The 81464-nt window shown below is 65.7% G+C and carries 88 protein-coding genes, 1 other RNA gene and 1 pseudogene (1 of these 90 only partly in view); 55 read left to right on the forward strand and 35 right to left on the reverse strand.

The annotated features are described in order from the left end of the window. The 4 genes from argH to C8D95_RS19390 all read left to right on the forward strand — a co-directional run. On the forward strand, positions 1 to 955 hold the 3' portion of the coding sequence (gene argH, locus C8D95_RS19380) for an argininosuccinate lyase (RefSeq protein ID WP_109760857.1). 434 nt of this gene lie to the left of the window's left edge; 955 of the gene's 1389 nt are visible here — the last part of the coding sequence; the start codon falls outside the window, past its left edge; the stop codon is at positions 953 to 955. 93 nt (positions 956 to 1048) lie between these two features. Continuing rightward, positions 1049 to 1207 (forward strand): hypothetical protein, encoded by a 159-nt coding sequence (locus C8D95_RS22145; protein ID WP_164721758.1) that lies wholly within the window; start codon positions 1049 to 1051, stop codon positions 1205 to 1207. Further along, positions 1204 to 1344 carry an argininosuccinate lyase gene (locus C8D95_RS19385; protein ID WP_109760858.1) on the forward strand — a complete coding sequence of 47 codons (141 nt, stop codon included), beginning with the start codon at positions 1204 to 1206 and terminating at the stop codon, positions 1342 to 1344. The genes C8D95_RS22145 and C8D95_RS19385 overlap by 4 nt, the downstream gene beginning before the upstream one ends. Then, the gene (locus tag C8D95_RS19390) at positions 1345 to 1662 is read left to right on the forward strand and encodes a DUF2834 domain-containing protein (RefSeq protein ID WP_109760859.1); all 318 of its coding nucleotides are present in this window, start codon (positions 1345 to 1347) and stop codon (positions 1660 to 1662) included. Here C8D95_RS19390 and C8D95_RS19395 read toward each other — a convergent pair. Next, a complete protein-coding gene (locus C8D95_RS19395) occupies positions 1659 to 2633 on the reverse strand; it encodes a quinone oxidoreductase family protein (RefSeq protein ID WP_109760860.1) in 975 nt (324 codons plus the stop codon). The genes C8D95_RS19390 and C8D95_RS19395 overlap by 4 nt on opposite strands. A gap of 183 nt (positions 2634 to 2816) precedes the next feature. Between C8D95_RS19395 and C8D95_RS19400 the strand changes: the two genes are divergently transcribed. Together C8D95_RS19400 and C8D95_RS22150 are read left to right on the forward strand one after the other, a co-directional pair. Beyond that, entirely contained in the window at positions 2817 to 2990 is a 174-nt protein-coding gene (locus tag C8D95_RS19400) for a CsbD family protein (RefSeq protein WP_109760861.1), read from the forward strand. A 35-nt stretch (positions 2991 to 3025) separates the two neighbouring features. Next, on the forward strand, positions 3026 to 3175 hold the full coding sequence (locus C8D95_RS22150; RefSeq protein WP_164721757.1) for a hypothetical protein: 150 nt from the start codon (positions 3026 to 3028) through the stop codon (positions 3173 to 3175). Between the two features lie 137 nt (positions 3176 to 3312). On the opposite strand, the pseudogene C8D95_RS22995 reads toward C8D95_RS22150, so the two are convergent. The 3 genes and pseudogenes from C8D95_RS22995 to C8D95_RS19415 form a co-directional block, all read right to left on the reverse strand. Beyond that, positions 3313 to 3546 (reverse strand): annotated as a pseudogene (locus C8D95_RS22995) (GFA family protein); the annotation flags it as partial. A gap of 60 nt (positions 3547 to 3606) precedes the next feature. Continuing rightward, a complete protein-coding gene (locus tag C8D95_RS19410) occupies positions 3607 to 4251 on the reverse strand; it encodes a hypothetical protein (RefSeq protein WP_109760862.1) in 645 nt (214 codons plus the stop codon). A gap of 53 nt (positions 4252 to 4304) precedes the next feature. After that, positions 4305 to 4706 carry a GFA family protein gene (locus C8D95_RS19415; protein ID WP_109760863.1) on the reverse strand — a complete coding sequence of 134 codons (402 nt, stop codon included), beginning with the start codon at positions 4704 to 4706 and terminating at the stop codon, positions 4305 to 4307. A 120-nt stretch (positions 4707 to 4826) separates the two neighbouring features. Between C8D95_RS19415 and lysA the strand changes: the two genes are divergently transcribed. Together lysA and C8D95_RS19425 are read left to right on the forward strand one after the other, a co-directional pair. Next, entirely contained in the window at positions 4827 to 6104 is a 1278-nt protein-coding gene (lysA, locus tag C8D95_RS19420) for a diaminopimelate decarboxylase (RefSeq protein ID WP_109760864.1), read from the forward strand. Positions 6105 to 6132: 28 nt separating this feature from the next. Continuing rightward, complete coding sequence (locus tag C8D95_RS19425) at positions 6133 to 8724, forward strand: TIGR02302 family protein (protein WP_109760865.1); 2592 nt, start codon at positions 6133 to 6135, stop codon at positions 8722 to 8724. A 1-nt stretch (position 8725) separates the two neighbouring features. On the opposite strand, the gene C8D95_RS19430 is transcribed toward C8D95_RS19425, so the two are convergent. Next, the gene (locus tag C8D95_RS19430; RefSeq protein ID WP_109760866.1) at positions 8726 to 9574 is read right to left on the reverse strand and encodes a zinc-ribbon domain-containing protein; all 849 of its coding nucleotides are present in this window, start codon (positions 9572 to 9574) and stop codon (positions 8726 to 8728) included. Positions 9575 to 9729: 155 nt separating this feature from the next. Between C8D95_RS19430 and C8D95_RS19435 the strand changes: the two genes are divergently transcribed. The 8 genes from C8D95_RS19435 (at position 9730) to C8D95_RS19470 (ending at position 15892) form a co-directional block, all read left to right on the forward strand. Continuing rightward, complete coding sequence (locus C8D95_RS19435) at positions 9730 to 10407, forward strand: cell division ATP-binding protein FtsE (protein ID WP_109760867.1); 678 nt, start codon at positions 9730 to 9732, stop codon at positions 10405 to 10407. Next, entirely contained in the window at positions 10404 to 11291 is an 888-nt protein-coding gene (locus C8D95_RS19440) for a cell division protein FtsX (RefSeq protein WP_109760868.1), read from the forward strand. The genes C8D95_RS19435 and C8D95_RS19440 overlap by 4 nt, the downstream gene beginning before the upstream one ends. Continuing rightward, positions 11288 to 12016, forward strand: coding sequence for a lysophospholipid acyltransferase family protein (locus tag C8D95_RS19445; RefSeq protein WP_109760942.1), 729 nt, complete (start codon positions 11288 to 11290; stop codon positions 12014 to 12016). Before C8D95_RS19440 ends, C8D95_RS19445 begins: the two co-directional genes overlap by 4 nt. After that, entirely contained in the window at positions 12013 to 12621 is a 609-nt protein-coding gene (locus C8D95_RS19450) for a pyridoxamine 5'-phosphate oxidase family protein (protein WP_109760869.1), read from the forward strand. Before C8D95_RS19445 ends, C8D95_RS19450 begins: the two co-directional genes overlap by 4 nt. Continuing rightward, entirely contained in the window at positions 12618 to 13478 is an 861-nt protein-coding gene (locus tag C8D95_RS19455; protein ID WP_164721756.1) for a class I SAM-dependent methyltransferase, read from the forward strand. Before C8D95_RS19450 ends, C8D95_RS19455 begins: the two co-directional genes overlap by 4 nt. Positions 13479 to 13532: 54 nt before the next feature. Beyond that, complete coding sequence (locus C8D95_RS19460; RefSeq protein ID WP_109760871.1) at positions 13533 to 14492, forward strand: acetyl-CoA carboxylase carboxyltransferase subunit alpha; 960 nt, start codon at positions 13533 to 13535, stop codon at positions 14490 to 14492. A gap of 107 nt (positions 14493 to 14599) precedes the next feature. After that, the gene (locus C8D95_RS19465; protein ID WP_109760943.1) at positions 14600 to 15073 is read left to right on the forward strand and encodes a (2Fe-2S)-binding protein; all 474 of its coding nucleotides are present in this window, start codon (positions 14600 to 14602) and stop codon (positions 15071 to 15073) included. A gap of 24 nt (positions 15074 to 15097) precedes the next feature. Continuing rightward, positions 15098 to 15892 (forward strand): FAD binding domain-containing protein, encoded by a 795-nt coding sequence (locus C8D95_RS19470; protein WP_109760872.1) that lies wholly within the window; start codon positions 15098 to 15100, stop codon positions 15890 to 15892. Positions 15893 to 15905: 13 nt separating this feature from the next. Here C8D95_RS19470 and C8D95_RS19475 read toward each other — a convergent pair whose 3' ends face one another. Further along, on the reverse strand, positions 15906 to 16865 hold the full coding sequence (locus tag C8D95_RS19475; protein WP_109760873.1) for an L-malyl-CoA/beta-methylmalyl-CoA lyase: 960 nt from the start codon (positions 16863 to 16865) through the stop codon (positions 15906 to 15908). 154 nt (positions 16866 to 17019) lie between these two features. Between C8D95_RS19475 and dgcN the strand changes: the two genes are divergently transcribed. The 4 genes from dgcN to C8D95_RS19495 all read left to right on the forward strand — a co-directional run bounded on the left by dgcN (position 17020) and on the right by C8D95_RS19495 (position 22199). Continuing rightward, positions 17020 to 18021 carry an N-acetyltransferase DgcN gene (gene dgcN / locus C8D95_RS19480; protein ID WP_109760874.1) on the forward strand — a complete coding sequence of 334 codons (1002 nt, stop codon included), beginning with the start codon at positions 17020 to 17022 and terminating at the stop codon, positions 18019 to 18021. Positions 18022 to 18027: 6 nt separating this feature from the next. After that, complete coding sequence (dgcA, locus tag C8D95_RS19485) at positions 18028 to 18993, forward strand: N-acetyl-D-Glu racemase DgcA (protein ID WP_109760875.1); 966 nt, start codon at positions 18028 to 18030, stop codon at positions 18991 to 18993. 64 nt (positions 18994 to 19057) lie between these two features. Next, a complete protein-coding gene (locus C8D95_RS19490) occupies positions 19058 to 19921 on the forward strand; it encodes a D-amino-acid transaminase (protein ID WP_109760876.1) in 864 nt (287 codons plus the stop codon). 106 nt (positions 19922 to 20027) lie between these two features. Next, positions 20028 to 22199: a putative bifunctional diguanylate cyclase/phosphodiesterase gene (locus C8D95_RS19495; protein ID WP_109760877.1), complete on the forward strand. Its 2172-nt coding sequence runs from the start codon at positions 20028 to 20030 to the stop codon at positions 22197 to 22199. On the opposite strand, the gene C8D95_RS19500 is transcribed toward C8D95_RS19495, so the two are convergent. Both C8D95_RS19500 and C8D95_RS19505 read right to left on the reverse strand, forming a co-directional pair. Then, entirely contained in the window at positions 22190 to 22492 is a 303-nt protein-coding gene (locus tag C8D95_RS19500) for a DUF1244 domain-containing protein (RefSeq protein ID WP_109760878.1), read from the reverse strand. The two genes, C8D95_RS19495 and C8D95_RS19500, sit on opposite strands and share 10 nt — an antisense overlap. Positions 22493 to 22507: 15 nt before the next feature. Continuing rightward, on the reverse strand, positions 22508 to 23269 hold the full coding sequence (locus C8D95_RS19505) for an N-formylglutamate amidohydrolase (RefSeq protein ID WP_109760879.1): 762 nt from the start codon (positions 23267 to 23269) through the stop codon (positions 22508 to 22510). A gap of 100 nt (positions 23270 to 23369) precedes the next feature. Here C8D95_RS19505 and pyk point away from each other — a divergent pair, with 100 nt between their 5' ends. From pyk to mscL, 10 genes are all read left to right on the forward strand, one after another. Continuing rightward, positions 23370 to 24815, forward strand: a complete 1446-nt coding sequence (gene pyk / locus C8D95_RS19510; protein ID WP_109760880.1) for a pyruvate kinase — start codon at positions 23370 to 23372, stop codon at positions 24813 to 24815. Between the two features lie 42 nt (positions 24816 to 24857). Then, positions 24858 to 25082, forward strand: a complete 225-nt coding sequence (locus C8D95_RS19515) for a hypothetical protein (protein ID WP_241239738.1) — start codon at positions 24858 to 24860, stop codon at positions 25080 to 25082. Positions 25083 to 25218: 136 nt separating this feature from the next. Continuing rightward, positions 25219 to 25419, forward strand: a complete 201-nt coding sequence (rpmI, locus tag C8D95_RS19520) for a 50S ribosomal protein L35 (RefSeq protein WP_109760881.1) — start codon at positions 25219 to 25221, stop codon at positions 25417 to 25419. A 12-nt stretch (positions 25420 to 25431) separates the two neighbouring features. Next, positions 25432 to 25794 (forward strand): 50S ribosomal protein L20, encoded by a 363-nt coding sequence (gene rplT / locus C8D95_RS19525; protein ID WP_109760882.1) that lies wholly within the window; start codon positions 25432 to 25434, stop codon positions 25792 to 25794. Between the two features lie 77 nt (positions 25795 to 25871). Further along, positions 25872 to 26315 (forward strand): VOC family protein, encoded by a 444-nt coding sequence (locus C8D95_RS19530; protein WP_241239737.1) that lies wholly within the window; start codon positions 25872 to 25874, stop codon positions 26313 to 26315. 1 nt (position 26316) lies between these two features. After that, positions 26317 to 26982 carry an SGNH/GDSL hydrolase family protein gene (locus C8D95_RS19535; protein WP_164721755.1) on the forward strand — a complete coding sequence of 222 codons (666 nt, stop codon included), beginning with the start codon at positions 26317 to 26319 and terminating at the stop codon, positions 26980 to 26982. A 30-nt stretch (positions 26983 to 27012) separates the two neighbouring features. Beyond that, positions 27013 to 28077, forward strand: coding sequence for a phenylalanine--tRNA ligase subunit alpha (gene pheS, locus C8D95_RS19540; RefSeq protein WP_109760884.1), 1065 nt, complete (start codon positions 27013 to 27015; stop codon positions 28075 to 28077). After that, positions 28077 to 28340, forward strand: coding sequence for a hypothetical protein (locus C8D95_RS19545; protein ID WP_109760885.1), 264 nt, complete (start codon positions 28077 to 28079; stop codon positions 28338 to 28340). The genes pheS and C8D95_RS19545 overlap by 1 nt, the downstream gene beginning before the upstream one ends. Further along, positions 28337 to 30730 (forward strand): phenylalanine--tRNA ligase subunit beta, encoded by a 2394-nt coding sequence (gene pheT, locus C8D95_RS19550; RefSeq protein ID WP_109760886.1) that lies wholly within the window; start codon positions 28337 to 28339, stop codon positions 30728 to 30730. The genes C8D95_RS19545 and pheT overlap by 4 nt, the downstream gene beginning before the upstream one ends. Before the next feature lie 162 nt (positions 30731 to 30892). Continuing rightward, positions 30893 to 31321, forward strand: a complete 429-nt coding sequence (gene mscL, locus C8D95_RS19555) for a large conductance mechanosensitive channel protein MscL (protein ID WP_109760887.1) — start codon at positions 30893 to 30895, stop codon at positions 31319 to 31321. Between the two features lie 45 nt (positions 31322 to 31366). Here mscL and ald read toward each other — a convergent pair whose 3' ends face one another. Continuing rightward, the gene (gene ald, locus C8D95_RS19560; RefSeq protein WP_109760888.1) at positions 31367 to 32485 is read right to left on the reverse strand and encodes an alanine dehydrogenase; all 1119 of its coding nucleotides are present in this window, start codon (positions 32483 to 32485) and stop codon (positions 31367 to 31369) included. A 133-nt stretch (positions 32486 to 32618) separates the two neighbouring features. Here ald and C8D95_RS19565 point away from each other — a divergent pair, with 133 nt between their 5' ends. After that, a complete protein-coding gene (locus C8D95_RS19565; RefSeq protein ID WP_109760946.1) occupies positions 32619 to 33077 on the forward strand; it encodes an Lrp/AsnC family transcriptional regulator in 459 nt (152 codons plus the stop codon). A gap of 3 nt (positions 33078 to 33080) precedes the next feature. On the opposite strand, the gene C8D95_RS19570 is transcribed toward C8D95_RS19565, so the two are convergent. Both C8D95_RS19570 and rpsU read right to left on the reverse strand, forming a co-directional pair. After that, positions 33081 to 33497, reverse strand: coding sequence for an OsmC family protein (locus tag C8D95_RS19570; RefSeq protein WP_109760889.1), 417 nt, complete (start codon positions 33495 to 33497; stop codon positions 33081 to 33083). 175 nt (positions 33498 to 33672) lie between these two features. Beyond that, the gene (rpsU, locus tag C8D95_RS19575; protein ID WP_007818122.1) at positions 33673 to 33879 is read right to left on the reverse strand and encodes a 30S ribosomal protein S21; all 207 of its coding nucleotides are present in this window, start codon (positions 33877 to 33879) and stop codon (positions 33673 to 33675) included. Positions 33880 to 33986: 107 nt separating this feature from the next. On the opposite strand from rpsU, the gene C8D95_RS19580 reads away from it, so the two are divergent. Both C8D95_RS19580 and C8D95_RS19585 read left to right on the forward strand, forming a co-directional pair. After that, positions 33987 to 34688: a COQ9 family protein gene (locus tag C8D95_RS19580; RefSeq protein ID WP_109760890.1), complete on the forward strand. Its 702-nt coding sequence runs from the start codon at positions 33987 to 33989 to the stop codon at positions 34686 to 34688. Continuing rightward, positions 34688 to 35659, forward strand: coding sequence for an NAD(P)H-quinone oxidoreductase (locus C8D95_RS19585; RefSeq protein ID WP_109760891.1), 972 nt, complete (start codon positions 34688 to 34690; stop codon positions 35657 to 35659). The genes C8D95_RS19580 and C8D95_RS19585 overlap by 1 nt, the downstream gene beginning before the upstream one ends. Here the strand turns inward: C8D95_RS19585 and C8D95_RS19590 are convergent. Continuing rightward, the gene (locus C8D95_RS19590) at positions 35656 to 36285 is read right to left on the reverse strand and encodes a ribonuclease T2 family protein (RefSeq protein WP_109760892.1); all 630 of its coding nucleotides are present in this window, start codon (positions 36283 to 36285) and stop codon (positions 35656 to 35658) included. The two genes, C8D95_RS19585 and C8D95_RS19590, sit on opposite strands and share 4 nt — an antisense overlap. A 122-nt stretch (positions 36286 to 36407) precedes the next feature. Here C8D95_RS19590 and C8D95_RS19595 point away from each other — a divergent pair, with 122 nt between their 5' ends. From C8D95_RS19595 to C8D95_RS19605, 3 genes are all read left to right on the forward strand, one after another. Beyond that, positions 36408 to 37154, forward strand: coding sequence for a DUF1013 domain-containing protein (locus tag C8D95_RS19595; RefSeq protein WP_109760893.1), 747 nt, complete (start codon positions 36408 to 36410; stop codon positions 37152 to 37154). 177 nt (positions 37155 to 37331) lie between these two features. Further along, complete coding sequence (gene otsB, locus C8D95_RS19600) at positions 37332 to 38111, forward strand: trehalose-phosphatase (protein ID WP_109760894.1); 780 nt, start codon at positions 37332 to 37334, stop codon at positions 38109 to 38111. 4 nt (positions 38112 to 38115) lie between these two features. Continuing rightward, positions 38116 to 39480, forward strand: coding sequence for an alpha,alpha-trehalose-phosphate synthase (UDP-forming) (locus tag C8D95_RS19605; RefSeq protein ID WP_109760895.1), 1365 nt, complete (start codon positions 38116 to 38118; stop codon positions 39478 to 39480). Positions 39481 to 39483: 3 nt separating this feature from the next. Here the strand turns inward: C8D95_RS19605 and recR are convergent, their stop codons facing one another. The 5 genes from recR to C8D95_RS19630 all read right to left on the reverse strand — a co-directional run bounded on the left by recR (position 39484) and on the right by C8D95_RS19630 (position 43644). Then, complete coding sequence (gene recR, locus C8D95_RS19610; protein ID WP_109760896.1) at positions 39484 to 40077, reverse strand: recombination mediator RecR; 594 nt, start codon at positions 40075 to 40077, stop codon at positions 39484 to 39486. After that, entirely contained in the window at positions 40074 to 41126 is a 1053-nt protein-coding gene (locus C8D95_RS19615; RefSeq protein WP_109760897.1) for a TraB/GumN family protein, read from the reverse strand. Before C8D95_RS19615 ends, recR begins: the two co-directional genes overlap by 4 nt. A 1-nt stretch (position 41127) precedes the next feature. Continuing rightward, complete coding sequence (locus C8D95_RS19620) at positions 41128 to 41472, reverse strand: YbaB/EbfC family nucleoid-associated protein (RefSeq protein WP_109760898.1); 345 nt, start codon at positions 41470 to 41472, stop codon at positions 41128 to 41130. A gap of 97 nt (positions 41473 to 41569) precedes the next feature. Then, positions 41570 to 43333 carry a DNA polymerase III subunit gamma/tau gene (locus C8D95_RS19625; RefSeq protein ID WP_109760899.1) on the reverse strand — a complete coding sequence of 588 codons (1764 nt, stop codon included), beginning with the start codon at positions 43331 to 43333 and terminating at the stop codon, positions 41570 to 41572. Positions 43334 to 43407: 74 nt separating this feature from the next. Continuing rightward, positions 43408 to 43644, reverse strand: coding sequence for an HP1242/YdcH family protein (locus tag C8D95_RS19630; protein ID WP_109760900.1), 237 nt, complete (start codon positions 43642 to 43644; stop codon positions 43408 to 43410). Between the two features lie 98 nt (positions 43645 to 43742). On the opposite strand from C8D95_RS19630, the gene C8D95_RS19635 reads away from it, so the two are divergent. Next, positions 43743 to 44240, forward strand: coding sequence for a protein-tyrosine phosphatase family protein (locus C8D95_RS19635; RefSeq protein ID WP_109760901.1), 498 nt, complete (start codon positions 43743 to 43745; stop codon positions 44238 to 44240). Then, positions 44237 to 44521: a hypothetical protein gene (locus tag C8D95_RS19640; protein ID WP_109760902.1), complete on the forward strand. Its 285-nt coding sequence runs from the start codon at positions 44237 to 44239 to the stop codon at positions 44519 to 44521. The genes C8D95_RS19635 and C8D95_RS19640 overlap by 4 nt, the downstream gene beginning before the upstream one ends. 8 nt (positions 44522 to 44529) lie before the next feature. On the opposite strand, the gene ffs is transcribed toward C8D95_RS19640, so the two are convergent. After that, an RNA gene (gene ffs, locus C8D95_RS19645) (signal recognition particle sRNA small type) lies at positions 44530 to 44626 on the reverse strand. A gap of 131 nt (positions 44627 to 44757) precedes the next feature. Here ffs and C8D95_RS19650 point away from each other — a divergent pair. Continuing rightward, a complete protein-coding gene (locus C8D95_RS19650; RefSeq protein ID WP_109760903.1) occupies positions 44758 to 45216 on the forward strand; it encodes a BrnA antitoxin family protein in 459 nt (152 codons plus the stop codon). Positions 45217 to 45256: 40 nt separating this feature from the next. On the opposite strand, the gene C8D95_RS19655 is transcribed toward C8D95_RS19650, so the two are convergent. Continuing rightward, complete coding sequence (locus C8D95_RS19655; protein ID WP_109760904.1) at positions 45257 to 46135, reverse strand: transferrin-binding protein-like solute binding protein; 879 nt, start codon at positions 46133 to 46135, stop codon at positions 45257 to 45259. 229 nt (positions 46136 to 46364) lie between these two features. Then, a complete protein-coding gene (locus tag C8D95_RS19660) occupies positions 46365 to 48341 on the reverse strand; it encodes a bifunctional 2',3'-cyclic-nucleotide 2'-phosphodiesterase/3'-nucleotidase (RefSeq protein ID WP_420902644.1) in 1977 nt (658 codons plus the stop codon). Between the two features lie 146 nt (positions 48342 to 48487). On the opposite strand from C8D95_RS19660, the gene nudC reads away from it, so the two are divergent. The 5 genes from nudC (at position 48488) to murC (ending at position 53690) form a co-directional block, all read left to right on the forward strand. Further along, complete coding sequence (gene nudC / locus C8D95_RS19665) at positions 48488 to 49441, forward strand: NAD(+) diphosphatase (RefSeq protein ID WP_109760905.1); 954 nt, start codon at positions 48488 to 48490, stop codon at positions 49439 to 49441. A 15-nt stretch (positions 49442 to 49456) separates the two neighbouring features. Next, entirely contained in the window at positions 49457 to 49903 is a 447-nt protein-coding gene (locus tag C8D95_RS19670; protein WP_109760906.1) for an SRPBCC family protein, read from the forward strand. A 120-nt stretch (positions 49904 to 50023) separates the two neighbouring features. Then, positions 50024 to 51190, forward strand: coding sequence for a peptidoglycan glycosyltransferase FtsW (locus tag C8D95_RS19675; RefSeq protein WP_109760907.1), 1167 nt, complete (start codon positions 50024 to 50026; stop codon positions 51188 to 51190). Then, positions 51187 to 52278, forward strand: a complete 1092-nt coding sequence (locus C8D95_RS19680; RefSeq protein ID WP_109760908.1) for a UDP-N-acetylglucosamine--N-acetylmuramyl-(pentapeptide) pyrophosphoryl-undecaprenol N-acetylglucosamine transferase — start codon at positions 51187 to 51189, stop codon at positions 52276 to 52278. The genes C8D95_RS19675 and C8D95_RS19680 overlap by 4 nt, the downstream gene beginning before the upstream one ends. After that, positions 52275 to 53690, forward strand: coding sequence for a UDP-N-acetylmuramate--L-alanine ligase (gene murC / locus C8D95_RS19685; protein ID WP_109760909.1), 1416 nt, complete (start codon positions 52275 to 52277; stop codon positions 53688 to 53690). The genes C8D95_RS19680 and murC overlap by 4 nt, the downstream gene beginning before the upstream one ends. Before the next feature lie 209 nt (positions 53691 to 53899). Here murC and C8D95_RS19690 read toward each other — a convergent pair whose 3' ends face one another. Together C8D95_RS19690 and nth are read right to left on the reverse strand one after the other, a co-directional pair. Continuing rightward, on the reverse strand, positions 53900 to 54883 hold the full coding sequence (locus tag C8D95_RS19690; protein WP_109760910.1) for an adenosine kinase: 984 nt from the start codon (positions 54881 to 54883) through the stop codon (positions 53900 to 53902). Beyond that, positions 54880 to 55524, reverse strand: coding sequence for an endonuclease III (gene nth, locus C8D95_RS19695; protein WP_109760911.1), 645 nt, complete (start codon positions 55522 to 55524; stop codon positions 54880 to 54882). The genes C8D95_RS19690 and nth overlap by 4 nt, the downstream gene beginning before the upstream one ends. Before the next feature lie 113 nt (positions 55525 to 55637). Between nth and C8D95_RS19700 the strand changes: the two genes are divergently transcribed. Next, positions 55638 to 56489, forward strand: coding sequence for a methylated-DNA--[protein]-cysteine S-methyltransferase (locus C8D95_RS19700; RefSeq protein WP_109760948.1), 852 nt, complete (start codon positions 55638 to 55640; stop codon positions 56487 to 56489). 129 nt (positions 56490 to 56618) lie between these two features. Then, complete coding sequence (locus tag C8D95_RS19705) at positions 56619 to 57281, forward strand: YiaD family glycine zipper/OmpA-like lipoprotein (protein WP_109760912.1); 663 nt, start codon at positions 56619 to 56621, stop codon at positions 57279 to 57281. Between the two features lie 120 nt (positions 57282 to 57401). Here the strand turns inward: C8D95_RS19705 and C8D95_RS21815 are convergent, their stop codons facing one another. From C8D95_RS21815 to gloB, 4 genes are all read right to left on the reverse strand, one after another. Then, entirely contained in the window at positions 57402 to 57923 is a 522-nt protein-coding gene (locus C8D95_RS21815) for an SPFH domain-containing protein (RefSeq protein WP_126918612.1), read from the reverse strand. Positions 57924 to 58121: 198 nt separating this feature from the next. Then, the gene (locus C8D95_RS19715; RefSeq protein WP_109760914.1) at positions 58122 to 58523 is read right to left on the reverse strand and encodes a c-type cytochrome; all 402 of its coding nucleotides are present in this window, start codon (positions 58521 to 58523) and stop codon (positions 58122 to 58124) included. A gap of 105 nt (positions 58524 to 58628) precedes the next feature. Continuing rightward, on the reverse strand, positions 58629 to 60959 hold the full coding sequence (gene clpA / locus C8D95_RS19720; protein ID WP_109760915.1) for an ATP-dependent Clp protease ATP-binding subunit ClpA: 2331 nt from the start codon (positions 60957 to 60959) through the stop codon (positions 58629 to 58631). Between the two features lie 177 nt (positions 60960 to 61136). Next, the gene (gloB, locus tag C8D95_RS19725) at positions 61137 to 61898 is read right to left on the reverse strand and encodes a hydroxyacylglutathione hydrolase (RefSeq protein ID WP_109760916.1); all 762 of its coding nucleotides are present in this window, start codon (positions 61896 to 61898) and stop codon (positions 61137 to 61139) included. Between the two features lie 63 nt (positions 61899 to 61961). Here gloB and C8D95_RS19730 point away from each other — a divergent pair, with 63 nt between their 5' ends. The 7 genes from C8D95_RS19730 (at position 61962) to C8D95_RS19760 (ending at position 69270) form a co-directional block, all read left to right on the forward strand. Beyond that, positions 61962 to 62708, forward strand: coding sequence for a methyltransferase domain-containing protein (locus C8D95_RS19730; protein WP_109760917.1), 747 nt, complete (start codon positions 61962 to 61964; stop codon positions 62706 to 62708). Positions 62709 to 62960: 252 nt separating this feature from the next. Further along, complete coding sequence (locus C8D95_RS19735) at positions 62961 to 63521, forward strand: F0F1 ATP synthase subunit delta (RefSeq protein ID WP_109760949.1); 561 nt, start codon at positions 62961 to 62963, stop codon at positions 63519 to 63521. Further along, complete coding sequence (gene atpA, locus C8D95_RS19740) at positions 63522 to 65060, forward strand: F0F1 ATP synthase subunit alpha (RefSeq protein ID WP_109760918.1); 1539 nt, start codon at positions 63522 to 63524, stop codon at positions 65058 to 65060. A gap of 24 nt (positions 65061 to 65084) precedes the next feature. After that, positions 65085 to 65957, forward strand: coding sequence for a F0F1 ATP synthase subunit gamma (locus C8D95_RS19745; RefSeq protein WP_109760919.1), 873 nt, complete (start codon positions 65085 to 65087; stop codon positions 65955 to 65957). 16 nt (positions 65958 to 65973) lie between these two features. Next, the gene (atpD, locus tag C8D95_RS19750) at positions 65974 to 67398 is read left to right on the forward strand and encodes a F0F1 ATP synthase subunit beta (protein WP_109760920.1); all 1425 of its coding nucleotides are present in this window, start codon (positions 65974 to 65976) and stop codon (positions 67396 to 67398) included. A gap of 9 nt (positions 67399 to 67407) precedes the next feature. After that, on the forward strand, positions 67408 to 67833 hold the full coding sequence (locus tag C8D95_RS19755) for a F0F1 ATP synthase subunit epsilon (protein WP_109760921.1): 426 nt from the start codon (positions 67408 to 67410) through the stop codon (positions 67831 to 67833). Between the two features lie 99 nt (positions 67834 to 67932). Then, entirely contained in the window at positions 67933 to 69270 is a 1338-nt protein-coding gene (locus C8D95_RS19760) for a mechanosensitive ion channel family protein (RefSeq protein WP_109760922.1), read from the forward strand. Here C8D95_RS19760 and hemE read toward each other — a convergent pair. Beyond that, positions 69267 to 70307 carry a uroporphyrinogen decarboxylase gene (gene hemE / locus C8D95_RS19765; protein ID WP_109760923.1) on the reverse strand — a complete coding sequence of 347 codons (1041 nt, stop codon included), beginning with the start codon at positions 70305 to 70307 and terminating at the stop codon, positions 69267 to 69269. The genes C8D95_RS19760 and hemE overlap by 4 nt on opposite strands. Positions 70308 to 70404: 97 nt before the next feature. Between hemE and hemC the strand changes: the two genes are divergently transcribed. Next, positions 70405 to 71346 (forward strand): hydroxymethylbilane synthase, encoded by a 942-nt coding sequence (gene hemC, locus C8D95_RS19770; protein ID WP_109760924.1) that lies wholly within the window; start codon positions 70405 to 70407, stop codon positions 71344 to 71346. Between the two features lie 101 nt (positions 71347 to 71447). Continuing rightward, positions 71448 to 72005: a polyhydroxyalkanoate synthesis repressor PhaR gene (gene phaR / locus C8D95_RS19775; protein ID WP_109760925.1), complete on the forward strand. Its 558-nt coding sequence runs from the start codon at positions 71448 to 71450 to the stop codon at positions 72003 to 72005. A 6-nt stretch (positions 72006 to 72011) separates the two neighbouring features. Here the strand turns inward: phaR and C8D95_RS19780 are convergent, their stop codons facing one another. The 8 genes from C8D95_RS19780 to C8D95_RS19815 form a co-directional block, all read right to left on the reverse strand. Beyond that, positions 72012 to 73670 (reverse strand): peptidoglycan-binding protein, encoded by a 1659-nt coding sequence (locus tag C8D95_RS19780; RefSeq protein ID WP_109760926.1) that lies wholly within the window; start codon positions 73668 to 73670, stop codon positions 72012 to 72014. Between the two features lie 84 nt (positions 73671 to 73754). Next, positions 73755 to 75143: a dihydrolipoyl dehydrogenase gene (lpdA, locus tag C8D95_RS19785; RefSeq protein WP_109760927.1), complete on the reverse strand. Its 1389-nt coding sequence runs from the start codon at positions 75141 to 75143 to the stop codon at positions 73755 to 73757. Between the two features lie 133 nt (positions 75144 to 75276). Beyond that, positions 75277 to 75672, reverse strand: coding sequence for an MAPEG family protein (locus C8D95_RS19790; RefSeq protein ID WP_109760928.1), 396 nt, complete (start codon positions 75670 to 75672; stop codon positions 75277 to 75279). Beyond that, positions 75669 to 75992: a hypothetical protein gene (locus C8D95_RS19795; protein WP_109760929.1), complete on the reverse strand. Its 324-nt coding sequence runs from the start codon at positions 75990 to 75992 to the stop codon at positions 75669 to 75671. The genes C8D95_RS19790 and C8D95_RS19795 overlap by 4 nt, the downstream gene beginning before the upstream one ends. After that, on the reverse strand, positions 75992 to 76216 hold the full coding sequence (locus C8D95_RS19800) for a hypothetical protein (RefSeq protein ID WP_109760930.1): 225 nt from the start codon (positions 76214 to 76216) through the stop codon (positions 75992 to 75994). The genes C8D95_RS19795 and C8D95_RS19800 overlap by 1 nt, the downstream gene beginning before the upstream one ends. A 92-nt stretch (positions 76217 to 76308) precedes the next feature. After that, a complete protein-coding gene (locus C8D95_RS19805; RefSeq protein WP_109760931.1) occupies positions 76309 to 76692 on the reverse strand; it encodes an MAPEG family protein in 384 nt (127 codons plus the stop codon). Positions 76693 to 76702: 10 nt separating this feature from the next. Then, a complete protein-coding gene (gene odhB, locus C8D95_RS19810; protein WP_109760932.1) occupies positions 76703 to 78268 on the reverse strand; it encodes a 2-oxoglutarate dehydrogenase complex dihydrolipoyllysine-residue succinyltransferase in 1566 nt (521 codons plus the stop codon). Positions 78269 to 78271: 3 nt separating this feature from the next. Beyond that, the gene (locus C8D95_RS19815; RefSeq protein ID WP_109760933.1) at positions 78272 to 81235 is read right to left on the reverse strand and encodes a 2-oxoglutarate dehydrogenase E1 component; all 2964 of its coding nucleotides are present in this window, start codon (positions 81233 to 81235) and stop codon (positions 78272 to 78274) included. Positions 81236 to 81464 lie beyond the last annotated feature (229 nt).

Genomic DNA, 81464 nt, shown 5'->3' on the forward strand with positions numbered 1-81464 from the left:
CCAGGCAGATCAAGGCGCCGACTGGGTCATGCCCGGCTTCACCCACCTCCAGACCGCGCAGCCGGTGACCTGGGGCCACCACATGATGGCCTATGTCGAGATGCTGGGCCGCGACGCCTCGCGCTTCGCCGACGCGCGGGCGCGGATGAACGAATGCCCCCTGGGCGCCGCAGCCCTCGCCGGCACGTCCTTCCCGATCGACCGCGCGGCGACGGCGAAGGCGCTCGGCTTCGACCGGCCCGCCGCCAATTCGCTCGACGCCGTGTCGGACCGCGACTTCGCGCTCGAATACCTGGCCGCCGCCTCGATCTGCGCCATGCACCTGTCGCGGCTGGCCGAGGAGCTGGTGATCTGGTCCAGCGCGCAGTTCCGCTTCGTGCGGATGTCCGACCGCTTCTCGACCGGCTCGTCGATCATGCCGCAGAAGAAAAACCCTGACGCCGCCGAGCTGGTCCGCGCCAAGATCGGCCGGATCCTCGGCGCGACCGTCGGCCTCTTCACCGTGATGAAGGGCCTGCCGCTGACCTATTCGAAGGACATGCAGGAGGACAAGGAACAGGTCTTCGACGCCGCCGACGCGCTGATGCTGGCCCTCGCCGCGTCCGAAGGCATGATGAAGGACCTCTCCGCCAACCCCGACGTCCTGCGCGCTGCGGCTTCGTCCGGCTTTTCCACCGCCACCGACCTCGCAGACTGGCTGGTGCGCGAGGCGGGACTGCCCTTCCGGGACGCCCACCACGTCACCGGCCGCCTCGTCGCCATGGCCGAGGCCGAGGGCAAGGACCTCCCAGACCTGACCCTCGCCCAGATGCGGACGGCCCACGACGCCATCACCGAAGGCGTCTTCGACGTCCTCGGCGTCGACAATTCAGTCCGCAGTCGCACCAGCTATGGCGGCACCGCGCCGGACAACGTGCGGTCCCAGATCGCGCGATGGAAGCAACGGCTGACATAGCGAAGCGCTTTCCCGCCTGCCGCCCGTTCGCGGCGGCTTCACCACGGCGCTGCCGTCGGATATCCTGCGCCTACCCCAGTTTCGGAGCGAGTAATGCGTAAAGCCACCCTGATCGGCGTGATCCTCCTGGCCTCGGCCTGCGAGAACCAGTCCCTCGGCATAGGCGCCACCTTCGATTCGCACGGCGCCCGCGTCCGCCCGAGCGTCTCGGGCACCGTCGGAGACGTCGGCATCGCGGTGGCCCCGCGATGAAGTCGCTCGTCCTGATCGCGCTGCTCGCCCTCGCCGCATGCGGAGCCGACGGCGAGCCCGAGCCCAAGGCCAAGCCCGCCAACTCGGGCGTGCAGATCGGCGGCGAGATCGGCATCGGCGTCACCGGCACGCTCTGAATGAGCGTGCTCCGGATGATCTATCTCGCCCTCGCCATCTGGGGCGCGATCCACCCGATGTACTGGTTCGTGACCTACATGAACGAGACCGGCACCGGCCTCTCGGGCCTGATCGACGCCTGGTACGTCAACGCCTCGACCACCGGCCTCACCTGGGACCTGACCATCGCCGCCATCGCGCTGACGGTCTGGATCGTCGCCGAGACCTGGGTGCGCCGGAACTGGACCGCTCTCGTCGCGATCCCGGCCACCTATCTCATCGGCGTCAGCTGCGGCCTGCCGCTCTACCTCTTCCTGCGCACGAGACCGGTCGGCTAGAGCGTCAGGATCGTCGACCCCGTCGTCTCCCGCGCTTCCAGCGCCCGGTGCGCCTCGGCGACCTCCTCCAGCGCGAAGGTCTGGCCGATGCTGGCCTTGACGTCGCCCGACAGCATCTTGTCGAACAACTCCTTCGCCATCGTCTGGCAGGAGTCGAAGTCGGCGAGGTGCGTGAACACCGTCGGGCGCGTCAGCTTCAGCGATCCGCCCGCCGCGAGGCGCTGGATATCGAAGGGCGGCACCGGCCCCGAGGCCGCGCCGAAGAGGATCATGAACCCCAGCGGCGACAGGCACTGAAGCGAGCCGTCGAAAGTGTCCTTGCCGACAGAATCCATCACCACCGGCACGCCCTTGTCGCCGGTCAGCTCCTTCACCCGCGCAACGAAGTCCTCGGTGCGATAGTTGACGCAGACCTCGGCGCCGGCATCCTCGGCCATCCGGCATTTCTCGTCCGACCCGGCAGTGCCGATCAGTCGGATGCGGTCCGACTTCGCCCACTGACAGCCGATCAGCCCCACGCCGCCCGCCGCCGCGTGCAACAGCACCGTGTCGCCTTTCGCGATCGGCGTCGTTCGGCGGAACAGGTAGTTGACCGTCAGCCCCTGAAGCATGACCGACGCCGCGTCCTCGAAGCTGATCCCGTCGGGCAGCGGGCAGACCGTCGCGGCGGGCATCACCCGCGCCTCGGAGTAAGCGCCGGGCGGGTTCGCGGCATAGGCGGCCCGGTCGCCGGCCTTCAGGTGCGTGACACCCTCGCCCACGGCCTCGACCACACCCGCCGCCTCCATGCCGAGGGCATGGGGCAGGCTCATCTTGTAGGCGCCCGACCTCTGGTAGCAGTCAATGAAGTTGAGCCCCACCGCATGGTGCCGGATCCGGATCTGCCCCGGCCCCGGCTCGCCCACCTCGCGGTCCGTCAGCTTCAGGACCTCGGGTCCGCCGTGCGCTTCGATGATGACGGTTTTTGCCATGTTCTGCCTCCCCCACTGTCGCGGGAGACCTTAGCGGGATGGAAGGGGAGGGGAAGAGAGAAGGTGGTCATCGCGGCGAGATGGCAGGCTTTGTGGCCCTCGTCCGGCGACCGCCGCTCGAAGTCAGGAACTTCGATGTCGCTTCAGGTGTTGGTCCATCACACCTAAAAAAGGAGGCACGACATGGCAAACGAAGATCAAGCAAAAGGCAAAGCGAAAGACATCGGCGGCAAGGCCAAGGAAGAGTTCGGCGATGCAACCGGCAATGAAGACATGAAGCACAAAGGTCAGAAGGATCAGGCTGAAGGAAAGGTCCAGAAGGGCGTCGGTGACGCCAAGGACAAGCTCTCCGACTGAGTTTGACCAGACCAACTGAATCAAGGAGCCAGCCGATGACCGATGACGTCAAGACCCCGAAACAAGAGAACGAGAAGAAGCCGTCAAAGAAAAATGACGAGAAGCTTCACAGGGCGGAGGCGACGCTCGGAGAAGCGCCGGGAGGCGGGCCCAATGCGGAAGAACGCTCCCGACTGGCCGAGTAGTCCCCCATGCCGCAACGGCATTGGCTGACAGCCGTGAGCCAAACCAAAATTTGATGATCTGCGCCATCCTTGGCCAGACTGTCCCGGCCCGGTAGCACCGGGGCCGGGGCAACCGCATTGCGCCATACCGCACCGGGTCAAGCCCTTTCCGACCCTGAGCCCTTCGCGTGCCTCGGCAGCTCCCTCAGCCCCTCCAGCCACGCCACGCGTTCCGCGAAATATAACTGCGCCGTGGGCCGGTAGACCGAAGGGTCGTCCAGCGTCGGCGCGTAGAGATGCGTCTCCTCGGGCAGGTCCTCCGTCTCGTAGCTGAGCGGCGTGCCGCAGTCGCTGCAAAAGGATCGCGTGACGCCGGGCGAGGAGTGGTACGTTGAGTGCTTCTCAGCGGGGCCCCCGAAGCGAGCTCAAAGTAAAAAAGAAGACGGTCACCCCTAGGATTCAGGGGGACCACGCCACTCGAGCGGTTGATTGCGCCGGAAATCGCGTATGTCTTTGGGAATCATCCACTGCAAAAACCAGGGAAGAGCGTCGCTTCTCTTTCTGACCAGCGGTTCAGGATCGATCTCTATTCGAGCGATGGGCGACTCCAGAAGCGAGCTCAGTCGCTTATCGAGCTTGGAATTGATCAGCTTCCCCATCTTTCTTAGGACCGGATCAATCTGGTCGAGGCTCCCTTTGGGCAAAGACAGTTCATTCTGAAAGAAACCTAAAGGAAAGTTGAACACTTCGCCTTGAGACCAAGAACTGGCGGAGGGAAGAACGCCGGGTGGACAGATGTCGCAAGCTAATCGCAGCAGAGGAAGTATCTTATTATCGGGAATGGTTTTCGGAATCGCCAATGCATTGATTGAGATGGTGACGGACATCTTGGATCCGTCTACGAGAATTAGGGAAACCAATCCGAGGCGGTCCTGTCTGAGCCTCCGATAATAGTCGCCGATCAAGGCACGAGTGTTTCCGTCCCTTTGAATGCCTCCAGGCTCAAGTCTTTGGATGGGTCTGAAATCCTTCGCTTCCAGCGCCAAGTTTGCTTCGGTCCCCACACGAGCCGAAAACTCCTTGAACTTGGTCGACAACCTCACCTCCGCAACCCATGAACTTAGGCTTCAAAGCAGTCTCCAACGTCAAATCAAACGATCTCTGACTTCGACCCCTTCGTGTGCCCCGGCAGCTCCCTCAGCCCCTCCAGCCATGCCACGCGTTCCGCGAAATACAACTGCGCCGTGGGCCGGTAGACGGACGGGTCATCCAGCGTCGGCGCGTAGAGATGCGTCTCCTCGGGCAGGTCCTCCGTCTCGTAGCTGAGCGGCGTGCCGCAGTCGGTGCAAAAGGACCGCGTGACGCCGGACGAGGAGTGGAACGTCCGGCGCGGCCCGCTCCACGTCACGCCCGCGCGCGGCATCCCGATCCAGCTTACGTAGTCCGCGCCCGCCGCGCGCTGGCAATCGCGACAATGACAGGTCGTCTGCCACAGCGGATCGCCCTCCGCCCGAAAGCGGGTCGCCCCGCACATGCATCCTCCAGCCAGCATCGAGGCTCCTCCTGCCCCGACAAGGCCACCGACGCGATACCGACGCAATACCGACGTGATACCGACGCGCGTTTTGCGCCACGATTGCGAACGCGCCGGGATCTGCTAATCAGCCGCGTCATGGACCATTTCCTGTACCGCGACGGCATCCTTCACGCCGAGGACGTGCCTCTCCCCGAGATCGCCGCTGCGGTCGGGACGCCGTTCTACGTCTACTCGACCGCCACCCTGACGCGCCACTACCGCCTGTTCCAGGAGGCGCTCGACGGACTCGACCACCTGATCTGCTACGCGATGAAAGCCAATTCGAATCAAGCGGTTCTGCGGCTGATGGCGTCGCTCGGCGCGGGTGTCGACGTGGTCTCGGGCGGCGAATACCGCCGCGCCGTCGCAGCAGGATTTCCGGCCGACCGCATCGTCTTCTCGGGCGTCGGCAAGACGGCCGAAGAGATGGAGCTGGCCCTGAGAGGCGGCATCCGCCAGTTCAACCTGGAAAGCGAGCCCGAAATGCGCCGCCTCTCCAAGGTATCGGAATCGCTAGGGAAAATCGCCCCCGTCACGATCCGCATCAACCCTGACGTGGACGCCAGGACGCACGAGAAGATCGCCACCGGCAAGTCCGAGAACAAGTTCGGCATCCCCATTTCCCGAGCCCGCGAGGTCTATGCCGAAGCCGCCTCTCTGCCGGGGCTCGAGGTCATCGGCATCGACGTCCACATCGGCTCGCAGCTCACCGACCTCGAGCCCTACGAGCAGGCATACCTCAAGGTCGCCGAGCTGACCCACCAGCTCCGCGCCGACGGCCACGACATCCGCCGCCTCGATCTAGGCGGGGGCCTTGGCATCCTCTACGAGCGCTCGAACGCCGCACCCCCGCTTCCGCTCGACTATGGCGAGGTGGTGCGACGGACCGTGGGCGACCTCGGCTGCGAGATCGAGATCGAGCCTGGCCGGCTGATCGCCGGTAACTCGGGTCTCTTGGTCTCGGAAATAATCTATATGAAACAAGGCGAAGGACGCACCTTCGCCATCGTCGACGCGGCGATGAACGACCTGATCCGACCCGCGATGTACGGGGCACACCATGACATCGTGCCCGTCGTCGAGCCCGAGGCGGGAGCGGAGCTGAGCCCCTGCGACGTGGTCGGTCCGGTCTGCGAGACGGGCGACACCTTCACCCGCAACCGGCCCCTGCCACCCCTCGCCGAGGGCGACCTGATCGCCTTCCGCTCGGCCGGCGCCTATGGGGCGGTTATGGCCTCGGAGTACAACTCCCGCCCGCTGGTGCCCGAGGTGCTGGTGCATGGGCATCAATTCGCCGTCATCCGGGCACGACCCACCTTTGACGAGATGATAAACCGCGATACCATCCCAGAGTGGCTGGAAGGACCGGTATGATCCGGGCCTGGTCCCGCAACGAAGGCCTATGACGCAGGACACGCAGCTTCCCGCAGATGCCGCGAAGCGGCTGACATGGCCGCTTCGTCTCACGTATGCCGGGATGCTGGCCGAACGCGTCGTGCGCGCCTTCTGGCCCTTGTGGTCTCTGGTCCTTCTCACGCTCGCCTCCCTCCTCATGGGCCTGCACGAAGCCCTGCCGCTCGAAGCGGTCTGGACCGTCGGCGTCGTGGTGGTAGGCGGCGGGCTCGCCGCTCTTGTCTATGCGCTGCGCCAGTTCCGGGCGCCGCTCCGGTCCGAGGTCCTGGCCCGGCTTGACGCGACCTTGCCTGGACAACCCATTGCCGCCCTGTCCGACAGGCAGGCCATCGGCACCGGCGATGCGGCCTCGGAATCGGTCTGGAGGGTGCACCTTGCGCGCATGTCGGCGCGCCTCGACGCCGCGCGGGCAGTCGAGCCCGACCTGCGCCTTGCGCGCCGCGACCCCTATGCGCTGCGTTACATGGCTCTTCTGGCCTTCGTGATCGCGGTCCTTTTCGGCTCTCTTCTGCGCGTCGCGAGCGTCGCCGAAATGGGGCCAGGCACCGGGCAGACCCTGGCCAGCGGATCGGTCTGGGAAGGCTGGGTCGAGCCGCCCGCCTACACCGGCAAGCCGAGCATCTATCTGAACGACGTGACACGCGAGGCGTTGTCGGTGCCGGAAGGCAGCCGCGTCACGCTTCGCTTCTACGGCGAAGTCGGTGAACTGGCGCTGCATGAAACGGTGTCGGGCCGGACCGAGGACGTGACACCGGCGACCGAGCCGGAACAAGGGTTCGACATCGCCGAAAGCGGCGTGATCCGCATCGAAGGCCCTGGTGGCCGCGAGTGGGACGTCGAGGCGATCCCGGACGCGCCGCCCTCCATCGAGTTCGAAGGCCCGTTGGCGCGGGGCGAGGCGGGACGGATGGAGACGCCCTTCGTCGCAAAGGACGATTACGGCGTGACGGGTGGGAGGCTCGAGATCACGCTGGACCTCTCGAAGGTCGACCGCCGCTATGGTCTCGCCGTTGAACCGGAAGCGCGGGACAAGATCGTTCTGGACCTGCCGATGTCGATTACCGGCGACCGGACCGAGTTCAGCGAAACTGTCGTCGAAGACCTGTCGAAGCACCCTTGGGCGAATTTGCCGGTGTCCGCCGAGCTTTTCGCGTCGGACGATGCCGAGCAGGAGGGGCTTTCCGCCCCGCAATTGGGCGAACTTCCCGGCCGTCGATTCTTCGATCCCCTCGCCAAGTCCATCATCGAGCAACGTCGCGACCTTCTCTGGAACCGCGAGAACGGCACCCGCGTGGCTCAAGTGCTTCGCGCGGTTTCGTACAAGCCCGAAGACGTGTTCCGCTCCGAGACGACCTACCTCAAGCTGCGCTTCGCCGTGCGCCGGCTCGAGACGCGGCTGTCCGTGGATCAGTTGAACGACGACGCGGTCGAGGAACTGGCCGAGGTGCTGTGGAGCCTGGCCCTCGAGGTGGAGGAAGGCGATCTCTCCGACGCGCAGGAACGGTTGCGGCGCGCGCAAGATCGGCTTTCGGAAGCCATCGAGAATGGCGCGTCGGACGAGGAGATCGCCGAACTGATGAACGAACTGCGAGAGGCGATGCAGGATTACATGCAGCAACTCGCGGAACAGCAGGGCGATCAGCCTCAACAAGATATGGCTGAGGGCGAGATGCAGGAGCTGTCCTCGCAGGACTTGCAGGACATGATGGACCGGCTTCAGGAATTGATGGAGCAGGGCCGGATGGCAGAGGCGCAGCAGCTTCTGGACCAGCTTCGCCAGATGATGGAAAACATGCAGATCGCCCGCGGCCAGCAGGGCCAGCAGTCCCCCGGCGAGCAGGCGATGGAAGGCCTGTCCGAAACCCTCCGTCAGCAGCAGGGTCTGTCGGACGAGGCGTTCCGGGATCTTCAGGAGCAGTTCGGTCCCGAGGGTCAGCAAGGCCAACAGGGTCAGCAAGGGCAGGAAGGGCAGCAGGGACAACAGGGTCAAGGACAGCAGGGCCAGGGTCAGCAAGGTCAGCAAGGGCAAGGCCAACAGGGCCAGGGTCAGCAGGGTCAGGGACAGCAGCCGGGCGACCTCGAGGGTGGACTTGCTGACCGTCAGCGCGCGCTGCGTCAGGAATTGAACCGCCAGACGCAGAACCTCCCAGGAGCCGGTTCGCCTGAAGGCGACGCCGCGCGCCGGTCGCTCGACAGGGCGGGCGAGGCGATGGACGAGGCCGAGGAGTCGCTTCGAAACGAGGACTTCGCTGGTGCCCTGGACGATCAGGCCGACGCGATGGAGGCTCTGCGCGAGGGAATGCGAGAGCTCGCCGATCAGATGGCGCAGCAGCAGCAACAGCAGCAGGGTGGGCAGCAGGGCGACGCCCTGGGCCGCAACAACCCAAGCGGTAATCGCGATCCACTGGGCCGCGACCAGGGAGAGAATGGTCGGATCGGGACTGACGAGCAACTCTTGCAGGGCGAGGACGTGTATCGCCGGGCCCGTGAGCTTCTGGACGAGATACGCCGCCGCTCTGGCGAGCAGGAGCGCCCGACCGAAGAGCTGGATTACCTAAAGCGTCTTCTGGAGAGATTCTAGCCTAGCGCTGGATCAGGCCGTCGAGCCAGTCGCGGGCGGCATTCGCCCCGTCCACATAGCGGACGAGAGCCGTCTCGGACCCGGGGATGGCGCTCGCGATGGCAGGAGCGAAGGCGTAGGCGACGATCAGGCCTGCCGCGATCAGAAGCATGAGGAAGAACCCCATTCGGAAGCCGCTGCGATGGCTCGCAACCGCTTCGGTCGTACCTCTGCGGCGCTTGCGCGCGGGCTTCAGGGTCGAATTGATCTCGTCGATGTCGGGCAACAGATCCTTGCGAGGCGCCTGGTAATCGGAGTCTCCGCGAGCATCCTGCCGGTCATCGTCGGGGTCGTTGTCGGGGCGCATGCTGGCCATGCGGGCCCGCAGAGCGCGTGACGGCGTCTCGCGCCGGCGAATCTGGTCGAGCGCCATATCGGTCTGGGTTTCCAGGGCCTCGGACGGTGGCGCACGGCGCTGAGACAACTCGCGCTGCGCTTCTTCCCGCAACAGGTCCACGTCTGCGGCGTCGGCCGGCCTGCGTGCGCGCGGCGCGTCGCCGGCCGGCGGAACGAAGGCGGCGGACGCGATGTCCTCGTCTTCTTCCGCTTCCTCTTCCTCCTCGTCAGAGATGGACTTCTCGGAGGCGGCGGCAACGGCGCGGACGGCCTCGCTCGGCGCCTCGTCCTCAGCCTCATCGTCGCTCTCTTCCTGTGGCGAGGCGGACAACGTGTCTTCGAAACCGGCGGGGGGAGGGGGCAGTTCAAACCATGTGTGGCCGCAGTTCGAGCACTGCACATCGCGTCCCTCGTCGGGGATCAGCGACGTGTCGACCTCGTACTGAGCGCTGCAATTCGGACAAACGAGCCGCATAAATTTGTTCCTTGCCCCGACAAACGCGCCGTTTCGGCGTTCTACGTCACCTGCCTTGCAAGCTTCTAGCACTTCATCCCGCGCCGGAAAAGTCTGCTGACGTTGATCCTTGTCGCGGAAACGGGCAAAAGCGAACAGCGAGGCGGGGAGGCGGCGTGATCGAGCTTGACGATGTCGTGGTGGGCTACGGCGGTCGAACGCTTTTCGACGGCATGTCGATGTCCCTTCCGCAAGGTAGTTTTCACTTCCTGACCGGCCCGTCGGGCGCGGGCAAGACGACCCTTCTTCGAATGGTATCGATGGAGCTTCGGCCGTCGTCAGGACGCGTGCGCGTGCTGGATGAGGATGTTGGCCGGCTGGACCGCGACGGGATCGCGCGGATGCGCAGGAGGATCGGCGTCGTCCACCAGGACAGCCGTTTCATCGACCACATGACGGTGGCCGAGAACGTCCGGTTGCCGGCGACGGTCGCGGGTCAATCCGAGGCGACCGCGGACGCACATCTCGCGGAACTCCTGGGATGGGTCGGACTGGGCGATCAGGCCGCGCAGCATCCCCCCGAGCTTTCGGGCGGCGAAAGGCAGAGGGCCGCCCTGGCGCGTGCGGTGATCCTGTCGCCGGACGTGGTTCTGGCGGACGAGCCGACGGGGAACGTCGACTGGGACATGTCCTTGAGGATCCTCGACCTTCTGATCCAGCTCAACCGTTTGGGGAAGACGATCCTCTGCGCGACGCACGACCTGAATCTGATCCGGCAGGCAAAGTCCCGTGTGACATCGCGGGTCCTGCGGCTGAAGGGCGGGCGCGTCGAACAGGCAGGGATCGACTTGTGAGGCGCCCCTCGTTTCTGTCCACCGATCCGACCGCAGCGCGTGTGGTGCCTGCCACCGGCTTCACAGCCGCTCTGACCATCGTGAGTTCGGCCGCGACCGCCTTTCTCGCCGTCTTCGCGATCGCGCTGTCGCTTGCGGCCGGGGACCTTGCGACGAGATGGGAGACCGAGCTTGCCGGCACAGCGACCGTGCGCCTACCAGCCGCGGACGAGGGCCAGGACGTCCAGGTCGCCACCATCCTCGAGGCGCTGAAGCAGACGCCGGGGATAGGAACGGCTCACCGGCTGGACGACGGCGAGCAGGCGGCCCTCCTGGCTCCCTGGTTCGGAACCGACCTTCCGCTCGACAGCCTGCGTCTGCCCATACTGATCGAAGTGACCGAGATCGGAGACGGGCCCGATGTCGAGGGTCTGAACCTCCGTCTGGAGGCCGAGGCCCCCGGAGCCGTCTACGACAACCACGGCCGCTGGCGCGCGCCCCTGGCCGAAGCGGCGGGCTGGCTTCGGAAGCTCGGGACGGTCTCATTGATCCTGATCGCGGGTGTCATGGCGGTGACGATCGCGCTTGCGGCATCGGCCGCCCTCGCGGCCAACGGTCAGGTCATCGACGTTCTGCGCCTTGTGGGCGCTCGCGACGCCTGGATCACCCGCGCCTTCGTGCAACGTTTCACGCTTCGCGCGGCGGCAGGGGCGGGGGCGGGGACCCTTATCGGCATGATCGCACTTCTCCTCATGCCCGGTGGTGCTGAGACGGGCATTCTCGCAGGTCTTGGGCTGTCTGGGGTCGAGTGGCTCTGGCCTCTCGTCATCCCACCTGCCGCCGCCTTGCTGGCCTATGCGGCGACTCGGGCCGCCGCAGCGCGCCGTCTGGGGAGCGCGCCCTGATGGTCGCCATCCAGTGGCTGCGGTCGCTTGTGTTCAACGTCTCGATCTACGTCGTCATGGCGATCTATGCCGTGGTGTTCTTTCCCTTCGCGCTCTTCTCACGCGATTGGGCTTTCCGAGCCTGCAAGGCCTGGTGCGCCTATGTCAGGTGGGCGGCCCGCTGGATGGTGGGCCTGAAGACCGAGGTTCGGGGCCCTATTCCGCAGGGCGAGGTGGTCGTTGCGGCCAAACACCAGTCGTTTCTCGACATCATCCTCATTTTCCACGCGCTTCCCCGCGCGAGGTTCATCATGAAGCGCGAACTGATGTACGCGCCGATCCTGGGGCAGTACGCGTTGAGGATCGGCTGCGTTCCCGTCGACCGGGGCAAGCGCGGCAAAGCCATCGAGAAGATGAAGGCGGACGTCGAAAAGGGGCGGCTGGAGCCGGGGCAGCTCATAATCTACCCGCAAGGGACGCGCGTCGCCCCCGGAGAATACCTGCCTTACAAGGTCGGCACCGGGATCCTCTACGAGCAACTCGAACAGCCCTGCATTCCCGTCGCGGCCAACGTCGGCCTGTTCTGGCCGAAGCGCGGGGTGATGCGCCGCCAGGGCACCGCCGTGGTCGAATTCCTTGCACCGATTCAGTCCGGGATGGCTATAAAGCCGTTCATGGCTCATCTCGAGGACGTCATCGAGACGCGCTCCGCCGCCCTGAACGAAGAGGCTGATCCTCGACCGTGACACACGACATCGACACCATCGAGGCTCTCGAGGCGATCTACGGAATACCGTTGGCAACCGCGGTCGCGAAGGTGGCCGACCGCTTGGTGCCGGTCTATCGCGAATGGATCGCCGCCTCGCGCTTCTGCATCTTCACCACGGTCGGGCCCGAGGGGACAGACGCCTCGCCGCGGGGCGAGGATGGGCCTGTGGTGATCGAGATCGATGAGCGCACCTTGGCGCTTCCGGACTGGCACGGAAACAACCGGGTGGATTCGCTGCGGAACATCGTTCGGGATGGGCGTGTCTCGCTTCTGTTCATGGTTCCCGGATCGGACAACGTCGTGCGTGTCAACGGAACGGCGCGGCTGACCGTCGATCCCGCAGTGCTCGGGCGTTTCGAGCGCGGGGCAAAGCGTCCCAGGTCGGTGATCGTCGTGCGGATCGGCGAGGTCTATTTCCAGTGCGCCCGCGCGCTCTTGAGGTCGAAGCTCTGGAGCTCTGGCGACCAGAGCGCCGGGCTTCCGACCCCGGGCCAGATCCTGGCGGCGTTGAGCGATGATCGCCACGGGGGCGAAGCCTACGATGCCGTCTGGCCCGAGCGTGCAAGGGAGACCCTCTGGTGAGCGAAACCGGCCCCAATTCCGACGAAGCGCGCTACTGGGCTTCCCCAACCGGATTGTCATGGATCGAAAACGAAGCGGCGCTGGACACGCTTTTCGCGTCGGTAACGGACGCGGTGCTGGATGCCGCCGACTTGAAGCCGGGCGAGTCGGTGCTCGACGTCGGATGCGGAACCGGCGCACATGCGCTTGCCGCCGCGCGCCGGGTCGGGGCCGGCGGACGGGTGACGGCTCTCGATATTTCGCCGCCGCTTCTGAGGCGTGCGGAGGCGCGCGCAACGGCAGAAGGATTGGCCGATCGGTTCGAGTTCGCTGTCGCGGATGCGCAGAGTGCAGACCTCGGCGTCGCGCGGTACGACCTGGCCACGTCGCGCTTCGGTGTCATGTTCTTTGCGGACCCTGCCGCCGCATTCGCGAACATCGCGAAGACGGTTCGTCCCGGCGGACGAATGGTCTTCGGCGTCTGGGGGCCTGTCGCCCGCAACCCCTGGTGGGGGCTGCCTTCGCGCGTCGCGGGCGAGGTCTTAGGTCCCTTGCCCAAGACCGCGCCGAACGCACCGGGGCCCATGGGCTTGTCGGATGCCGATTATGTCCGGGACGTCCTGCGCGGCGCAGGGCTGGAACATGCGGAGGTCGAGCCTCTGACGGTCTTCCTGCGTCATCCCGAAGGCGCCGCAGGCGCTGTGGCCCTGAGCCTGCGTGTCGGATCGGCAGCGCGGGCGCTGAGGCTCTACGAGAGCACGGCAGTGCAGGAAGCCGAGGTCGCGGCGCGTCTCGAAGAGGCGTATCGGCCCTTCGAGGCCGACGGCGAATTCCGGATGCCCGCGGTCCTGAACCTGATCCGGTCGCGGCTGCCCTGAACTTGCGGCTGCCGCCCGGCGTCCCTTATATACCGGGAGCAGAAGAGGTCAGGCATGAATTATCTCGAATTCGAAAAACCGCTTGCCGAGATCGAAGGCAAGGCCGAGGAACTGCGCGCCATGGCCCGGTCGAACAAGGGGATGGATGTCGACAAGGAGGCTGCGGGTCTTGACCGAAAGGCGCAGAGCCTTCTGGGCGATCTCTACAAGAACCTGACCCCCTGGCAGAAATGCCAGGTTGCGCGGCACCCCGACCGTCCGCACTGCAAGGACTACATCGACGCCCTCTTCACCGAGTACACGCCGCTGGCTGGCGACCGCAATTTCGCCGACGACCACGCGATCATGGGCGGCCTGGCCCGGCTGAACGACAGGCCCGTCATGGTGATCGGCCACGAGAAAGGCCACGACACCCAGTCCCGGATCGAGCGCAACTTCGGCATGGCGCGTCCCGAAGGCTATCGCAAGGCGATCCGGCTTATGAACCTCGCCGACCGCTTCGGGGTCCCGGTCGTCACGCTGATCGACACTCCGGGCGCCTATCCCGGCAAGGGCGCAGAAGAGCGGGGCCAGTCCGAGGCCATCGCGCGATCGACCGAACAGTGTCTGAGGCTGGGCGTGCCCCTCGTCAGCGTCGTGATCGGCGAGGGCGGTTCCGGCGGAGCCGTGGCTTTTGCCACCGCCAACCGCGTCGCGATGCTCGAGCACTCGATCTATTCCGTCATCTCGCCCGAAGGCTGCGCGTCGATCCTCTGGAAGGATGCCGAAAAGATGAAGGAAGCTGCCGAGGCGTTGCGCCTTACAGCGCAGGACCTGCACAAGCTTGGCGTGATCGACCGGATCATCGCCGAGTCCGTGGGCGGTGCGCAGCGTGACCGCGTGTCGACGATGCGCTCGGTCGGACTGTGCATCGACGACATCCTCAAGCAGCTTGCGCCCATGTCCCGCAAAGATCTCGTCCGGGATCGCCGCGCGAAGTTCCTGAACATGGGGCAGGCGGGTCTGGCTGCCTGATTGCAAAACGTCGCCCGATGCGCGATTAGCGCTGGAATGTCGCGCGACATTTCCGGAAGATGCCCGGGCCTCGCGCCGAGACGCGAGCCTGCGACGAGGAGGACAGCTTGGCAGACATCACCCTTACCGTGAACGGCCAGAGAGTATCGACCACGGTCGAGGACCGTGCCCTTCTGGTCGAATTCCTGCGCGATGCACTCGGGCTGACAGGCACACACGTTGGCTGTGACACCAGCCAGTGCGGGGCCTGCGTCGTCCATGTCGATGGCAAGGCGATGAAGTCCTGCACCATGCTGGCTGCCGCCGCCGATGGATGCGAGGTCACGACGATCGAGGGCGTGGCGAAGGGTGACGCGCTGCACCCGATGCAGAAAGCGTTCAACGACAATCACGGTCTTCAGTGCGGATTCTGCACGCCGGGGATGATCATGTCCGGCATCGACATGGTCGCGCGGTATCGAGCCGATGGCCGCACGCTTGACGAGGCCGCGATCCGCGAAGAGCTGGAAGGCAACATCTGCCGCTGCACCGGCTACCACAACATCGTCAAGTCCATCCAGCAGGCCGCGGGCGAGATGTGACGCCCGCATCGAGGAGTAAGCCCGATGCATGAAACGACCTATCACCGCGCCGCCAGCGTCGAGGATGCCTCCCGCCTTCTGTCTGCGAGCGACGAGGGCCAGTTGATCGCCGGTGGCCAGACCCTTATCCCGACGATGAAGGCTCGGCTTGCCGCGCCGTCGGACCTTGTCGACATTTCGCGTATCGGCGCCCTTCGCGGCATCGAGGTCTCGGGACGCAGGGTCACCATCGGCGCGATGACGACCCATGCCGAGGTAGCTGGCAGCGCGGAGCTTCGCTCGGTCTGTCCGGGCCTCGCGGATCTGGCCGGGCTGATCGGCGACCCTGCCGTGCGCCACCGCGGCACCATCGGCGGGTCCATCGCGAACAACGACCCCGCCTCCGATTACCCCGCAGGTGTCCTGGGCCTTGCCGCTGTCATCCGTACCGACAAGCGCGAGATTTCGGCGGACGATTACTTCGAAGGCATGTTCACCACTGCTCTCGACGAAGGCGAGATCATCCTGTCGGTGTCGTTCGATGCGCCCGAGGCCTGCGCCTATGCAAAGTTCCCGAACCCCGCGTCTCGCTACGCGCTCTGCGGTGTCTTTATCGCCAAGGGGGCGGACGGTATTCGGGTCGCGGTCACCGGGGCGGGGAACGATGGCGTCTTCCGCGCAAGCGCGTTGGAGCAAGCTCTGTCGTTAGACTTCTCACCCGCGGCGGTCGATGGCGTGACCGTCGACGCGGACGAGATGCTGTCCGACATCCACGGCGACGCCGCGTATCGTGCGAACCTCGTCAAGGTAATGGCCAAGCGAGCCCTCGCCGCGATGTGAGCGTGGGGCGGCGTCACCGCCCTGCGATCAACTCGGCCTGCTTCACGATGACCTCGGCCTGCCGCACGCTTGCGATATCGACGAGGCGGCCCTTGTAGACGGCCGCGCCCGATCCGGTCCGCTGCGCCTCGTCCATGGCCGCAAGGATCTCGCGGGCCTCGGCTACGGCTTCCTCGGTCGGCGTGAAGACCTCGTTGGCGAGCGCAACCTGCTTGGGGTGGATCGCCCATTTGCCGACCATGCCGAGCGTCGCGGATCGCAGCGCCTGCGCGCGGAAACCCTCGTCGTCCGAGAAGTCGCCGAAGGGGCCGTCGACCGGCAACACGCCGTGGGTGCGGCAGGCCGCCACGATGGCGGTCTGCGCCCAGTGCCAGGGGTCCGACCAGTACTTCTGGCCGTGCCGCGCCATGTAGTAGTTCTCCTGCGTGCCCCCGATGCCCGTGGTCTGCATCCCCATGCTCGCCGCAAAGTCCGCTGCGCCGAGCGACATCGCCTGGAGACGGGGGGAGGACGCGGCGATTTCCTCGACATGAGCGATGCCGGCGGCGGTTTCGATGATGACCTCGAGCCCGATCGGTTTCGTCCGTCCCTTCGCGCGCTCCACTGCGGTTACCAGCGCATCGACGGCATAGACGTCCGAGGCGTTGCCGACCTTTGGGATCATCAGGAGGTCGATCCGGTCCGAGCAGTTCTCCAGCACCTCGGTCACGTCGCGGTACCAGTAGGAGGTGTCGAGGCCGTTTATCCGCACCGAGAGCGTCTTGTCGCCCCAATCGACGTCGCCCACGGCCTCCACGATGTTCTTCCGTGCCTGCGCCTTGTCATCGGGCGCCACCGCGTCCTCAAGGTCGAGGTTGATGACATCCGCCTCGGACGCCGCCATCTTCTCGAAGATCGCGGGTCGTGAGCCGGGACCGAAAAGCTGGCAGCGGTTCGGACGGGCGGGTGGCGCGGGCTGGACGCGGAAAGACATACAGGCAACTTTCTTTCGTTTCGGGCAGTCTCACGGGTAAGATCTTGCGCTGCGGCACGCAAGGCGGTTTTGCAGGTGCAGCAAGCGTCGTCGTTGCACCCTCCCATCTGGCGGCAGCCGATGGCAGGCTGGGAACAGCCATAAGGGGACCCTCATGATTCGAACGCCATACCTGCTTTTTCTGGGTGATGCTCCAGACCAGTTGGCGGCCAAGGTGGCGCAGGGGATCGCCGACTGGCGTCCCGAAAACGTCGTCGGCCAGTTCAGGATGCCAAACTGCAAGGCGGACGTGGCGGCGAAGGATATGACGCTTGCCGAAGCATACGAGGCAGGAGCTCGGACCTTGGTTGTCGGTGTGGCGAACCGGGGCGGCGTCATTTCCGAAGCGTGGATCGACGTGCTCTGCGAGGCACTCGAGATCGGCTATGACGTTGCTTCGGGGCTGCACAATCTGTTGCGGGACGAGAAGCGGGTGAAGGCGACATCGCAGCGCGCAGGGCGTACGCTTTACGACGTGCGCGTTCCGACGGTTTCGTACCCGATCGCAAATGGCGTGAAGCGAAGCGGCAAACGCTGCCTCGCTGTGGGGACCGACTGTTCGGTCGGCAAGATGTATACCGGCCTCGCCATGGACGCCGAGATGCGCTCGAGAGGCATGAAGTCGACCTTCCGACCGACGGGCCAGACCGGGATCCTCATCATAGGCAATGGCATCCCGCTGGACGCCGTGGTCGCCGACTTCATGGCTGGCGCGGTCGAGTGGCTGACGCCCGACAACGAGCCGGATCACTGGGACCATATCGAGGGGCAGGGGAGCCTGTATCACATCTCCTACTCCGGAGTGACGCTGGCCCTGATACACGGTGGCCAGCCGGACGCGCTGATCCTCGCGCACGAACCGACGCGGACCCATTTGCGGGGGCTGCCCGACCACTCCCTCCCATCCCTTGAAGCCTTGCGCGACACCGCCCTGCCTCTGGCGCGGCTTGCGAACCCGGATTGCGAGGTGGCCGGTATCTCGATCAACACGAAGGCGCTTGGTGAGGACGAAGCGCTGCGCCTCTGCGAGGAGACCGAAGCCCGGATGGGCCTGCCGTGCGTTGATCCGTTCCGGCACGGGGCGGGGCGCCTGGTCGATGCGCTTGCGGGGATCTGAACAGCGATGAAGCTGACCGTGATGCCCGAACGCTTTCGCCTGGCCGAGACCTTCACCATTTCGCGCGGTTCGCGCGACGTCGCCGAAGTGCTGACCGTAACGGTCGAGGACGGCAGCGTCATCGGCCGCGGAGAGTGCGTGCCCTACAAGCGGTACGGCGAGACAATGGAGGGGGTAGAGGCCGCGATCCTCTCGCTTCCTCAACCTGTTGCTCGCGAGAGCTTGGACAGACACCTTCCCGCGGGCGCCGCGCGGAATGCCGTGGATTGTGCCCTCTGGGACCTCGAAGCCCGGCGTTCCGGGCGAAGGGTCTGGGAGCTTGCCGGCCTTGCAGCGCCTAGGCCGGTTCCCACGGCCTACACCCTGTCCCTGGACACGCCGGATCGGATGAGAGCAGCCGCGCAGCGTCACGCTCATCGTCCGCTTCTCAAGATCAAGCTCGGCGACGAGGACGACATGGCGCGGCTGGAGGCGGTGCGCGAGGGCGCCCCGGACACGCGGATCATCGTCGACGCGAACGAAGGTTGGACTGCGGACGTTTATGGCGAACTGGCGCCTCACCTCCTCCGGATGGGGGTCGCTCTTGTCGAACAACCCTTGCCTGTCGGACAGGACGACCTTCTGGCCGAGATCGCGCGTCCCCTGCCCGTCTGTGCGGACGAGAGCTGCCACGACCGGGATAGCCTGCCAGCGCTGAAGGGCAAGTACGACATGGTCAACATCAAGCTCGACAAGACCGGCGGGTTGACCGAGGCGCTGGCGCTGCGCGACGCGGCACGGGACGCGGGCTTTGGGGTGATGGTCGGCTGCATGGTCGGTACCTCGCTCGCCATGGCGCCCGCCGTGCTGGTGGCGCAGGGAGCCGACGTCGTCGACCTCGACGGCCCCCTTCTTCTCGCCCAGGACCGGGACCCGCCGTTGCATTACGGCGAAGAGGGGGCGTATCCCTCCGACTCCGCGCTCTGGGGCTAGGAAGCGCCCGCTCTCGCCAAACGCTTTCCATGCCGCTAAACCGACCGAAAACCGGAGGACCGCCATGAGCCGCATCGTCTATGTGAACGGAGACTATCTGCCCGAAGAGGACGCAAAGGTGTCTGTCTTCGACCGGGGCTTTCTGTTCGCCGACGGCGTCTACGAGGTGACGAGCGTGCTTGGAGGCAAGCTGATCGACTTCGACGGCCATGCCAAGCGGCTGGCGCGCTCGCTCGGCGAACTGGACCTTGCGGCGCCGGTGACGACCGACGAACTACTGGCGATCCACCGCAACCTCGTCGAGCGAAACGACGTGACGGACGGTATGGTATATCTCCAGGTCACGCGCGGCGCCGCCCCGGACCGGGATTTCGCGTTCCCTGACCCTGACGAGGTTCGGTCCTCCCTCATTCTGTTCACCCAGTCCAAGCCCGGACTCGCGGACAGTCCTGCGGCAAAGACCGGAATAAGGGTCATCTCGATCGAGGACATCCGGTGGGGACGGCGCGACATCAAGACGGTGCAGCTTCTCTACCCCTCCATGGGCAAGATGATGGCCAAGAAGGCCGGCAAGGACGACGCCTGGATGGTCGAGGACGGCATGGTGACCGAGGGAACCTCGAACAACGCTTACATCGTCAAGGACGGCGTGATCGTGACGCGGAACCTCGGCACCGAGATCCTGCACGGCATCACACGCGCAGCCGTCCTTCGCTTCGCGCGCGAGGCGCAGATGCGTGTGGAGGAACGGCCTTTCACCATAGAGGAGGCCAAGGATGCCGACGAGGCCTTCATCACGTCGGCCTCGGCCTTCGTCACGCCTGTGGTCGAGATCGACGGCACACCCGTCGGATCGGGGACGCCAGGCCCCGTCGCGGAGCGTCTGAGAGAAATCTATCTCGAGGAGAGCCGCGCGACGGCCATCTGACTAAAATCCGAAGCATTGGGGCGTCGGTGAACGCCTTCGGATTCAGTAATGCCTAAGGGTCTTGCACCTATCGCTCGTCCGTCAGGACCGAGTGCGACCGGGTGTGATGAATCTAGAAGACGTGATCTCCAACTTCCCGCAGCTGACTGTCGACGCGGTCGGGATCGCCTATCGTGCCAGCAACGACGTCGAACCGGAATTCGTCTGGGTCAACGAGCCGTTTGCGCACATGTTCGGGGCGACGCAGATCGACATGATCGGCCGTCACGCGATGTCGATCTACCACGACGACTACACCGCCGACTTTCATCAGACGGTGACGGAGCCGCTTGCGTCCGGGCGCTCGAGTTTCAGCACGGATTCGCTGTGTATCCGCGACGACCGCAGTACCTTCTGGGTCAGGGTGTCCTATTTCGCCCTGTTCGATGCGACCGGACCCGGACGGCATTCCGTCGTGCTGGTGCGCGATGTGGATGACCTGAAGGACCGGGAGCAGGCGGCAGAGCTGGCGCTCATTGAGAACGAGCAGCTTCTCGCGCGGGTCGAGGCGACGCAGAGCCGGCTGATCAGTGCGCTCGACACCGCGCCCGACCCCTTCGCGATCTTCGACTCCCGCGATCGCCTTGTCATCTGCAACACGGCTTACTCGGCGTCTATGACCGACGGGGCCGGGGGGCTGACCGAAGGCATGACCGGAGACCAGATCCTGCGCCTCGGCCTCGTCAACAACGCCTTTCCCGAGGCAATCGGGCGTGAGGAGGAGTGGCTTCAGGAGCAGGGCAGACTTTGGCGCGATCCGGGTAACAGGGAATTCCACATCGCGATCCGGGGGCGGGAATATCGGGCCATCCGGTCGGGGACCTCGAACGGCGACAGGGTCGTGCTTTATGTCGATATCTCCGATTTCCTCGACCAGCAGAGAGAGCTGAAGCGGTATGCCGAACGCCTCGAGCGCGCGAACTACGAGATCAGTCACCAGGCGCTGCACGACGAGTTGACGGGGCTTGGCAACCGGCGGTTTCTCAAGATCAAGCTGGACGAGATGATCGCGCGACGCCGCGACCGCGGTGGAGAGATCGCGGCTCTGCACATCGACCTCGACCGTTTCAAGCAGATAAACGACACCATGGGTCATGCGGCGGGCGACTATGTCCTGACGTCGGTCGCGCGCGTCTTGCGTGAAAGACTGCGCGAAGAGGACGTGATCGCGAGAACAGGGGGCGACGAATTCGTTGTCCTCGTCCGATGCAAGGTCGGCAGCAAGGAACCGGAGGTTCTGGCGCGACGGCTGATCGACGCCGTTTCGCAGCCGGTCCTTTTCGAAGGCCGACCCTGTCGCTTCGCCGCCTCGATCGGGATCGCGCGCACCCCGCTCATCGACGCGTACGACCTGCTCACCAGTTCTGATGTCGCTCTCTACAAGGCAAAGATGACCGGCCGGGCGCGCTTCGCCGTCTTCGACCACGTCGATCTCCAAAGCCTCCGCGAAAGCAAACGGTTGACCGACGACATCGCACGCGGGCTGGAGGCGGGAGAGTTCGTTCCCGTCTACCAGCCCCAGATCAATCCTTTCACGGGGGAAATCGCGGCGTTCGAGACGCTGGCGCGCTGGCAACATCCGGAGCGCGGACTTCTTCCGCCTTCGGAATTCCTGACGGCAGCCGCAGAAATGCAGGTCGACGGCCAAATCGACTCGGCCATCTTCCGCGCCGCCACGTCCGAGTGCCGGGAATGTCGCCGATTGTCGGGGTGCCTGCCGCGCCTGTCGTTCAACGTAAGTCTGCAGCGGATCATGGGCGAGAGCTTCATCGCCGACATCGAACGTGCGGACTACGGGGGTGGCATCGCGCTGGAACTCGTCGAGACCATCTTTCTGGAAGAGGAGTCGGACGCCTTCCTCAAGCGGGTCGAGATGCTGCGCCGCATGAATGTCCGATTCGAGGTTGATGACTTCGGCTCAGGTCGCGCGTCCATCGTGGCCCTAAAGCGCATCGCGCCCGACCGTCTGAAGATCGACCGCCGACTGGTGGAGCCGATCACCACGTCGGAACGGGCACGGAAGCTGGTTCGGTCGATCATCGACATCGCACAGGCTCTCGACATCGGCGTCACCGCCGAAGGTGTCGAAACGCCGATGCATGAGACGATCCTCAAGGATTTCGGGTGCGACCGGTTGCAGGGATATCTGTACGCCCGACCGCTGCCCTTCGCCGGCATGGTCGCCTTTCTTGAAGGCAACCAGCGGGACGGGCGTGTTCCGGCGAGCCGTCAGTCGTGACCGGGATGGGACGCGGCGAAGGCCCCCTTCTGTTCAGGCGTGGCTTCGGCCTGATGTTCGGCCTTCCAAATGTCGTAGGGCATTCCGTAATAGGCCTCGCGCGCCTGTGCCGTCGACATCTCGATGCCGCGCTCGGCCGCCGCTTCCTGAACCCATCTCGACAAGCAGTTGCGGCAGAAGCCAGCGAGGTTCATCAGGTCGATGTTCTGCACGTCAGCCCGATCTTCCATCAGGTGCCGCTGGAGCCTGCGGAATGCGGCCGCCTCGAGTTCAATCCTGGTCTGGTCGTCCATGTGTCCTCCTGCGGTTCAGGTTTCGGCTCGGCGCAGCGCCAGCGGAAGAAGGCGTGCCAGTCGCTCGGCCCATTCGGTCTGTCCCGCATCGTCGCGGATCAGGTCGTTGCGCACCTCTAGCAAGGTATTCTGCCTGCCGTGCGCAATGGCGTGCCGGTCGATGGTATCGCCCTCGAGCGTCCCGGAGTAGGGCTGATTTTCCCCCACGACCAGGCTTCCCTCATCCCGAAGCAGGTCGAGAAGCGGACGCGACAGGCGATCGTCCGACGCGAAAAGAAGTCCGACGTGCCAGGGACGCGGCTGCCGGTGCCGGAACTGCGGAGTGAAGGAATGCACCGAAATCAGCACCGTATCCGCCCGACGCGCCGCCAGACGAGCCACGGCGTCATGGTAGGGCCGGTGATACAGGTCCAGACGCCGCTCGACCTCGGTCTGGTCGGCGTGCCGGTTCGCGGGGATCAGCGTGCCGTCGTAGAGCTTCATCAGAAGCGTCGGATCGTCCTCGCCTCGATTCGGATCGATCACCAGACGCGAGAACGTGGAAAGGACGGCGGGAGCACCGAGCAGCTCAGCCAATTGCAGGGTGAGGCCGGCGGCGCCCACATCATAGGCTATGTGGCGCGCCATGTCCTCGGCCGCGACGCCGAGGCTGCCTCCGCCGACCGACGGCGGGACCGCGTTCGACGCGTGGTCGCAAATCACCAGCCAGCGCGACGTGCGCGCCTCGCCGACGAGGCGGACCGGGGCCCAGTCCTGTTCCGAGGAGGGGGACGACATGCGCTGTCTCTAGCCGCGATAAAAGCGGATGGCCAGTTGTCCTGCGCTAACATTTGAGGCTAAGACGGACCCCGAAACCCGATGGAAGGACACTGGAACCATGCGCCGTCTCCGGAATGTGAAAATCGTCGCGACACTTGGTCCCGCGTCCAGCACCTACGAGATGATCCGCGCCCTGTTCGATGCCGGCGCAGACGTGTTCCGCCTGAACATGAGCCACGGCACGCACGAGGATATCGCCTCGCGCCATCGCATCATCCGCGAAGTCGAAACCGACGTCGGCCGTCCAATCGCCATTCTCGCCGACCTTCAGGGTCCCAAGCTGCGGGTGGGTCCCTTCGCCAGGGGTCGTGAGGAATTGACCGAGGGTCAGAGCTTCCGCCTCGACCTCGACGACGCGCCCGGCGACAACACCCGCGTCCAGCTTCCGCACCGCGAGATCTTCGAGGCGTTGGAACCCGGCGCGCGACTTCTCGTCAACGACGGCAAGATACGTCTGAGAGTGCGCGAGTTCGGCCCTGACTTCGCCGATTGCACGGTCGAGGTCGGCGGCACCATCTCGGACCGCAAGGGCGTCAACGTCCCGGACGTCGTGCTTCCGTTGGCGGCGCTGTCCGAGAAGGACCTCACCGACCTCGAATTCGCATGCGAGCTTGGCGTCGACTGGCTCGCGCTGTCGTTCGTCCAGCGCGTCGAGGACGTCCACGAGGCGCGCGCGCTGGTGAAGGGTCGTGCTGCGATCATGACGAAGGTCGAGAAGCCCGCGGCGGTGCGTGAATTCGATGCGATCCTCGCGGCGTCGGACGGCATCATGGTCGCCCGCGGCGATCTGGGCGTGGAACTTCCGGTGCAAAACGTGCCGCCGATACAGAAACGTCTCGTCCGCAAGTGCCGCGCGGCGGCAAAACCCGTCATCGTCGCGACCCAGATGCTCGAATCGATGATCGAAAGTCCGATGCCTACACGCGCCGAGGTTTCCGACGTGGCGGCCGCCATCTACGAGGGCGCCGATGCGGTGATGCTCTCTGCCGAAAGTGCTGCGGGTGCATATCCGGTCGAGGCCGTCGAGACCATGAACAACGTGGCACTGGAGGTCGAAAGCGACCCCACCTACCGCGATGTCGTCGACGCCAGCCGGGGCGGGCCGAAACGGTCGGTCGCCGACGGCATCGTCTCGGCCGCACGCGAAATCGCCGAGACGGCGGACATCAAGGTGATCTGCTGTTACTCGCAATCGGGCACGACGGCGCTTCTCGTCGCGCGCGAGCGGCCGCATGTTCCGATCATTGCGATGACCTCGAAGATCGGAACCGCGAGGCGTCTGTCGCTGACCTGGGGCCTGCATTGCGTGAAGACGCAGGAGGTCGACCGCTTCAAGACGGCTGTCCTCAATTCGGCCCGTGCTTCGATCAGCGAGGGGTTCGCGCAGCCATCGGATTACCTCGTGGTCACCGCGGGTGTGCCCTTCGGGCAAGCGGGCACCACGAACATCCTGCGTGTCGCGTCCTGTGACGAAAGGCGCATCATTCCGGCCGATCCCGAATAGATCGCCCTAAAAAGGCCGAATTTTTCCTCCATGGTCCGACTCATGGCACCGTACATCGATCTCATCATGGTCATCGGCGTGGTCATTCTGGCCATGGCCTTCCCCACGGCGGTTGGCGCGTTTTCCCGAGGCAGCCCGCCTCGCGCGGCGATGCTCGCCCTATTCGCGGGTGGCGTCCTGATCCTCTACGCCAATTCGTCCCGTCCGGGCGGGTATTCCGTGGCCGAGATGCCTCAGCTCTTCGTCAAGGTTCTCACCGGGGCCTGAGCCCTGCGGCGGCCGGGGACCGCACTTTTCCCTTGCTTCGGCACGGGTGCGGTTGTATCCGGCCCACTCCGACAGATCCGCCGGCCTAAGTGGCATGCCGAGCGGGTCTTTGCACCGTCCGACGAAGGAGATGGAAATGCCCAAGATGAAGACCAAGTCGAGCGCCAAGAAGCGCTTCAAGGTCACCGCGACCGGCAAGGTCGTAGGCGGCCAGGCCGGCAAGCGGCACGGCATGATCAAACGCACCACCAAGTTCATCCGCGATGCGCGTGGCACGCAGGTTCTGTCCGAGCCGGACCAGAAGCTGGCCAAGCGCTACATGCCCTACGACCGCTGAGGAGACCGACACATGTCACGCGTTAAAGGGGGCACGACCACCCACGCCCGTCACAAGAAGGTCACCGATGCCGCGAAAGGCTATTATGGCCGCCGCAAGAACACCTTCAAAGTCGCCCGTCAGGCGGTCGACAAGGCGAACCAGTACGCCACGCGCGACCGGAAGGTTCGCAAGCGCAACTTCCGCGCCCTGTGGATCCAGCGCATCAACGCTGCCGTTCGCGGCCATGACGAGACGCTGACCTATTCGCGCTTCATCAACGGCCTGGCGCTTGCCGGGATCGAAGTCGACCGCAAGGTCCTCGCCGATCTCGCCGTACACGAGCCCGCCGCCTTCGGCGCGATCGTCGACCAGGCGAAGGCCGCGCTCGCGTAACGCCGGGAACCCGGACAGTTAGAGGACGCCGCGGACCTGAGAGGGTTGCGCGGCGTCCTTCTTTGAGGGAGGGCAGAGTGAGTCAAACCAACCCCATCCATCCGGTTGGAATCGACCATGTCGTGTTCCTGGTTACCGACATGCCGCGCGCGCTCGCGTTCTACGAAGGCGTGCTCAACTGCCGGCCCGGGTTCAGCTATCCGTCGCTCGGGATGGAGCAGGTCTGGTTCGGCTCGGCGCTGATCGTGCTCTGGGACGTGGGCCATCCGGGCGCGGCCGCCGCCGTTCCGCCGGTTTTGGGCGGGCGCAACGTCGACCACGTGTGCCTCTCCTGCGCGCCCTTCAGCCACGATGCCTTGCGGGATCACCTAGCACAGCATGGCATCGCCATAGAGCGCGAGGCGATCCACGGCGGAGCGCGCGGGATGGGGGCGTCCTTCTACGTGCGGGATCCGGATGGCAACAAGATCGAGATCAAGGGTCCGCCAGAGCACCCGGATCTGCCGGGTCCCCATGCATAGGGTGGCCATACTCCTCTCACTGCTCGTCGCCCTCGGGGGGTGCGGCTTCGCGCCCGAGGTGACCGACCGGAACGCGAACGTGCTTGTCATCGGCGACTCGATCCTCGCCTGGAACCGGGGCGATGGCACGTCGGTCGCCGATGTCATCGAAAAGCGGATCGGGGCGCCCGTCCTCGACGCTTCGGTGCCCGGTGCTACCATGCGCGCCTCGGGCGTCCGCGCGGCGGTCGGCCTGTCCATCCCCGGTCAGATCCGCGCGGGCGACTTCGGTACGATCGTCCTGAACGGCGGCGCGAACGACCTGCGCAACACCTGTGGCTGCTCTGGCTGCGACGCGGTGCTGGACCGGCTGTCGTTGCAGGACTACCCCGCGCTGATCGCCCGTCTCGCTAATGCGCGCGTCGTCATCGTGGGCTACTACGGTCCCGTACGGGGCGGCGGCGGAAGCTTCTCGAGCTGCTCGGACGAGCTGGCCGAGCTCGGTCGCCGGCTGTCCCGTCTCGCCTCGTCGAACCCGCGTGTCACCTTCGTGCCGACGCGCGAGGCCATCGACGGCAACCCGGCCTTCTACGACAGCGACCGTGTGCATCCGACGCCCGCCGGATCCGAGGTGATCGGAGGCCTCGTCGCGCGGGCCTTGGTTGCAAATGACGGGGCCTCTCGCTAGGGGAAGCGGGACGGGAAGCGAGGGTCCGGCATGGACGATCTGAGACAGAAATATCTGGGCCGCATTGCCGAGGCAGGGACCGAGGCGGCGCTCGAGGAGCTGCGCCTCGCGGCCGTCGGAAAGAAGGGCGAAGTCAGCCTCGCCATGCGTGAACTGGGCCGCATGACGCCCGAAGAGCGGCAGGTCGAAGGCCCGCGCCTGAATGCGCTGAAGGACGAGATCAATTCGGCGCTCGCGGCGAAAAAGGCGGCGCTCGAGGATGCGGCGCTGGACGAGCGCCTGCGCGCCGAGTGGCTGGACGTCACGCTGCCGGGTCGCCCGCGTCCGCAGGGCACGATCCATCCCGTCAGCCAAGTGACCGAGGAGGTCACCGCCATCCTCGCCGACATGGGCTTCGCAGTGGCCGAGGGCCCGCAGATCGAGGACGACTGGTATAACTTCGACGCGCTGAACATCCCGTCGCACCACCCGGCGCGGACCGAAATGGACACCTTCTACATGGCGGGCAAGGACGGCGACAACCGCCCGCCCCACGTGCTGCGCACCCACACCTCGCCCGTCCAGATCCGCTCGATGCAGCAGCACGGCGCGCCGCTGCGCATCATATGCCCGGGCCGCGTCTACCGCGCCGACTACGACCAGACCCACACGCCGATGTTCCATCAGGTCGAGGGTCTGGCCATCGACCGCGACATCTCGATGGCGAACCTGAAGTGGGTGCTGGAGGAGTTCTTCTCGGCCTTCTTCGGCACCAAGGTGAAGACCCGCTTCCGCGCCTCGCACTTTCCCTTCACCGAGCCATCGGCCGAGGTAGACATCCAGTGCTCCTGGGAAGGCGGCACGGTCCGCGTCGGTGAGGGCGACGGCTGGCTCGAGGTGCTGGGGTCGGGAATGGTGCATCCCAAGGTGCTGCAGGCAGGTGGAATCGACCCGGCGGTCTGGCAGGGCTTCGCCTTCGGCATGGGCATCGACCGTATGGCGATGCTGAAGTACGGGATTCCGGATCTGCGGGCGTTCTTCGACTCGGATCTGCGGTGGCTGAGGCACTACGGGTTCAGCGCGCTGCAGGTGCCGACGCTGCATGGGGGGCTTTGATGGCAAATTATCTGAAGGTCGTTCGCATTCTGGGGTTTTTGCTGCTTGGTTATTCAATCGTGACAATTGCATTGGCCGTCTTCGGAGGCATGTCTGAAGGCATTGGATTTTCTGAGAGTCTTCGAACCGTAGTATTGAACGATATGTTCACCCTTGAAGGCGTGGCCGCGTATTCGTTCTACACCTTTGTCTTAGGCTTCGCGTTTATTTGGACGGCGAATATTGTCGGCAATCTTTTAAATAATGCGAGCTCAAAGAAATGAAATTCACTCTCTCGTGGCTCCACGAGCACCTCGCCACACCCGCCTCCGTGGACGAGATCGCCGAGACCCTCACCGACCTCGGGCTGGAGGTGGAAGGCATCGAGAACCCTGCCGACAGGCTCAAGAGCTTCACCCTCGGCAAGGTCCTGAAGGCCGAGCAGCACCCGGATGCCGACCGTCTCCGCGTCTGCGTGGTCGCCACCGACGAGGGCGAGAAGCAGATCATTTGCGGCGCGCCGAACGCGCGCGAGGGGATCACAGTCGTCGTCTGCAAGCCCGGCGACTATGTCCCCGGCATCGACGTGACGCTGTCTGTCGGCAAGATCCGGGGCATCGAGAGCCACGGGATGATGGCCTCGGAGCGCGAGCTGGAACTGTCCGACGAGCACGACGGCATCATCGAGCTGCCCTCGGGCGAGGTCGGCGAGAGTTTCGTGGACTGGCTGGCGAAGAACCGGCCCGAGGCGGTGGACCCGGTGATCGAGATCGCCATCACTCCGAACCGCCCCGACGCGCTCGGCGTCGAGGGGATCGCCCGTGATCTCGCCGCGCGTGGGATAGGGACGAAGATCGACCGCGGGATCGAGCCGGTGCAGGGCAGCTTCCCCAGCCCCATCGGCGTGACCATCGACGCCGACACGCTGGATGGCGCCCCCTATTTCGCGGGCCGCGTGATCCGGGGCGTGAAGAACGGGCCTTCGCCCGAGTGGCTGCAGAAGCGTCTGCGCGCCATCGGCCTGCGCCCCATCTCGGCGCTCGTCGACATCACCAACTTCTTCACCTATGACCGCAACCGCCCGCTGCACGTCTTCGACGCCGACAAGGTTCGGGGAAACCTCCGCGTCCACCGCGCCAAGGGTGGCGAGACGCTGCTTGCGCTGGACGAGAAGACCTACAGCTTCGAGCCGGGGATGATCGTCATTTCCGATGACCGCGCGCCCGAAAGCATCGCGGGCGTCATGGGCGGCGAGGAGTCGGGCGTGACCGAAGAGACGGTGAACGTATTCCTCGAAAGCGCCTACTGGGATCCCGTCACCATCGCCAACACGGGCCGCGCGCTGAAGATCAACTCGGACGCGCGTTACCGTTTCGAACGAGGCGTCGACCCGGCCTTCACCCGTCCGGGGCTGGACGCCGCGACAAGGATGATCCTCGAGTTGTGCGGCGGAGAGGCCTCCGATGTGGTCGAGGCTGGTGCAGTGCCCGATACGACACGGTCCTACCGTTTGGACACCGCACGGTGTTCCTCGCTCGTCGGCATGGACATCCCCGAGGCAGAACAGCGCGCGACGCTGAAACGGCTGGGGTTCACGCTCGACGGCGACATGGCGACGCCGCCCTCGTGGAGGCCGGACGTGCAGGGCGAGGCGGACCTCGTGGAGGAGGTGGCCCGCATCGCGTCGCTCACCAACCTCCAGCCGACGCCGATGCCGCGCATGACAGCCGGCGTACCGAAGCCGATCCTGACGCCGATGCAGAAGCGCGAGCAGGTGGCGCGGCGGCTGACGGCGGCGCTTGGCTACAACGAGTGCGTGACCTACAGCTTCATCGACGAGACGGCGGCAGCCCTTTTCGGCGGAGCGGAAGGCAGGCGGGTCGCCAACCCGATCTCGTCCGAGATGACGCACATGCGACCCTCGCTTCTGCCAGGCCTGTTGCGGGCGGCGGCGCGAAACCAGGCGCGCGGCTTCCAGGACCTGGCGCTCTTTGAAGTCGGCGCGATCTTCCACGGCGGTGAACCGGGCGAGCAGGAGATGCTGCTGACCGGCATCCGCGTGGGTGCGACGGGGCCCAAGGAGGTCCACGGGACACGCCGCCCGGTCGACGTCTACGACGCCAAGGCCGACGCCGAGGCGGTGCTGTCGGCGCTCGGCGCGCCCGCGCGCGTCCAGTATCCGCGTGGCGCCAAGGGCTGGTGGCATCCCGGGCGGTCGTCGCGCATCACTCTCGGCCCCAAGATCGTACTCGCGGCCTTCGGTGAATTGCACCCGAAGGTCCTGCGTGCGCTCGACGTGAAGGGTCCGGTAGTGGGCTTCAGCGTCCATATCGCCGCGATCCCCGAGCCGAAGAACACCAGTGCCTCGCGTGGGGCCCTCGCGATCAGCGACCTGCAGGCGGTGGAGCGGGACTTCGCCTTCGTCCTCGACGCGGGTGTGGAGGCGATCGACGTCGTGAACGCGGCCCTGGGCGCGGACAAGGCGCTGATCGACGAGGTGCGCGTCTTCGACGAGTTCGTGGGCGGCAGCCTCGGCGTTGGAAAGAAGTCGCTCGCCATCGCCGTGCGTTTGCAGCCGCGAGAGGCGACGCTAACCGAGGACCAGATCGAGGCCGTGGGCCGTACCATCGTCGAGAAGGTGGGCAAGGCGACGGGCGGCGTCCTGCGAGGGTAAGTGCAGGCGAAAGAGCTAAGGTCGGCGCTCTGACGCGCCGGTCCAAACATTCCCATTGCAACAGTACCGTATGAGGCTAAAGGATTGTTCGCGCAAACAATGTGTGAACAGCCGTGGCGAAGCATTGGCGTCCCGTCTGAAACACTCAGCAAGAGGGATAACATGATAAACGAATTCAAGGATTTCATCGCCAAGGGCAATGTCATGGACATGGCCGTCGGCATCATTATCGGTGCGGCCTTCACGGCCATCGTCACGTCTCTGGTGGATGACTTGATCAACCCGATCATCGGGCTTTTCACCGGCGGAGTCGACTTCAGCAACCTGTTCTGGGTCATGGGCGGCGGCGAGTATGCCAGCCTCGCGCAGGCGCGCGACGCAGGGGCGACGGTCTTTGCCTACGGCTCGTTCTTCACGGCCGTAATCAACTTCCTCATCATCGCATGGGTCGTGTTCATGCTGGTGAAGATGGTGAACCGCGTGAAGGCATCGGCGGTCCGGCCCGACGACGTCGCGCCCGAAGTCGATACCGGCCCCTCGGAGAAGGACCTTCTGATCGACATCCGGGACGCGCTTCGCCTACGCGCCTGACATATCTGCAGAACGGCGAAAGGCCCGCCAGTTCGGCGGGCCTTTTCACATTCGGATGGCCTGTTCCGCGGGGACGGACTCGAGGCCGAGGGCTCTGCCGACAGCGGCATAGGTGAGGGTCCCGGCGTGAACGTTCAGTCCGGCGCGCAGGTGCGGGTCCTCGGAACAGGCGACGCGCCATCCCTTGTCGGCGAGCGCCAGAAGGAAGGGCATCGTCGCGTTCGTCAGCGCGATGGTCGAGGTCCGCGCGACGGCACCCGGCATGTTCGCCACGCAATAATGCATTATCCCGTCGACTTCATAGATCGGGTTCTCGTGGGTGGTGGCTTTCGAGGTCTCGAAGCACCCGCCTTGGTCGATGGCCACGTCGACGACGGCTGCCCCGCGCTTCATCGTCGAAAGGTCTGCGCGACTGACGATCTTGGGTGCGGCGGCGCCGGGGATCAGCACGGCGCCAATCACCATGTCCGCCGTGGCGATCAGTTCGGCTGTTGCCGCGGCACTGGCGAAGCGATTACGGAAGTCGCGCGAGAAGACGTCGTCGAGGTAGCGCAGGCGCGTCAGCGAGCGGTCGAGCACCGTGACGTTCGCGCCCATTCCGGCCGCCACACGGGCGGCGTTGGTGCCGACGACACCGCCGCCGATCACTACGACCTCGGCCGGCCCGACGCCCGGCACGCCACCAAGAAGGACGCCGCGTCCGCCGTTGGCTTTCTGAAGAGTCCATGCGCCGACCTGGGGCGCAAGTCGACCCGCAACCTCGGACATGGGTGCCAGAAGCGGCAGGCCGCCACCCGCGTCAGTTACCGTCTCATAGGCGATGCAGGTCGCGCCGGAAGCCAGGAGGTCGCGCGTCTGGTCCGGATCGGGAGCGAGGTGGAGGTAGGTGAACAGAACCTGGCCCTCGCGAAGCATCGCACGCTCGACCGCCTGCGGTTCCTTCACCTTCACGATCATGTCGGCCTCGGCGAAGATTTGCGCCGCACCGGTGGCAATGTTTGCACCCTGCGCGACGTAATCGGCGTCTTCGAAGCCCGCGCCCAGGCCAGCCCCGGTCTCGATCAGGACGGCGTGACCGTGACGCACAGCCTCGCCGGCGGTCGAGGGGGTCATGCCCACCCGGAACTCCTGCGGCTTGATCTCTTTCGGGCAACCGATCTTCATTTCGCACTCCTTGTGTTGCGTGGAGTATCGGCGGAATCGGATGCAAGCTGTGTCTTTTCTGAAGCTGCCAAAGTCGCTATCACGAAAGAACCTTCGGATGGTTCAGGGAATTGACGGAGATTCTTGCGTGTTGATTGAACTGGACGCGACAGATGCCCGCATCCTCGCAACGCTTCAAAAACGAGGCCGCATCAGCAATGCGGAACTCTCCGAGACGGTGAACCTGTCCGCTTCTGCGTGCCATAGGCGGGTACAGCGACTGGAAGAAGCAGGTGTCATTCTGGGCTATGTCGCCTTGCTCGATCCTAAAAGGCTCGAACGCTCGACGGTGGTCTTCGTCGAGATCACGCTGTCTGGCCAGACGGACGAAGTGCTTGACGCCTTCGAACGCGAAGTACGGCTGATCCCCGACGTCCTTGAATGTCACCTCATGGCGGGGACGGCCGACTATCTTCTGAAAGTGGTGGCGGCCGATACCGAAGACTTCGCCCGCATCCACCGCAAGAAGCTCGCACGGTTGCCCGGCGTCGCGCAGATGCACTCGTCCTTTTCGCTCCGCACCGTGCGGCATACCACGGCGCTGCCAGTCTAGGAGTCAGGCGGTTTCGACAACCTCGAAGTCGTGTGTGACGGTTGCGGTCTTCTCGAGCATCATCGTGGCCGAGCAATACTTCTCGACCGACAGGTCGATGGCGCGCTTCACGCGCTCTTCGGACAAGCCCCGCCCCTTGACGACGAAGTGCATGTGGATCCGCGTAAAGACCTTGGGAGGCTCGGGCGCACGGTCGGCGTCGAGTTCGACGATGACATCCTCGATCTGCTGGCGGCCCTTCTTCAGGATTTCGACCACGTCCCAGGCCGAGCAGCTTCCCGCGCCTAAAAGCACCAGTTCCATCGCGGAGGGACCGGGCTTCGGTGCGTTGCCGTCCGCAGTTCCGATCACGATCGAATGGCCGCTTTCGGTCTGGCCTGTGAAGGTCTTGTTGCCGAGCCAGGTGATCGTGGACTTCATGCGCGCTCTCCGCTGTGACGGAGGTGACTTACGTCCACTGTCACGGGCAGGCAAGGGCGCGCCGGTGTCTCTGTCGAAGCGGGGGGCGCTGGAAACAACAAACCCCCGGGCAGGGCCACGGGGGTCGTCGTTCGGTGGTTCGGTCCAGGACCATGCCACCCAGGTGTTCAGAAGCCTAGAGAAGGCCCTCGCGCTGCGCCTTCTTGCGCGCAAGCTTGCGGGCGCGGCGGATGGCCTCGGCCTTCTCGCGCGCTTTCTTCTCGGAGGGCTTCTCGAAATGTTGCCGAAGCTTCATCTCACGGAATACGCCCTCACGCTGCAGCTTTTTCTTCAGGGCACGAAGCGCCTGATCGACGTTGTTGTCGCGAACACTGACCTGCATGTGGTTGTCACCACCTTTCTAAGTTAGAGTTGCACAGAATTTGCAGGAAGTGGCCCTATAGCAGGGGCGCGCTAGCTTGTAAACTGCATGCATTCCCGGAGGTTTCCATGACCAAGACCCTTCCGACGGATCCCCGTCTTGAAGCGCTTCTCGACGCCGCACTCGACCACGTCCCGTTCGACGGCTGGTCGCCCGCGACTTTCCGCGCGGCCACAAGCGAGGCCGGAATGACAGAAGCGGAAGCGAAGGCGCTGGCGCCGCGTGGCGCGATCGACCTCGCCGTCGCCCTGCATCGGAGGGGCGACCGTGCTATGGTCGAGAAGATGGCGTCGGTCGGCAGTGTCGACATGCGCTATCGCGACCGCGTGTCCGCCGCCCTGCATTACCGGGTCGAGGCCTTGCCGGACCGCGAAGTGGCTCGAAAGTCGTCTGCGTTGTTTTCGCTTCCGACACACGCGGCAGAGGGCGCGAAATTGATCTGGGAGACGTCGGACGCGATCTGGACTGCGCTTGGCGACACGTCGCGCGACGGAAACTGGTATTCCAAGCGCGCAACCTTGTCGGCGGTCTGGGGGTCGGTGGTCCTGTACTGGCTCGGCGATGACAGCATCGGACACGAGCGGACGAAGGAGTTCATCGACCGCCGCATCGACAACGTGATGTCTGTCGAGGAGATAAAGGGCCGGCTGCGGAAGAACCCGCTGACGAAGCCGCTGATGGAGATCCAGGCGGCGATCATGGGGCGGGTCAAGGCGCCCTCCCGCGCCGACCGTTCGAATCTGCCTGGTCGCTGGTCGCCGGACACCTGATGCGTGCGGTTCAGATCGTCCGTCCAGGCGGACCGGAGGTTCTCGTGCCATGCGAGCGTCCAATGCCCGAGCCGAACGTGGGCGAGGTGCGCCTGCGCATCGCCTGGGCCGGGGTAAACCGCCCCGACGCGCTTCACCGGGCAGGTAACTATGCCCCGCCGCCGGGGGCTTCCGATCTGCCGGGCCTTGAGGCTTCGGGGATGATCGATGCGGTCGGGCCGGGCGTGACCGAGTGGAGAAAGGGAGACGAGGTCTGCGCGCTTCTGCCGGGCGGAGGATACGCCGAATACGCCGTCACGCCCGCTGCGCACTGCCTCCCCATCCCCAAGGGAATGGGGCTAGATCAGGCGGCCTGCCTACCCGAGACCTACTTCACCGTCTGGACGAACGTTTTCGAACGCGGTGGCCTGACGGCGGGAGAGACCTTCCTCGTCCACGGCGGGACGTCGGGTATCGGCACGACGGCGATCCAGTTGGCGCGGCGTTTCGGGGCGCGCGTTTTCGCCACTGCGGGAACGGATGAGAAGTGCGGGACTTGCATGGACCTCGGGGCCGAGCGGGCGATCAACTACCGCACCGAGGACTTCGTCGAGGTGATGAAGGCGGAAGGTGGCGCGGACCTTATCCTCGACATGGTCGGAGGAAGCTACATCCCACGGGACATCGCGGCGCTGAAGGTCGACGGGCGTCTTGTCTTCATCGCCTTTCTCGGCGGACCAAAGGCCGAGGTCAATTTTCAGGACGTCATGGTGCGCCGCATCTCGATCACCGGATCGACCCTGCGGCCCCAGTCCGTCGCGGCCAAGGCGCGCATCGCCGACGCTTTGAGGCGGGACGTCTGGCCGCTTCTCGATTCGGGCGCAGTCGCGCCGGTCATGGATCGCGCCTTCGCGCTCGAGGATGCCGCAGAGGCGCACCGTGCGCTGGAGGCCGATCACGTCGGCAAGATCGTTCTGAGGGTCGCCGGCTAGCGGATCGGGTCGAGACGCGCGTCCTGCATCGTGCAGTCGCGGATCACGTCGCTGCCGCAGACGCGGGGTTCCAAGTCCTTCGTCAGACAGATCCGCGCCTCCTGGATGCGGCCTGACGTGCAGGTGATCGTGATCGCGTCGGGGACGAGGTTCGGATTCGCTTCGACGAAGGCATCCTCGACGACCGAGGCAGGCAGGCGGACGGAACGGTCGAGGCGCGCGAAGATCGCGGGTCTCTCGATCCGGTCATAGGCGTCCCGTGCGAGGCCGTAGAAGGCGTCCGCGGACAATCCCGAACAGCGGCCGTGCTTGTTCCACTGATGCCAGGCGTTCCCTGACGATCCGAAGAGGTCTTCCTCGGCTGCCGTATCGGCGCGGGTCGGGTTGCGTGCATCGGTGCGGCAGTAGCTGGGCCAACCGTCTTCGTATTGCGGCCAGAGACCGTGCAGGATCCAGCCTGCGTCCTTCTTCGGATCGCACTGTGCGGCATTCCGCGCGTCACCTTCCAGCGCACACCAGGTCGGCGACCAGGACAGCGACATAACGTAATAGTCGAAGTCTCCCGCCGCTTCTCCGTCGGCCTGCGCCGTTCCCGCTGCAAGAAGCAGTGCCAGGAGTGACCGCATTTCCCTCTTCCCTCCGAAGCCTTGCGCGATTATATAGCCGCCAATTCCCCGAAATTCGAGGAGTGGGTCTACCGGCCCAGCCTGTTTCAGGCACCGGGAGAGATTTGTCAGGAGACGACGCGATGAACAAACCGATCATGGCAAAGGCCACTGCCGTCTGGCTGGTCGACAACACCACGCTGAGCTTCAAGCAGATCGCCGAATTCTGCGGACTGCACGAGCTCGAGGTTCAGGGCATTGCCGACGGCGACGTCGCGACCGGCGTGAAGGGCTTCGATCCCATTACCAACAACCAGCTCACGCAGGACGAGATCGATACCGCCGAGAAGGACCCGTCGCGCAGCCTGAAGCTGAAGTTCAACCCGGCCGCCGTTGGCGAGGAGAAGCGCCGCGGTCCGCGCTATACGCCTTTGTCCAAAAGGCAGGACCGTCCGGCTTCGATCCTCTGGCTGGTGAAGTTTCACCCCGAGTTGACGGATGGCCAGATCTCGAAGCTTGTCGGCACGACGAAGCCCACGATCCAGTCGATCCGCGAGCGCACGCACTGGAACATCGGGAACATTCAGCCGATCGACCCCGTCGCTCTGGGCCTCTGCAAGCAGTCCGAACTGGATGCGGTCGTTCAGAAAGCTGCGTCGAAGCGGGTAAAGGACGGCGAGGTGATGACGGACGAGGAGCGCCGCAAGCTGGTGTCGACCGAGCAGTCGCTTGGCGGCGATACCGAGCCGCGCATTCCGACCGCGATTTCGGGTCTGGAGACGTTTACCCTGACCCAGCACGACGACGACGACGTGGATCGGCGTGTTCCGGACAAGGACACGTTCTTCAATCTTCCCGACGCCTCGGACGACGACGACGAAGAGGAGTGAGGGATTGCCTGCAGGTCAGGCATTCGGCGACTTCGATAAGTGGGGCGCGTCGGTCTGACGCGCCCCGTCGTTTTTTGCGGAACAACTTCCGTGCGGGTCCGTTGGCCAAGTGAACACAAGCCGAAGCGCCATAATTTCCCGACCCACGGCTCCGACAGGATCGGCTCGCGTTACTAGATGACTGACGTATTCGACACGACCGACGACAGCGACACCCCAGGATCGACGTTTCCCTCCGCCGATCCTGGGGTGTGCGCCATCTTCGTCGACTTCGACGGCACACTCGTCGAGATAGCGGATCGTCCGGAGGCCGTAAGCGTTTCGGATGCGCTGCCGGGGCTGCTGTCGGACTTGGTCGATGTGGCGAATGGCGCGGTGTGCATCGTCAGCGGTCGGAGCGTAGAGGTCATCCTGTCGTTCCTGCCGAGCTTCGCTGGCGACATCGTCGGGTGCCATGGCGGAGAAACCCGGATCTGCGGCGTCGCGTCGGAGCACAGGCTTTCGGGTTCGGAAGAGGTCAAACTGCTTTTCGAGGACTGCTCTGCCTTCGCCGAGGAAAGGCCGGGTGTCCAGGCCGAGGCGAAACCGACGGGCGCGGTCCTGCATTACCGGCGCGCGTCCGAGGCGGTGGCGCAAGAGGTCAAAGACTATGCCGCGGAGCTGGAGCGGCGCCACGGGGCCTTCGAGCTTCACCCGGCCAAGATGGCGCTTGAGTTTCGGCCGCCGGATGTCGGGAAGGAAAAGGCGGTGGAGCGTCTGATGCGCGCGGCGCCCTATGCGGGAAGGATGCCGGTCTATTTCGGCGACGACACGACGGACGAGCCTGCGCTGTCTTGGGTGAGGGCGCGTGGCGGTCTTTCGGTCAAGGTCGGGACCGGGGAGACGGGAGCGGAGTTCAGAGCTGAATCGCCGCAGGATGTGACGCGGTTTCTCAAGAGGATGACCCAAAAGGAGTGATGGAATGGGACGGCTGGTGGTGGTGTCGAACAGAATTCCCGGAGACGGCGCGCCGTCGGGCGGGCTGGTCGTAGCCCTGCATGACACGCTGTCCAAACGGGGTGGTGTCTGGATCGGAAGCAGTGGCGAGACGCATGATGTGCCGTCCACGAGCCTCCGTGAAGTTGGATCGACGCCCTATCGGCGACTGGCCTACGACCTGAGCCACGAGGATCACGAGGAATTCTATCTCGGATATTCGAATTCCGTGCTCTGGCCCCTCTTTCACTACAAGCCGGATTTGATCGACCTTCATGACGGGTACTTCGACCGCTACGCCGAGGTGAACCGACGTGTCGCGAAGATGGTTGCCGATGTGCTGGAACCCGACGATCTTCTTTGGATCCACGACTATCACTTCCTTCCCCTGGCGCAGGAGCTTCGGGCTCTTGGAGTCACGAACCGGATCGGCTTCTTCCTCCACATTCCTTTTCCGAATGCGCAGAACCTTCCGGCGCTGCCTGAGGCGCGCGAGGTGCCGCATTGGTTGGCCGCCTGCGATCTGGTGGGCCTTCAGACAAAGCGCGACGTGGCGGCGTGCCGGGAGTCTCTGCGGGTCTCGGAGCAGGTCGAATTTCTGGGGGAAAGCACGATCCGCTGCGGCGGGCGGACCTTCACCCTGGCGCATTTCCCAATCGGTATCGACGCCAAGGGGTTCGCCGAACTGGCGCGTACGGCGCCCGCACCGACGATGGCTGTCGCGGCCAACACTAAGATCGTGCTTGGCGTCGACCGGCTTGATTACTCCAAGGGGCTGGTTCACCGCTTCCAGGGTTTCGGGGCTTTCCTGGAACACCGTCAGCCGGGATCCATGCGCGCGACGCTGCTTCAGATCGCACCGCCGTCACGGTCGGACGTCGAGGCCTATGCCGACCTTCGCGAGCAGCTCGACATGATTTCCGGGTCGATCAACGGCGCTCACGCCGAGCTGGACTGGACGCCGATCCGGTACATCCGCCGTCCCGTCGATCGGGATGCACTCGCTGCGATCTACCGGAGGTCGGCGGCCGCCTTGGTGACGCCGCTTGCGGACGGAATGAACCTCGTGGCGAAGGAATATGTTGCCGCGCAGGATCCCGAGGATCCGGGCGTGCTGATCCTGTCGCATTTCGCGGGCGCGGTGGAACAGCTGGAGGAGGCCATCGTGGTCAATCCATACGACGCCACGAACATGGCCGAGGGGATCGAGCAGGCCCTGACGATGCCTTTGGACGAGCGGCAGCGCCGGCACGCGAGCCTGTGGCGCAACGTGTGCGAAGAGGACGTCGAATGGTGGACGCGGCGCTTCCTCGACCGGCTTGAGCAGGACGCGCAGGTCGAGGCGGCCTGAGGTTCAGACCGCCTTACGGGCCTTGAGTGCGGCACCGATAGTGCCGTCGTCGAGGTAGTCGAGCTCTCCCCCGACGGGCACTCCCTGCGCAAGCGACGTGACTGCGATCCGACCTTCAAGCTGCTCGGCGATGTAGTGGGCCGTCGTCTGCCCGTCGACGGTGGCATTCAGCGCCAGGATGACCTCCGAGACGTTCTCGGCTGCGATGCGGTCGAGAAGCTTGGGGATGCGCAATTCCTCTGGCCCCACGGCGTCGAGGGCCGAGAGGGCGCCGCCGAGGACGTGGTAGCGCCCTTTGAAGACCGATGCGCGCTCCATCGCCCAGAGGTCGGCCACATCCTCGACCACGCAAAGCTCGCCGTTGGCGCGCTTGTCGCTTTCGCAGATCGCGCAAAGGCTGGCGGTGCCGATGTTGCCGCAGTTGAGGCATTCGCGGACGGTCTGGCCGACGCGCGTCAACTGGTCGGCCAGGGGCATCAGGAGGAGGGCGCGCTTCTTTATGAGGTGCAGGACAGCCCGGCGGGCCGAGCGGGGACCGAGGCCAGGTAGCTTGGCCATCATCTCGATGAGGGTTTCGAGGTCCGTCTTGCCGTTCACTCCGCTTCTCCGGGAAGCGGCTCGCGGGTCAACGTGTAGCCTGCGCCGCGGAGGAGTTCGATCATGCCCGTCTCGCCCGGAAGGTGCCCCGCGCCGATGGCGACGACGACGCCGCCCTCGTCCAGTTCGGGCAGAAGCGTCTGGAGGAATCGCTGGTTGCGTTCGAGCAGGAGATAGTCGTCGGTGAGTGTCAGTGCCTCAGCCCCCGTGTCACCCAGAACCTCGTTGATGTAGGCGCTATCGGCCACAGTCATCAGGCCGAGACGGCCTTCGAGGTAGATCGCGAAGGCGGTCTTGCGCTCGTCGTTCGAGGTCACGGGGCGCAGATAGCTGCCGTAGACGGCGGTGATGGCATTCGCGATCTCGGGCCGTTCGTCGAGATCGTCGAGGAAGGCGGTCTGCGCCTCGAGGCCAAGGATCCGGGCTCCGGCGATCCGGCCCTGGACCTGGATGTAATCGTCCTGGATCGGAAGGACGCCGGTCGAGAAGTCCTCGCAGGGATCGGACAGGAGCATCTCGGCGATACCGCCGGGGGACAGAACGAGGTCCATGTCCTCGGTCCAGCCGAGTTCGATGCCGCGCTCGCGGATCCAACCGTCGATCTCTTCGGGCACGCCCGCGATGGTCCCGAGGGAGCCTGTCGCCTCGAACGGGTCGCCGCCTTCGAGGAAGCGGGACGGGTAGTACTGGGCGTCGCGGTAGGACTGCCGGGTCGGATGGATGAAGTCGACCTCGACCGCGACGACGCGGGCCGCGTCGATGGCGTCCTGAAGCGGCTGCGGCAGGTCCAGGATCAATCGGTCCGAGGCGTGGAACGTGCCCCAGAGGTGCGACACGGCACCGGAGGGCGCCTCGATCCTCCAAAAGCGGCCGGTCCCGTTCGGGATCTCTGCCGCGGCCTCCTCGAGCGCAGCGCGGCCGGGAGGGCTGAAGGCCTCGTCGACGATCTCGGGCACGTCGACGGTGCAGACTTCGACCGTCGCCCAGTCCTGCGCGAGGGCTGGTCCCGAGAGGAACGCCAGGACCGCGAGGACGGCGCCGCGCGTCATCTCAGAAGGGCATCTTCATGTCGGCGGGCAGGCCCATGCTTTCGGCCATGGCGCGCATTTCCTTTTCGTGCCGCTCGGAGGCCTTGGACTGCGCGTCCTTGATGGCGGCGAGGATCAGGTCCTCGACCACTTCCTTTTCCGTAGGATTGAAGATCGAGGGGTCGATATCCAGCGCCGTCAGTTCGCCCTTGGCTGTGGCGGTCGCCTTGACGAGACCGGCCCCGCTTTCGCCGACGACGGTGATCGCGTCGAGCTGCGCCTGGAGCGCGTCCATCTTGGACTTCATCTCCTGCGCGGCCTTCATCATCTTGCCCATGTCGGCAATTCCGCCAAGTCCCTTGAACATGCGTCTCTCCCTCGTGTTCAGGTGTCGGGTTACAGATACGAAGCCGGTCCGGCAGCGGCAAGGGACGGCTTTCAGAACCTCGGGCGGCAATCCGCCGTCAGTCTTCCTCGAACGGATCCCATTCGTCCTCGACTTCGGGCAGCGCGGTTTCGGCGGTCTCGTTGGCGATCTCGGCTGCCGTCCTGAGCGCGCCGATGGACGCGCCGGGGAACGCCTTCAGGATTGCAGCGACGGTCGGGTCGTCCGAGGCGCTGGCCTTCAGGGCGTCGGTCTCGGCGTCCCGCGCTTCCGAGATCGTGGGCGCTCCGCCGGAGTTGGCGACGGTCACGGTCCACCTGACGCCGGTCCATGACTGGAGGCGCTGGCCGAGGCGCTGTGCCAGGTCGCGGGGCGTGCGGTCGGTCGGCTCGAACTCGATGCGGCCGGGCTGGTAGGAGACGAGGCGGATGCCGTCCTCGACCTCGACCACGAGCTTCATGTCGCGGTTGGCACGGATCAGCTCGACCACGCGGCCGAAGGTGGGGAAGCGCGACAGGGCGCTTTCAGGAGCCTGCGCCAGCGCGGCCTGGGGACCGCCGCCGCGCGGTCCCGTGGTGGCCATCTCGGCCGCGCGGGACGCAACGGCCTGAGCGCCCTCGCTGCGGATGGACGGCTGCCCGCCACCTCCTCCGCCGGGACCGGATGGGGGCGGGACGGGCGTGTCCTTGAGCTTTGCCACCAGTTCGCCGGGGGTCGGCATGTCGGCAACGTGGGTCATGCGGATGACGGCCATCTCGGCGGCCATCATGGAATTGGGCGCGTGGCCGACCTCGTCCAGCGCCTTCAGGCCCATCTGCCACATCCGGCTGAGGACGGGCATCGGCAGCCGGTCGGCCATCGCGCGACCGCGGGCGCGTTCGTCGGGGCCGACGGTCGGGTCGTCGGCGGCATCGGGAGTGATGCGGATGACGCTGATCCAGTGCGTGATCTCGGCGATGTCGCGGAGGATGGCGAGGGGATCGGCGCCGTCGGCATATTGCGCAGAGATCTCGGACAGCGCACCGGCGGCGTCGCCGGTCACGATCATTTCGAAGAGGTCCATGACCCGACCACGGTCGGCGAGGCCCAGCATGGCGCGCACCTGGTCGGCTGTCGTCTCGCCCGCGCCGTGGCTGATGGCCTGGTCGAGAAGCGATGTCGCGTCGCGGGCCGAGCCTTCGGCTGCGCGGGTGATGAGGGCAAGCGCGTCGTCGGCTATGCTGGCGTTCTCGGCCGACGCGATCTTCTTCAGGAGCGCGATCATCACCTCGGGCTCGATCCGGCGCAGGTCGAAGCGCTGGCAGCGCGACAAGACGGTGACGGGCACCTTTCGAATCTCGGTCGTGGCGAAGATGAACTTCACGTGGGCGGGCGGTTCCTCGAGCGTCTTCAGAAGCGCGTTGAACGCGCTCGTCGACAGCATGTGAACCTCGTCGATGATATAGATCTTGTAGCGCGCGCTGGCGGCCCGGTAGTGGACGCTGTCGATGATCTCGCGGATGTCGCCCACGCCTGTTCGGCTGGCTGCGTCCATTTCGAGGACGTCGACGTGGCGGCCCTGGCTGATGGCGATGCAGTGCTCGCAGACGCCGCAAGGTGCGGTCGTGGGGCCGCCCGTGCCGTCGGGGCCGACGCAGTTCATGCCCTTGGCGATGATCCGCGCCGTGGTCGTCTTACCCGTGCCCCGGATGCCTGTCATGATGAAGGCCTGCGCGATCCGGTCAGCCGCGAAGGCGTTCTTCAGGGTGCGCACCATCGCGTCCTGGCCCACCAGGTCGGCGAAGGTCTCGGGCCGGTATTTCCGGGCCAGGACCTGGTAGGTCTTCTCGGTGGTGTCGCTCATCGCCTCGGCCGGATTCGGAACTTGCGGAGGTTAGACCGGCAGGGGTCGAGCGTCCACCGTCCGAGGCCCGCACCTTACTCGGTGAGCATCGCGTATAGCTCGTCTTTCAGCGAAGCGCGACGCTTCCGCAAGCTGACCTCGGACAGCGCGTCGAGCGGCTCGATGTTGGTCTCGGCGCGGTGCACGGCGCGGTTGATGGCGTGGTATTCGTCGTAGAGCCGCGAGAAATGGGTGTCGGCGCCCTTGAGAGTATGGATGCGGTCTGCGTGCGAGGGGAATTCTTCGGCGAGTTCGTGGGGGACGTGGGTCATGGGGGGCTCCTGTGTCGTCTCGCTGGTACTTTATGGAGCGTGAGGCGGAGCGCCTTGACCGGTGTCAAAGCGAGGCCGAAGCGGTTAGGCTTCGTGGCATGTACGAGATCAGCCAGATCGCACTTGGCCCGGGGTGGCTGGGCATCGCGCCCATGCCGGGGCGGACAGGGCGCTACGAGGCCGACCTGGGCGTCATCCTGCGGTGGCCGGCGAGCCTGGTTCTGACGATGACGCCGCTTGCGGAGCTCGAGCGGTCGGGGGCGGGAAGACTGGAGGCAGACCTGCGCGCGGCGGGTGTCGCGTGGCGGCAGGTTGCCATACCGGACTTCGGCGCACCGGGGACGGAGGCCGAGGCGCTGTGGGGCGAGGCATCGGGTTTCGCACGCGAAACCCTCTCTGGAGGAGGCCGGGTGCTGGCGCATTGCCACGGCGGGTGCGGGCGGTCGGGGACGGCCCTTCTGCGCCTGATGGTGGAGGCGGGAGAGGACGCTGGCGAGGCGCTGGCGCGGTTGCGCGCGGTGAGGCCCTGCGCCGTCGAGACCGAGGCGCAGTGGGCCTGGGCGAGCCGTGCGACGCCGGACCGGACAGGCGGATGACGATGGCGGGCGAGCCGTCGGACGGACGCCGCATGGCGCTGACCGCGGGCCTTGCGGCCTGGGTTCTGGCCTTTGTCTACTCGTTTGTCGCCGGGGTGGAGGAGGGCGCGGGCTTTCGAATTTTCGCCGGTTGGCAGGCCATTGCGGGGGTGGTTGCCGTGGCGGTCTTCGGGCTTGGTCGGGCCTGGCCGAAGGCATCCGCAGTGCGGCGCATGTCGGGCTTCCCGCTAGGCGTGGCGGCCTTGCAGGCGCTGGTGCTTGCGGGCCTGGCATGGCTTTGAGGGGGTAAGGTGAGAGGCTGGACAACGACCCAAGCGGGGCTCGTTACGGCTGCTTCCTTCCGGACCTGACCGGGTTGGCGAGGCGCTCGCCCGCGCCAACCTCTCGAGGCCGGATATAGGGGGCGGGGCGGGGATTCGCAAGGTATGCGAGGCGTCGGCGTTCGGTCGGCACAGCGTATGGCAGGGCCGCTCGGTGGGATCAGGAGTTTTTCATCTCGCATGGGCAGGTTGCCCGGATGACCGGAACGACAGCACAGAAGACCTTCAGGCAGACCCAGACCGCCCGCATGGCGCGGCGGCGGCTGTCGCGGCACCTAGAGGGGCTGGAGAGCGACCAGGGACTCTGGGCCCGCGTGCAGACCGTCGCGCCCGAGGCCTGGGCGACGCTGGAGGAGGACATCTGGTGCGACGAGCCGAAGGTGAAGATCACGCTGCGGATCGATGCCTCGGTCGCCAAGTTCTATCGGGCGATGGGACCGGGATACCAGGCACGGATGAACCGCGTGCTGGCGAGCTTTGCGCTGATGCGGATCGGCGAGGTCGAGAGAGAGGCGCGGTCGCTGCGCGAGCTTCTCGACTCCTATGGCCCCGAGGTGTCGGACCGTCTGCGGCAGGCGTGGAGCGAGGTGCCCGACGTCTTCAAGGAGGCGCTTGGGGTGGAGGCGGAGTTCTGGGACCGCTGGCTTTCGACGTGAGGCGCGCGGCGAGAGGGCCGCGCGCCCCGGGGACGAGAGGTCAGTTCAGCGTTTCGAACATGGGCGGGAAGGGCTCGCCGGACCTTTCGGTCCAGAAGCCGCCGCCGAGGCTCATGGTGCCGACTTCGGTGTCGAGGCTGCCGCCGACGCCGCCCGCGAGGTTCTGGGCATCGTCGCCGTAGAAGGCGCCCTTCATGTCCATCGTGCCGGTGGCATCGCCATAGAGCGACATCGCGGCGTCGATCCGGCTGCCCGAAACCTGGCCTTCGATCGAGCCGAAGAGGTTGCCGCCGGTCTCTTGTTCAAGGTCGTCGTTGTAGGCGTCGAAGCCGCCCTGGGTGATGCCGTTGACGCTGCTGTCGGCGAAATCGACCGAGAGGCTCATCATGCCACTCGCGTTGATGCCGGTGGTCTGGCTGCCGCCATAGGCATTCCATCCGCCGTAATAGGAGACGGTGTCGGTCGGCAGCGCCGCTGCGGCGGTTTCGAGGCCGAAGTAGCCATCCCGGTCAACCTCCTCTTCGCCACCCAATTCGATGGAGGCGGCATCGGTGCCGTAGTAGTCCATGTAGGCGTACTGCGCCGCGTCGTTGAACAGGTAGAGATATCCCTGATAACCGTCGTAGCTGCCGCCGTCGTAGCCATCGAACACGATCTCGGGGCCGCCGTCGATCGAGACGTAGACGATCGGATCAAGACCCGTGTCGTCCATGCGCACGCGGACCTCCTTCACCGACCCGTCTTCGCCGCCGACGAAGCCGGTCAGGCCTTCGGCGGTGAGCGCCTCGTAAGTGACAATTTCGCCGTCGGTGTAGACCGGGTTGTATTTCGAGCCGATGGCGGACGGGCCGGTGCCGCCGCCACATGCGGTGAGAACGGGGAGTACCGAGAACGCGACGATAATTGATTTCAGTTTCATGTGTAGCCTCCAACTGTTGTGCCGGCAGGCGTTAACCATGCTGGTGACGATGGGATGGAGGATTTGCGGCCTATTTCGGGCGACAATGCTTTTTGTTCGGAAGGAATTGTTGCGGGAGACCGTATCGGCGCGGCGCGGCGGACACGGGTCTCGGGTCAATGCGTGGGACAGGGACGACGGGTGGCCCCGTCTTCCCGGCTTTGTTGAGGGGACGGGGTGAAACCCTGCGCTAGAGGGTGAGGCGGTAGAGCGCGAAGCCGTCGGCGCCGTCTCCTGCCGGGGCGATGTCGATGCCCTGGAGGCTGTCGATGTAGTCCGCCGCCTTGGGTCCGGTCTCGAAGAGGGCGGTGGCGCCGCCAAGGGGGGTGAAGCTCCAGTTGAAGTCGGCCTTGGGCTGGATCTCTCCTTCTTCCACGATGTAGCGGACGATGACGTCGCGGTTGGTGTCGGGTGCTTCGAAGACGATGGTCGAGCCGTCGGCGCCGGGGAAGGCGCCGCCTCCGCTGGCGCGGTAGTTGTTGGTGGCGACGATGAACTCCATGTCCTCGGTCACGGGCTTGCCGTCGTACCGAAGGTTTACGATCCGGTTGGCGTCCGGGTTGATGAGCTCTCCCGACGAATCGAACTTCGAGGGCTGCGAGAGGTCGATCTGGTAGGTGACTCCGTCGATGACGTCGAAGTTGTAGGAGGGGAAGTCCGGGTTCAGCAGCGTCTGCTCGTCACCGTCCTTCTCGATCTGGTTGAACATGCCGGCCGAGCGTTCGAGCCAGTCCTTGACCTGCGCGCCGTTGATCCTGACCGCGCGCACGGTATTGGGGTAGAGGTAGAGGTCGGCCACGTTCTTGATCGCCACGTCGCCTGCGGGCACGTCGGTATAGTAGTCCGGGCCGCCTCGGCCGCCGGCCTTGAAGGGAGCGGCGGCGGAGAGGATGGGGAGGCCCTCGTGCTCGGTCCCCATTATCATCTCCTCGATGTACCACGCCTGAGCCAGCGAAACGATCTGGACCGAGGGGTCGTCCGCCACCAGAGCGAAATAGCTGTGGAGCGGGGCTGCGGTCTTGCCGACCGGGCGGCGGATGTAGTCGAGCGTAGCCTCGTGATCGGCCTGGGTCGCGTCCAGCACCTCCTTCTCGCTGTCGACGAGGGGCGTGATCGAGCGGTCTTCGTTGCGCTGCGAGATGGGGCGCGTCTCGACGGCGGTGTTGACGACACGCCACTCGCCACCGTCGCGTTCGAGCATCAGGTCGATGACGCCCAGGTGGCTGCCCCAGAAGCCGCCCATGGTGGCGGGCTTGCCGTGAATCATGCCGGTCGCGGCGTCGACGGCGGCATAGCCCTCGTAGTCGGGCGAGGGGAAGACGAGGTGGCTGTGGCCGGTCAGAAGCGCGTCGATGCCGTCGACCTGGGCGAGCGGAACGGAGGCGTTCTCCATCATGTCGGTGCGCTCGGCCGCGCCGATGCCGGAGTGCGAGAGGGCGATGACGATGTCGGCGCCCTCCTCGCGCATCTGTGGCACCCAGGCTTCGGCGGCGGCGACGATGTCGCGGGTCGTGACGTTGCCTTCGAGGTGCTTGCGGTCCCAGAGCATGATCTGGGGCGGAACGAAGCCGATGAGGCCGATGCGGATGGGGTGCGTCTCGCCCGCGCCGTCGGTCAACTCGCGATCGAGGATGACGTATGGTTTGACGAGGGTGGCGTCCTTCGTGGGGTCGGCGCCTTCTTCGGTGACGACGTTGGCGCTGATGACGGGGAAGGCGGCTCCCGCGACGGTGTTCATCAGGAAGTCGAGCCCGTAGTTGAACTCGTGGTTGCCGAGCGTCGAGGCGTCGAAGCCCACGGTGTTCATGGCGGCGATGACGGGGTGCATGTCGCCGGGCTTCATGCCGCGCTCGTAGGCGATGTAGTCGCCCATGGGATTGCCCTGGAGGAAGTCGCCGTTGTCGAGGAGGAGCGCGTTCGTTGCTTCGGCGCGGATGTCGGCGATGTGGGCGGCGGTGCGGGCGAGGCCCACGGTGTCGACGGGCTTGTCGGCGTAGTAGTCGTAGGGCCAGACGTGGACGTGGAGGTCGGTCGTTTCCATGATTCTCAGGTGGGCCTGGCCGGCCTGAGCGCGCGCCGAGAAGGGATGCAGGACCACGAGGCCCGCTCCTGCGGTGGAGGCGAGGAAGGTGCGGCGGCTCATGGCCGGAAGGGTGTGGCGCGGCATGGTGGGGCTCCCTGTGATCTGTCCCTCCATGGAACACGAGTCGGGTGACGCGCCCAAGACAAACCTGATGCCTGGCGCTGCCTGCGCGGCGGTTTGCCAAAGGCCGCGCCGCGTGGCATCGAAGGCGCAAGCGGACAGGGGCAGGCATGAAACTGGCAGAATCGGTGACCTTCGGCGGGTCGGGGCTGGACCGCGCGGCAGAGCTGCGGTCGCAGCCCGAGGCGTTGGCCGGGCTGCGCGCCGGGGCATGCGTGTTGCCGATCTGGCGCGGCAAGCCCCTGCTGGACGCCGAGAGCCGGGCGCCGGTCTTTCTTGCCGCCGACCATGCCGTCTTCGCACACGAGGGGCCGGAGGTGTTCCTGGGGCGCGACGAGGGCGCGGCGCGTTTTGCCTGCGATATCTCGGCCTGGGAGCCCCAGGGCGACACCGACAGCGTGGGGCAGTTTACCGATCCGAGCGAGCAGAGGCATCCCGAGTTGCCGTCGGGACAGGTCTTCGGTGAGCTTAGGGGCAGCATGGTGCGGCTGACTCCGCGCGCGGCCGAGATGGCGGCGACGGCGAAGGCGATCCTGGAGTGGCATCGGTCGCACCGCTTCTGCGCGCGCTGCGGGGGCGAAAGCGTGGTGTCGCAGGCGGGGTGGCAGCGCGATTGCCCGGCCTGCGGGGGGCATCATTTTCCGCGCACCGATCCAGTGGTCATCATGCTGATCACCGAGGGCAATTCCGTCCTCATGGGGCGCTCGCACGTCTGGCCCGAGGGGATGTATTCGCTGCTGGCGGGCTTCGTCGAGCCGGGCGAGTGCATCGAGGCGGCGGTGCGCCGCGAGGTCTTCGAGGAGTCGGGCGTGCGCGTCGGGCGGGTCGATTACCTCGCCTCGCAGCCCTGGCCCTTTCCCAACTCGCTGATGTTCGGCTGCCACGGGCACGCGACGAGCCGCGACATCACCGTCGATCCGGCCGAGATCGAGGATGCCCAGTGGGTCACGCGCGAGGCGATGGTCGAGGCGCTCGCCGGCAACGATCCCCGATTGAAGCCGGCCCGTCCCGGCTCGATCGCGCGCTTCCTGATCGAGAACTGGCTTGCCGACACTCTGGACTGAAGGCACACCGACCTCATGAAGCTGTCCGCCCGCGAAGACATCGAAGCCCCGCTCGAAAGGGTTTACGAGGCCGTCACCGACTTCGACGGGTTCGAGAAGCAGATGCTGCGCCGGGGGATCGACGTGACCCGCGACGACACGCTGCCCTCGCACGAGCCGGGTGCGCGCTGGCAGGCGCGTTTCACCTGGCGCGGGCGGCCGCACGACATGAGCGCCGAGCTGGTCTCGATCGACAGCGGTCAGGGCTACGCCATCGAGAGCCGGTCGGGGGGCGTGATCTGCCTTGGCGTCGTCGATCTGGTGGCGCTGTCAAAGGCGCGCACGCGGCTGTTCGTGTCGCTGGACGTGCGGCCGACGACATTTTCCGCGCGCCTTCTGGTGCAGTCTCTGAAGCTGGCCAAGGGGTCGATCGACCGCCGCTTCAAGGCGCGGGTCAGCGAGCTGGCGCAAAGCATGACCTGACCGGAGACGCCCCGTCCGCCCGATACGGCGGACGGCAGGGTTTCTCTGGCGCTCGAAGTCGCGTTTCGCTATGGTTCGCCGCAGACCCGGTGAACGGGCGACAGGCAGCAGAGCAGGCTCATGACGGAGATGGTCTATGGCTCGGTCCCGCGCGGGGGCGGCGAGCCGATTCTTCCCCGGTGGTGGCGCACCGTCGACAAGTGGTCCATGAGCTGCGTGCTGGTGCTGTTCGGCATCGGGCTTCTTCTGGGTCTCGCCGCGTCTCCCCCTCTCGCCGAACGGAACGGATTTTCGGCGTTCTATTACGTGGAACGGCAGGTCTTCTTCGGCGGCGCGGCCCTGATCGCCATGTTCGCGATGACGCTGATGTCGCCCCGCACGGTGCGGCGACTGGCGGTGATCGGCTTCGCAATCTCGTTCCTCGCCATGATGCTTTTGCCCTTCATCGGCACGGATTTCGGCAAGGGCGCGGTGCGCTGGTTCTCGGTCGGCTTCGGTTCGATCCAGCCGTCGGAGTTCCTGAAGCCAGGCTTCATCGTCCTTGTCGGCTGGATGATCGCTGCTTCGAACGAGGTCGCCGGCCCGCCGGGCAAGTCCTATTCCTTCGCACTGGCTCTGGCGGTCGTGCTGCTTCTCGCGCTCCAACCCGATTTCGGACAGGCGAGCCTGATCCTGTTCGCCTGGGGTGTTATGTATTTCGTCGGCGGCGCGCCGTTCTACATCCTGGCGGGGATCGCCGGTCTGGTCTCGGCGGGCGCCATGTTCGCCTATCGGGGCTCCGAGCACTTTGCGCGGCGGATCGACGGGTTCCTGTCGGCCGAGGTCGATCCGAACACCCAGCTCGGCTATGCCGCGAACGCGATCCGCGAGGGCGGCTTCTTCGGCGTCGGCGTGGGCGAGGGGACAGTGAAATGGTCGCTGCCGGATGCGCACACGGACTTCATCATCGCGGTGGCGGCCGAGGAGTACGGGCTGATCCTCGTCCTCGCCATCATCTTCCTCTACGCGACCATCGTCCTGCGTTCGCTCTTCCGGCTGATGCGCGAGCGCGATCCGTTCATCCGGCTGGCGGGGACGGGGCTGGCCTGCACCTTTGCGATGCAGGCGATGATCAACATGAGCGTGGCCGTCCGGCTTCTGCCGGCCAAGGGGATGACGCTGCCCTTCGTCAGCTATGGCGGGTCGTCTCTAGTGGCAGGGGGCATCATGCTTGGGATGCTGCTGTCCTTCACGCGGGCCCGGCCGCAGGGCGAAATCCGCGACTATCTCGTCCGGAGCGGGCGGTGAGCGCGCCGCATCTGGTCATCGCGGCGGGCGGCACGGCGGGACACATGTATCCCGCGCAGGCGCTGGCCGAGGCGATGCTGGCGCGGGGCTGGCGGGTGACCCTGTCAACGGATGCGAGGGGCGCGCGGTATACCGGCCAGTTCCCGAAGGGCGTCGAGATACGGCGGGTCGCAAGTGCGACCTTCGCGCGGGGCGGCGCGCTGGCCAAGCTGGCCGCACCGTTTCTGATCGTGGGCGGCGTCGTGACGGCGGCGACGCGGTTCCTGTCGGATCGCCCGACCGTGGTCGCCGGTTTCGGCGGCTATCCGTCGATCCCGGCGCTGGCGGCTGCCTGGATCCTGCGGGTGCCGCGGCTGATCCATGAGCAGAACGGGGTGCTGGGCCGGGTGAACCAGGTCTTCGCGCGGCATGTCGACCGCATCGCCTGCGGGACCTGGCCGACGAAGCTTCCCGCCGGCGTCGAGAGCGTGCATGTCGGCAACCCGGTGCGGGGGAGCGTGCTCGTCCGCGCGGCCGCCCCCTATCCGCCCTCGGACGGGACGATTCGCATCGTGGCCTTCGGCGGCAGCCAAGGCGCGCGGGTAGTATCCGACACCGTGCCCCTGGCCATCGCGCGCCTGCCGGACAGCCTGCGCGCGCGGCTCGAGGTGGCGCACCAGGCGCGGCCCGAGGACGATGCGCGGGTGCGCGAGATCTATGACAAGGCCGGCGTCAGCGCGATGGTCGAGCCGTTCTTTCCAGACATGCCCGACCTGATGGCTGCGGCGCACCTGGTCGTCTGCCGGTCGGGGGCGTCGTCGGTCGCAGACCTTAGCGTGATCGGACGACCGTCGATCCTGATCCCTCTCGCGGCGGCGATCCGCGACGAGCAGACGGCGAATGCGCGTGGGCTGGTCGATGCCAATGCGGCGATCCTGGTGCCTGAATCCGCGCTTGACCCGGCTTCGCTGTCGGAACAGATGATGACTGTGCTCACCTCGCCCGATGCCGCGAAACGCATGGCCGCGAACGCACTGACCCAGAGCATCCCCGACGCGACGGACCGGCTGGCCGGCCTTGTCGAAGAGCTTGGACGGAGAGAGACATGAACGCAGCCGCAGCGACGAAACTGCCGACCGAGATGGGGCCGATCCACTTCGTGGGGATCGGGGGCATCGGGATGTCGGGCATCGCCGAGGTGCTGATCCGGGCGGGCTACACCGTGCAGGGGTCGGACCTGAAGGCGTCGAAGATCACCGACCGGCTCGCAGCGATGGGGGCCACGATTTTCGAAGGTCAGAGGGCTGGGAACCTGGAGGGCGCAGAGGTCATCGTGATCTCGTCGGCGATCAAGAAGGGCAACCCGGAACTGGACGAGGCGCGGCGGCTGGGTCTGCCGGTGGTGCGGCGCGCCGAGATGCTGGCGGAGCTGATGCGGCTTCGCTCGAACGTCGCGGTGGCGGGGACGCATGGCAAGACCACGACCACGACGATGGTGGCGGCCCTTCTGGATCACGGCGGGCTGGACCCGACCGTCATCAACGGCGGCATCATCCATGCCTACGGGTCGAACGCGCGGGTCGGCGCGGGCGAGTGGATGGTGGTCGAGGCCGACGAGTCGGACGGGACCTTCAACCGGCTGCCCGCGACCATCGCCATCGTGACGAACATCGATCCCGAGCACATGGAGCATTGGGGGTCGATCGAGGCCCTGCGGCAGGGGTTCCTGGACTTCGTGTCGAACATTCCGTTCTACGGGTTGGCCGTACTTTGCACCGACCACCCCGAGGTACAGGCGCTGGTGGGGCGCGTGACGGACCGGCGGGTCGTGACCTTCGGGTTCAACGCGCAGGCGGACGTGCGCGCGGTGAACCTGCGTTACGAGGCCGGGATCGCACAGTTCGACGTGGAATTGGCCGACGGCATGGTCATCGAGGGCTGCACCTTGCCGATGCCGGGGGATCACAACGTCTCGAACGCGCTGGCGGCAGTGGCCGTGGCGCGGCACCTGGGGATGAAGGCGGCCGAGATCCGCGAAGCTCTTGCGAACTTCAAAGGCGTCAACCGGCGGTTCACGCGGGTGGGCACCGTGGGCGGCGTGACGGTCATCGACGACTACGGCCACCACCCGGTCGAGATCGCGGCGGTGCTGAAGGCGGCGCGGCAGGCCATCGAGCCGGGCGCGCGGGTCATCGCCGTCCATCAGCCGCACCGCTTCACGCGTTTGTCGTCGCTGTTCGAGGATTTCTGCACCTGCTTCAACGAGGCCGACGTCGTGGGCATTGCCGAGGTCTATTCGGCTGGCGAGGACCCCATTCCGGGCGCAACGCGCGAGGATCTGGTGGCCGGGCTGATCCGGCACGGTCATCGTCACGCGAGGGCGGTGGTATCGGAGGACGACCTGGAGCGTCTGGTGCGCGAACAGGCGCGGCCGGGCGACATCGTCGTGTGCCTTGGTGCGGGCACGATCAGCGCCTGGGCGAACGGGCTTCCGGAGCGTCTTACCCGCTCGGCGGCGTGAAGGGCGGGGGCTCTGCCCCCGCACCCCCGGAGTATTTCAGCCAAGAAGAACGAGAAAGGGGCGCCCCTGCTGAGGGACGCCCCGGAAGAAGTCGCCTTCTCCTTGGGCGGTCATCGGCGCTCCCGCCTGTACCGCCAGAGTACCCTCGCCGGGATCGGTTTCTTCTTGGTTAAAAAACTCCGGGGTCCGGGGCGGAGCCCCGGCGTCCCTCAGATCAGCTGTTCGCGGCGGAAGAGCGCCTTGAGGTCGGTCTCGGGGCGGGCGCCGAAGTGGCCGATGACCTCGGCGGCGGCGGCGCAGCCCATGCGGCCTGCCGTTTCCAGAGACTGGCCGGTGGCGTACCCGTAGAGGAAGCCTGCGGCGAACTGGTCGCCCGCTCCGGTCGCGTCGACGGGCACGACGCGGCGCACGGGCACGCGCGCGGTCTCGTCGCCCTGCACGAGGATGACATCCTCTCCCGAACGGGTGCAGACGACGAGGCCGGAGTCGGCCGCCGCCTGCTCGAGCGCCGACGACAGGTCGGTCTGGTAGAGCGATTCCCATTCGTGGCGGTTGCCGATGACGTAGTCGAGGTCGCGCACGAGGTGGCGGAAGCTGTCGCGGTGACGGTCGACGCAAAACGGGTCCGAGAGCGCGATGCCGGCCTTGCCGCCCGCACCGCGACAGAGGCGGGCGGCGCGTTCGAAGGCCTCCTTTCCCGAAGGCTTGTCGTAGAGATAGCCCTCGAGGAACAGGATCCGCGCCGCGCCCGCCACATCGTCTGCCACGTCGTCGGGGCCGAGTTCGGAGGAGATGCCGAGATAGGTGTTCATCGAGCGCTCGCCGTCGGGCGAGACGAAGATCATCGAGCGCGATGTCGGCAGGTCGCCGCCCGCGACGGGCGGGTTGACGAAGGCGGTGCCATCCTCTTCCATCGAGCGGGCGTAGAAGCGCCCCAGGGCGTCGTCGTGGACGCGGCCGATGAAGCCGGTGCGCAGGCCGAGGTTGCCGAGACCGGCAAGCGTGTTCGCGACAGATCCGCCGGGGGCCTGCACGCGGTCCTTCATCGCGGCATAGAGCATTTCGCCCCGCTGCCGCTCGACCAGTTGCATGATGCCCTTCTCGATCCCCATGAGGTCGAGGAAGCTGTCGTCGGCGGAGGAGATGACGTCGACGATCGCATTGCCGATCCCGACCACGTCGAAGGCGTTCATGGGGTCTTGTCCTCGTAGGCGCAGAGATCGCGGATCAGGCAGTCGGGGCATCGGGGTTTGCGGGCAAGGCAGATGTAGCGGCCGTGCAGGATCAGCCAGTGGTGCGCGTGGCGCTGATATTCGGCGGGCACGTTGTCCTCGATGGCGCGCTCGACGGCGTCGACGTCCTTGCCGGGTGCAATGCCTGTGCGGTTGCCGACGCGGAAGATGTGTGTGTCGACGGCCTGGGCGGGGTGGCTCCACCACATGTTGAGAACGACGTTGGCGGTCTTGCGGCCGACGCCTGGTAAGGCCTGGAGGGCGGCGCGCGACGAAGGCACCTCGCCGCCGTAGTCGTCGACGAGGATGCGGGCCATCTTCATCACGTTCTTCGCCTTGTTGCGATAGAGGCCGATGGTCTTGATGTGCTGGGTCAGAGCCTCTTCGCCGAGGTCGAGCATCTTCTGCGGCGTGTCGGCGACCTTGAAGAGGGCCCGGGTCGCCTTGTTGACGCCGGCGTCCGTCGCCTGGGCCGACAGCGCCACGGCGACGAGGAGGGTGTAGGCGTTGAGGTGCTCGAGCTCGCCTTTCGGCTCGGGCTCCGCGGCGTGGAAGCGGGCGAAGATCTCGCGGATCGTGTGATAGGGAAGCTGCCTGGCCATCGGGTTCGTTCTGGCGGATCGGCCGTGGGGCGGCAAGCCTTTCCCGCAGGATCCGGGTCGCAGGTCAGGCCGGCCCTGCCTAGTTTCGTGACAATGACAGAAGGATCGCGATGATGACCGCCATGACCCAGATCGAGACCGGATATCACTATGACCTGATGCGCCGCGCCATCGAGAGGCTGGACGGCACGGACGGGCGCGAGCTGACGCTGGAGGAGATCGCGGCCGAGATGCACATGAGCCCCGCGCATTTCCAGCGCATCTTCAGCCGGTGGGCCGGGGTGTCTCCGAAGCGCTATCAGCAGTGGCTGCGTCTCGACCATGCGAAGGCGCTTCTGGCCACGCGGCACACCACGCTCGAGACGGCCGACCTTGTGGGCTTGTCGGGCGGGGGACGGCTGCACGATCTTTTCGTGCGATGGGAGGCCATGTCTCCCGGCGATTACGCGAAGGGCGGGGCGGGCCTGGAAATAGCCTGGGGCTGGTTCGACAGCCCGTTCGGGCCGGTCCTGGTGATGGGCACCGAGCGCGGCATCTGCGGCATCGGCTTCGCAGCCGAGGCCGGGTCTGCGGCGACGATGGCGGATTTGCGGTCGAGGTGGCCCGACGCCACGTTCGTCGAGGACCGGGCGCGGTTGGCACCGCTGGCCGAGGCCGCCTTCCCGACGGATGGACAGGCGGCGACGCCGAAGTTGTTCCTGATCGGGGCGCCGTTCCAAATCAAGGTGTGGGAGGCACTGTTGCACGTTCCGACAGGCCACGTCACGACATACAGCGACATTGCCCGGCTGATCGGGCATCCGAAGGCGGTGCGCGCGGTCGGCAGCGCCGTCGGTCGCAATCCGATCTCGTGGTTGATCCCGTGCCACAGGGCGTTGCGAAAGTCCGGAGGGTTGGGCGGCTATCACTGGGGCCTTCCGGTCAAGCGCGCCATGCTGGCCTGGGAAGCGGCTGAGACTGCCTGATATGGCATAACAGAGGCGTGAATTTGCCTAGCAGGGCGCAGAAGCCCAAGTTTCCTCTCGTGACCGCTGGCAATGTGGAACCTTTCGCATATAGCGGCGTTCGAGATGTGCAAAGAAAAAGGACACCTCATGTCTATCTCCAAGACTTCCACGCTTTTTGGCGCGGCCGGCCTGATGGCCCTCGCTGCCTGCGGCGATCCTTCCACCTACCCTGGCACCGACGGCGACCGCACCCGTCAGGGCGCGCTTGCGGGCGCGGCAGTGGGCGCCGTTCTCGGCGGAACCCGTGAAAGCGGCAGCGACCGGATTCGGAACGCCGCCGTCGGCGCGGCAGTCGGCGCTGCTGCGGGTGCGGCCATCGGCTATAGCCTGGACCGCCAAGCGGCGGAACTGCGCAACGATTTCGGCAATGGCCAGATCGACGTGATCAACACCGGCAATGCACTCATCGTGCGGATGCCCGAGGCGATCCTTTTCGCTACCGACAGCGCCACGCTGAACGCGACGCTCGCGTCGGACCTGCGTGTTCTGGCCAACAGCCTGAACAAGTATCCGCAGTCGGTCGTGACCGTCACCGGCCACACCGACAACACCGGCTCGGCCGCCTACAACCAGGACCTGTCCGAGCGCCGTGCGATGGCCGTGTCGTCGGTCCTGCGCTCGTCGGGCGTCTCGGGATCGCGAGTCCGGACCATCGGCGCGGGCGAGAGCCAGCCGATCGCCACCAACGCCACGGCCGCAGGCCGTGCGCAGAACCGTCGCGTGGACATCACGATCACGCCGACGAACTGAGATCGATTTCACGAGTGACGAGTGGGAAGCGCCGGGCCTTCGGGTCCGGCGTTTTCTTTTGGAGGGTGTGTGGTGGTCGGCTATGGGGACAAGAGGTTGGCGTTTGATCTGATCACGCTCTTATTCTTGGATACAGTCTTCAAGGCTCGCGAAGGAGCGAAGAAAGTTGACGCCATACTCCTCGAACGCCCCACGATTCTCACGAAGGGTGATTTGCAGGTAGTTTGAGATTGTCTCCCTACTAAAGCTAGAAACCTCTGCATTCTCGTGAGCCTCTTGCACCTGCTTCTCGATCACAGAAACGGCGACCGCTTCTTGACCTTTGGTGTAGTAAACCTCCAGGTCGGAGATGTTCCAAAAGACTGAAACTGTGATTTCGCATTGGTCCTCAGGCCACCAGATTTCGACATCCTCACGTCGCTCAAAGAGCGTGTTTTCAATCCAAACAGTTTCCACCATGGGCACGCAAATGTGTAATCCAGGACCTACTACACGCTTCACATTTCCACTTTTGTCCAGAACGAGGGCATCGCTTTCTGGGCGAACTGTAAACAAGCCGCAATCAGTTGAGGACGTTTGGGCGACAGCAAGAACAGGAAACACCGCTATCAACAGTATTAAGGTCCAAACGCGCACTTCCACTTACTCCGTTCCGGCCTGTCACGCACAGATCGCTCTTTCGGCTGTATAGCAAAGACTGGTTTTGCGACCAGCAGTTTAGCAGTCTTCAACGCGCCTCTCGCACAGCATGACTAATGGCGATTGCCCCATGACCTCGAAGCAGACCTGACCGAAACACTAACGGGTCTCCGACGAACGAATAGTGCCTGCCGGTTCCGCCTAGCGCTGAAGGTTCTCCAGGTGCCGGGCCAGCGCCAGAAGGCGCGCGGGGACGGGACTGGCGATGCCGTCGCCGGTGTCGACCATCAGGACAGTCCCTTTCGAGAGGGTGCTTCCGAATTCCGGCATGACGTGGGTGCCTGTCTGGACGCGGGTGTATCCGTCGATGGTCGAGAGGACCCGCGCCATCGGGAAGCGTCCGCCGTTGCGGGAGGAGAGCGCGGTCAGATCGGCAGGTCTGACGGGAAGCGAGGACGCCGCCGGTCCGTCGCCGCGACCGGATGTGCCGTGACAGGCCACGCAGAATTCGCTGTAGAGGTCGGCTCCGGTGACGGTCTTGACGGGTGCGCAGGCGATGGCGAGCCCCGCGGCCAGAGCAAAACCCGCGATGTGTTTCAGCATGGCTGCTCTCCCTGCCGTTTCCGCGGTCACCGTATCAGCGGCCCCGGCCAAAAAGAAAGCCCCGCGCGAGGCGGGGCTTTCAAAGGCATTTTTTTGGTCAGGCGATCATTCGGCGGTGAGAAGCGGAGGCTTCTTCTTCGACGAGATGCGCTTCGTCGCCTGCTCGATCCGGAGGTCAAGTTTGCCCTCTTTCACGCCGACCTTGACGATGCCGCCCTGGGCGAGCTTGCCGAAGAGAAGCTCTTCGGCCAGCGGCTTCTTGATCGTCTCCTGGATGACGCGCGCCAGCGGACGGGCGCCCATCTTGTCGTCGTAGCCCCTGTTCGCCAGCCATTCAGCGGCCGGGCGCGTCAGCTCGATATGGACGCCGCGGTCCATGAGCTGGGCTTCCAGTTGCAGGACAAACTTCTCGACCACCTGGAGGATGACCTCTTTCGGAAGCGGCGCGAAGCTGATGACCGCGTCGAGACGGTTGCGGAACTCTGGCGTGAACATGCGTTCGATCGCCTCGGTATCCTCGCCCTCGCGCCGGTCGCGGCCAAAGCCTATGGCGGCCTTCGCCATGTCCGACGCGCCCGCGTTCGAGGTCATGATGAGAACCACGTTGCGGAAGTCGACCTGCCGGCCGTTGTGGTCGGTCAGCTTGCCGTGGTCCATCACCTGCAGAAGGATGTTGAACACGTCCGGGTGCGCCTTCTCGATCTCGTCGAGGAGGAGAACGCAGTGCGGATGCTGGTCGACGCCGTCGGTCAGAAGTCCGCCTTGGTCGAAACCGACATAGCCCGGAGGCGCGCCGATGAGGCGGCTGACGGCGTGCTTCTCCATGTACTCGGACATGTCGAAGCGCAGAAGCTCGACGCCAAGGGAGTCGGCGAGTTGCTTCGCGACCTCGGTCTTGCCGACGCCCGTCGGGCCGGCGAAGAGGTAGTTTCCGATGGGCTTTTCGGGCTCGCGAAGACCGGCGCGCGACAGCTTGATCGCCGAGGCCAGCGCCTCGATCGCACGGTCCTGTCCGAAGACGACGCGCTTCAGCGACGCCTCGAGGTCGCGCAGGACGGCGGCGTCGTCCTTCGAGACGTTCTTCGGCGGAATGCGCGCGATCTTGGCGACGACATTCTCGATCTGCGGGACGTCGATGGTCCGTTCGCGTTTCTCGGGCGCCACGAGGTGCTGCGCCGCTCCGGCCTCGTCGATGACGTCGATGGCCTTGTCGGGCAGCTTGCGGTCGTTGATGTAGCGCGCCGACAGTTCGACGGCCGTCCGGACCGCGTCGTCGGTGTAGACGACGCCGTGATGCTCCTCGAAATAGGGCTTGATGCCCATGAGGATCTTCACGGAATCCTCGACGGTCGGCTCGTTCACGTCGATCTTCTGGAAGCGCCGCGACAGGGCGCGGTCCTTTTCGAAGTGCTGGCGGAACTCCTTGTAGGTCGTCGATCCCATGCAGCGCAGCTTGCCGCCCTGGAGCGCGGGCTTCAGCAGGTTCGAGGCGTCCATCGCGCCGCCCGAGGTGGCGCCGGCACCGATGACGGTGTGGATCTCGTCGATGAAGAGGATCGCGTCGGGATGATCCTCAAGCTCGGTCACCACGGCCTTCAGCCGTTCCTCGAAATCGCCGCGATACCGGGTGCCCGCGAGAAGCGCGCCCATGTCGAGCGAAAAGATGGTGGCGCCCTGAAGAACCTCGGGCGTCTGCTTCTCGACGATCTTCTTGGCCAGACCTTCGGCAATGGCGGTCTTGCCGACGCCGGGGTCGCCGACGAGGAGCGGGTTGTTCTTTCGCCGGCGGCAGAGCACCTGCACGCAACGCTCGACCTCGGGCTCGCGCCCGATCAGCGGATCGACGTCGCCCTTGAGGGCCTTGACGTTGAGGTCGACGCAATACTTGGACAGGGCGGATTCCTTGCCGTCCTCTTCCGAGGCAGACGTGGAGGAAGACGCCTCCTCCTCGAACTCGTTGGCGCCCGAGACGGGTCGCGTTTCGCCGAAGGACGGGTCCTTGGCGACGCCGTGCGCGATGAAGTTGACGGCGTCGTACCGGGTCATGTCCTGCTCCTGCAGGAAGTAGGCGGCGTTCGACTCACGCTCGGCAAAGATGGCGACGAGGACGTTGGCCCCCGTCACTTCGGTCCGGCCCGAAGACTGGACATGGATCGCCGCGCGCTGGATCACGCGCTGGAAGGCGGCGGTCGGTACGGCTTCGGATCCTTCGATCTCGGTCACCAGGGTCGAAAGATCGTCGTCGATGAAATCGTTGAGTGTCTTGCGGAGCTCATCGAGATCAACCGAACACGCCTGCATCACCTTCGCGGCATCAGGCTCGTCGATCAGCGCCAGAAGCAGATGTTCCAGCGTCGCGAGCTCATGCCTGCGCGAATTGGCTATCGCCAGCGCAGCATGGATCGCATCCTCGAGCGTCTTGGAAAAAGATGGCACGCTCACAAGCTCCTTTCACAAGGGTCGGAGGGCGCTGAGGGCCCATCCAGACCGTGGCCTCATAGTGTTAGAGTTCGGTTAGATTTCCGAACCTTCAAGCCTTTTCTCGTCGCAAGGCCTCACATTTTCGGACCCGCGTTCACGCTGCTACGGAAAACGAGAGAAATTGTGGCGACATCAGAACGAATCCTTGCGACGCCTGATTTCGCCGAACACCTCGGCGTCGCTTCGTCCGGTCATATCTAGGAGCATTTTGACATCATCCAAGCCCGCCCGGAGGAAAGGATTGGTCTCGAGCTCGGTCGAGAGCTTGGACGGCACCGTCGGCTCGCCGCGTTCGCGGGCTTCGGCGACCATGCGGAGGCGTTCCTTCAGGGCGATGTTGTTGGGCTCGATGGTCAGGGCAAAGCGGCCGTTGGCCTCGGTGTATTCGTGGCCCGAGCAGATTGTCGTGTCGCGGGGCAGGGCGGCGAGCTTTGACAGGCTCTGCCACATCATCGGCATGGTGCCTTCGAAGACGCGGCCGCAGCCGAGCGCCATGAGGCTGTCGGCGGTGAAGGCGGCCTTGGCGTCGGCAAGGTAGAAGGCGATGTGGCCCACGGTGTGGCCCGAGACGTCCATGACCTGCACGGTGGACCCGGCGAAGTCGAAGCTGTCGCCGTCGCCGATCGCGTGGTCGAGCGGGGGAAGGCGGTGCGCGTCGGCGGCGGCGCCCCGTACGGTGGCACCGTAGCGTCCGCAAAGCTCGGCCACACCTTCGACGTGGTCGTCGTGGTGATGGGTGATCCAGATCTCGTCGAGCGTCCAGCCGCGGCCGTCCAGAGTTGCCGCGATCGGAGCGGCTTCGGGCGCGTCGACAAGAGCGGTCCGTCCGTTGCCGTGGACGAGGAAGGCATAGTTGTCCGTGCGGCATGGAACGGTGACGATCTCGAATGACATGGATTCAGCCCTTGTTGCGGTTATGCTTCCGCCGGACTGTCGGACAAAGGACCGCGCGCCGCAATGCACCTCGACGTGCTCGACCTCAGGACTTTCTACTATCGGACCCGGCTGGGACGGACGGCGCAGCGCGCCATCCGCGAGCAGGTGACTGGCTTCTGGCCCGAGGCGCGGGGCCTGAACGTCGTGGGCTTCGGCTTCGCTGCGCCGCTGCTTCGACCCTACCTTGCCGAGGCGCGGCGGGTCATCGCCCTGATGCCGGGCCAGCAGGGGGTGATGCCCTGGCCCGCCGGCCTGGACAACGTGTCGGTGCTTTGCGAGGAGAAGCTCTGGCCGATAGAGACCGACAGCGTCGACCGCCTCGTGGTGCTGCATGGCCTCGAGACGAGCGAGGACCCCATCGCGCTTCTGGACGAGTGCTATCGCGTGCTGGCGCCCGAGGGCCTGGGTCTGTTCATCGTGCCGAACCGTGCGGGCCTGTGGTCACGGCGCGACGTGACGCCCTTCGGTTTCGGGCGGCCCTATTCGCTTGGCCAACTCGAGGCGATGGTGGCGGCGATCGGACTGATGCCGCGGCGGCACAGCGCGGCCCTTTTCCATCCGCCAAGTCCCAAACCCTTCTGGCTGAAGACGAGCGCCTTCTGGGAGAAGCTGGGCAATCACGTCTCGAACCGTTTCGCGGGCGGCGTCCTGGTCGTCGAGGTCTCGAAGCAGGTTCCGGCGCCGCCCCGGACGGGCCTGCCCGAGGCTGTGCGACGTCCGCTGAGAGTGCTGGAGGGCATCGCCGCACCCGAGCCGAAGGCGATCTGAGAGCGGGAATCGTGACGCCCGACCGTGAAAATCCGATTGTTTCGCGGTCCATTCGGTCGCACCCGGCGTTAACCCTTTGAAATCACTTGTGGGGGTCGCGCCGGGCACGCCTCCCAACATGTTGCGAGGCTGAAAGTCCTCTGCTACACGACCGCTGATTTGTTCGAGGGCGCGCCTTGCGGATGCCCCGAACCTTGCGCCGGACGCTTCCGCCAACCGGCCTCGCCGAAGAACAACGTGGAAAGGGGACACGTGTCAGAATCTGCGTCAATCTCCACCGGCATCGCGTCGCGCTATGCGACGGCGGTGTTCGAGCTGGCCAGGGACGGCAATGCGCTCGATACTCTCGAGCGGGACATCGAGACCCTCGAAGCCTCGTTGTCGGACAGTGCGGATTTCCGCGATCTTGTCCATTCTCCGGTCTACTCGCGCGAGCAGCAGGGCAACGCCATCGGCGCCATCGCACCAAAGATGGGCCTGTCCGACATGCTGGCCAACACGCTGCTCCTGATGGCGTCGAAGCGCCGCCTGTTCGTGTTGCCGCAGCTTCTGGCGGGCCTGCGCGCCCGCATTGCGGACGCCAAGGGCGAGGTGACCGCCGATGTGCGCTCCGCGACCGCGCTGACCGCGGACCAGGAAAAGGCGCTTGCCGAGGCTCTGAAGAATTCGGTCGGCAAGGACGTCAAGATGAATGTGACCGTCGATGAAAGCCTCATCGGCGGACTAGTGGTCAAAGTGGGCTCGAAGATGATCGACACCTCGATCCGCTCGAAGCTCGCGGCTCTCCAGAACACGATGAAAGAGGTCGGATAAATGGCAATCCAGGCAGCCGAGATTTCGGCAATCCTCAAGGATCAGATCAAGAACTTCGGCCAGGACGCCGAAGTCGCCGAGGTCGGCCGCGTGCTGAGCGTCGGCGACGGCATTGCCCGTGTCTACGGCCTCGACAACGTCCAGGCGGGCGAGATGGTCGAGTTTCCGGGCGGTATCATGGGGATGGCGCTGAACCTCGAGAGCGACAACGTCGGCATCGTGATCTTCGGCTCGGACCGGGATATCAAGGAAGGCGATACCGTCAAGCGCACGAACTCCATCGTGGACGTGCCGGCGGGCGACGCGCTTCTCGGCCGCGTGGTCGACGGCCTGGGCAACCCGATCGACGGCAAAGGTCCGATCTCGACCTCCGAGCGCCGCGTCGCGGACGTCAAGGCACCGGGCATCATCCCGCGCAAGTCGGTCCACGAGCCCATGGCGACCGGCCTGAAGGCCATCGACGCCATGATCCCGATCGGCCGTGGCCAACGCGAGCTGATCATCGGGGACCGCCAGACCGGCAAGACCGCCGTGGCGCTCGACACCATCCTGAACCAGAAAAGCTACAACGACGCCGCGGGTGACGACGAGTCGAAGAAGCTCTACTGCATCTACGTCGCGATCGGGCAGAAGCGCTCGACCGTGGCCCAGCTGGTGAAGAAGCTCGAGGAAACCGGCGCGATCGACTATTCGATCATCGTCGCCGCGACCGCCTCGGACCCGGCGCCGATGCAGTTCCTCGCCCCCTATGCCGCGACGGCGATGGCGGAATTCTTCCGCGACAACGGCCGCCACGCGCTCATCATCTACGACGACCTGTCGAAGCAGGCCGTGGCCTATCGCCAGATGTCGCTTCTTCTCCGCCGTCCGCCCGGACGCGAAGCCTATCCGGGCGACGTCTTCTACCTGCACTCCCGCCTGCTGGAGCGCTCGGCGAAGCTGAACTCGGACCACGGCGCGGGATCCCTGACGGCGCTGCCGATCATCGAGACGCAGGGCGGCGACGTGTCGGCGTTCATTCCGACGAACGTGATCTCGATCACGGACGGCCAGATCTTCCTCGAGACCGAGCTGTTCTATCAGGGCGTCCGTCCTGCCGTGAACACGGGTCTGTCCGTGTCTCGCGTGGGCTCTGCCGCACAGACCAAGGCGATGTCCTCGGTCGCTGGTCCCGTGAAGCTGTCGCTCGCCCAGTACCGCGAGATGGCGGCCTTCGCGCAGTTCGGTTCGGACCTCGACGCCTCCACGCAGCGCCTGCTGAACCGCGGCGCACGCCTGACCGAGCTGATGAAGCAGCCGCAGTATTCGCCGCTGACCAACGCCGAGATCGTCGTCGTCATCTTCGCAGGTACGAACGGGTATCTCGACAAGGTCAGCGTGGCTGATGTGGGCCGCTTCGAGCAGGGTCTTCTGAACCACATGCGGACCAAGCGTCAGGACGTTCTGGACTGGATCACGAACGAGGATCCCAAGATGAAGGACGACAACGCCAAGACGCTGAAGTCGGCCATCGACGAGTTCGCCACGGACTTCTCGTAAGACCGAAGCCGGAAGGAAACCCAGATGGCCAACCTCAAGGATCTGAAGAACCGGATCAATTCGGTCAAGTCGACGCGGAAGATCACGCAGGCCATGCAGATGGTCGCGGCGGCCAAGCTGCGCCGTGCGGAAGAGGCGGCGGAAGCCGCGCGGCCCTATGCTGCGCGCTTCAACGACGTTCTCGCCGGTCTGGCGCAGGGCGTGGGCGAGGGCGGACCGCGTCTTCTGGCAGGCACGGGATCGGATCAGACCCATCTTCTGGTCGTGATGACTTCCGAGAGGGGGCTCTGCGGCGGCTTCAACTCGTCCATCGTCCGGCTGGCGAAGACGCGGGCGTCGCAGCTTGTAGCGCAGGGCAAGACGGTCAAGATCCTGACCGTCGGGAAGAAGGGCCGCGAGCAGATGCGCCGGGACTGGGGCAATTACCTTGTCGGGCACGTCGACCTCTCGGACGTCAAGCGTCTGGGCTACACCAACGCGCAGGATATCGCCCGGGACGTGCTGTCACGGTTCGATGCGGACGAGTTTGATGTCGCCACGATCTTCTTCGCCGAGTTCGAAAGCGTCATCAGCCAGAAGCCGACCGCAATGCAGATCATTCCGGCGACCTTCGAGGCGAGCGAGGATGGGGCCTCTGAATCCACCGTGTTCGACTATGAACCGGGCGAGGAAGAGATCCTGCGCGAGCTTCTGCCGCGGGGGATCGCGACCCAGATCTTCACCGCGCTCCTTGAGAACGCGGCGTCCGAGCAGGGCGCGCGGATGAGCGCGATGGACAACGCGACCCGCAACGCAGGCGACATGATCGACAGGCTGACGATCCAGTACAACCGGACCCGCCAGGCCGTCATCACCAACGAGCTTATCGAAATCATTTCGGGCGCCGAGGCGCTCTAAGACCGGAGAACCAGAAATGGCTAACGCAAAAGGCAAAGTGACCCAGGTCATCGGCGCCGTCGTCGACGTGCAGTTCGGCGACCACCTGCCCGAAATTCTGAACGCGCTCGAAACCGACAACCACGGCAACCGCCTTGTGCTCGAGGTGGCGCAGCACCTGGGCGAGAACACCGTCCGCACCATCGCGATGGACTCGACCGAGGGTCTCGTGCGCGGTCAGATCGTGACCGACACGGACGGCCCGATCATGGTGCCGGTCGGAAACGCGACGCTCGGACGTATCCTGAACGTCATCGGCGAGCCGGTGGACGAAAAGGGTCCCGTCGAAGCGACCGAGAAGCGCGCCATCCACCAGCCTGCGCCGGCCTTCGCCGAACAGTCGACGGAGTCTGAAATCCTCGTCACCGGCATCAAGGTCGTCGATCTTCTGGCGCCGTACTCCAAGGGCGGCAAGATCGGCCTCTTCGGTGGTGCGGGCGTCGGCAAGACGGTTCTGATCATGGAACTGATCAACAACATCGCCAAAGTTCACTCGGGCTACTCGGTTTTTGCCGGAGTGGGCGAGCGGACGCGTGAGGGCAACGACCTCTATCACGAGATGATCGAATCCGAGGTCATCAAGCCGGACAATCTCGAGGAATCGCAGGTGGCGCTGGTCTATGGCCAGATGAACGAGCCGCCGGGAGCCCGCGCGCGCGTCGCCCTGACCGGCCTTACGCTGGCCGAGCAGTTCCGCGACCAGTCCGGGACCGACGTGCTGTTCTTCGTCGACAACATCTTCCGCTTCACGCAGGCGGGTTCCGAGGTGTCGGCTCTTCTGGGCCGTATCCCCTCGGCCGTGGGCTATCAGCCGACGCTCGCGACCGACATGGGCACGATGCAGGAGCGGATCACCTCGACCAAGGCCGGCTCGATCACCTCGATCCAGGCCGTGTACGTTCCTGCGGACGACCTGACCGACCCGGCGCCGGCCACGACCTTTGCGCACCTCGACGCGACGACGGTGCTGTCGCGCGCGATCTCGGAGCTTGGCATCTATCCGGCCGTGGACCCGCTCGACTCGACCTCGCGCCTCATGGACCCTGCCATCCTGGGCGAGGAGCACTACAAGGTGGCGCGCGACGTGCAGGGCATCCTTCAGCGCTACAAGTCGCTGCAGGACATCATCGCGATCCTCGGGATGGACGAGCTTTCGGAAGACGACAAGCTGACCGTGTCGCGGGCCCGCAAGATCCAGCGCTTCCTGTCGCAGCCCTTCGACGTGGCGAAGGTCTTCACCGGCTCGGATGGCGTGCAGGTGCCACTTGAAGACACGATCGCGTCCTTCAAGGCCGTCGTCGCGGGCGAGTACGATCACCTGCCCGAGGGCGCGTTCTACATGGTTGGTGGCATCGAGGACGTGAAGGCGAAGGCCGAGCGTCTGGCCGCCGAAGCAGCGTAAGGGGACCCCATGGCTGACACGATGCAATTCGACCTGGTGTCGCCCGAGCGTAAGGTCGTCTCGGGGCAGGCGAAGTCCGTGCGGCTTCCCGGCACCGACGGCGACATGATGGCGATGCCTAATCATGCGCCGGTCGTGACGACCCTGCGTCCCGGCATCGTGGTCGTCGACATGGACGGCGGCGAGCAGGAGTTCGCCGTGACCGGCGGCTTCGCGCAGATCATGCCCGAGGGGACGACGATCCTGGCCGACGTGGCGATGCCGCGGAGTGAGGTCACGTCCGAGTTCCTGAACGACGCGATCGCCAAGGCGCGGGCGGACCATGCGGAGGCCGAAGGCTCGGCGGCGGACGACATCGCCAAGTTGCTGGGCGACCTCGTTGCGATGGGCGACCACATCGGCCTGCCCACGGACAGCCGCGTCCCGGCGCCCTGACCGGACCCACACCAGGATCACGCGGGCGTGGCCTTAGGGCCGCGTCTTGCGTTTCAGGGGTGGCTTCCCTCGGAACGTCGAGCACCGCATAGTTGAACCATGCGTTTCATCTTCGTCCTTTTCTCGCTCGTCGTCTTTACCCTCCCAGCCTCCGCGCAGGACGCGCCTTCGGCCGAAACCACCTCGCCCGCGGACGTGGCGATCGCGCCGGGGGCGCGGGACGACGAGATCGCGAACCGGATCGCGCGCATCCTCGATGCGACGGGCTGGTATGCCGGGACGCAGGTCGCCGTAGAGGACGGGATCGTCTTCCTCGACGGGGCCACTGACAGCGACGAACACCGCACCTGGGCGCGCGATCTTGCCTCGAAGACGCAGGACGTCGTCGCTGTCGTGAACCGAATCTCGGTCGACCAGGAGGCCGACTGGACCTTCGCACCGGCCGTGTCGGCGCTGCGGGAGGTCTCGACCCGCCTGCTGACCGCGCTTCCGCTTCTGGTCCTCGCGATGATCGTGCTGCCGCTGACATGGTGGCTGTCGTCCATCGTGGCGCGGGCCCTGCGGCGCGTGTTTCTGGGACGCGTGTCGTCGCCTTTCCTCGGGTCGGTCGTGGCGCGGCTTCTGGCGCTTCCGGTTTTCCTCGTCGGTCTCTACATCGTGCTTCAGGTCGCGGGGCTGACGCAGCTCGCCGTTTCGGTGGTGGGCGGTGCGGGCGTCATCGGCATCGTCTTCGGCTTCGCCTTCCGCGACATCGCCGAGAACTTCCTTGCGTCGCTTCTGCTGTCGATCCGGCAGCCGTTCAGGGCGGGCGACATCATCGAGGTCGAGGGGATGCACGGGTCGGTCCAGTCGATGAACACGCGGTCGACCGTGCTGATCTCGCCCGAGGGCAATCACATCCAGATCCCGAATGCGACGGTGTTCAAGAGCGTCATCACCAACTTCACCGTCTCGCCCGAGGGACGCGACGACTTCACCGTCGGCATCGGATATGACGCGTCGATCACTCGGGCGCAGGAACTGATCGGCGATGTTTTGGCGCGGCACGAGGCGGTGTTGGCGGAACCTGCGCCGATGATCCTTGTCGATGGGCTTGGATCGTCGACCGTGACGCTGCACGCCTATTACTGGCTGAACGTGCGCGAATATTCCCTGCTCAAGGTGAAGTCGTCGGTCCTGCGGCTGACCAAGAAGACGCTGATGGATGCCGGCATCTCGATGCCCGACGACGCGCGCGAGATCATCTTCCCTCAGGGCGTGCCGCTTCTCGACCAGCGCCGGGGCGACGACGCGGCTGCCGAAATCCCCGCGCCGCGGGAAAGCGGGGCCGAAAGCACCGAGGCCGAAGGCGATCTGGCGAACGACCAGGACGAGATCGCCGAGCGCGCGGGGAAGGCCGCGTCGCCGGAGGACAGGACGGACTTGCTGGAGGGCTAGGTCCAGTTTCCCGCGCGTACCGTGTCGATCATCAGGCGCACGTTGTCGGCGTCAGCATCAGGGGTGATGCCGTGTCCCAGGTTGAAGATGTGCGGGCCCCCCGCGAAGGCGCGGCAGATCGCCCGCGTCGCCTCGATCAGGGGCTTGCCGCCGGTGACCATGTGCCCCGGGGCCAGGTTGCCCTGGACGCAGCCATCGGTCTGAACGTGTTTCGCGGCCCATCTGGCGTCGACGCTGTTGTCGAGCGCTACGCAGTCCGCGCCCGTCTCCTTGGCGAAGCCTTCGTACCTCGGTCCCGCCTCGCGGGGGAAGGCGATCACGGGGATGCCCGGATGCCGGTCCTTCAGCGCGGCGACGATGCGGGCGGCGGGTGCCACGCAATAGGCGTCGAAGTCGCGACCCTTCAGCGATCCGGCCCAACTGTCGAAGAGCTTGACCACTTCGGCTCCCGCCTCGATCTGCGCGGACAGGTAGAGGACCGTGGCCTCGGTGATGCGGTCGAGCAGCGCCTCGAAGAGGGGCCGGTCCTCGTCCTTGAGGGTATGAGCCGGGCCCTGATCGGGCGTGCCGCGCCCCGCGATCATGTAGGTCGCCACCGTCCAGGGCGCGCCCGCGAAGCCGATCAGCGTCGTTTCGGACGGCAGGGCGCGTGAGAGGATGCGAACCGTCTCGTAGACCGGGGCCAATGTCTCATGGATCGCGTCGACGGGCTTGAGGCGGTCGAAGTCCGACGAAGTCGTGACGGTCGAGAGGCGCGGACCTTCGCCGGTCACGAACCACAAGTCCGCGCCGAGGGCCTGGGGGACGAGGAGGATGTCGGCGAAAAGGATCGCGGCGTCGAACCCGAAGCGCCGGATCGGCTGAAGCGTGACTTCCGCTGCAAGCTCGGGCGTATAGCAGAGCGACAGGAAATCCCCCGCCTTCTCGCGAGTCGCGCGATACTCGGGGAGGTAGCGGCCCGCCTGTCGCATCATCCAGATCGGCGGGATGGGAAGCGTCTCTCCCGCCAGTGCCCTCAATAACAGTTTACGGGTCATTCCCTGTCCTCTTGCGTCTCTCTCTGGTCACGATCCGGCCGGGTCTTGTCAATAGACAGGATTGCCACGCCTTGTTCCGCGGCTTAGAGCAAGGCGCATGAGCGAACGACCTGACCCGACCCGCCCCTTCCGCATCGGCACACGAGGTTCTCCCCTCGCATTGGCGCAGGCGCGCGAGACGCGAGACCGGCTTGTGCGTTCGACCGGCCTCGAGGCCGAGGCTTTCGAGATCGTCGTCATCAAGACAACGGGCGACCGTGTCACGGATCGGCCTCTGGGAGAGATCGGCGGCAAGGGTCTCTTCACCAAGGAGATCGAGGAGGCAATGCTGTCGGGTGAGATCGACATCGCGGTCCACTCCATGAAGGACATGCCGGTGGATCAGCCCGCCGGACTGGTCATCGGCGCCTGTCTCCCGCGCGAGGATGTGCGCGACGTCTTCGTCACGCTGGATGGGATCGCGCTGTCCGACTTGCCCGCGGGTGCCGTGGTGGGCACGTCGAGCCTCCGGCGGAAGGCGCAGGTGCTGCACCGGCGGCCTGACCTTCAAGTCGTGGAATTTCGGGGCAACGTGCAGACACGGTTGGGCAAGCTGTCTGCGGGCGTGGCACAGGGCACCTTCCTGGCTCTCGCCGGCCTGAACCGGCTTGGGTTGAGCGAGGTCAGGGCGGTGCCGATTTCCGCCGACGAGATGCTGCCCGCCGTGGCGCAGGGAGCCATAGGGATCGAGCTGCGCGCCGACGACACGCGCGCCTTTGACATGGTAGCCGCGATCGCCGACGAGGTGACAGGCCAGCGCGTCGCCTGCGAGCGGGCCTTCCTCGCCCGTCTCGACGGATCCTGCCAGACGCCGATCGCCGCCCTGGCCGAGATCGATGGGGACAGGCTGACGTTCAGGGGCGAGATCCTGAAGACCAACGGGTCGCGCTCGGTCAGCGGTAGACGTGACGGGCCCGTGGCCGAGGGAGAGGATCTGGGGCGCGATCTTGCCGAGGCGCTTTTGGCCGAGGCGGGTCCGGGCTTCTTCGACGAGCGCTAGGATTTGCTGCGCAGCATTTCGACGATGCTGCGCAGAAACCCTTTGATTTCCAACGACCCTCCCCTAAGCTGCGCTGCAGCACATGCGCCAGGGAGGTTGCCATGTCCGGAAAGCCGCTGCTGATCAAACGCTACGCCAGCAGGCGCCTCTACAACACGGAAACGTCCGATTACGTCACGCTCGAGGATATCGCTGGCTTCATCCGCGAAGGCCGCGACGTTCAGATCGTCGACCTCAAGTCCGGGGACGACCTGACGCGGCAGTATCTTCTTCAGATCGTCGCAGACCACGAAAGCCGCGGCGAAAGCGTCCTGCCTCTCGATGTCCTGACCGACCTCGTCCGGTCCTATACGACGCAGGCGCACTCCATCGTTCCGCAGTTTCTCGCCATGAGCTTCGATATGCTTCGCGAAGGCCAGTCGAAGGTGATGGAGAGCATGTCGACGCCGCTGGTCTCGATGCCCGGGTTCGATGCGATGAAGGCGCAGCAGGAGGCCTTCATGAAGGCGTTTACCGGCGGGATGGGGAAGTCCTGGTCGGGGCCGCAGATGGAGTCGGAGGACAAGGACGAGGCCAGCCCGCCGAGCGAGTTGGACGACATCCGCAAGCAACTTGCTGCGATGCAGGACCAGCTGTCGCGGATGGGAAAGAAGCCCTGACGCGACCTACCTGAAGATGCTTCGGACAGAGTCCGCCAGAAGCTGGACGACGACGGCCTCCGAAAGATAGCCGGTCTCGTCCATGTTCCGCGCCGCCTGATAGCGTCGAATGGCGCGGCGTGTGTCGTTGTCGAATTCTCCATCGACCTTGCCGGGCTTCAGCTCGAGCCTTTCCAGGCGCGCTTCGACGATCTGGCGGGTCCGAGGGGACAGGCCCAAGGCGTCCTCCTGACGGGCGGCGGCAGTTCTTTCCTCGGCGTTCCGGTCCTCCTCCTCGAGCTCGAGGATACGGGCCTCGGCGGCATCGGTGAATGCGCCACGGTTGCTCAGGCGCAGGTACTCCTCGTAGGCACCCACGGTGTCGAGACCCTGGGCGTTGTCCCAGTACCTGCGGTCCGCCACATCCGCGTCGTTTCGCGTGCGGTTCTCGATCGCCCGCAGGCGTTCGGTCGCGATCTCGGCATACTCGCCGTCAGGGTAACGGGCGAGGTAGGCGCGCAGGCCCGCCTCGTCGCCAACGGCGCCCGTCTCGTCCCAGAAGGCGAGGTCGGCGCGCAGCAACTCCTGCCGTCTCCGCTCGGCCTCGGCCTCAAGCTCCTGCGCGCGGCGTTCGGCCTGCGCGTCGAGGCGCGTGATCTGGTCGGCGGTCATGTAGCCCGTCGACTCGACCCCCTGCGCGGTCTGCCAAGCCTGGATCGCCGAGCGGGTGCCGCGTCCGAAGATGCCGTCGATGCCTCGGGTGTTGAATTCGAGAAGCGTCAGGTCGCGCTGGATCTCGCGCCGGGCGTCGCGAGAGAGATCGAGCGCCTGCTCGGCCCGCTCGGCTCGCGCCTGGGGCGTGTCGGTCAGGGCGCGGATGCGGTTGTTCGCCATTTGAACGAATTCGCCGGAAGGATGGGCGTCGATGTAGCCTTGGTAGCCCTCGGCTGTGTCCGCGGCGCTGGCGCGGCGCCAGTCCGCGATGTCGGCGCGGCGGGCAAGGTCGGGGGCGGGCGTCGGTGCGGGAGCAGGGGTCGGAGCGGTCGACTGCGCTTGAAGGAGGGTCAGGTCTTCGGGGGCAAAGCCCTGGACTGTCATCCCAAGACGCGGTTGCGCGATGTTCTGGCCCGGGCGCGCGATGATGTCGGTCAAAAGCTTCTCGGCGCCGGCGGGCGCGCCGGTCAGAACGGCTACGCCCTGGGGGATATCGAGGTCGCCGATGCCGGCGGTCAGGTAGGCGCCAAAGCCCATCTGTGCGTCGTCGGTCGCGAGGACGAGTACAGCATGGCCGGGGGCGGACGCCAGCCACGCCATGACCGTCGAGAGCGGAAGCGTGTTGGCCGCAAGGGTCGCCATTGGCCCCGTTTCGGCGTCGACGGGAAGGAAATAGGTCTCGGACACAGTATGAACAAAGCGCCCAGCCAGGACCACGAGCAGCGTATCCGAGCGGTCGGCCATCTGGCCGAACTCGGACAGGGCATCGGTCATGTCGTCGAGGGTGGCCTCCTGCCGGGCGACGATCTGCATGCCCGCCCGCGACAGTGCCGTCTCGGCGCGGACTACCCGGTCGCCGCGCGAGACGTCGCCCACATTCTCGTATTCCTCGTTCCCCAGGATCAGTCCGACCGACTGCGCATGAAGCGGACTTGCCGCAAGAACGAGGGCCGCGATGATGTGCAGGCGCATGGTATTCCTCCCGTGACTGGCCCAAGCCTATGCGGCGGGAACCCGTGACGGAAGGAGAAGTTGCATCCGCGCGGCGCGAGAGCGTCAGCTGTGGATCGGCCCGTCGCCGCAGGCCAGCGCGGCTTCGCGCACGGCTTCGGAATAAGTCGGGTGCGCGTGGCAGGTCCGGGCCAGATCCTCGGCTGCGGCGCCGAACTGCATCGCCACGCAGATCTCATGGATCAGGTCGCCGGCCATCGGGCCGATGATATGGGCGCCCAGGATGCGGTCGGTTTCTTTGTCTGCCAGGATCTTGACGAAGCCTTCGCCCTGGAAGTTGGCCTTGGCGCGGGCGTTGCCCATGAAGCTGAATTTGCCCGCCTTGTAGGCGCGGCCTTCGTCCTTCAACTGCTCCTCGGTCTTGCCGACGCTGGCTACTTCGGGGTGGGTGTAGACGACGCCGGGGATGACGCCGTAGTTCACATGCCCCGCCTGGCCCGCGATGGTCTCGGCCACCGCCATGCCCTCATCCTCGGCCTTGTGGGCCAGCATGGGGCCTGCGACGGCGTCGCCGATGGCGTAGATGCCGGGGGCGGTTGTGCGCCAGTGGTCGTCGATCCTGACCTGTCCGCGATCCGTCAGTTCGACGCCGACGGCCTCGAGACCGAGGCCCTCGGTGTAGGGCCGCCGGCCCGTGGCGACGAGGACGACGTCGGCTTCGGCCTCGTGCGCGCTGTCGTCCTTGCGGAGCTTGTAGGTGACCGTGGCCTTGTCCTTGGCCTTTTCGACGCCTTGGACGGCTGCGCCCATGACGAACTCAAGCCCTTGTTTCTTCAGCGTTCTCTGGAATGTCTTCTGCACCTCGGCGTCCATGCCGGGGAGGATGGCGTCGAGGTATTCGATGACCGTGACCTTGGCGCCGAGGCGGCTGTAGACCGAGCCGAGTTCGAGGCCGATGACGCCCGCGCCGATGACGATCATGGTCTGCGGGATCTTCGGCAGGGTCAGGCCGCCGGTGGACGTCACGACCGTCTTCTCGTCGACCTCGACGCCGGGGAGGGCGGAGGCTTCGGACCCGGTCGCGATGACGATGGTCTTCGCCTCGTGGACCTCGTCGCCGACCTTGACCTTGCCGGCTTCGGGGATCGAGCCCCAGCCTTTCAGCCAGTCTATCTTGTTCTTCTTGAAGAGAAATTCGATGCCCTTGGTGTTCTGGTCGATGGTGTCCTGCTTGTAGGCCAGCATCTGCTTCCAATCGACGTCGGGACGCAGGACCTTGAGGCCCATCTTGCCGAAGTTTTCTTCGGTTTCCTGCAGCATCTCGGTGGCGTGGAGCAGCGCCTTCGACGGGATGCAGCCGACGTTGAGGCAGGTGCCGCCAAGGGTGTCGCGGCTTTCGACGCAGGCGGTCTTGAGACCCAGTTGGGCACAGCGGATGGCGCAGACATAGCCGCCGGGGCCGCTGCCGATCACGATCACGTCGTAACTAGCCATGGGACTGTTTTCCTTCGATTCTGGTCATCGGTATTGCGTCGGTATCACGTCGGTATTGCGTCGGTGTCCATTTCGGGTCTCGCAGGGACGCTATCACCCTGAGCGGCGAGGTCCACCATGCCGCAAGGACGCCTCACAGGAGCGCCGCCAGTAGCATGACGACGGTGGCGGCGAAGCCGATCACCCAGATCAGCGAACGCCAGGGGCGGAGCCCCAGCCAGTAGGCCGGGACGTAGAGGATGCGGGCGGTGAGGTAGACCCAGGCGCAGGCTGCGGTCAGTCCGGTCGCCTGTCCGCCGAGCGTCACGACGACGACGGCGAGGGTGAAGAGGATCAGCCCCTCGAAATGGTTGTCCATGGCACGCTGGAGCCGCGCGGTGCCCGCGGACAACTCGCGCGAGGGCGGCCTGTCCCGGGCCGAAGAGGTGTAGCCGGTGCCCAGTTCGAGGTTCGCGGGGACGGCGAAGACGAGGTACTGCACGACCTGAAGAAGCCCGGCGAGGGCGAGGACGGTGAGTTCGGGCGTCATGCGCGGTTGCACCTGAGGGGGGCGACCAGCATCGTCTCGGCGTAGCGGTCGCCCTGCTTGCGGGTCTCGGCCTCGAGCACATCGTCGGGCGCATCGACCCATGCGCAGTTCGGCTCCAGCGCGATAGAGCGGCGGGCGATCGCCTTGCGGTCCTCGAGGCTGCGCGGCTCGGAGGGATCGAAGATGAAAAGGTGCATCCGGGCGTCGCCCGCGTAGACCGCGTTGGACGGGACGTGGCGCACCGTGGTCAGCGTTTCGGACACCGGCGCGCCGCAGGCGGCGAGAGCGAGGAGACCCAGGGCGGCGAGGCGGCGCGGCATCAGGCGGTCTTCAGGAAACGGGCGTCGATGCTGGCGCCGAGGCCGCGTTCCTTGGCGAGCCACGCCTCGGCCTTGGCGCGGTCGTTGACCTCGAGAAGAACGACGGTCGCGCCGCCGTCGGCGTCGCGCCAGACCTGAAGCTGGGTCAGGCCTGCTTGCGCGCGGTCCTCGGAGGAGGCGTCCCAATCGGCAGGGGCGGAGGGGTAGGTGAGGAGGAGTTGCATGTCAGGTGTCCTTGGGGTGGGCGAGCGAGGCGAACCCGGCCCGACGTGTGGCTGCGCGGCCTGGGTGTGCCCGGCGAGGTGTCATGGGCATGTCAGACCGCAAGGCTTGCAAGCATGGCCAGAAGACCGCCGCTTGCCACCCACCAGAGGACCGTGCGCAGCCAGGGCAGGCCCGAAAGATACGCGGGCAGGTAGGCCGCGCGGCCAGCCAGATAGGCGAGGGCGCCGGCTTCCCAAACGCGGTCGGGCGGCAGGCTGGCGCCGGCAACGGCAAGGGCGACGAAGGCGGGCGCCGTCTCGGTGAAGTTCGAGAGTGCGCGGCGGGCGCGTCCGGCCAGCGGCCCACGGTCAGCCTCGGTGTCGCGTGGTCCGACCGTCCAGGAGTTGCCGACGGCAGCCTTCAGCAGGAGACCGTCGGCGCTTACATAGAGAAGCGTCAGCGCCGCGAAGAGACCGAGGGTCAGAACGAGGGACATGGATGAGTCCTTACAAATCCATCAGCAGCCGACGCGGATCCTCCAGCGCTTCCTTCACGCGGACGAGGAAGGTCACCGCGCCCTTGCCGTCGACGATGCGGTGGTCGTAGCTGAGGGCGAGGTACATCATCGGGCGGATGACGATCTGGCCCTTCACGACCATGGGCCGTTCCTGGATCTTGTGCATCCCCAGGATGCCCGACTGCGGCGGGTTCAGGATCGGCGAGGACATGAGCGAGCCGTAGACGCCGCCGTTCGAGATGGTGAAGGTGCCGCCCTGCATCTCGGCCATGGACAGCTTGCCGTCGCGGGCCTTCTGGCCGAGTGCGTTGATGGTCTTCTCGATCTCGGCGAAGGACTTGCCGTCGGCGTCGCGCACCACGGGCACGACGAGCCCCGAGGGCGTGCCCACGGCGATGCCCATGTGGACGAAGTTCTTGTAGACGACGTCGGTGCCGTCGATTTCGGCGTTGACCTCGGGCACCTCCTGCAGCGCGTGGCAGCAGGCCTTGGTGAAGAAGGACATGAAGCCCAGCTTCACGCCGTGCTTCTTTTCGAAGAGATCCTTGTATTCGGTCCGAAGCTCCATGATGCCCGACATGTCGACCTCGTTGTAGGTCGTCAGCATCGCCGCGGTGTTCTGCGCGTCCTTCAGGCGGCGCGCGATGGTCTGGCGCAGGCGGGTCATCTTGACCCGCTCCTCGCGGCCCGCATCCTCGGCGGCCACGGGCGCGCGGGGGGCGGAGGGTGACTCGGTGCGCGAGGGCGCGGGCGAGGTCAGCGCCTTCTGGACGTCTTCCTTCATGATGCGGCCGTCGCGTCCGGTGCCGGTGACCTGATCCGCCGAGAGGTTCTTCTCGGCCATGATCTTTTTCGCCGAGGGCGCATCCTCGACATCGCGGCCCTTGGCCGCCGTCTCGGGCGCGGGGGACTTGGGGGCGGCCACATCCTCGCCGCCCTTCGCGGGCGGGGGGGCGTCGGCCGTCGTCTTGGCGCCGCCCGAGATGACGGCCAGCTTGCCGCCGGCCTCGACCGTGGTGCCTTCGGCCTTGAGGATCTCGGACAGGACGCCCGAGGCGGGGGCCGGCACTTCGACCGAGACCTTGTCGGTCTCGAGTTCGCACAGCATCTCGTCCTGGGTGACGGTGTCGCCGGGCTGCTTGAACCAGGTCGAGACGGTGGCTTCGGTCACGCTTTCGCCAAGGGTGGGGACCATGACGTCGACGGACTTGCCGCTGTCCGGCTTCGCCTCGTCGCCCTTGGGTTCGGCATGGGCGGTCGCCGTATCCTCGGGCTTTGCCTTGCGCTCCTTCACGTCGGTCGAGGATCCCGCCTGGCCGCTTTCGGCGATCATGCCCAGAAGGGCGTCGACGCCTACGGTATCACCCTCCTTCGCGACGATCTCGTCGAGCTTGCCGGCGGCGGGCGAGGGCACCTCGACCGTCACCTTGTCGGTTTCCAGCTCGCAGAGAAGCTCGTCGACCGCGACGCTGTCGCCGGGTTTCTTGAACCAGGTGGCGACGGTCGCCTCGGAGACGCTTTCGCCAAGCGTCGGCACGCGGATTTCGGTGGCCATGAGTTATCCTTTCACCGTCAGCGCTTCGTCGACGAGCGCCGCTTGTTGAGCCTTGTGGGCCGACGCGAGGCCGGTCGCGGGCGACGCGCTGGCCGAGCGGCCGACGTAGATCGGTCGGGTCAGCCGGGCCTTGATGCGCGTGAGCACCCATTCGATGTTCGATTCCATGAAGGTCCAGGCGCCCTGGTTCTTGGGCTCTTCCTGACACCAGACCCAGTCCGCGTTCGGGAAGCGCTTCAGCTCCTTCACCAGCGCCTGCGCCGGGAAGGGATAGAACTGCTCGACCCGCAGAAGGTAGACGTCGTCGATGCCGCGCGCGTCCCGCTCCTCGAGCAGGTCGTAGTAGACCTTGCCCGAACACATCACGACGCGTTTGATCTTGTCGTCCGGGGCGAGAACCGTGTCGGAATGGCCCTTTTCGGCATCGTCCCAGAGGACGCGGTGGAAGGACGATCCGGTCAGGAAGTCGGCCGCGTCGCTGACAGCCAGCTTGTGCCGCAGAAGCGACTTGGGCGTCATCAGCACGAGGGGTTTCCGGTAGGAGCGGTGAAGCTGCCGCCTGAGGATGTGGAAGTAGTTCGCCGGCGTCGTGCAGTTCGCGACGATCCAGTTGTCCTCGGCACACATCTGGAGGAAACGCTCCAGCCGCGCCGACGAGTGCTCGGGGCCCTGGCCTTCGTAGCCGTGGGGCAAAAGCATCACGAGGCCGGACATGCGCAGCCACTTGCGCTCGCCCGACGAGATGAACTGGTCGAACATGATCTGCGCGCCGTTGGCGAAGTCGCCGAACTGCGCCTCCCACAGCACGAGCGAGTTGGGTTCGGCCAGCGAATAGCCGTACTCGAACCCGCAGACGGCGTATTCGGACAGCATCGAGTCGATGACGTCGTAATTCGCCTGCCCCTCGCGTATGTGGTTGAGCGGGTAGTAGCGGTCCTCGTTCTCCTGGTTGACGAGGGCCGAGTGACGCTGGCTGAAGGTGCCGCGCGTCGAATCCTGTCCTGCGAGGCGGACGGGATAGCCTTCGGTCAAGAGCGACCCGAAGGCCAGCGCCTCGCCCGTGGCCCAGTCGAAACCGGTGCCGCTGTCGAACATCTCGCGCTTGGCGTCCATCAGGCGTTCGACGGTCTTGTGCAGCGAAAAGCCCTCGGGCGCCGTCGTCAGGGCGCGGCCGATATCCTCCATGGTCTTCTTCTTGATGGCGGTCTTGCCGCGCTGGTACCGCTCCCCCTCGCGGTCGAGATGGCTCCACCGGCCGTCGAGCCAGTCGGCCTTGTTCGGCTTGTAGGCCTTCCCCGCCTCGAACTCCTCGTTCAGCCTGGCCTGGAAGGCGGCCTTCATGTCCTCGATCTCGCCTTCCGGGATCAGCCCGTCCTTCACCAGCCGGTCGGTGTAGAGCGACAGGGTCGTCTTGTGACCCTTGATCCGCTTGTACATGATCGGGTTGGTGAACATCGGCTCGTCGCCTTCGTTGTGACCGAAGCGGCGGTAGCAGAAGATGTCGATGACCACGTCCTTGGCGAACATCTGGCGGAACTCGGTCGCGACCTTCGCGGCGTGAACGACGGCCTCGGGGTCGTCGCCGTTGACGTGGAAGATCGGCGCCTCGACCATCAGCGCGATGTCGGTCGGATAGGGCGACGAGCGCGAGAAGTGCGGCGCGGTGGTGAAGCCGATTTGGTTGTTCACGACGATGTGGATGGTGCCGCCGGTGCGGTGCCCGCGCAGGCCCGAGAGGCCGAAGCATTCAGCCACGACGCCCTGGCCCGCGAAGGCGGCGTCGCCATGAAGAAGGATCGGCAGAACCTGTGTGCGCTTGGTGTCGTGCAACTGGTCCTGCTTGGCCCGCGCCTTGCCGAGGACGACCGGGTTCACCGCCTCGAGGTGCGAGGGGTTGGCAGTCAGCGACAGGTGGACGGTGTTGCCGTCGAAGTCGCGGTCCGAGGAGGCGCCCAGGTGGTACTTCACGTCGCCCGACCCGTCGACGTCCTCGGGCTTGAAGCTGCCGCCCTGGAACTCGTTGAAGATGGCCTTGTAGGGCTTCGTCATGACGTTGGCGAGCACGCTCAGGCGGCCGCGGTGCGGCATCCCGATCACGATCTCCTTCACGCCGAGGGCGCCGCCCCGCTTGATGATCTGCTCCATCGCCGGGATCAGGCTTTCGCCGCCGTCGAGACCGAAGCGCTTGGTGCCCATGTACTTGACGTGCAGGAACTTCTCGAAGCCCTCGGCCTCGACCATCTTGTTCAGGATCGCCTTTCGGCCCTCGCGGGTGAAGGCGATTTCCTTGCCATAGCCCTCGATCCGTTCCTTCAGCCAGGCGGCTTCTTCGGGGTTCGAGATGTGCATGAACTGAAGCGCGAAGGTGCCGCAGTAGGTCCGCCGCACGATCTCGAGGATCTGGCGCATCGACGCGGTCTGAAGACCCAGCACGTTGTCGATGAAGATCGGACGGTCCATGTCGGCTTCGGAAAAACCGTAGGATTTCGGATCGAGTTCCGGATGGGGCGTCTTGTCGTGCATTCCGAGCGGGTCGAGATCGGCGGCGAGGTGACCCCGGATGCGGTAGGCGCGGATGATCATCAGCGCGCGAATCGAATCGAGGACGGCGCGCTTGACCTGGTCGTCGGTGATCTCGACGCCCGCGTCGCGCGCCTTCTTCGCAATCGTGCCGGCGGCGGTCTTCTGGACCTCGACCCCGAGGTCGCCCCATTGACCGTCGAGCGCCGCAGTCAGTTCGTCCGCGGGGGCCGGTGGCCAGTCGCCGCGCGCCCAGGACGGCCCCGCCGCCTCGGCGCGGGCATCGGCCTCGCTGTCGCCGAGCTGGCGGAAAAACTCCTGCCAGCCCGCGTCGACCGCGTTCGGGTCCTGCGCGTAGCGGGCATGAAGCTGCTCGATGTATTCCGCGTTGTGGCCCTGCAGGAAGGACGAGGCGCGGAAGATGTCGTTGGAGGATTGCTCGGTCATGGGGTCACCTTAAGGGTTGGACCGGAACGCCCTCCGCCCGAAGGGAGGAGGGTGAGATGAGGATATAGGCATCGGCGCCAGCAGGCGTCAGGGGCAGGGCCGGAGGAACGCGGCCGAGGACACAGGAGCGGACGAGCCTCACCCGATGGCTTCCAGCATGGCCTCGCCCAGTCCGGCGGGGCTTTCGGCGACGGTGATGCCGGCGGAGCGCATGGCTTCGATCTTGTCC

This window comes from Silicimonas algicola (genome assembly GCF_003148765.1).
Lineage (GTDB): Bacteria > Pseudomonadota > Alphaproteobacteria > Rhodobacterales > Rhodobacteraceae > Silicimonas > Silicimonas algicola.

Excerpts from the sequence above, each read along its gene's own strand:
- C8D95_RS22145 (WP_164721758.1), top strand. The coding sequence starts at position 1,049 with ATGCGTAAAGCCACCCTGATCGGCGTGATCCTCCTGGCCTCGGCCTGC.
- C8D95_RS19385 (WP_109760858.1), top strand. The coding sequence starts at position 1,204 with ATGAAGTCGCTCGTCCTGATCGCGCTGCTCGCCCTCGCCGCATGCGGA.
- C8D95_RS19390 (WP_109760859.1), top strand. The coding sequence starts at position 1,345 with ATGAGCGTGCTCCGGATGATCTATCTCGCCCTCGCCATCTGGGGCGCG.
- C8D95_RS19395 (WP_109760860.1), bottom strand. The coding sequence starts at position 2,633 with ATGGCAAAAACCGTCATCATCGAAGCGCACGGCGGACCCGAGGTCCTG.
- C8D95_RS19400 (WP_109760861.1), top strand. The coding sequence starts at position 2,817 with ATGGCAAACGAAGATCAAGCAAAAGGCAAAGCGAAAGACATCGGCGGC.
- C8D95_RS22150 (WP_164721757.1), top strand. The coding sequence starts at position 3,026 with ATGACCGATGACGTCAAGACCCCGAAACAAGAGAACGAGAAGAAGCCG.
- C8D95_RS19415 (WP_109760863.1), bottom strand. The coding sequence starts at position 4,706 with ATGCTGGCTGGAGGATGCATGTGCGGGGCGACCCGCTTTCGGGCGGAG.
- lysA (WP_109760864.1), top strand. The coding sequence starts at position 4,827 with ATGGACCATTTCCTGTACCGCGACGGCATCCTTCACGCCGAGGACGTG.
- C8D95_RS19425 (WP_109760865.1), top strand. The coding sequence starts at position 6,133 with ATGACGCAGGACACGCAGCTTCCCGCAGATGCCGCGAAGCGGCTGACA.
- C8D95_RS19430 (WP_109760866.1), bottom strand. The coding sequence starts at position 9,574 with ATGCGGCTCGTTTGTCCGAATTGCAGCGCTCAGTACGAGGTCGACACG.
- C8D95_RS19460 (WP_109760871.1), top strand. The coding sequence starts at position 13,533 with ATGAATTATCTCGAATTCGAAAAACCGCTTGCCGAGATCGAAGGCAAG.
- C8D95_RS19470 (WP_109760872.1), top strand. The coding sequence starts at position 15,098 with ATGCATGAAACGACCTATCACCGCGCCGCCAGCGTCGAGGATGCCTCC.
- C8D95_RS19475 (WP_109760873.1), bottom strand. The coding sequence starts at position 16,865 with ATGTCTTTCCGCGTCCAGCCCGCGCCACCCGCCCGTCCGAACCGCTGC.
- dgcN (WP_109760874.1), top strand. The coding sequence starts at position 17,020 with ATGATTCGAACGCCATACCTGCTTTTTCTGGGTGATGCTCCAGACCAG.
- dgcA (WP_109760875.1), top strand. The coding sequence starts at position 18,028 with ATGAAGCTGACCGTGATGCCCGAACGCTTTCGCCTGGCCGAGACCTTC.
- C8D95_RS19490 (WP_109760876.1), top strand. The coding sequence starts at position 19,058 with ATGAGCCGCATCGTCTATGTGAACGGAGACTATCTGCCCGAAGAGGAC.
- C8D95_RS19495 (WP_109760877.1), top strand. The coding sequence starts at position 20,028 with ATGAATCTAGAAGACGTGATCTCCAACTTCCCGCAGCTGACTGTCGAC.
- C8D95_RS19500 (WP_109760878.1), bottom strand. The coding sequence starts at position 22,492 with ATGGACGACCAGACCAGGATTGAACTCGAGGCGGCCGCATTCCGCAGG.
- C8D95_RS19505 (WP_109760879.1), bottom strand. The coding sequence starts at position 23,269 with ATGTCGTCCCCCTCCTCGGAACAGGACTGGGCCCCGGTCCGCCTCGTC.
- pyk (WP_109760880.1), top strand. The coding sequence starts at position 23,370 with ATGCGCCGTCTCCGGAATGTGAAAATCGTCGCGACACTTGGTCCCGCG.
- C8D95_RS19515 (WP_241239738.1), top strand. The coding sequence starts at position 24,858 with ATGGCACCGTACATCGATCTCATCATGGTCATCGGCGTGGTCATTCTG.
- rpmI (WP_109760881.1), top strand. The coding sequence starts at position 25,219 with ATGCCCAAGATGAAGACCAAGTCGAGCGCCAAGAAGCGCTTCAAGGTC.
- rplT (WP_109760882.1), top strand. The coding sequence starts at position 25,432 with ATGTCACGCGTTAAAGGGGGCACGACCACCCACGCCCGTCACAAGAAG.
- pheS (WP_109760884.1), top strand. The coding sequence starts at position 27,013 with ATGGACGATCTGAGACAGAAATATCTGGGCCGCATTGCCGAGGCAGGG.
- C8D95_RS19545 (WP_109760885.1), top strand. The coding sequence starts at position 28,077 with ATGGCAAATTATCTGAAGGTCGTTCGCATTCTGGGGTTTTTGCTGCTT.
- pheT (WP_109760886.1), top strand. The coding sequence starts at position 28,337 with ATGAAATTCACTCTCTCGTGGCTCCACGAGCACCTCGCCACACCCGCC.
- mscL (WP_109760887.1), top strand. The coding sequence starts at position 30,893 with ATGATAAACGAATTCAAGGATTTCATCGCCAAGGGCAATGTCATGGAC.
- ald (WP_109760888.1), bottom strand. The coding sequence starts at position 32,485 with ATGAAGATCGGTTGCCCGAAAGAGATCAAGCCGCAGGAGTTCCGGGTG.
- C8D95_RS19570 (WP_109760889.1), bottom strand. The coding sequence starts at position 33,497 with ATGAAGTCCACGATCACCTGGCTCGGCAACAAGACCTTCACAGGCCAG.
- rpsU (WP_007818122.1), bottom strand. The coding sequence starts at position 33,879 with ATGCAGGTCAGTGTTCGCGACAACAACGTCGATCAGGCGCTTCGTGCC.
- C8D95_RS19580 (WP_109760890.1), top strand. The coding sequence starts at position 33,987 with ATGACCAAGACCCTTCCGACGGATCCCCGTCTTGAAGCGCTTCTCGAC.
- C8D95_RS19585 (WP_109760891.1), top strand. The coding sequence starts at position 34,688 with ATGCGTGCGGTTCAGATCGTCCGTCCAGGCGGACCGGAGGTTCTCGTG.
- C8D95_RS19590 (WP_109760892.1), bottom strand. The coding sequence starts at position 36,285 with ATGCGGTCACTCCTGGCACTGCTTCTTGCAGCGGGAACGGCGCAGGCC.
- C8D95_RS19595 (WP_109760893.1), top strand. The coding sequence starts at position 36,408 with ATGAACAAACCGATCATGGCAAAGGCCACTGCCGTCTGGCTGGTCGAC.
- otsB (WP_109760894.1), top strand. The coding sequence starts at position 37,332 with ATGACTGACGTATTCGACACGACCGACGACAGCGACACCCCAGGATCG.
- C8D95_RS19605 (WP_109760895.1), top strand. The coding sequence starts at position 38,116 with ATGGGACGGCTGGTGGTGGTGTCGAACAGAATTCCCGGAGACGGCGCG.
- C8D95_RS19615 (WP_109760897.1), bottom strand. The coding sequence starts at position 41,126 with ATGACGCGCGGCGCCGTCCTCGCGGTCCTGGCGTTCCTCTCGGGACCA.
- C8D95_RS19620 (WP_109760898.1), bottom strand. The coding sequence starts at position 41,472 with ATGTTCAAGGGACTTGGCGGAATTGCCGACATGGGCAAGATGATGAAG.
- C8D95_RS19625 (WP_109760899.1), bottom strand. The coding sequence starts at position 43,333 with ATGAGCGACACCACCGAGAAGACCTACCAGGTCCTGGCCCGGAAATAC.
- C8D95_RS19630 (WP_109760900.1), bottom strand. The coding sequence starts at position 43,644 with ATGACCCACGTCCCCCACGAACTCGCCGAAGAATTCCCCTCGCACGCA.
- C8D95_RS19635 (WP_109760901.1), top strand. The coding sequence starts at position 43,743 with ATGTACGAGATCAGCCAGATCGCACTTGGCCCGGGGTGGCTGGGCATC.
- C8D95_RS19640 (WP_109760902.1), top strand. The coding sequence starts at position 44,237 with ATGACGATGGCGGGCGAGCCGTCGGACGGACGCCGCATGGCGCTGACC.
- C8D95_RS19650 (WP_109760903.1), top strand. The coding sequence starts at position 44,758 with ATGACCGGAACGACAGCACAGAAGACCTTCAGGCAGACCCAGACCGCC.
- C8D95_RS19655 (WP_109760904.1), bottom strand. The coding sequence starts at position 46,135 with ATGAAACTGAAATCAATTATCGTCGCGTTCTCGGTACTCCCCGTTCTC.
- C8D95_RS19660 (WP_420902644.1), bottom strand. The coding sequence starts at position 48,341 with ATGCCGCGCCACACCCTTCCGGCCATGAGCCGCCGCACCTTCCTCGCC.
- nudC (WP_109760905.1), top strand. The coding sequence starts at position 48,488 with ATGAAACTGGCAGAATCGGTGACCTTCGGCGGGTCGGGGCTGGACCGC.
- C8D95_RS19670 (WP_109760906.1), top strand. The coding sequence starts at position 49,457 with ATGAAGCTGTCCGCCCGCGAAGACATCGAAGCCCCGCTCGAAAGGGTT.
- C8D95_RS19675 (WP_109760907.1), top strand. The coding sequence starts at position 50,024 with ATGACGGAGATGGTCTATGGCTCGGTCCCGCGCGGGGGCGGCGAGCCG.
- murC (WP_109760909.1), top strand. The coding sequence starts at position 52,275 with ATGAACGCAGCCGCAGCGACGAAACTGCCGACCGAGATGGGGCCGATC.
- C8D95_RS19690 (WP_109760910.1), bottom strand. The coding sequence starts at position 54,883 with ATGAACGCCTTCGACGTGGTCGGGATCGGCAATGCGATCGTCGACGTC.
- nth (WP_109760911.1), bottom strand. The coding sequence starts at position 55,524 with ATGGCCAGGCAGCTTCCCTATCACACGATCCGCGAGATCTTCGCCCGC.
- C8D95_RS19700 (WP_109760948.1), top strand. The coding sequence starts at position 55,638 with ATGACCGCCATGACCCAGATCGAGACCGGATATCACTATGACCTGATG.
- C8D95_RS19705 (WP_109760912.1), top strand. The coding sequence starts at position 56,619 with ATGTCTATCTCCAAGACTTCCACGCTTTTTGGCGCGGCCGGCCTGATG.
- C8D95_RS19715 (WP_109760914.1), bottom strand. The coding sequence starts at position 58,523 with ATGCTGAAACACATCGCGGGTTTTGCTCTGGCCGCGGGGCTCGCCATC.
- gloB (WP_109760916.1), bottom strand. The coding sequence starts at position 61,898 with ATGTCATTCGAGATCGTCACCGTTCCATGCCGCACGGACAACTATGCC.
- C8D95_RS19730 (WP_109760917.1), top strand. The coding sequence starts at position 61,962 with ATGCACCTCGACGTGCTCGACCTCAGGACTTTCTACTATCGGACCCGG.
- atpA (WP_109760918.1), top strand. The coding sequence starts at position 63,522 with ATGGCAATCCAGGCAGCCGAGATTTCGGCAATCCTCAAGGATCAGATC.
- C8D95_RS19745 (WP_109760919.1), top strand. The coding sequence starts at position 65,085 with ATGGCCAACCTCAAGGATCTGAAGAACCGGATCAATTCGGTCAAGTCG.
- atpD (WP_109760920.1), top strand. The coding sequence starts at position 65,974 with ATGGCTAACGCAAAAGGCAAAGTGACCCAGGTCATCGGCGCCGTCGTC.
- C8D95_RS19755 (WP_109760921.1), top strand. The coding sequence starts at position 67,408 with ATGGCTGACACGATGCAATTCGACCTGGTGTCGCCCGAGCGTAAGGTC.
- C8D95_RS19760 (WP_109760922.1), top strand. The coding sequence starts at position 67,933 with ATGCGTTTCATCTTCGTCCTTTTCTCGCTCGTCGTCTTTACCCTCCCA.
- hemE (WP_109760923.1), bottom strand. The coding sequence starts at position 70,307 with ATGACCCGTAAACTGTTATTGAGGGCACTGGCGGGAGAGACGCTTCCC.
- hemC (WP_109760924.1), top strand. The coding sequence starts at position 70,405 with ATGAGCGAACGACCTGACCCGACCCGCCCCTTCCGCATCGGCACACGA.
- phaR (WP_109760925.1), top strand. The coding sequence starts at position 71,448 with ATGTCCGGAAAGCCGCTGCTGATCAAACGCTACGCCAGCAGGCGCCTC.
- C8D95_RS19780 (WP_109760926.1), bottom strand. The coding sequence starts at position 73,670 with ATGCGCCTGCACATCATCGCGGCCCTCGTTCTTGCGGCAAGTCCGCTT.
- lpdA (WP_109760927.1), bottom strand. The coding sequence starts at position 75,143 with ATGGCTAGTTACGACGTGATCGTGATCGGCAGCGGCCCCGGCGGCTAT.
- C8D95_RS19790 (WP_109760928.1), bottom strand. The coding sequence starts at position 75,672 with ATGACGCCCGAACTCACCGTCCTCGCCCTCGCCGGGCTTCTTCAGGTC.
- C8D95_RS19795 (WP_109760929.1), bottom strand. The coding sequence starts at position 75,992 with ATGCCGCGCCGCCTCGCCGCCCTGGGTCTCCTCGCTCTCGCCGCCTGC.
- C8D95_RS19800 (WP_109760930.1), bottom strand. The coding sequence starts at position 76,216 with ATGCAACTCCTCCTCACCTACCCCTCCGCCCCTGCCGATTGGGACGCC.
- C8D95_RS19805 (WP_109760931.1), bottom strand. The coding sequence starts at position 76,692 with ATGTCCCTCGTTCTGACCCTCGGTCTCTTCGCGGCGCTGACGCTTCTC.
- odhB (WP_109760932.1), bottom strand. The coding sequence starts at position 78,268 with ATGGCCACCGAAATCCGCGTGCCGACGCTTGGCGAAAGCGTCTCCGAG.
- C8D95_RS19815 (WP_109760933.1), bottom strand. The coding sequence starts at position 81,235 with ATGACCGAGCAATCCTCCAACGACATCTTCCGCGCCTCGTCCTTCCTG.